We start from the raw sequence: 108,471 nt of genomic DNA, 5'->3' as shown, positions 1-108,471 counted from the left end.
CGCACGCGGCGAGCCAGTACGCCCTGCTGACCTCGCTCTGCGCCCTGCCCGGCAGCCTGCTCGCGGGGTTCTCGGGCTTCGTGATCGAGTGGACCGGGTTCGCGTGGTTCTTCGTCGGCACGTCCCTCATCGGCGTGCCGGTGGCCCTGCTCTGCCTGCTGGTCGCGCGCCGGCACGGGCCGATGGAGCCGGCGGCCGACGCGGCCGGGGACGCGCCGAATCGGGCCACCTGAGGCTGTGTCCCAACACGGGAACGCCCGCGGAAACTGTCTCTTTAGCGGGGATTAACCACAGCACGGCTTAATGGGGTGGACGGTTGATGTCCTCCCCAGACGGGTGACCCGGGCCACGTGCGCGAGAACGGCTCTCGCGGGCGAACGGCGGCGGCTGCCCAGGGGAAGCGCGTACGCGAGTTCCCGAATGGCCCAGGCTGCGTTGTCCCTCGCCGCGTTCCAGACCGCGTATCCGAGCGCGGAACCCCGGCGACCGGCGCCCCCGCGCCCCAGCTACGTCGAGACCGCCTACGACCCGGTCGTCCGCACCCGGGCGCCCTACCCGAGCGCCATGCGGCGCGCCCGTCGCCGCGCCCGGCTGACGACGCTCATCGCTCTCACCGGCGTGAGCCTCGCCGGCTGGGCCGTGTTCAGCCACCCGCAGGGGCCGGCCCGCCCCGAGGCGGAGTCCGTCGCGGCGGCCGGGCCGGCCGCCGTCCCGGTCCCGCAGGCCGCGGCGGCGCCGCGGCCGAGCCTCGCCTGGATGCTCGACCGGAGCCCGGCGCTGGGCGCCGGCACCGCCACGGCCTTCGGGGGCGAAACCCCGCCGGTCGCCGGCTTCCAGGTCGCCGCCGCCGCCCCGTCCCCGGCGGTCCGGGAGATCGCCCGGCAGGTCGCGCAGGCGGAGCGGGCGCGGGCCGCCCAGGTCCGGATGGCCCAGGCCAAAGCTGCAGAGAAAGTCGCCGAGAGAGTCGCGGACAGGACCGGCGAGAGGACCGGCGAGAAGGGGACGGGGGCGCCGGTCCGGATGGCCGCGGCCGAGCCCACGCCCGCCGCCCTCGCACCCGCCCCTGTTCCCGCCCTCGTGCCGCTGCCGGTGGCCCGCCCGCCCGAGCTGCGGCGCGCACCGGCGCCGCCCGCGCGGGTGGCGAGCCGCGCCCTGCCCCGGACCCGCGACGTGTTCCGCGCCGCGATGGCCGAGGAGCCGTCCTTCTTCGAGAAGCTGTTCGGCGTCGGCGCCGCGGCGCCGTCTCAGGACAGCCGCCAGGACAGCCGCCAGGAGCCCCGTCAGGCACTGGCCTATGCCAGCCCGGACGCCCTGCCGCAGGAGGCGCCGCGCACCCGGATCAGCCCGGAGCCCGATTCGGTGGCCGGAACGGCCGTCTACGACATCACCGCCCGCACGGTGACGCTGCCCTCCGGCGAGGTGCTGGAGGCCCATTCCGGCCTCGGCGAGCACATGGACAACCCGCGCTACGTCCACCTGCGCATGCGCGGCTCGACCCCGCCCGGCACCTACACGCTGACCGAGCGCGAGCGCCTGTTCCACGGGGTCCGGGCGATCCGGCTCAACCCGGTGGGCGGCAGCGCCGCGATCCACGGCCGCGACGGCCTGCTGGCCCACACCTACATGCTGCGGCAGCCCGGCGCCTCGAACGGCTGCGTCTCGTTCCGCGACTACAACCGCTTCCTGCAGGCCTTCCTGCGGGGCGAGGTCCGGCGCCTCGTGGTGGTGGCCGGCAGCGGCGACGGCGGCGGCATCCTCAACCGGATCGGCCTCGCCGGGCGCCGGGGCGGCCGGGGCTGAGGCTCCGCGGGCCCTGCAGCGCGCCGGGCCGGAAGCCCGAGCGTCACGAAAGTCCGAGATCACTTCCGCGCGGCGCGGCTTTACGCGCCCGCCCAAGCTGCCTTAACGGGGCTCAGACGCCAGCCCTGACAAGAGGCACCCGATGAAACTGCCCCGCCGCTTCTTCCAGCCCCTCGCCACCGGCGCGCCGGCCCCGTTCCGCGAACTGCCGGTGCGGCTGGAGCGGATGATCCACTTCGTGCCGCCCCACAACGACAAGGTCCGGGCCCGCGTGCCGGAGCTCGCCGAGACCGTCGACGTGGTGCTGGGCAACCTCGAGGACGCGGTCCCGGCCGACCAGAAGGAGGCGGCCCGCAAGGGCTTCGTCGCCATGGCCCAGGCCACCGATTTCGCCGCCACCGGCACCGGCCTCTGGACCCGGATCAACGCCCTCAACTCGCCCTGGATCTTGGACGACCTGTTCACGATCGTGGCCGAGGTCGGCGACAAGCTCGACGTCGTGATGGTGCCCAAGGTCGAGGGACCGTGGGACATCCACTACGTCGACCAGCTGCTCGCCCAGCTCGAGGCGCGCCACGGGGTGACGAAGCCGATCCTGGTCCACGCGATCCTGGAGACCGCCGAGGGCGTCGCCAACGTCGACGCGATCGCGTCGGCCTCGCCGCGGATGCACGGCATGAGCCTCGGGCCGGCGGACCTCGCGGCGTCGCGCGGCATGAAGACCACCCGGGTCGGCGGCGGCCACCCGGATTACCGGGTGCTCAGCGATCCCTCCGGCGATGCCCCCCGCGCCACCGCCCAGCAGGATCTCTGGCACTACACCATCGCCAGGATGGTGGACGCCTGCATGGCCAACGGCATCAAGGCCTTCTACGGCCCGTTCGGCGACTTCTCCGACGGCGACGCCTGCGAGGCGCAGTTCCGCAACGCCTTCCTGATGGGCTGCGCCGGCGCCTGGACGCTGCACCCGAGCCAGGTGGCGATCGCCAAGCGGGTCTTCGCGCCGGACCCGGCCGAGGTCGCCTTCGCGGCCCGGATCGTCGAGGCCATGCCGGACGGCACCGGCGCCGTGATGCTCGACGGCAAGATGCAGGACGACGCCACCTGGAAGCAGGCCAAGGTCATCGTGGACCTGGCGAAGCTCGTGGCCGCCAAGGACCCGGATCTGGCGGCGGTCTACAAGCTGGGGTGAGCGGGTTGCCGTTCGGGCTCCCGGACTCGGGCGTCGTGCGTGGCGCCGCGGCGACGGGACGAGGCGCGGGTCCCCTCTCCCGTGCGGGAGAGGGGGCCTGGAGCGAATGGCGAGACCGGGCTCGCCGTCCTTCCCGACCGTTGCAACATGGTCGGATACGGCTCTAGGGCGTCTCTGCAAACTCATGTGAGCCAGAGCATGGTCATGCCGAGGGTGACCATGGCGAGGTAGTTGGCAGCCCGCTTCTCGTAGCGGGTGGCGATGGAGCCAGAGCATGGTCATGCCGAGGGTGACCATGGCGAGGTAGTTGGCAGCCCGCTTCTCGTAGCGGGTGGCGATGCGGCGATACTGCTTGAGGCGGTTGATCAGCCGCTCGACCTTGTTGCGCTCGCGGTACGCGGCCTTGTCAAAGTCGGGCTGACGCGGCTGGTCCTTGCGGCTCGGGATGACCGGCTCGGTCCGACGCTGCCTGAGGCGACRACGCGCCGGCGGACTGGAGTAACCCCGGTCCCCTGCCGTCCTACGGGGCCGCAGGCGCGGGCGGCCTCGCCCCGAGCGCGGCACCGCGCCCTTGTCCATCAAGGCGTCCAGTGCGAACTGCTCGTGCCTTTCGCCGGCCGTCAGCACCGCCGCGATCGGCTTGCCGCCGCCCTCGGCGCGCAGATGAAGCTTGGTGGAGAACCCGCCCTGGCTGCGCCCGAGCGCTTCGCCCACGCCCTCGACGGTCGCCTCACCCCCCGATGGCGCCGGACCGGCGTGCCCCGGCGGCGTGCTGGTGGGCGCGCACCACCGTGGCGTCCACGAAGTGCAGGTCCCAGTCGAGGGCGCCGCGGGCGTCCGCCTGCGCCTGCAGGCGCTGCAGCACCCGGTCGAACACGCCGGCCTTGCGCCAGCGGTAGAACCGGCTCGACACCGTTCCGACCGCCCCGTAGCGGGCCGGCAGGTCCTCCCAGGGAGCACCGGTACGCAGGATCCAGAGCATGCCGTTGAGCACTTGGCGGTGATCCTCGGCGGGCCGGCCCGTGCGCGGCTTCTGCGCAGGCAGCAGCGGGGCGATCTGCTCCCACTGCGCGTCAGTCAGTTCAAAGCGTCGCATCAGGCCCACATGGGGCCGATCCCGCGGCCTGTGAACCCTTTGCAGAGACGCCCTAGNCGATCTGCTCCCACTGCGCGTCAGTCAGTTCAAAGCGTCGCATCAGGCCCACATGGGGCCGATCCCGCGGCCTGTGAACCCTTTGCAGAGACGCCCTAGCTGGAGTGGCCATCTGTTCGCCGGTGCGCGGGTTACGGCTGGTGCGGGCCTCATGCTCTCGGACGGAGAACGTGCCGAAGTCGCGCAGCTCGACCCGGTCGCCAGCCGCCAGCGCCGCAGCGATCCGATCAAGGATGGCGGCGACCACCACTTCGACGTCTTTCGCAATGAGGTGCGGGTTCTGTGCCGCGATGCGGGCGATCAAGTCGGATCGGATCATGCGCCAGGATTGCAGCCTCATTCACTGGACCGCAACCAGGTCGCGGCAGTGTCCCGGCCGAGCCGCGTTGCGTATTGGCTCGCGTTGATGATGTCGGCCGCTCCCCCGCCCGTGATTTCAGATCCCGGCGGGATCGAGCGGCCGACGGGTCATGGCGGCGTAGGATGGGCCGCCATGATGGCGGTGGCCAGCGCTATCCGGAACGCATTCTCCTGGTGGCCAGCTCACTCCATCCGTTCAAGGAGGACGTCGTGCCCACGATGGCTGCGATGTCGAGGCTGTGGCCGCTGGAGAAGAGGTAAGGGCCAGTGGCCGGATCCAACATGTAGGGGTCGATCGCCGCGACGATCTCCCGGCTGGTGATGACGCCCGCCTTGCGAAGGTTCGCGAGAGTCAAGGGACCGGACGTCATGGTCGCGCTAATCATTCCCTGACATCGACCTAACAGTGCCGCCTGGCGGACACGGACCGTTCCGGCGACATCAGTATGACAAGCCTCACCATCGATCCGCATGTTTCAGCACCATCGCAGGGCTGCCGAGGGGTAGCGGTCGACTTCGGCCCAAGCGACCCCGTGGGAAGTCTCGCGGGCGGTAGGTTTGGCCGAGCCATGCGGTGACGGTCTGCGGCCGGTCGGTATGACGAACGGAAGCGGAGCTTCTACACCGAGCCTGTCTTGGAGGCCCTGGCACTATAAGGACTATCTTTGTCGCCTCCGAAAGCGCAGGGTTCTGGTATCACCGGATCGGCTCAAACAGGCTTCGGTGGCTGAGGGCCTGTACCCCCGCCTGCAACGGACAGGCGAATTCTATGGCCGAGCTTCTTAAATTCCCTACACAACCGCGTTCGCATCACGCCGGACGGATCTATCAGGTCAACAAATTTGCCAAGAACGGCGGCATTTTGACATCACAATCCATTACGGCTCGCAACGACACTGATGCTAAACGAATAGCCCGGGGCCTGCGCGACGAGCATCGCACCGAAGTCTGGTCGACCAACCGCTTTGTCGCGCAATTCGGACCACTGAGCATCCCGGTTGCGACTTGGATCAAGGCGCTGGAAAAACGGCAGACGATTGACCTGTGGAAGCTTGGCCCAAAGACCAATACAGTGCCACTCCCAACCAAGGGCACCGCCTCAAGAGCCGTGAAGAATATCGGTTGCGACTGAGATGGTAATTGAAATCTGAGGCGGCCGATATGGCAGATCACAGCCGCCCGTTGATATGCCCGGTAATGCGAAAATTGATCATCATGATCGCCCGCATGTCTCAGTCCCCTGGGCTTCGGGACCATGGGCAGTTGATTGACCTACTTATGGACCTCGAAGCTGAAGCCATAGCCGAGGATGCTCCTGGGCGGACTGTGGAGGCTATCAGAGCCACGCGGTTGAAGCTGCGCATCGAGAGCCTGATACCGAGATTACCGAGTATCCGCGGACAATGAGCGGGGCTGGATAGCCATTTGATTGGCCAGTCTGGTGATCTCATCAAGCGCGATGCGGATATGATCCACCTGCACGAATATCGCCGCCGCGTCGAGCTTCGCAGCGGCGTCAGAGGACCACCATATGCCGTCGTCGACGAGGCGGATGAGGTCATTAAAGCGCTGATTTTGCAGCGCTAAGGCATCAATCGCGTCTTGACTGGTCACGGTATTACCTCCCACTTCTGCCGGTGACTATACGCCTTCAGGAGCAGGCGCGGGAGAATATCTCAGCACGAGCTATCTGCTGTAGCCGCCAATGCATCGACAGACATGCGATCCCCTAAATTTATAGCCAAGCCTACACCATTGGTCTCGACCAACCTTCACGCGTAGGGGCCACTAAACAGGTCGCCGAGCGCCTTCCGCTGGACCAGCATGCGCCAGCGCCGCCGCTGATGTTCTGGCCGGTCATGGATCATGTGACACCGCTGACAGAAGGCCGCGAGGTTGGCGTCCGCATTGTTCGAGGTGTCGTGGTCCCAATGTGCGGCGGCCAGGACCACCCGGGTCCGACGGGCGCGGCCGAGGATGTCAGCTTCCGCAGCGATCCGGATCCGACGGCCCCAGCCATCACGCCATCGGCCGGCATCCGCGTCCCACCAGCGGCCGTCGCCGAGGTGGTAGACCATCCGACCGTGCGGCCGCCCGCAGCCCTTACAGCAGCCTTTTGCCCGCCCGAACCGGATCACGGCCGAGAGCTGTGCCCAGTCGATCGGGTAGAAGAAGCGGTGCTCGGGCCGGATCGGCATGGAACCCTTTGTGCCACCGGTCCGCGATGAAGCGTAGCGGCAAAGTGGGGCAGCTTGGTTGCCGAAAGCTAAGCTACACGTGCAGATTTAAAATTGCACTCTCAGGTTGTATTTCTCTGATCACGAGATTGTAATTGTTGAACTAGAACGATAATTTCGGCCGCCGCAAAGCAGGTATTAGTATTGGGCGGGGCTTTAACCGATAATTAATGCTTGAGGGCAATTATATTGTATGCTTGCAATGCCCCAGTGAGACCGGTGTGGAGTGCACCCTATTTGACCGGACAGGCAGCGGGGCGGGTTTAGGCAGTCCGGCTGAGGTACTCTCGGGGCGAGAGCATGCGCAGGCCGGAGTGCGGGTGGAAGGTGTTGTAGTCCTCGAACCAAGCCGGCAGAAGCCGCATCACGGTCTCGGCGTCGACCAAGATGGCAAGGCGGGCATAGTCGCGCTTGAGCGTCTTCACGAACGCCTCCGCGATGCCGTTGCTCTGCGGCGAACGCACCGGGGTGAACAGCAGCCGTAGGCCGAGCGCGGCGGCCGTCTGCGCTGTCTCCTTGGCGATGTAGGCGGAGCCGTTGTCGGACAGCCACTCGACCGGGTGCGGGGTCTTCGTCGCGCCGAACCGGCGCTCGCAGCAGGCGATCATCATGTTGCAGACCATCTCGGCCGAGACGCCCGTCGTGGTCGCCGACCACGCGATGATCTCACGGTCGCACGCGTCGATGGCAAACAGCACGCGGACGACCGCACCGTCCCGGCAGCGCAGTTCGAGGTGATCCGAGCACCAGCGCACGTTCGAGCGTAACGCCACCACGGTGCCGTCGTGGGTGCGGCCGGGCCGCCGGGCGGTGTGCGGCGCGAGGGTGAGCCCGTTCGCCCGCAGGATGCGCAGCACCCGCTTGGCATTGACGCTCGCCTCGCCGCGCGAGTGCAGTGCCCGGTTGACCAGTGCGGTGACGCGGCGATAGCCGTAGCTTGGGCGGGCATCGACGATCGCGCGGATCGTCGGCAGCAGCTGCGCATCCTCGGGCTTGCGGTAGGGACCGCGCGGCTGGGCGGGGCGGCTCAGGCGCTCGGCCAGGTGGGAGCGGGCCACGCCGAGCGTGTCGGCGACCGCCTTCACCGCGAACCGCCCGTCGAACCGCCCCAGGAGCTGAGCGGCGAGGTCGGTTTTTTTGTGCGGGCGAGGTCGAGCGCCTCCTTCAGGATCTCGACCTCCATGGTCTTGCGCCCGAGCAGRCGTTCGAGGTCGCGCACGCGCCGCTCCAGCTCACGAACCCGGCTGGTGCCGACGACCTCCTCGTCGGCGTGCACGGCCTGATGGCCGCCCTCCAGCATGCGCCGCTTCCACGAGAACAGCAGGCTGGGCGAGAGGCCGTAGCGGCGGGCGACGAACGACACGGACGAGCCGGGCTGCTGGCTCTCCTCGACGAGNCATGCGCCGCTTCCACGAGAACAGCAGGCTGGGCGAGAGGCCGTAGCGGCGGGCGACGAACGACACGGACGAGCCGGGCTGCTGGCTCTCCTCGACGAGGCGGATCTTCTCGGTGGTAGACCAGCGCCGTCGACGCTGAACGCCGGACAGGATCTCGCCGTGCACCGGTGGGGCGGTCGGATCGGATGACATAGCCTTACCCATAGGCCAACGCCTATGCCTTCGTGAGCTATGCCGCCTGTCCGGTCAAAACGGGGTGCNGCACCGGTGGGGCGGTCGGATCGGATGACATAGCCTTACCCATAGGCCAACGCCTATGCCTTCGTGAGCTATGCCGCCTGTCCGGTCAAAACGGGGTGCAGTTCACGGTGGCTGATCACGCCGTTGCCCGTTGATCCATCCGAACAACAAGAAAAAATAGCTTTGGGAGGAGTACTATCATGTTCGGCGGAACCCGCGGGGCTGCGGATCAAGCAGCCAAACTCGACGCGCTCGATCGCTCGCAAGCGGTAATCGAGTTCCAGCCTGATGGTACGATCCTCACGGCCAACGCCAATTTCCTCACAGGCATGGGCTACACCCTACCCGAGGTGCGCGGCCAGCATCACGCCTTGTTCGTGGAACCGGACTATCGCGATAGCGCCGAGTACCGCGCCTTCTGGGACGCCTTACGTCAGGGCAGATTTCAGACCGCCGAGTTCAAGCGACTTGCCAAGGGTGGTCGGCATGTCTGGATCCAGGCGAGCTACAACCCTGTGCTCGACCGCTCAGGTCGTGTCGTGAAGGTCGTCAAGTTCGCCACCGACGTTACGGCGCAGAAGCTGCGCATGCTCGACCTTGAGGGCCAGATCGCCGCTCTGCATCGCTCGCAGGCTGTCATCGAGTTCGACCCCGGTGGCACGATCGTCGATGCCAATCAAAACTTCCTCGACGCGATGGGGTATCGCCTGGAGGAGATCCGTGGCCGGCACCATAGCCTGTTCGTGGATGCCACCGAGCAGGCAGGGGTTGGCTACCGCGAGTTCTGGGAGCGCCTAGGCCGGGGCGAGTTCGCGGGCGGCGAGTTCCGTCGCATCGCCAAGGGCGGTCGCGACGTCTGGATCCAGGCGACCTACAACCCAATCCTCGACGCCAGCGGCTGCGTCTTGAAGGTGGTCAAGTTCGCCGCCGACATCACCGCGCAGGTCCAGGAGCGCCACCGGCGCGTCGCGGCGCAGCGGGCTGGCGCCCTCGACGCGATCGGCACCGCCGTCGAGGGCGCCAGCCGCCGGACCGCGGAGGCCGTCGACCTCGCCGGGCGGGTGTCCGGCGATATTCAGAGCGTGGCCTCCGGCGCCGAGGAGCTGTCGGCCTCGGTGGGCGAGATCAGCCAGCAGGTCAGCCACGCGGCGCGGATGGCCGGCGAGGCCGTCGAGCAGGCCCGGCACACCAGCACCATCGTCGAGGGCCTGAGCGGGCAGGCGGCGCAGATCAATCCGACGGCCTCGTGGAGCTGGAGGATGACCGGACCGAGGTCNCCAGACCAACCTGCTCGCGCTCAACGCCACGATCGAGGCGGCCCGGGCGGGCCTCGCCGGCAAGGGCTTCGCGGTCGTGGCGTCGGAGGTGAAGGCGCTCGCCGAGCAGACTGCCAAAGCCACGGATCAGATCCGCGACCAGATCACGACCACGCAGACGACTACGCGCGAGGCTGTGTCGGCGATTGGCTCGATCCAGGGCACGATCCGGGCGCTCGACGAGATCTCGGCGGCGATCGCGGCCGCCGTCGAGGAGCAGTCGGCGGTGACTCAGGAAATCTCCGGCAGCATGCACACGGCCGCGCGTGGGGTCGGGACCATCGCGGGCGGCATGGCGGCGATCGCGCAGGCCAACGAGCAGGTCGACGCGGCCACCCGCCAGGTTCGCGAAGCCGCGCGCGCCGTCGGCTGATGAGCCGAAAACCTTGAGCGTCCGCGGCTGGCTTCTAATAGCGTGAAGCTAGATGGATCCTTGCCCCGCTAAAAGGCTCAGCCGATCGCCCAGAACAACGGGAGCGCACCAGCCAGGAACAGGGCCGATGACAGGAGCACGGCGAGGGGCTCGCGGTGATGGAGAACGAAGGCGTGAGGGCTGGCGAACATGGCGAGGCCGGATCGGGAGAGAGGTCAGCACGCTCGCTCCTGAACCTTGACGGATCAGGGGCAGTTCGCGCCGTCCACAGGCGATGGCTGATCCCTGTCGCCACCGGGCCACATCCTTTTGGATGTACTTGGGCGCACCTCGCGGAGGCGGCGCCGAGCGTAGCCCTTCTGCAAGGCCGCTATCGCCCCTCTGCGGCCCGATCCAGCGGCGCAGTGACCCTACGGGTTGCTGCGCCGTTGTCGTTCAGGGCTGCCCGTAGAGCTGACGGCACTCTTTGCGGGCGACCTCGATCCGGCGGTCGAGGTACGCCGCGAGGTCGGCCAAGGCGACGCCCTTGGCCGATTTCTGGCTGGCGTCGATCCGCACGATCGGCAGGTTCAGCTTGCCTTCACTGACACGGCGCAGCAGGTGCTCCTGCGACATCCCATCGAAGAAATCCTCCCGCACGCGATCTAGCGGGATGACGACCCGCGGGCCGTACTGCTCCCGCAGGAGGGCGACCGTCGTCGGCTGCGCAGGGTCGGGCGCTCGCATGCTACGGGCCTTCATGGTGTTCTCCGCGGGGTGAGCCTCTTAGCGCTTCCGCGTGATGTTCACGGCTGCAAGCCGATCGTTTGCCTCCGCTTCATCTAGGATCCGTTTCGACCTCAAGGGTTGCTGCGTCGTTGTCATTCCGGGTCCTTGCCCGAGAAGGCGGAAGCACCAGGAACGGCGTGACAGTTGACACTGGCCCAAAAGGCGCGGGCCGAGCCCTCAGGGGGCCGGCCCGCTTGCCGTTCGGTTTCGCCTGTCAGAAGCCGTAGCGACGCCGTAGGGTACTCACAGGGGAGCGGCAGACACCATCCGTAGCGACCGCCTCACGCCGTTAAGGCTTCCTCAAGGATGTCTCTTCTGCAGGGCTAGTGACGTCAGCACGACTGGAATGCCTCTCCGTGCCGGTCACAGTTCCGACAGAGCGCCCATCCTTCGCGAACCGCTTGTCGGCATGCGAGGCCCACTCGTCAGCAGACGGGAGGGGCAGCCCGAGCTGGCGGGCGAGCGAGACGAGGTCCTTCAAACGGCCGGTCTGGGTCTTGCGCCGCAGGTTGAGCCGATGGGTCTCCACGGTGCGCACACTCAGTGCCAAGCGCCGGGCGACCTCCTTGTTGCTGAAGCCTGCACAGAGGAAGCGTAGGACGTCGATTTCGCGGGGCGACAAACCGAAGTTGCAGCTCTGGCCCGACTCCACGGCGCCCGGCTGCTCCGGAGGAACGAGACAGGCCGCTCCCTCTACAAGGGCAAGCAGCGCTGCTCTCAGTTCCTGCTGCGAATGTGGGCGCCCGACGAACGCGTCAGCACCCGCGTCCAAAAGGGCTTTGGACTGGCTAGCGGTCAGCGCGTCAAAGATCAGTAGGATGCGCAGGTCCTGCCGACGCTTCCTTAGGCCGGCAACGCGCTCAATCCCGCCCACAAGCTTGTCCGAGCCGAGACAGATCACGGCGACCTTGGGCTCATCAGCGGCGTTCTCCAAGGCGGCCTCGCCTAGCAAGCAGACCCCGGGCAATTGCTCCAGAGCAGCACGGGCAGTTGTGCTTGGATCTTGCGGTTCATCTAGGATCAGGACGCCAACGGTCGTACTCATAACCTCGCACCTTTTGGATCGGAGTTCGATTTGTCGAACCGGGACCAGAAGCGGATTTGCGAGGAATTTTTAGATGTTTGTGGCGATCGATCATATATGCGTTAGGTATTATCCAAACGTGATTTCAGGTAAATTTGTCATATAATTGTAGTATGCTAAATTTTACGAGATTGAAATATTACACGTGGATTTATGCTGAGATATAGACCGATTTAGATCTACATGAAGTCTATGGTTGTGGCAAAGATTGTAATTAGCTATGGCTCAAGAACACCACTCAACGCGCGGTCGAATGTCGCGGTATGGGTGGGCGATCAGTGTCTGCCGTCCCGCCGAGCGCGATCTGCTTCTTCGGCAGCCACGGCTTCAACTGCCGCGATCACGTTCTCCAGCTCAGCGACCTGACGGATCGCGCTCTGCGCCGGCAGGCCGTCATGTTCGGCCATCGCCAGGATGAGAGCGCGCTGGTGCGCCTTGAGGCGTTCGAGGAGGGCGTCGAGCTTGTCGGGCATGGGCAGACCTGTAGCTGCAAGATGACGGCAGGGCCAATGCCAGCGCCTCGACACCCACCGCGATGTTCGCCATCCTGAAAATATGCTCGAGCGACAGGATCAGACCTACGACCCTCAGAAGAGGCTTGCCCCGCGAAAGGGCTTGGCCGCACATGCTCGATCTCTCGCCCTCGGCCGCCTCTCCGTCGCGTGCTGGGGACTGTCCATGTTCGTGCTCGCGAACTGCAATGCGGTCGCCGGGCCCGCAAAGGCGCCTGAAGCTGCACTGCCTCAAGATGCTACTCGCCTCGACCAAGCCGCACGGATGATCGTCCGCGTGACCCTCATCGGCCGGAACTGCGCGCCGTTCTACGCAGTCGATCAGGCCCAACTACAGGAGATCGGAACCGCCCTCTTCTCGCAGTCGCTCGACCGCTTCGGCCAGGACCGGCTGCTGAAGGCCATGAACGTCGCCGAGACCGAAGACACAGCGGCGCTCCGCGAGAGCGGTGCCGCGTTCTGGTGTCCTCTCCAGCGGGCCTACCTCAACAGCCTGAGAATGCGAGGTTTGATCGGGCGACAGCGGTAAGGGCTTGGGCCATCTGACGCTCGGACCCCGACGGCAACGCCTCAGACGCCGCGAACCCCTGCGTCGCGCAGCACCCCGTAGAACCTGCCCGGGTCGAACATCGCCTTGGCCTGCTGCAGGCCGATGGGGCTCGGCCGCCCCGGCTGGGCGAGCTGCATCCCGCCGCCCTTCTGTCCCTGCTTCTGCTGACCTGCCGCCGCAGCTTTCAGGGCGTTCCCGATCTGGGCGTACTGATTGCCCGGCTGTTGGGGCTGGGCCACCGGATCCGAGGAGAACCCGACCGGATCGGGCGCGAGCGCCATCGGCTGAGTGGACAGCGAGGCCACACCCGGCATGGCCGAAGCCTGTCCCGGCACGACTGCGCCCTGACCGACGATGCCGTTTAAGCCGAAGCCGCCGCGCTGGGCGGTCGAACCCATCGAGCCCCCGCGTGAGGCTGCCAGCGCCGGCAAGGTTCCCCCACCGCCGCCGCCGAAGCTGTTGGCGTAGGCCTGAGTCGTCGCCAGCCTGGCGGCGTTCTCACCACCGGAGCGGTTGTAGCCCGCGAACTTCCACGCATCCGCCATGAGGCGGTTGGCCTCCTGCGGGCTCTGGGCGTTCTGCAGGGCCTGCGTGAGCTGCGGGTTCTCCTGCAGCAGGAAGTTGGCCTGCGCCACCACCGGGTCGGCTGCGCCCCGCGTGAACGCCCGCATGTTGGCTAGGCGATCGGCACGCCACGAAAGGATGCCGCCTGACGTACCGGCCTGACCACTCTCGCTCGGGTCCGACCAAGAGCCCGTGATGTTCGAGGGGCTGTATCGGCTCTCATGCTGGGCATAGGCCGCGACGGCACCGAGGCCGTTCGGGTTCGTGAGACCGCCCTGCTGCAGCGTCGAGATGAACCGGCTGCGGATATCGCCCTGATCCGGGGTTGCTGCCTGCGCGCTCGACGGCCCCAGCGCGCTCAAGGCCGCCGAAGCGAGGCCCTGTGCTTCCGGCCGCACGACATCGGTCGGCGCTCCGGTCGGCGGCGTCGGCGGGGTGTAGCCCGTGAAGCCGGGCGGCGTGGCCTGCGGCACATCCTGGCCCACACCGCTCTGCGCCTGGGCCTGGGCGAGCTGCTGCGCCTGAGCCTGCTGTAGAAGCCAGTCCTGAATGGACGGGCTCAGCCCGAGATCGCCGCCCGCGAGAGACGGCAGGCCGCCATATCCACCATCACTCATCCGAAATGCCCCACAGTTGCCAAATCCGGCCCGCTGACGGTGTTCGAGGGTTTGCGACGCGGCCTAGCTGCTGATCGGCCAGACGACCCCTGCAGGCCGCTCCTGCGCCTATCGACAGAACGGAGGGGCGGGGCCACATTCTCCGACATGCGCCGCACGGCCGAGATCCTGACCACCCTCATCCTGTTCGCCGTCGTGATGTCGGCGCTCGGGTGGGCCCTGAACGTCACGGTGCCCCAGGGCGTCGATTGGATTGCAGACCGCATCGGCGATGCTGCGTTCCTCGGGATCCTCGGAGTGATCTTCATCGCGGCTGTTGCCTTTGCATGGCGCGGTCACCGCCCGAAGGCTGGCAGAGCAGCCGGGAAGTAGGGCCGCGCCCGCTCCGACTGAGACAGGAGCGCTGCCTGCGCGCCGAGCCCCGCGACCTTGCCGAGAGCCGCCGCCCGCTGCTGCATCGCCCCGCGCGCCTCGATGGCGTTCAACAGCATGTTCAGCCGGTCGCCCTGGGTGAGGGTGACGGCATCCGCGAGCTGACGGTTTCGAGCGATGTCCGCTGCCTGACCGGCGGCATTGATGCCGAACCGCGCCACCCGACCGCCCTGTGCGGCTAGCCAGCCAGCAGGGCCGCCGATCGCGCCCGCGACCGTGCCGCCGATGTCGTTGCCGAGCGTCGTGCGCGGTGCCACCCGGTCGGCCGCCTGGGTCCGCTGTGCGGTCTGCGAGCCCTCCACGATCCGACGGTTGGCCTGATCGAAGGCGGCTTCCCGGTTCACAGCCCCGACGATGCGGTCGACCGGCGCCTGACCGTGGACCTGTGCGAGGTTGGCGGTGTTCCAGCCGCCCTCCCCCTGCAGCAGGTTCTGCATCGCCGTGAGATCGTTCCGACGGGTGCCGACGGCCTGGTCAATCGCCCCACGGGTGCCGACGGCCATCGCGTCCCGCTCACCCTGAGACATGCCGGCAAGGCGCGCAGCAAGGTCGGCCGGGGGCGTGGCACCCTGCCCGCCCCGCAGAAGCTGCGACCCCGCCTCGACGGCTTCCATGCGCCGCGCGAGCGCCGCCGACACGTCGTTAGCCGCGCCGTAGCCGGGCACCTGGTCGCGCAAGACCCGGTTGAGGTCGGCTACCGTGGAGCCGAGGCCGCCCTCGCGCTGCGCCACCGACCCGCGCGGCACGCCCAGCGACTCCGCGCCGTGCTCCATCATGCCCGACAGGGCGACCTTGGCGTTCTGCAGGTTCTCCGCACTGGTCTGCGGGATGGCCGCGCCAGTCAGCGGGTGCTCGGTCATCAGCATGTTCCGCGCCTGCATCAGGGCGGCACGCTGCGGTCCCTCGGCAGTCCGGAGGCGGTCGGCGAGGTTCGCCAGCACGTCCGTCGTGTCGATCGGACCAGCGCCCCGCGCGGCATCGCCGATGGCCTGGTTGGGGATCTGCCGCGCGGAGGCGAAGGCACTGGTCGCAGTCTGCGGACTAACGGCCGGGCCGAACGCTCCGTTGATGTCGGTGGCGAGCCGGTCCGTCATGCCGGCGGCACGAGACACGATCGGCGCCGTGACGGCCTCCCGGGTCTCCGGGCGGACGGCGAGGCCCTGCGCTTGCCCCTGGAACGAGGGCGAGGCGTCGAGCAGCATCGCGTCAGATCCAAGTTCACCCATGCGGGAGCGGATCTGCGGGACGCCGCCCGAGTTGGCCGCATCCTCCGCCAGTACGCGCGTCGCGGCCGGGCCGAAACCGCTCGAAGGCCACATGCGGGAGCCGATCATCTCGTAGAAATTTCGGATCCCGGCGCCGAGAGCCGAGCCAGCGGCAGGGGCTGCACCGCCGAACGCGCCACCGATCGCAGCCCCCTTCCCGATTTCGCGCAAATCCCCACTGCTGCGCACGGCGGCATCAGATCCACCTAGAGCCAGCCCAGACGCTAGAGATGCAGCCGAACGCGCCGCAAAGCCTCCCGTCCCTGCCCCGAATGCAGCGGGAGCCGCCGCGATAAGGGGCGCGGTCCCGGCGATGCCGCCTGCAATCTCGCCGGCGGTGTTGGCGTAGGGGTGTGCGGCCTTCATGTCGGCACTGTACCGCTGCGCCTTCGCCACTTCGGTACCGTAATCCGTACCGCCCTGGTAGGACCGCAGGGCCGCGTCGGCGCGATCGATCCCGCCGAGGATGTACGGGCCCGCCACCGGGATCCCGTCGACAAAGCCACGAGCTGCAGCGTTCGCCGCGCCGGTCTCTCGTCCGGTATCAGCCCCGGTCTGAGCCGCCTTGAAAGCCGCGAACTCGGCAGGGTCGAACGCGCCCGCGGCCGGAGCCGCCAAAGCCGCCGGAGCGCCGGCAGCCTGCTTGAACGCCTCGAACTCGGCCGGATCGAAGGTGATGCCGCCCGCCATTACAGGCCCTCCTTGCGCATCTGCGCGAAGGCGTCGGCCTTCGACATGCCGCTGTTCATCAGCGCCTGGAAGCGAGCCGCGGCGCCCCCACCGGCCTGCCCCTGCTGACCGATCCGGGGCGCGGTCGGCGCGTCCGGCAGGTAGACGGACCTGCCGGGGTCGACGCCGTAGGATGTCGCGAGATTGCGATAGCGGTCGGCCACGCCCTCGGCGGTCTTGCGGGCGGTGCCGTACAGCTCGGACGCCTGGTTGAGGAAATCGCGCCGCTGGGTGTCCGTCAGGAATTCGCCGTTCAGGGCCTTGTTGTAGGCGTTCGTCACCCGCTCGGGGATGCCAGCCGCGTTCTTGGCCGTCGCGTACTCGCCCTCGCGGACCACGGAGCCGGGATCGAGCATCTTCATGTAGCCGAAGATCAACGAGATGTCGGAGGCCGGGGAGACGGAGCCAGGGTTCTCCTGCCGCTGCTTCGTCGCCGCGATCAGCCGGCCGTAGCCGTCGTGCACGTCAGCGAAGGTGCCGAGCTGCTTGGAGAACTCGCCCCGCAGCTTGGTCTCCGTGTCGTAGCCGTCGGGCTTGGCCGATGGCACCGTCAGGAGCGGCCGGAGGGAGCCGCGCTCATAGACAGTCTGCCCAGGCCTCCCCTGGATCAGCGGCGGCCCATCGTTGAACGTGACCTTCCCGTTCGGGTCGGCCCAGGCCGCCCGGGTGTCGCTGTCGGGGATCCCGACCTTGCGACGCGCCTCGATGTCGAGGAGCGGCGTCTGCTCCTTGTCGGTGGCGACGGCCTTCGCGTTCCGCTCCTTCACAGCCGGGTCAGCTTCGCCGCCGGGGATGTACTCCAGACTCTGGCCGTCGGCCGCGAGGCGGTAGCCGCTCGGCGGGCCGGCGCTCGGGCCGAGCTTCTGCCAGGTCGACGGGTCCTGATCCGGCCGGCCCAGGAACACGTTGCCCCCGACGGTAAACTGCTGCGGGTCCTTGTTGATCTGCGTCAGGAGCGACGGGTTGAGCGTGCCGGCCTCGACGGCAGCCGGGGACAGGCCCTTGCTCCGCAGGAAGGCCCGCGTCGCCTGCTGCCCCTGGATTTCATTCTGCAGCTTGTACTGCTCGAGGAGCGACTTCACCGATCCCGCCTGACTCTGCTGGTAGCCCTGCAGGCCAGCGGCGATGCCGGGGCCGAAGCCGCGGTTCGACATGAGGCCGATGCCGACGTTCAGCAGGAGGTTGCCGACGGCCGGATTGTTCAGGCCCTGCGCGAACCGCTCGAGGAAGCTCCCGCCCTGCGAAGCGCCACCGGCCGTCGGCATCTGGCCGCCACCCATCGTCGGGCCACCCATGCCGGGCGCCTGCAGCATCTTCGGCGAGCCCGAGACCGGCTGCCCCGTCAGGGGATCGAAGCTGTTCACCGGCTGCAGGTTGCTTGATGCCGGGTTGCCGGTGTCGGCTGCCGTCACCCCTGGCGCCGGAGCGACGTTCGAGCTGCCGGTCGGCCGGCGCGGGGACGATAGGGAGCCCGTCGCCGTCGGGGCGGCCAGCAGGTCGGCATCCGACGGCCGAGAGGGCGGCATCGGCACGTTGCGCGCGCCGTAGGGGTCGGCCGAGCCGGTGAAGCCGTTGGCGCCGCCGCCGAAGCCGGAGCGGTCATAGAGCAGCCGGTCAAGAGGAGAGTCGCCACCGAGCGCCGCCGCATCGGCGGGGCTAGCCTGCGCGCGTTCGAGTGCCTGCGTCTGGTCCTCGTTCATGGCGATGGACGGCTGCCGCTTGTCGACGGAGCCGACGCCGTGGCCGGACGTATCGTCGCCAGCCCCACGGATCGGGAGCGGCTGCGCCGGAGACGGGGACGGGCTGAGCCCCATCGTGGGAGCGGGCGCTTGCGGGTCGAGACCTTGCGGGGACATCCGCAACTGCTCGAGGAGGCTCCCCAGATCGAAGCTGCCGAGATCACCGAGGAAGGAAGGACCGCCGCTCATCCGCGTGCCCCTGTGTTCGAGAGAAGGGAGAAGGCGCCGAGCATCAGGCTGAGCCTGCGGTGGAGATCAGGACCCCGTAGCGGCCAGCGAGATCGGTCGCGTTCGCGTCGAGCTGCCCAAGGGCGCTGAACAGACCGCAGAGGTCCTGCACTGAGCCGCCCGTTTCGAGGTTACAGGCGGCCAAGCCGGCGACGCCCTGGATGCCCCGGAGAAGGGTCGCCAGTTCGGTCCGGCAGGCCAGCGTCTGCATCTCATGCGCGGACAGCCCCGACAGATCGATAGGGGCATCCTGCGCGCCCTCGGGTGCGTCGACCTCGCCCATCACGCAGCCCTCGCAATGGCGACGCTCGGCCGGCCGTCGGCGGCAACAGCCAGCGAGCGCGCTACATCGGCGGTGCCAACCGAACCGATGGAGCTAAAGACTTGTCCGACGACCCCAAACCCGCCAGCCCCAAACTTGTACCGCTGCGCGAACCCGAGCATGTGCCCGTCCGCGTCGTGAACCGCGCCATCAGCATTGATTGGATTGGGAGCCAGTTCGATGTGGTGCTCGGCACGACGATGATCGGCGTCACGCCAAGCGGTGAGCCCGAAGAGCAGATGGTCATTGCTGCTCGTCTGCGCTTTGATCTGGAAATGGCTCGCATCCTCCACGATCGGCTGACGCATGCGATCGGCGCTGTGACGCCACCGCCCAAAGAGCAGGTGAATTAGGAAGGCTCGACCCATCACGCGGCAGCCTGCAACGGCATCGCCGACGCGGCAGGCGTGGGCGAGTGGGGCGGACCATCGGGGTCCACGATCGCGGCGACGGCCTTGCGCACGAGCGCGCTGGCCGTGGTGCCCTCGCGCCGCGCGGCGCCATGCAGGGCCGCATGCAGCTCGCGGTCGGTCCGGACGATCAGAATAGTATCGAGGTTGAGCGGTCGCATGGGCGCCTCACTTTCCAGATTGGGAAAGTAGAGGACTGATCGCTCATGTATATACGAAGTCGAAAACCCCGATGTCTTTGTGGTTCGCTGGGTTACGCTGCGTCAGCACCCACCAAATTTCTTAGTAGCTTGGCCTTCTCGGCAGCAGGATCCGCATCGGACTCGCTGGCCGAGCCAAGTTCTGCAGCGCGCTGGTTCAGCCACTCCTCAACGGCGGGATTGTCCTGCGACGCGGCAAGCAGGCGGCCGTAGAGCGCCCCTGTTTCCTGGGCCTTCTTGAGGTCAGCCAGCTCGATGCCCGAGCCGGCTATGTTGAGCGGGTGCTTGAGAAAGATGGTGTCCATCACGGCCTCAACGCCTGATCTGAACGCCATGCGAGCGAAGACGTCGGTCTTCCAGCTCTTGTTCAGGTACGACATCGCGGCACCAACTGCAGTCGTCATGCTGCGGAACATCGACTCCGTGTCGCTGTCGATCATCTTGCTGATCGGGTTCTTCTTCAGGTCGGCCTCGTACTTGTCCATCGCGAAGCTGAATTCCAGCCGCGCCTCGATCTCCTGGGAGACGGAGCGTCCACTCTGCCGAGCGGCTTCCTCAATGCGGCTCCTGCCTTCCAGCGTCGTCCGAAACCCCATCGCATGACGGCGGCCCTCGGTATCCGGCAGCTTCGCTGGCATCGGCCTCTCCTGTCGTCTGCGTCGCTCTGCGTCTCCCCTGTACGGCTAACCCACGGACGCTACGCCCGTCAATGACATTTCGTTACACGGGTGAGAACGTATGTCTGGCAGTACCGTTAGATCTGTGCGAACAAATGCGCGAGACGGATGTCGACGGAGGCACCCCATGCAGGCATGCGATAACGGAATGGCCGAGGCCAAGACGAATGCAACGGCACCGCGCCAGACGACCGGCGACGTGTTCTCCAGGATCCGAGAGGGGAAGAACGTGCGCGTCGCCCCGCTCGCAGAGGCAATCGGTATGAGCCGCGGCGGGCTCTACGGCGCCATCGAGGCCGGCGATGTGGAGGCGGTGAAGATCGGCCGCGCCGTGTTCGTGCCGGCGCATGTCGCCCGTCGGCTGCTCGGCATGAAGTCCGAGCCGATCGCCGCCTGATCCCGCTTTCCGCGGGCAAGCCCCGCGGGCCGCTCCTCCCGCGTCGAGGCGGCCGACGCTCAGACAGGACCCCAGACATGAGAAACCCCGCGCATCGCGGGGCGACGGCAGGGCTCTCGAATGCAGCTGTGGCGGCTTGCGAAGAGAGATCTACGGCGCTTCGCCCCCTTCGGCAAGACCTGTTTCTTGCCAGACGCTTCGGCCTTCCACCGGCTACGGCCGCAGCGGTCGCCGAGTTGGCCTTCCCTCGTCTCGACCACTGGAACGCCCGAGCATGACGGCGCCTCTCACCACCTCGCGCGCCGGAGACGGCGCGCCCCTCGCCCTCGCATTCGAAGCTGCCGCTGAGGCCGCCGAGATCGCCCGCACCTACAGCGAGACAGCCACCGCCTTCGCTTTGATCGGTGATCGGAGAGGGCTGGCCTACGCCCTGCGGTGCGCCAGCGCCGCGCTCCTCACTGCGAGCCAAGCCGTTGAGACTATGCGCCCCAACGACGGGAGCGGCCGATGACACTGCAGCTCAACCGCTGGCAGCGCCGGAAGATGAAGCGGCTGACCGAAGAGGCAGACAGCGCCGTGGAGGGCGACCGGCGGTTTTTCGATCGCCACCACGCCCGCACCTACCGCCTACGCCTCGCCTCCCAGGCGGAGCGCCAACAGATCGAGCTCATCCAAGGCGGCAGCCTCAACCTCACACCGGATCAGGCCGCGTTCGTCGTGATGAAGCAGCTCGCCCCCGGCGTGCGGCTCAAGGCTACGGTTATCGGCCCCCGTGAGAGCATCGGCGAGGATTTTACCGACGCCGAGGCCGGATCCGTGTTCGAGGGCTACGCTGACATCCATCCCGAGATGCGCCAGCGCGAAGCGATGATGCGCGCCGTCTATGTGCGCCTCGGCGGCACTCCACCCGATCAACAGGAAGGAGGACCGCAGCTATGACAAACAGGCTGGCGCTCGACCTTCGCCCTTCAGCGTACCTCTCACGCGCCAGCCTCGCGCGCGAACTCGATATCTCGGAGAGCACAGTCGACGAGATGGTCAGACGCCGCGTGCTGCCGCGACCGCTCGCGCTCTCGCGCGGGTGCGTCCGGTGGTGCTGGCAAGACGTTCAGGACGCGCTTGCCCACCTCGGCGGTGCCGAGGACAGTTCCTCCTCCGATCCGTTTATGGAGGGCGCGCGCCATGCCACGCAGACGCAGGAGGGCCGTCGTGACCCTCCCTAAGGGCGTTCACAAAATTATCTCGCGCGGGCGCGAGTACTACTACTTCCAGGCTGGGCGCGGCACCGAACGCGCCGGCTCACGCATCCGTCTGCCTAACGACCCACAGACCCCTGAGTTTTGGATTGCAGTCCGCCAAGCTCAGGGAATGGACGCTGCGACAGGCACGGGCACTGTCAATGCTCTGATCGATGCCTACGAAACCTCACCGGCCTTCCTCGATCCCGAAATTCTATCGGATGGTACGCGCGCGCTGTATCGTCGCATGCTGCGTATCGCACGGACCGCATGGGGCGAGTTGCCGGCTGCCAAACTGCGACCGGTCCACGTGCAAGCCGTCATGGATGGCTTCGCCAAATCGAAGGGCAAAGCCAATACTTTCCTTGGCACGATGCGAGCACTCTCGGGCTGGGCTCGCGCCCGCGGCCAGCTCGACGATAGCCTCACCGAGGGTGTGAAGCCTTACCCGGTGACCGGCGGCCACAAGCCTTGGACGACGGCACAGATCGCCTCAGCGCTCGACGAGCTGAGCGGCACCATTCGTCGGGGCGTGTTCCTATACCTTTATACGGGACAGCGCGGCTCGGATGTCGTGCGGCTAGGCTGGACCGATGTGGACGAAGGCGGGTTCACGATCCGCCAGCGCAAGACCGGTCGCGAGGTCTGGTGCCCGATCGTGCCGGAACTGGCTGCTGAGATGGCTGACTGGGAACGACGGCCCGGGCCGTTCCTGCTTCAGCCGAACGGCAGGCCCTACAGCCGCAAGCGCTTTTCCATCCACTTCGCCGAAGCGCGCGAGAACATTCCAGCTCTAGCGGGCGTGACGCTTCACGGTCTGCGCTGCACGGCTGTGGTCCGGCTGCGCCGTCTCGGCCTCTCAGTCGGGCAGATCGGGGACATCAGCGGGATGAGCCTCGCGATGATCGAGCGGTACTGCCGCTTTGCCGACAAGAAGGCCAGCGGCAAGGCCGCTCTCCTTACCCTCGGCAGAACGGCTGAAGAACCCAGCTGTAAAACGCTGGAAAACCGTAAAACAAATTCTCTTTAATCGGAACATCTTAGGAGCCAGAGGATGAACTCGCACAGCTCGTCCTCCAGCGCCGGGAAGGCGCCGACGTGGTGGACCAGCCCGCGGGCGTAGAGCAGCGAGACCGGCTCGGCGCGCAGGTACTTGCCTCGCGTGGCGTGGACCCGGGTCACCGGCACGGCGGGGTCGCACTGGCCCAGCACGGCGGCGGCCATCTCGCCCCCTTGGTTGACCTCGACCACGAGGGCGTCGGCCCGGAGCCGGTGGTAGAGCGCCAGCGCCGCGGCCGCCCAGGCCTGCGGGGTGGCGCGGGCGAGGCTCGCGTCGGCCAGCACGTAGGCGTGCCCGCCCGCGCGCCCGGCCGCCACGATCCCGCAGGCATCCGAGCGCGCGCCCGAGGCGGCGGGGGGATCCACCGCCACGACGATCCGCCCGAGATCGGGCGCCGCGGCGAGGCGGCCGGCCTCCAGGGCCGCGCGCGTCCACAGGCCGTCGTCCCGGTCGGCGATGAGCTCGCCGTCGAGTTCCTGCCGGCCGAGCCGCGTGCCGGCGTAGCGCCCGACCACCTGCTGGAGGAAGTCGGGCGCGAGATGCGCGGCGTTGTCGTGGGTCCGGGCACGGCTCACCACCGTGCGCGGGTCGGCGAGCAGGCGGCGGATCAGCGGCACCGGCCGGGGCGTCGTCGTCACGAGGTTGCGCGGCCGGGTGCCGAGGCGCAGGCCGAACTGCAGCATGTCGAAGGCCGCCTCGGGCCGGCGCCACTTGGCGGCCTCGTCGCACCACGCGGCGCCGAATTGCGGGCCGCGCAGCGCGTCGGGCTCCTCCGCCGAGAAGGCGAGCGCGACGGCGCCGTTGCTCCACTCCACCCGGCGGCGGCTCGGCGACCAGGTGGGCCGGGCCCGTCCCCGCGCCGGCAGGCCGAGGAGGCCGGAGGGTCCCTCGACCATCACGTCGCGCACGTCGAGATGGGTCTCGCCCACCAGGGCGATCCGCCCGACCGGCGCGCCCGCGAAGGCCGGGTCGCCGCGCGCGAGGGCGTCGACCCACTCGGCCCCGGTGCGGGTCTTGCCGCTGCCGCGGCCGCCGATCACCGCCCAGGTGGTCCAGGGCGCCGCGTCGGGCGGTGGCAGCTGGTCCGGCCGGGCCTGGTGCAGCCAGTCGCCCGCGAGCGCCCGGAGGAGGTCCGGCGGCAGCGTCTCGAGGAAGTCAGGCAGCCGCCCGGCCGCCGACAAAGCCAGCAACGCGTCGCGCGATCTCCGCGCGCAGGGCGGGCAGGTCGGGCTCGGTGTCGGGTCCGGTGCCGAGTTCGGTGTCGCGTCCGGTGCCATTGCCCCCCTCCCCCGCGGCGCCGCGCGCGCCCTCCGCATCCACCGTGTCGAGGAGCCGCTTGAGGCCGCCGAGGTCGCGCAGGATTCGAGCGGAGTCGCCCGCGCCCGCCCCCACCCCGCTCAGAGCCGCGTCGAAGGCGGCAATCTGCCGGGCGATGTGGGCGCGCAGACGCGCCCGCAGGGTCGCCGGGTCGGCCGCGGGGTCGCCGCGCCCGGTGACCGCCGGCGGCAGGTCAGCCCCGAAGGCCGTGGCCATCATCGCCGGGTCGAGCCGGCCGAGACCGAGGATCTCGGTGACGTCGCCGGGATCGGCGCCAGGCGTGCACAGCAGGCGGATCAGGGCGGCCCGGCGCGCCGCCGGCCAGCGCCCCGTCAGGAGCCGCGGCCGGTGCTGCCGCGGCCTCGGCCAGCCGGCCCGGGCGTTCCAGGTGTGCACGGTCTTCGGGTGGACGCCGAGACGGGCCGCGATCGCGTCGCACGTCAGGTCGGTCTCGCGCAGGAGCGTCAGGGCCTCGGCGCGGCTGTCCGCCCCGCTGGGAGGGGGTGGCCACATCGGGGTCTCTCCGCACACGTCTCGACCGTGCCTGGTTGATACCCCGGCAGCGCGCCGGTGTCAAGCGTAAATTCCTATTTCTAGGCTGATCTAGGACTTAAGGCATCGTTCGGTCTCAGCCCTCCCAGTGCGCCACGCCGCCGTGACCCGAGCAGGTGCCTCGACGGGTGTGGCTGAAGCTCCACGTGCCGTCCCGGCACTTGGCCGTGGCGCCCGCGGGCTTCCTGCCGTCGAGGCTCTTGGCCGGCCGGTGGACGTCGGACCCGTCCCGGCTGCGGTAATGGCCGTGGCGGTCGAGGTTCCGGTCGTCGGGCTCCGAGAACGGCCGGGCGACGGCGCCGCCCGACAGGCCGAGGAGGACGAGGCCGGCGAGCACCGGCCAGCGGGCGGCGTTCGTCGCGGTCGGGACAGGCAGCACGGCACCCTCAAGGTTGTATCATCTGCCAAGAGACACAACCGGGTCGGGGCGTCACGAACTATCTGTGGTTATCCAGAAGCCAGCTACAGGTTGTGCGCGCGGGTCACGGGCTGCGCGCGGGCCGGACCTCGGCCGGGGTCGCCCGACCGGCTCTCCGCCGCGTCCGCGCGCCCGGTGCGGCCCCGCACGTCGGCGGGATGCTGAACGGGCTCGAAAGGTATTGCCGCTAATGTCCCGGTGAATGGCGGATCTGAACGCGGTTCAGGACCGGAACGGCCGTCCGGTCGACACGTTGACCGGCGCCATCCGCACGCAGGCGTCGCCTTTCACGCAGTTCGTCAGAGTGAATCGGGTACAGAATGGTCGGTGAGCCACCAGGGTCCGGCGCGGAAGACCCGCTGGGCAACGGCCCCGCGGGGGATCCTGGTCGGGGCCCGGCGCAGGGCACCGCGGAAGCCGCCGCCCTCAGCGACAGCTTCAGGCGATTCGCCGACGTGGTGCCGCTGATGATGTGGCGCTCGGACGATGCCGGTCAGGCGATCCACCACAACGAGTGCTGGCTGGAATTCACCGGGCGCCCCCTGGAGGCGGAGCTCGGCCTGGGCTGGCGCAGCGGGCTGCATCCCGAGGATTTCGAGCGGCACGCCCGGATCGTCGCCGAGGCGTTCGAGGCGCGGGCACCCTTCACCGTCGAGTTCCGCCTCCGGCGGCACGACGGCGAGTACCGCTGGCTGCTCGACACCGCCCGCCCCCTCGTGGAGGACGGCCGGTTCCAGGGCTATCTCGGCTCCTGCTTCGACATCACCGACCGCAAGCACGCGGAGGAGCACATCGAGCACGCGCTGGCCGAGAAGGAGGCGCTGCTGGCCGAGGTCTACCATCGGGTCCGCAACAACCTCCAGGTGATGGTCAGCCTGATCGGCCTCTACGGGCGGGCGGCCCCCGACCCCTGCCGCGGCAGCTTCGAGGCGCTGGGCCAGCGGGTCCGGGCGATCGCGCTGGTGCAGCAGCACCTGCACGAGGCGCCGCACATCGCGTCGATCGACCTCAAGGACTACCTGCACCGCCTCGCCTCCGGGCTCGGGCAGCTCCGGCGGGCCGGGCGGATCGGCGTCCAGGTCGGCGGCTCGGGGAACGGTCTCGTGGAGCCGCGCACCGCCAACGCCCTGGGCATGATCGTCGCGGAGATCGTGGCCGAGTGCCTGGACGCCACCGCCGAGCACGTCGCCTGCGCCATCGCCATCGACATCGAGGCCGCCGCGCCGCTGCGCCTCTCGATCGTCTCGAAGGTGAGCGACACGGCCGAGTCGGGCCGACCGAACGTCCCGAAGCTCGGCCCCCGCCTCATCGCCGCCTACGCGGCCCAGGCGGAGATCAGCGTCGCGGGCGATGCCAGCCCGGGCGACCCCCTGTGGCTGACCCTGCCGGCGGCGCGCCCCGGCCCGCAATGAGCGCCCGCGGCGCCGGACCCCGTCGCCACAACGGCGCGGCCGGCCTATAGCGGCCCAGACCTTTCCGGACCCGGCCGAGCATGCTCCCTCCCATCGACACCATCATCGAGAATTTCGAGATCGTCGAAGACGACGACATGCGGCTCGAGTACCTGATCGAGCTCGGCCGCGCCCTGCCGCCGATGCCCGAATCGGAGCGGACCGAGGCGAACCGCGTCCACGGCTGCGAGAGCCAGGTCTGGATCGACACGCGGGCGGAGCCGGCGGACGGCACGCCGCGCCTCGTCCTGCACGGCTTCAGCGACTCGTTCATCGTCCGCGGCTTCGTGGCGCTGATGATCGCGCTCTACACCGGCAAGACGCCCCAGGAGGCCGCCGAGACCGACGGCCTCGACCTTTTCCGGCAGCTCCGCTTCGGCGCCCACGTCACGTCGAAGCGCTCCAACGGCGTCCGGGCGATGGCGGAGCGCATCCACCGCGACGCGGTCCGGCTCGCCGCCGAGGCCTGAGCGGCCTCACCCGCGCCAGAGGCGCAGGCGGGCCCGGTCCGGACCGGTCGCCTCCCGTTCCAGCCCGTAATGCTCGGCCAGCCGCCCCAGGGCGATGCGGGCCACGACCTTGGCGGAGCGGGCCGGCCAGCGGCGCTCGGCCTCGATCCGTTCCAGGCCCTTCAGGAATCCGCAGAGGTCGATCAGCAGGCCCGAGAGGTCGCTCCCGACCGCGTCGAGGGCGCCGCGCACCCGCTGCCGGGCCGCGATCACGTGGTCGGCCGCGGAGGCCGGGTCGCGCGGGCCGCCGCCGTCGATCCGGGGCGCCCCGAGATCCGCGCCCATCCGCGGCAGCAGGGCGGCGGTGGTGATGTCCCGCCGCAGCCGCTCCCCGGCCTCGAAGGCGGCCGCGTCGATGAGCAGCGCGCCGTCCCGGTCGCGTCGGCGCACCATCCAGGTCAGGGGATTCTCGGCGGCGTTGCGCAGGGTCGGCCCGGCGCCGCCCTCCACGACGGCGAGATCGCGGTGCTGGTTCGCGAAGGCGAGGTCGCCCGGCCGGGCCTCCCGGCGCAGGCGCGCCCGCCCGGCCTCGCTGATCGTCAGGCGTGTGCCGGCCGCGTTCCACGTCGCCAGATCGGCCGCCGCCAGGGCGCGCCCGGAGGCGGCCGCGAAGCGGCCGCTCCCCACCGAGATCCCGTCGCCGCCGCGCCGGGCGACCAGCGCGTCCTCGACCAGGGGGTCGGGCCGCGCGTAGGCGCCGGGCTCCCCGAGCCGCGCCAGCAGGCGCACCGCCTCCGCCGGGAGATCCCCCGGAGCGGCGCCGCGGCGACGCGTCCCCGCGGAGGCGGAACGGCCGCCCTTCACTCGCATGTTCATTTTTTGTTCCGTGTGTGCTACGACGGACGTGCGAAGCCTCCAGTGTCTCAGGAAAAATCAGAAGGTCAAGGCTTTTTTACCTACAACCCACAGCTATCTAGCGACGGCCGCGCGCGTCGGCGGCCGGTGCAGGATGTCGGCGATCTCGCCCTCCGACTTGCCGCGGACCTCGTAGCCCATCGCCTCGAACCGGTCGATCAGCGCGGCGCTCTCGGTGGCGGAGCGCGCCGCCCAGGCGGCGAGGATGTCGTTCACCCGCTCCAGGTCAGCGGCGGGGTGATCGTCCTGCGGATCCGGCTGCGGATCGGGGATCGCGTCCATGTCGGCACCTCGGGATCGAACCGGCGACCGTGGTCGACGCCACGGCCCGCGGTTCAACGCCCCAGGCCGGAACCGGCTCCCGGCCGAGCCGGCATCGCCGCCAGCCCTCTTGGATCACCCCGGATCCGCAGCCGCCCTCAGAAGTCCCGCTGCACGCGCGCGCGCACCTGGATGACGTCGACGTGGCGGGCGGTCGAGACCGGGTTGGCGAGGTTGTTGACGTAGGCCGCGTTCTGGTTGGGATACCGGCCCAGGTCGAGGATGCGGCCGCTCTGCGGCCCGTAGCGCGTGTAGATCGCCTCGACGCCGATATCGAACTCCTTCACCGGCGACCAGATCAGGTTGCCGCCGACCACGAAGCGGTAGCTGTCCCGCAGGACCTGGCTCAGGTCGAAGAACCGCGTGCCGGGGGTGCCCGGCCCGGTCCCGGTCACGCCGAAATAGGCGCCCTGCGCCGCGCGGGCGCCGCGGGCGAAGCTCAGGGCGCCGTAGGAGCCGAAGAAGGCGGAGCGGACCGCGGGCGTCCAGTAGTGCAGCATCGCCGCCGTGAACGAGTAGCTCGTCGACAGCTCCAGGCGCTGGGTGAAGGGGTTGATCACGCCGTCGCTGAAGAACTGGGAGAAGGCCGCCCCCTGCACCGCGGTGGCCGACTGTGCCCAGGGGCCGTTATAGGCCGGCAGGCCGGTATACAGGGCGGAGCCCTCCCCGTAGGCGCCCTGCAGGTAGAGCGTGTCGCCGGTCGCTATCGCTGGCAGGTTGATCTTCACGCCCCCCTGAACGGCCCAGCCGAGGGCGGAGGCCGCGCCGCCCGGGGTGCGGTTATTGCCCACCGAGACGGGCGCCCCCAGGTTGGTGCCGTCGAACGAGACGCTGCTGAGCAGGCCGTGGTTGACCTCGTGCACGGCCCCCGAGAGCTGCGCGGAGCCCCAGGACTGGTCGGAGCGCAGGACGCCGACGATGTCGGGCATGCGGCTGCGCTGGACCGTGTCCACGAAGCCCACCCCGGTCGGGCGGCCGGCGGCGTCGTAGCCGACGAAGACCGGGGCGACGGGGTTCCCGGGCGAGAGGATCGCGCCGGGATTCGGGAACGCCGAGGCCGCGGCGTTCTGGGACGCGTAGACCGGCGTGCGGCGGAATACCGGGTCCTCCATCGACAGCGATGCGGACAGGCCCTTGCCCAGCGTCGCCGTGTAGGCAGCGAGGTTGGTCGAGGGATTGTCCGAGCCGATGGAGGCGACGATGAACTCGAAGTCGTGAGCGTAGAAATCGAAGAACGAGGAGGCGCGGCCGGCGGTGATGCCGGCGAACTGGATGAAAGCCTTGTCGACGTTGAACTGCTGCTGGGCCCGCCCGAACTGATCGACGCCCAGGGCCGGGAAGGCGCCACCGATCCGGTTCAGCGCGCCGGCATGCATGGTGGCGAAACCGGTCCGGCTCCCGGCGTCGAGGCGGAGGAAGGCGCGCAGGGTGCCGTAGGACGTCTGGGACCGGGCGTCGAGGTTGATCCGGAGGCGGCCCTGGTAGCCGCTGTAATCCCCTGGGGTGGCGGTCGCGCTCCCCGAACGGCTGTAGGAAGGCTGGTAGGCGTACTCGTAGCGCGCGCGGCCGGAGAGGCGCAGGCAGGTATCGGTGCCGGGGATGAAGAAGAAGGCCTGGCCGTAGGCCGAGCAGATCCGCACGTGCTCGATGAGCTGCGATTTTCGCCGATCGGGAAGTTCCGCCGCCTCCACCGGCAGACTCAGCAACCCCGCAACACCCGCCAGTACGCCCTTTGTCCCCCGCTTCGCACGATGTTTCCGGTACTCCGCACACAAAACATGCATCGAATCGGCCATTCCACCATCCGCAAGTCCCCCTTCATGTCGGACGGATCGCGGAGCCGGATAATCCCAGAGCGATTTTCTCGGGCCTGTGCTCGGCTCGACTTGTCAGGATCTGTGGCGCACCCGCGGCGTTCCGGTGCCGCGTTGAGGCCGAAATCGGCCGCTGCGCCAAGTCCCTGGCGGGTTCGGGGCCTTCGCCGAGACCGCACGATCGGGCCGCCCCGGCGCGGCTCCGGACGCCGCTCCGGCGCGGGACCGCGCCGGCGGATCGCGTTGTCGGCCGGAGCGTTTCCCGCGCCACCGATGCCGGAAAGCAACGGATCGGCCCCGGTCCCGCGGCCGCGCCGTCTCGGCCGGCGATACGCGCCGCCCGCCACGGCCGCGCCCCCGGATGCCTTGCATCCGCGCGCCCGGCGGGACACATCCCCTCACCCGGACGCGACACCCGCGCGCGACGGGACCCGACGGGAGAGATGATGACGGAGATCGGCCACGGCTTGCTCGCTCACAGGACCGGCGCGCCGGTGGCCGAGGCCCGGCCGCGACGCTTCAGCGTCCACGGGCAGGAGATCACCGACGACTACGCGTGGCTGAAGGCCGAGAACTGGCAGACGGTCCTGAAGGACCCGGCCGCGCTGCCGGAGGACATCGCCGCCTATTTGAGCGCCGAGAACGCCTTCGCCGAGGCGGCGCTCGCCGGGAGCGCGGAGCTCCGGCGGCAGCTCGTCGCCGAGATGCGCGGGCGGATCCAGGAGGACGAGAGCGGCGTCCCCGAGCCGGATGGGCCCTTCGCCTACTACACCCGCCACCGCGAGGGCGGACAGCACCCGCTGATCTGCCGGCGGCCGGCCACATCACCCGACGTGCCCGAGTCGGGCTTGGACCCGGACGAGACGATCCTCATCGACGGCGACCGCGAGGGTGAGGGCCTGCCGTTCTTCGAGATCGCCGCCGCGGTGCATTCCGACGACCACGCCCGGCTCGCCTGGAGCGCCGACACCAAGGGCTCGGAACTCTACACGATCCGGGTGCGCGACGTCGCCACCGGCCTCGATCTCGACGACCGGGTCGAGGCGACCTCCGGCGAGGCGGTCTGGGCCGCGGACGGCGCGAGCTTCTGGTACGTGGCGGTGGACGCCAACCACCGCCCCGCCAAGGTGATGCGCCACCGCGTCGGCACGGGGCAGAGCGAGGACGAGACCGTCTACACGGAGGCCGATGCCGGCTACTTCGTCCACATCGGCAAGACGCAGTCCGGCGCCTTCCTCGACGTGACGGTGAGCGACCACGAGACCTCCGAGGTCCGGCTGCTCGACCGGCACGCGGAGGACGCCCCGTTGCGCCTCGTCGAGCCGCGCACGCCGCTGCTGATCTACGGCGTCGAGCACCGCGGCGACCGCCTGTTCATCCGCACCAACGCGGACGGCGCCGAGGACTTCAAGATCGTCACCGCGCCGCTCGACGATCCGGGCCGCGCCAACTGGACCGACCTCGTGCCGCACCGGCCCGGCGTGATGATCCGCCACCTGCACCTGCTGGCCGGCCACTTGGTCCGGCTGGAGATCGAGAACGCCAAGCCGCGGATCGTGGTGCGCGACCTCGCCGACGGCACCGAGCACGTCGTCGCCTTCGCCGAGGAGGCCTACTCCCTCGGCCTGCGGGCCGGGCTCGCCTTCGACACGGCCACGATCCGCTTCGTCTACTCGTCGATGACGACCCCGTCGGAGACCTGGGACTACGACTGCGCGACCCGCACCCGGCTCCTGCGCAAGCGGCAGGCGGTGCCGAGCGGCCACGACCCGGCCGCCTACGTGACCCGGCGGCTCTTCGCCACCGCGCCGGACGGCGAGCAGGTGCCGATCTCGCTGCTGCACCGCCGGGACCTCGCCCTCGACGGCGGCGCGCCGCTGCTGCTCTACGGCTACGGCTCCTACGGCACGCTGATGCCGGCGGCGTTCCGCACGAACCTGCTGAGCCTCGTCGACCGCGGCTTCGTCTACGCGATCGCCCATATCCGCGGCGGCACCGAGAAGGGCTGGCGCTGGTACCTCGACGGCAAGCGCGAGAAGAAGCCCAACACCTTCACGGACTTCATCGCCTGCGCCCGCGCTCTGATCGACGCGCGCTACACGTCCGAGAAACGCATCGTCGCCCATGGCGGGTCGGCGGGCGGGATGCTGATGGGGGCTGTGGCCAACCTCGCGCCCGAGCTGTTCGCCGGCATCGTCGCCGACGTGCCCTTCGTCGACGTGCTCAACACCATGCTCGACGCGGAGCTGCCGCTGACGCCGCCGGAATGGCCCGAATGGGGCAACCCGGGCGAGAGCGAGGCCGCCTTCCGGACGATCCTGTCCTACTCGCCCTACGACAACGTCGCCGCCAAGGACTACCCGGCGATCCTGGCGCTCGGCGGGCTGACCGACCCGCGGGTGACCTACTGGGAGCCGGCCAAGTGGGTCGCGCGGCTGCGCGCCACCATGACGGGCGGCGGGCCGGTGCTCCTGCGGATCAACATGGAGGCCGGCCACGGCGGCGCCGCCGGCCGGTTCGACCGGCTGGAGGAGGTGGCGCTGATCTACGCCTTCGCGCTCATGGCGGTGGGGAAGGCGTAGAGCCGCCTCCCGTGCGGGCGCGACGCTCCACGGGGTGCTGCGCCTGAGGCCGTCACGCTGGCCAGCCCCACCCCCGCCCTCAGGACGCGGCCGGCCTCACGGCCGGGCCTCGGCCGGCGCCGGTGGCTGGGCAGCACCCTCCTCCGGGTTGCGCGGCCGCCTCGCCGCCTCCTCGGCGGCCATGTCGGCGGCAGTCCTGTCCGCAGCGGCCTTTTCGGCCGCGGCCTTGAGGGCCGCCGCGCGGGCCCGATCCATCTCGATCCGGGCGCGGCGGCGCTGCCGCTCCACCTGGTCGGCCTCGGTCAGCTCGATCGTCTCCAGCTCGCGCTGCAGCACGAAGGCCGCGAGGCCGTTCGACAGGGTGCCGACGTCGAGCACCCGCTCGGGCGCGCCGAGCGGCCCGGTCAGGCCGAACTGGACCGCGGGCGGCCCGGCATTCCAGCCGCGGGGCACCGGGCCGCCCGCGAGCGTGCCGCGGGCGTCGAGGCGCCCGGCGCGCAGGTCGTAGCCGACGGTGCCGACCCAGCGGGCCGGCCCGAGATCGAGGTCGAACGGCCCGGCCCGCAGCACGCCCCCCACGATCGTGGCGGCGGCCTGGGCGGATCCACGCGCCTGCGCGCCGCCCCGGGCGAGTTCCTCGGTGACGAGCGCCTGGAGCCGGCCCTCGCGGAGCGGGTCGTCCATCTCGGCCGCGCGGGCGAGAGCGCGGCCGAGCGCCGCGGGATCGGCCGCGGGCAGGCTCAGGTCCGTCAGGGTGAGCGCGCCGCTGCCCGAGAGGCTGTCGGCGAGGCCCGGCAGGGTCTCGGCCGTGGCGGCGAAGCGCAGGTCGGCGCTCAGGCGGCCGCCGAACGGGCCGCCGGCCAGGGTGGGGAGCGCCGCGCCGTCGAGGCTGCCCGAGCCCGAGACCGAGGCGCCGGCCCCGAGCCGGGCGATCGTCACCGAGCCCGCGAGGCGGCCGCCGGCGAGCTTGCCGGTCAGGTCGCGCAGGGTCAGGCCCGCGTCGGCGAGGCCGAGGGCAGCGGTCGCGTCGGTGGCGACGAGGCCGCGGCCGAGATCCAGGCTGGCCACGCGGGCGTCGAGGGACAGGGCCGGGTGGGCGGTCGGCGGGCCGAACGCGCCGTTCGCCCCCGGCGGGATCACCAGGGCGGCCGCGAGCTGCGGGATCGACAGCCGGTCGAGGGCGAGGCGGCCGTGCAGGGCACCGCCTGCCGACCGCAGCAGCGTCCCGTTCACCCCCGCGCCCGCGACCGTGCCGGCGAGCGCGGCGGCGGCCTCGCCCTGCTGCCGCGACAGCGTGACGGTGAGGTCGGCCGGCCACGCCCCCGGTGCCAGGGTCGCGGCGCCGGCCAGCGTCAGGAACGGCGCCAGATCGGCCGTCTCGGCGCGGAGCGTGCCGCCGGTGGGGACGAAGTCGGGACCGACCAGGATCGGGCGGCCCGTGGCGAGGCGCAGGCCCGCGACCGTGCCGCTCGCCGTCAGGGCAAGGGACTGGCCGTCCGGCCGCTCGGCGGTCAGCCGAAGCTCGGCAGGTTGCTGCAGGCCGACGAGGTCGGCGCGGCCGAACCACGGTCCGGCCCGCGGCGCCGTGAGGGTGGCGGTGCCGCCCTCGATCCGCGTGCCGCGGCTCGCGAGCGTCAGGTCGAGGGTGCCGCCGCCGGCGCTGCCCCGGGCCTGGGTCCGCAGGGCCGCGGCCGCGCCGCCCTCCCGGTCGAGGGTGACGGCGAGGTCGAGGGGCGCGTCCCGCAGGAAGGCGGGCAGCAGGCGGATCTCGCCCACCCAGACCCGCTCGAGCAGGCCGAGCAGCGGCGCCGCCGCCGGCGCCTTGAGGCGCCCGGAGACGCGGCCGGTCCCGTCCGCGCCGATCTGCCCGGACAGCCGGGCGCTGGCGCCGGCGAGGTCGGTGACGTCGAGGCTGTCGACCGTCAGGCCGGCGCCGTCCGACTGGATCCGCGCCGCGATCGTGCCCGTGCCGGAGCCCGCCGTGCCGAACCGGACGTCCTTCGCCTCGAGCGTCAGGGCGAGGTCGGTGTCGCGCAGGGTGCCGAGGGCCGTCCCGAGGGGCGGCAGGCCGGCGATGTCGAGGCCGGTGGCGCGAATCTGGGCCTCGAACCGGCCGCGCTCGGCGCCCTCGGCGGCGGTGTAGCGGGCGTTCCCGGTGATCCGCGCCGGCCCGAGGCCGAGGCGCATGTTGCGCAGGGACAGGCCGGTCCCGGCGGCCGACAGGTCGGCGGCGGCCTCGATCTTCCGCCCGTCGAGCAGCGCGACGAGTGGCCCCTCGGCGCCGAGGCGGCGCAGGTAGCGGCCGAGCGCCTCCGAGTCGGGGGCGGCGAGCGCCACCGGGCCGGAGAAGCGCAGCGGCGCTGTCTCGACCTGCCCGCTCGCCGTGACGGTGGACTCGGCCGGGCCGGTCACCGCGAAGCGGCGCAGCAGCAGGCCGCCGGCCCGCTCCAGGGTGCCGGTGAGGGCGAGGTTCGACCATTCCTCGCCGCCCAGCACGGCGCTGCCCACCGTGAGGTCGAGGTCGAGCATCGCCGGCAGGCTGCCCGTCGAGCGCGGCAGACCGCGGGCGATCAGGTTCTGCCCCTCCGCCGAGGCCAGGAAGGCGTCGAGGTCGAGGCGGCGGGCGTCCAGGGTCAGGCCGGCGCGCCACTGGCGCAGGTCGAGCCGTCCGGTGCCGCCGAGCCGCAGGGCCCGGCCGCCGGGGTCGATGGCGAGGTCGACGGCCTCGAAGCGCACCTGTGTGCCCCGGGCCTTGAAGGTGCCGGCCAGCGAGAACGGCAGGTAGGCGCCGGCCGCCTGGGTCGGCGGCCCGACGACGAGGCGGGCGGAGCCCTCGGCCTCGACCTGGGCGCCGCCGGATTCGGCGGGGACGAGGCCGAACCGCGCGTCCGCCTCGAAGCGCGGCGTCGCGTCGCCGCCGCCGGAGATCTTGGCGGCGAGGCGCCCGTCCGGTCCCGGCGTGCCGCTGACCGCCCGGAACGGGACGCCGCCGCTCGTCCCCTCGATCCGCCAGGGCCCGACCAGGGCCGGCGCCTGCAGGCGCAGGTCCTGGACGTAGAGCTGGTCGGTCCGCCCGGTGGCGGGGACCTGCGTGGTGACGAGGAACTGCTGGATGTGCAGGTTCTCGATGGCGAGGTCGCGGTCGCGCAGGGCCCCGCCGAAATCGGGTGGCAGCTTCAGCGCGTCCGGGCCGGCGACCGGGAGCTTGATCTCGGCCCGGCCGATCCGGGTCTCGGTGAAGCGGAACTCGCCCTTCAGGAGCGGCGCCAGGGCGATCTCGGCCTTGACGAACCGGGCATCCAGGCTCGGGCGGTCCGGATCGGCGCCGAGGTGGAGGCGGTCGACGCGCAGCCGCGGCGAGGGCAGCAGGCGGACCTCGATCCGGCCGTCGGTCCGGACCGGAACGCCCAGGGACCGGGCGAGCGCCCGCTCGACGAGCCCGCGATGGGCCTGCCAGTCGACGAAGGGCGGGACCGCGAGCGCCGCCACGAGAACCAGGATGACGGCGCACGCCAGCGCGGTCAGAAGATCACGCAATGGTCCCGTTCCGCACCATCTCTGCGCGAGGCCGCGACCTCACCGGGCCGCCGTGCCCCGCGTGCCCCCGCGAGTCAGTCGCCACGGCCATAGCACGATAAGCCGCCGGGGGCGCCAGCGGCGATGCCACGGTCCCGAGCGGCGGTCGGGGCACGCGCGAGGTTCCTCGGGCATCCCGGGCCCGCGGCCTCCGGATCGCGCGGCCGGCCGCGGAGCGCGACCAGCCCGAAGGACGCGGATCACCCCGGCGCGGACAGCCGCGCTTCATGGCTCCGCGCCCCCGCCGCGGCGCGAACGGCCTCGACGCCGTTCGCGATTTGGTCCAGGGAAGCGGGATGCAGAACCGCCCGCATCCGCAACCCGCCGGGGACGGCGCGCCCGCCACGTCCATCGCTGCCCGCGCCATGGGTGCCCTCCGGCGCGACGCGGCCGCCTACCTCGAGGGCCTCAACCCCGAGCAGCGCCGCGCCGTCGAGACCACGGAGGGCCCGGTCCTGGTGCTGGCCGGGGCCGGCACCGGCAAGACCCGGGTGCTGACCACCCGCATCGCCCACCTGATCGCCACCAACCGGGCCCGCCCCTTCGACATCCTGGCGGTGACCTTCACCAACAAGGCCGCCCGGGAGATGAAGCACCGGATCGGCGCGCTGATCGGGCCGGCCGGCGAGGGCATGCCGTGGCTGGGCACCTTCCACGCCATCGGCACCAAGATCCTGCGCCGCCACGCCGAGCTGGTCGGGCTGAAATCCGACTTCACCATCCTCGGCACCGACGACCAGCTCCGGCTGATGAAGCAGGTCATCGCCGACCAGAACGTCGACGAGAAGCGCTGGCCGGCCCGGGCCCTGTCCCACGCCATCGACGGCTGGAAGAACCGCGGCCTCGGCCCCGAGCAGGTGCCCCCGGGCGAGGCCTCGGCCTTCGCGTTCGGCAAGGGCGGCGCCCTCTACACCGCCTACCAGGCCCGGCTCGCGACGCTGAACGCCGTCGATTTCGGCGATCTCCTGCTGCTCTGCCTCAAGCTCTGGCGGGAGAACCCCGACGTCCTGGCCAATTACCAGGACCGGTTCCGCTACATCCTGGTCGACGAGTACCAGGACACCAACGTCGCCCAGTACCTGTGGCTGCGACTCTTGGCGCAGTCCCGGAAGAACATCGCCTGCGTCGGCGACGACGACCAGTCGATCTACGGCTGGCGCGGGGCCGAGGTCGACAACATCCTGCGCTTCGAGCACGACTTCCCGGGCGCTGTGGTGGTGCGCCTTGAGCGCAACTACCGCTCCACGGGCCACATCCTGGCCGCCGCCTCCGGGCTGATCGCCAGGAACGAGAGCCGCCTCGGCAAGACCCTGCGCACCGACGACGAGCCGGGCGAGCGCGTCACCGTGACGGGCGCGTGGGATTCGGAAGAGGAGGCGCGGATGCTCGCCGAGTCGATCGAGTCCCTCCAGTCGAAGCAGCATCCCCTGTCGGAGATCGCCGTGCTGGTGCGGATCTCGGCGCAGATGCGCGAGATCGAGGACCGGTTCGTCCAGCTCGGGCTGCCCTACCGGGTCATCGGCGGCCCGCGTTTCTACGAGCGCGCCGAGATCCGCGACGCGCTGGCCTACCTGCGCGCCACCGTGAACGTCAGCGACGACCTCGCCTTCGAGCGGATCGTGAACACGCCCAAGCGCGGCCTGGGCGACGCCACCCTGCAGCAGCTCCACACCTACGGCCGCGCCAACCGGCTGCCTCTGCGCATCGCCGCCGCGCGCCTGTGCGAGACCGACGAGCTGAAGCCCCGGGTCCGCTCGACCCTGCGGGCGCTGACCGAGAGTTTCTCGCGATGGGCGCGGCTCGCGGAGACGCAGCCGCACAGCGAGGTCGCGCAGACCATCCTTGAGGAGTCCGGCTACACTGAGATGTGGCAGAAGGACCGCTCCGCCGACGCCGCCGGCCGGCTGGAGAACCTGAAGGAATTCGTCCGCTCCATGGAGGAGTTCCCCGACCTCGCGGCCTTCCTGGAGCACGTCTCCCTGGTGATGGAGGCCTCGGAGGCGGAGGGCGCCGAGCGGGTCTCGCTGATGACGCTCCACGCCGCCAAGGGGCTCGAGTTCGACACCGTGTTCCTCCCCGGCTGGGAGGACGGCCTGTTCCCGAACCAGCGGGCGCTCGACGAGAGCGGCCGGGCGGGCCTGGAGGAGGAGCGGCGGCTCGCCCATGTCGGGCTGACCCGGGCGCGCAAGCGCGCGAAGCTGTCCTTCGCGGTCAACCGGCGCATCCACGGGCTCTGGTCCTCGACCATCCCGTCCCGGTTCATCGACGAGCTGCCCGAGACGGCGGTCGACGTGGTCGAGGCCCCGGCGCACTTCTCCGCCGGCGCCTCGCGGTTCGACCGCAACCCGACGCCGTTCGGATCGAGCTACGGCACGCCGGGCTGGCAGCGCGCGCAGGCCAACACCGCGCCGGGCGGCCGGTCCGGGTTTGGATCGGGGTCCGGAGGCGGCTTCCGCTCGGCGGGCCCGGGCGGCCGGTCCGGGGGCCAGTCCGGTGGCCCCCGCCAGATCGAGGGCGAGCTGATCGCCAAGTCGACGGGCGCGCCCTCGGCCTTCCAGGGCGGCCAGCGGGTCTTCCACACCAAGTTCGGCCCCGGAACGGTCGCGGCGGTCGACGGCAACAAGCTGACTGTTGACTTCGACAAGGCCGGCCGGAAGATGGTCCTCGACAGCTTCGTCCAGGCCGGATCGAGCTAGTCCCGCCGACCAAGCCCGGACGTGTCAGGGCGGCAGGGTCGGCCGGCTTCGCCCGCGCGGGCGGGGAGGATCGCGACCGTGCCGGATGCCGCGTTACCGCGACACCACCGTCCCGAACCTGATGTATCCGCGCCAGCCGCGCGGCTTTTTCGAAGCCCCTTCCACCGACCGTCACCCCTTAGTCACACCCGGCGCGCAATCGTCGGGCGCGAATCGCACTGGTGCGCCAGTTGCATCGCGTATTCGGCCGCGCACGGAACGTCGTGACGCTCTCCACAGGCGGACGAGCGCGGGGCGGAACCTTCGGCCTTGGGCCGGTATTAAGTTCCGCAAGCGAGTAGAACCGGGAGCAAGCAGGTAAACGGCAGTTCAGAGACAGACCCAGGTTGGCAAGTCCCGTTGGAGTGTACATCCATGAAGAGACGCCGCGCACGACTTGAACTGGTTGAAGACCGCACGTCCCGCATTCATCGCACACGCTTCGACGAAGAACGCAATCTCGCTCCCATCCAGCCGCTCACCGAACGCCAAGCCGAGTATCTCGACGCCCTCGCCCGCTCTCCGCAGGTCATCGTCCTGGGGCCCGCCGGCACCGGCAAGACCTTCATCGCCGGCACCCGCGCGGCGGACCAGCTCCGCCAGCGCCGCATCGCCAAGGTGGTCATCACCCGCCCGAACGTGCCCTCCGGCCGGTCGCTGGGCTACTTCCCCGGCACCCTGGAAGAGAAGATCGCCCCCTGGGTCGCCCCCCTCACCGAGGCCATGAAGGAACGCATGGGCGCCGCCGCCTTCGAGATCGCCCTGAAGACCGGCGACATCGAGATCGTCCCCTTCGAGGTGATGCGCGGCCGGACCTTCAAGAACTGCCTCGTGATCCTCGACGAGGCGCAGAACACCACGATCAACGAGATCAAGATGTTCCTGACCCGGATCGGCGACGATTGCCAGGTCATCATCAACGGCGACGTCTCGCAGACGGACCTCCGCGAGACCTCGGGCCTGCGCACCGTCATGCACATGGTCAAGAGCCGGATGATGCCGATCCCGGTGGTGGAGTTCACCCGCAACGACATCGTCCGCTCCGGCATCTGCGCCGAGTGGGTGAAGGCGTTCGAGGAAACGAATCTTTAAATCGGAAGTTGATGGCGGCGGGTCCTCGCAGACCCGCCGTGCCGTCCCCCGGCACGAGACGACTCTCCGCACCTCCCATTCGGGAGGATGAACCGGGCGCCGAGCCCGGCCTTCAGAGAACTGGAGTCTCCTCGTGAGGAAACTGACCTTCGCCTTCGCCGTGCTGGCCTCGCTCGGCGGCGCCGCCCTCGTCCAGCCGGCCTCGGCCGCGCCCGCGATGCCCGGCGCCCTGTCGGCGCCCGACGCGGTGACGCATGTCCGGATGACTCCCATGGAGCGGCGCATGATGCATCGCCGCATGGAGCGGCGCATGATGCACCGCCGCATGGAGCGCCGGATGATGCATCACCGCATGCACCGCCGCATGCACCGCATGTGATTGAACGGCGGAGTGGGGTCTTCCGGCCCCGCTCCGCTCGCCCGGCCGGAACCGGGCGTTGCTCCCCGTTCCGAAGATTCCTATCTCGTCGTCTCGAATCGCGCCGTCAGGCGGCCGCCGCGGCAGCCGGCCGATCCGGGAGACCCCGATGCCCCCCTCCAATCGACTGTTCGACGACCTCGCCCGCCTCATGACGGACGCCGCCGGCGCCGCCCAGGGCGTCCGCCGCGAGGCCGAGACCGTGGTCCGGGCGCAGCTCGAGCGCGTCGTCCGCGACCTCGACATCGCCTCCCGCGAAGAGCTCGACGTGCTCCGCGACCTCGTGACCCAGCTCCAGGCGCAGAACGAGGCCCTGACGGCCCGCGTGGCGGCCCTGGAGGCGCGATCCGGGAGCGCCGGAGCGGGCGCCGCGGGCCTGAGCGAGGTGGTCTGAGTCTCCGCGGCAACGCCGCGGGCTTTTACACAGGAAGCGGTGTCGACGATCCGGTTTCCTGTTCACTGAATGTGACCTGCACTTTGTGTCGCGAGTCACGGCCGGTCTATAGTCGGGCATAGGGTGATTCGGGGGCTGCGGGGCGATGTCCGCAGAGCTTCGACAGTCGATCGCGTCACCGCCGGCCTAGATCTGCCGGTCGTTCCAGTTCTCGGAGTGTTCTCGCGCTCCGGTTTCGCGTCACCGCCACGTCGGGCCGGATCTCGTCCGGGTCGTCCTTTTGGATCGTCATGCCGCTTCTCAACGTCGACTTCCACGACCCGGACCGGAACGAGCATCCGCTCGACGTCGTCGAGCGGCTGGCCTCCCTGCGCGACTGGATCTTCGACCGGGCCGAGACCGACGAGATGTCGGTCACGAGCCCCGGTCGCTGGACCGACTACAACGTCGCCTTCACGTGGATCGAGGACGTCGAGGCGCTCCACGTCGCCTGCGCCTTCGACCTCAAGGTGCCGGAGCGGCAGCGCACCGAGGTGATGCGCCTGATCGCGCTGATCAACGAGCAGCTCTGGGTCGGCCATTTCGACCTCTGGACGACCGACAGCGTGGTGATGTTCCGGCACGCGCTCCTGCTGACCGGCGGCGCCGTCCCGACCCACCCGCAATGCGCCACGATGATGAAGACGGCGGTCGACGCCTGCGAGCGCTACTTCCAGGCGTTCCAGTTCGTCCTCTGGGCCGGCAAGAGCGCCCGCGAGGCCCTCGACGCCGTCCTGTTCGAGACCGAAGGCGAGGCGTGACCGCCCCCGGCGCCTCCACGGCGCGGATGCCCGCCTCCCTGGTCCTGGCCGGGGCCGGCAAGATGGGCGGCGCGATGCTGGCGGGCTGGCTGGAGGCGGGCCTCGATCCCCGACGCACCACCATCATCGACCCGGTGCCCGTGCGCCCGATCGTGGATCTCTGCGCCGAGCGGGGCATCGCCCTGAACCCGTCCGACCCCGAGCCCGGCGACGTCCTGGTCCTCGGGATCAAGCCGCAGGGCCTGGACACGGCGGCCCCCGGGCTCGATCGGCTCATCGGCCGCGACACGCTCCTCGTCTCGATCCTGGCGGGCAAGACCGTCGCGGATCTCCGCGGCCGGCTGCCGCGGGCGCGGGCGATCGTCAGGGCGATGCCCAACCTGCCGGCGAGCATCGGCCGGGGCGCCACCGGTGCCTGTGCGAGTCCGGAGGTGACCCCCGCGCAGCGGGCGGCCGCGGAGGCCCTGTTCGCGGCCAACGGCGCCGTGGCGTGGCTCGCCGACGAGGCGCAGATCGACGCCGTGACGGCAGTCTCGGGCTCCGGACCGGCCTACGTCTTCCTCCTGGCCGAGACGCTGGCGGAGGCCGGCATCGCGGCCGGCCTGGAGCCCGACGTCGCCCGCCGCCTCGCCCGGGCGACCGTGGCGGGAGCCGGCGCGCTCCTCGATGCCAGCCCGGCCGAGGCGGCGGAGTTGCGCCGCAACGTCACGTCGCCCGGCGGCACCACCGCGGCGGCCCTGGACGTGCTGATGCGGGAGGACGGCCTCGGCGCGCTGATGCGCGAGGCCGTAGCCGCGGCCCGTCGGCGGGCGGGGGAACTGTCCGGCTGACATCGGGCGTTGGCATCAAGGGCTGACATCGGGCGGCGTCCGTGCGGCATGGCCGCGCGACGGACCTGCCCTTCGCGGCCCGCCCGCCTACATGAGGCCACACGACCGATCAGACCGGGCGACCGATCCATGACCGACAGCAAAGCCCCCTCGAAGCGGCCCCGCAAGGCCGCGAGCCCCGCCAAGGCGGGCGACGCGCAGGAAGGCGCTGCCCGAGAGAGCGCTGCCCACGCGAGCGTCGCGCAGGAGAGCGACAAGACCGGGGCCGACGACTCGGGGACGCAGGGCGGGGCGCCGAACCTGTCGCCCCGGGAGGCCGCCGTCGAGGCCCTGATGCGCCTCGCCGCCGAGCAGCCCTGGAACGACATCGAGGTCAGCGACATCGCCCGCGAGGCGGGCCTGACGCTCGCCGAGCTGCGCGACCTGTTCCCGTCGAAGGGGGCGGTTCTCGGCGGGCTGACCCGCATCATCGACCGCAAGGTTCTGGAGGGCGATCTCACGGGTCTCGAGGAGGAGCCGACCCGCGAGCGGCTGTTCGACGTGCTGATGCGCCGCCTCGACGCCATGGAGCCCTACAAGCCGGCGCTGCGCCGGATCGCCTACGCGCTCCGGGGCGAGCCGCTCTCGATGCTGGCGCTGAACGGCGTGATGCTGAACTCGCACCGCTACATGCTGGCGGCGGCTGGGATCGACACCGAGGGGTCGCTCGGGCAGCTCAAGCTGCAGGGCGTGGTCATCGCCTTCGCCCGCGTGACCCAGGTCTGGCTGGACGACGACGATCCGGCGCTCGCCCGGACGATGGCGCGGCTCGACAAGGAGATCCGCAACGGCGAGCGCATCATGGAGCGGGCCGAGGACGTTCGCCGCCTGACGGCGCCCCTGCGCGCCATCGGCCGCTCGTTCCTGGACCGGCGGCCGCGCGACCGGCGGAGCCGCGACGGCGACGGTGACGAGAGCGACCCCGCTGCCGCCATCTAGACCGGTCGCTCACGCGGCCTGGATGTCGCTGAGGAAGCTGTCGACCTCGCGCTTGACCGTCAGGGACTGCGTCGCCAGTTCGGCCGCCGCGCTCTGAACCTGCGCGGCGGCGCTCCCGGCCTCCCGGGCGGCGGCCAGCACGCGCGCCACGTTGGCCGAGACGCCCTCCGTCCCCCGCGCCGCCTCGCCGGCATTGCGCGAGATCTCGCCGGTGGCCGCCGTCTGCTGCACCACCGTCGCCGCGATGGCGCCGCTGATCTCGTTCACGGAGGCGATCGTGCGGGCGATCTGCGCCATCGCCTCCGCGGCCTGCCCGGCGGCTGCCTGGATCGCGGCGATCTGGCCGCCGATCTCCTCGGTCGCCCGCGCCGTCTGGGCGGCGAGCTCCTTCACTTCGGAGGCCACGACGGCGAAGCCGCGTCCCGCCTCGCCGGCCCGCGCCGCCTCGATGGTGGCGTTGAGGGCGAGCAGGTTGGTCTGGTTCGCGATGCCGGAGATCATCATCACGGCGGCCCCGATCTGCTCGGCGGCGGCGTGCAGGCTCGCCATGGCGGCGTTGGTCGCCTCGGCCTCATGGGCGGCGTGACCGGCCACCGCGTTCGAGCGCACTACCTGCCGCTCGATCTCCTGGAGCGAGGAAACCATCTCCTCGGCGGCGGCCGCGACGGTCTGGACGTTGGCCGAGGTCTGGGCGGCGGCCGAACTCGACGTCACGGCCTGGCTGTTGGTGTTGTCGGCCACCCGGGTCATCGCCTGCGCGGTCGCGTCGAGTTCGCTGGTCGCCGCCGTGACGATGTCGAGCGAGGCGGCGATCTTCGCCTGGAAGGCGTGGACGCGCTGCTCGACCCGCTCGGCCCGGCGCAGGCGGGCCTCCCGCTCGGCGGCCTGCGCCGCCTCGAGCTCCGCCCGCGCGACCGCGTTCTGGCGGAAGACGTCGACGGCCTTGGCCATCGCGCCCATCTCGTCGGTCGCCGCGCGGTACGGCACCGCGACCTGAAGATCGCCCTCGGCCAGCCGCGTCATCGCCTCCGTCATGCCGGCGACCGGTCGGATGACGCTGCGGGCCAGCACGAAGGCCAGGATACCCCCGAGGAGCAGGGCCGCGGCGACCAGGCCGATCAGGATGTACCGGGCCCGCCTCGCCGCCAGGGCGGTCTCCCGGGAAATCGTCTCGCCGGCGGCCACGATCCGGTCGCGCAGCGCGATGCCGAGCCGGTCGATCGCGTCGGCGTGGGGCTTGATCCCGGTCTCGAACGTCGCCTTCGCCGACGCCACCGCCCGATCGTACGTGCGGAAGCCGGCCGCGGCGGCGATCAGCGCGTCGCGGACGGACCTGACCTGCTGCCCGAAGACCGCGCCGCCCTGCGCGTCCTTGAACGCATCCAGGGCCGCAAGAGCCTGCTCGACCCGCTGCTCGAAGGCGTCGCGGTCATGGGCGTCCAGGCCGATCACGAAGCGGGCCGACGCGATGCGGGACCGCAGGACGGCGTTCTCGACGTGCTCGACACGCGCGAGCATCGCCTCGCCGGCCCGGGCGCGCACGTCCGCGAGCAGGCTCGCGAGAAGGTTCGTGAGCGCGTTGCCGGTCTCGTAGAGCTTCGTCCTGGCCTCGCGCAGGCTCGCCCCCGACGCCGCGAGGCGTTCCAGCTCCGGCTTCATGGCGCGGGCGGCCTCCCGCACGTCGTCGTAGAGCTTCCGCCCCCCGTCCGTCATGGCCAGCGAGAAGTACCGGTCGCAGGTCTGCTCGATCGCCTGCCGGGCCTGCTCCATCGCGGCGATCAGGTCGGGATCCGGCTGGAGCCGGTACCGTTCGGCCGTCCCGACGAGGCGTGCGGCGTGACCGTCGATCATCAGGACCGATTGCGCCCCCCGCTCCACGCGCTCCTGAAGCGCGTGGTCCGCGCCGATGACAGCCTGCTGGTAGATCGCGAATGCGCCGATGATGCCCGTGATCATGACGAGCATCGCAAATCCCGCGTAGAGACGAGCGCGTATCCCAGTTCTCACAGACGTATCTTCCACAGAAGAGGCCAGACTTTCGGCCTTACGATAGACGATACGATCATGACAACATCGTGTCGCGCGATCAAGTTCAACTTGTATTATAGATGATAGACGACAATATTTAGAGACAGACCCGATATCTCGGGCGCTGGAGGTGACCAAACCTGCCGGACTGCGCGAGCAAACGGCAATCGGTGCGTTCTCGTCGCGATGGATCAGTTCTGACGGCGCCTCCCGGTCCGCCCGGAAGCTTCGCCCTGCGCGTGTCCGCTGCCGAGCGGCGTCGAGACTTCGCGCGGTACACGCTCGCGCTGGATCACGCGGGCGATGCACTTGCATTGCGGCACGGTCCGGCCCGCGTTGCTGACATCGGGCAGGAAGACCCGCGCTACAGTCCCGACCTTCGGGGAGACATGGCGACGGCCTGAAGCGCGTCGGCCGCGATTCGATCGACGGGTCGCGCAGACCCTCGGCTCGCGGGCCGTCCGGGTCGATCAGGCCTCGCGCCGGAGTTCAGGCGGCGCGGCTCGCCAGCGCCTCGCGCATGGTCGTGGCGATCATCCCGTTCTGGAACTGGTCGCGCGGGATCAGCAGCGCGTCGGGCACGCGGACCGACGCCTCCGGCCCCATGGCGTCGACCGGGTCGCTGGCGAGGATGATGCGCAGGGCCGGGCGCAGGGCCCGGGCCTCGACGGCCAGCTGCGCGCAGCACAGGCCGCCCTGGAGCGCGGTATCGACCACCAGCACGTCCACCGGCAGGCCCAGGGCCAGCACCGTCATGGCGTCGACGCCGCGGTCGCAGGCGGTGACCTGGTAGCCCAGCATCCGGACCTGGGCCGAGACCTCGTCGCGCCAGCGCTTGTGGCGGCCGACGACCAGAACCTGGATCCGGTAGCAGCTGCCCTGGGGAAGGCTGCTCGAGGCAGTCTGGTCGTCGGCTGGGGGCATTCCGCACTCGACTTCGCGCTGGCTTTGCGATGCAGCATGCTAAGCTGGGATGCAATCCACACGCAAGCCCGGCGCCGTCATCGCGCCGCATTCGGCGCCGCCGTTGCACAAAGGCGAAGCACTCCGGCGGCCTGATCATAGGCTGGGCACGGAGTTGACGCCGGCGGGGTCGCGCGGGCAACACCGGGCCGCCGCGGGACCTGAGCCGCGCGCTGCCGGAGCCCGAGCCGATGTCGTCCGCGAAAGCCCCTCCCGTCTCCCCGCTGGCGCCCACCGCGATGCCCGATCTGCCGCCCCTGCCGGGCGTGCGAATCGCGACCGCCCAGGCGGGGATCCGCTACAGCGGCCGCACCGACGTGCTCTACGTGGCTTTGGAGGCCGGGACCCGGGCCGCGGGGGTGTTCACCCGGTCGAAGTGTCCCTCGGCGCCGGTGGATTGGTGCCGCGACGCCCTGGCCGACGGGTCGGCGCGGGCGCTCGTGGTCAATTCCGGCAACGCCAACGCCTTCACGGGCCGGCTCGGGCGCGACGCGGTGGCGCGCACCGTCGAGATCGCCGCGGAGGCGGCGGGCTGCGGTGCTCGCGAGGTCTACGTCGCCTCGACCGGCGTGATCGGCGAGCCGCTCCCGGCGGAGCGGTTCGCGGGCGTGCTGGCGGACTGCGCGGCCCGCGCCGAGGACGGGCCGGCCGCCTGGACCGAGGCGGCCCGGGCGATCATGACCACCGATACCTTCCCGAAGCTCGCGACGCGCACGGCCGAGATCGACGGCGTGCGCGTGACGATCAACGGCATCGCCAAGGGCGCCGGCATGATTGCGCCCGACATGGCGACGATGCTGTCCTTCGTCTTCACCGACGCGGCCCTGCCGCAGGAGGTGCTGCAGGCGCTCCTCTCGGCCGGGACGAAGACGAGCTTCAACTGCGTGACCGTGGACGGAGACACCTCCACCTCCGACACCCTGATGCTGTTCGCCACCGCCAGGGCCGGCAACCCGGCGGTCACCGATCCCGCCGACCCGCGGCTCGCCGGCTTCCGGGAGGCGCTCGACGGCCTGCTGGTGGAGCTGGCCCAGCTCGTCGCCAAGGACGGTGAGGGCGCGCGCAAGTTCGTCACCGTGCGGGTCACCGGCGCCGAGAGCGACGCCTCCGCGCACCGCATCGCGATGTCGATCGCCAACTCGCCGCTGGTGAAGACCGCGGTGGCCGGCGAGGACGCCAACTGGGGCCGCGTGGTGATGGCCGTGGGCAAGGCCGGCGAGCCCGCCGACCGCGACCGGCTCGCGATCTGGTTCGGCGACGTGCGGGTGGCGGTCCAGGGCGCCCGCGACCCCGATTACAGCGAGGCGGCGGCGAGCGCCGTGATGCGCGAGCCGGAGATCACGGTCCGGGTCGATCTCGGCCTGGGCGGCGGCACGGCCCGCGTCTGGACCTGCGATCTGACCAAGGCCTACGTCGAGATCAACGGGGATTACCGCTCGTGAGGGCGGTCCTGTCCGGCGCCCTCCTCGTCCTGAGCCTGGCGACCGCGGCGCGGGCCGACGACGCGGCGTGCAAGCGCCACATCAGCGTCGTTGGGCGCGCGTCGGAGACGCGGGCGCCGGACTTCGCCGAGGTGACGTTCGGCATCGAGGCGCGCGGCGCGAGTGCGGCGGCGGCCCTCGACGCGGCCTCGAAGGCGGTGGCCGGGGTCTCGGCGCAGGCCCGCGCCCTCGGGGTCCCGCCCGCCGATCTCGGCACGGCCGCCGTCACCCTGCAGACCGCGACCCGCACCGTCGCCCGGCCGGGGGGCGCCGTCACCGAGGAGCCCGACGGCTACCGCGCCAGCAACCTCGTCACCGTCCGGCTCGCCGACATGGACCGCCTCGGCGACCTGCTCCGGCAGGCCCTCGACTCCGGCGCCAACCGCATCGACGGCGTGAGCTTCGGGCTGCGCGACCCGGACAAGAGCGAGGCGGCCCTCCAGGTGGCGGCGACCCGGGACGCGCGGAGCCGCGCCGAGGCCCTCGCGGAGGCGGTCGGCGCCAAGCTCGGCCCGCTCTGCACGCTGAGCACAACCGCGGCCGGCACGCCGTACCGCCCGGCGCTGGAGATGGCCCGGGCGGCGCCGATGGCGGCCAAAGGACGGCGGGTGCCGCTGGAGGCGGGCACGATCCCGATGTCCTCCGAGGTCTCGGCCACCTTCGCGGTGGCGCAGTGAGCGCCCCCGGAAGCACCCCCGATGGCGTCCCCATGCGCCTGCTCCTCGTGGTCGCCGTCGCCCTCGTCGACGTCGACGGCCGCGTCCTGGTGAGCGAGCGCCCGGCGGGCAAGCAGCTCGCCGGCCTGTGGGAGTTCCCCGGCGGCAAGGTCGAGCCCGGCGAGCGCCCCGAGCAGACGCTGATCCGTGAGCTGGCGGAGGAGCTCGGCATCCAGGTCGAGGAGCCGTGTCTCGCGCCGCTGACCTTCGCGAGCCACGCCTACCCGGACTTCCACCTGCTGATGCCGCTCTACATCTGCCGGCGCTGGACGGGGACGCCGCGGTCGATGGAGGGGCAGGCGCTCAAGTGGGTGCGCCCCAAGGCCCTGCGCGACCTCGCGATGCCGCCCGCCGACGCGCCGCTGATCCCGTTCCTGGTCGACCTGCTGGATTCCTGACGCCGTCGCGGGCCGCCCTCACAGGGTGAGGATCGCCTCGACGACTTCCTGCACGTCGAGCGCCTCCGCGAAGGTGGCGAGGTGGTGGGGCTCGCCGCGCGCCATGCGGACGACGCCCTCCAGCTGGCGCCGGAGCGTGATCGGCCGCAGCTTCTCGTTCGGGATCGCGTCGGGCTCCGGCTCGAAGCGCCCGTCGGCGCCCCGCCGCTCGGCGATGGCCCAGTCGCGCAGCCGGACGGCGCCCGCGTCGCCCTCCAGCGTCCACGTGTTGTGGTCGTCGGCCGCGACGCCCCCGACCCGGCCTGTCAGGGTGACGGGGATCCAGCCCGCCGTGAGCGTCACGTCGATCGCGCGCTCGGACCGGCCCGGTTCCGGGAAGTCGATCCGTCCGGCGAGCCCGGCGAGCGGGCCGAGCTGGCGGCGGGCCAGGAACAGGAAGTGCGAGACCACCTCGCGGGTGAAGCCGCCCTCGCCCCGCGCGTCGAGCCAGCGGGCGGCGTCGGCCTGCCAGGGCCGGGGCCAGCGGGCGAACGCCACCGCGACGGTGAGCGCCCGTGGCGTGCCGACCGCGCCGGCCGCGATCCAGCGCTCGATCGTCGCCACGCCCGGCGACGAGGCGAACGGGAAATTGACCGCGCCTGCGCCCCTCGCCTCCGACACGAAGGCGCGGGCATCGGCGCGATCGATGGCCAGCGGCTTCTCGCAGAAGACGCTCCGGCCGGCCGCCAGGGCGGCGCGGGCGTAGCCGAGATGCGAGGCGGGCGGCGAGGCGACGTAGACGCAGTCGCTCGCCGCCACGACGGCGGCGGAATCGGCCACCCGCGGCACCGCCGGGAAGGCCGCGCCGATCCGGTCCAGGGCCGCCGGGGCCGGATCCCAGATCGCCGCGACCCGCACGGGCGAGTCCGTCGCCCCGTGGATCGCGCCGAGCAGGCGCTCGGCCATGATTCCCGCGCCGATGATCCCGATGGTGAGCGGTGCGTCGGAGGTCGGCATGCGGGGATCCGTGCGGCTTCTGGCGTCTGACGGGCCGCGGGGTGCGGCCCGTCGCAGGCTTTAGGATCCCGAACCGGCGCGGGGAAGGCCGCCGGTCAACGCGACCCGGGATCTCAGCCCTGGATGAAGGCGAGCAGGTCGGCGTTGAGCCGGTCCTTGTGGGTGGCGGCCAGCCCGTGCGGGGCGCCCGGATACTCCTTCAGCACGGCGCCCGGCACGAGCTTGACGGCGGCGCGCGCGGCCGCGTTGATCGGCACGATCTGGTCGTCGTCGCCGTGCACGAGCAGGGTCGGCACGTCGATGCGCTTCAGGTCCTCGGTGAAGTCGGTCTCCGAGAAGGCCGCCACGCAGGCGTGCACGTTCCGCAGGCCCGCCATCATGCCCTGCATCCAGAACGTGTCCCGCAGGCCTTCGCTGACCGCGGCGCCGGGGCGGTTCGCGCCGTAGAACGGGCCGCTCAGGTCCTTGAAGAACTGGGACCGGTCGCGCAGGACCGAGTCGCGGATTCCGTCGAACACGTCCCGGGGCAGGCCGCCCGGGTTCGCGTCGGTCCGGACCATCTGGGGCGTCACGGCCCCGACTAGGACCGCCTTGGCGATGCGCGCCGTCCCGTGCCGCCCGATGGTGCGGGCGACCTCGCCGCCGCCGGTGGAGTGGCCGACCAGCACCGCGTCGCGCAGGTCGAGATGGGCGATCAGCCCGGCGAGGTCGTCCGCGAAGGTGTCCATGTCGTTGCCCGACCAGGGCTGCCCGGAGCGGCCGTGCCCGCGCCGGTCATGGGCGATGACCCGGAACCCGCGCTCCGCGAGGAACAGCATCTGGTCCTCCCAGGCGTCGCCGTTGAGCGGCCAGCCGTGGCTGAAGACCACCGGCTGCCCGGCGCCCCAGTCCTTGTAGTAGATCTGGGTGCCGTCCTGCGCGGTGAAGTAGGGCATCGTGGTCTCCCGAGGGTCGAGAAGGCAGAGGGCGAAAGGCGGGGGTCGCGCGGAACGACGGACCGGTCAGTGCCGGCCCTGCCGCGCGTCGAGGCTGAGCGGGCCGGCCCCGAAGGCCGCGACCTGAAGCAAGCCGCCGGCCATGGCGAGGTTCTTCAGGAAGTGGAACATCTGGTTCTGGTCGCCGAGGGCCGCGTGGAAGGTCACCGCGGTGGCCACCGCGAAGAGCGCGAGGGCCAGGGCGACCAGCCGCGTGCGATAGCCGGCGACGAGCAGCAACCCGCCGACGACCTCCACGGAGGTCGCCGCCGCGTAGGCGAGCGGCGGCAGCGGCAGGTGGGCGGCCTCGATGGTGGCGAGCGTCGCGGCCGGGGCCGCGAGCTTGCCGGCGCCGCTCACGAGGAAGATCGCGCTCATCAGGACCCGGCCGGTCACCGGCAGCAGAGCGGTCGCGCTGGAAGAATAGATCGGGGGCATCGTCGAACGCTCCGTCCTGTCGTGCGCGGCCGGCTCAGGCCGCTTCGGGAAGTGTGAGGCCGCGAAGCCAGTTCAGCGCCAAGCCGATATCGGCCTGCGACAGGCCGTGGCCCGTCGGCAGGATCCGGTGCTCGACGCGGGCTCCGGCCGCGGTGAGCTGCTGCGCGAGGCGCCGCGCGTTCTCGGCGGGCACGATCGGGTCCATCGCCCCGGAGAGGATCAGGACCGGCCGGCCGGCGAGATCCGCGGCCGGGGGCTCGGCGAACGGCACCATCGGGCGGATCAGGACCGCGCCCGCCAGGGTCTCCGGCCGCAGCAGCAGCAGCGACGCGGCGATGTTGGCGCCGTTCGAGAAGCCCAGCGCCACCGGCGTCCCGAGCCCGTACCGCGTCCGGGCGGCCGCCACGAAGGCCGCGAGGTCGCCGGTGCGGCGGCGCAGGTCCGCCTCGTCGAAGACGCCCTCCGCCAGGCGCCGGAAGAAGCGCGGCATGCCGTTCTCGCTGACGGCGCCGCGGGGCGCGAGCAGGGCGGCCTCCGGCGCGACCGTGCGGCCGAGGGGCAGGAGGTCGGTCTCGTCGCCGCCGGTCCCGTGCAGAAGCAGCAGCGGACGCGCGGTGTCGGGACCGGGCTCGAAGCGGTGGATGAAGCCGGCGGTGTCCTGGGTCATGATGGCCTCACGGGTGACGGGGAGAGGTCCCGCCCCGCGCGGGCGCGGGGCGGGGCGGGCATGGTGGTGTCGGGGCTCAGGCGACCTTCGGCAGGACGGCCTCGATCTCGGCCCGGTGCGGCTCGAGGCCGGCGGGGAGCTTGAGGGCCTGGCCGAGGGCCTCGATCGGCTCGTCCACCGCGAAGCCGGGTGCGTCGGTGGCGATCTCGAACAGCACGCCGCCGGGCTCGCGGAAGTAGATCGAGCGGAAGTACTGGCGGTCGCGCTGCTCGGTGACGTGGAGCCCCCGCGCCGCGAGCGCCCGGCCCATCGCGGCCTGCGCGGCGTCGTCCGCCGCCCGGAACGCGATGTGGTGGACCGAGCCCGCCCCCGGGCGGCCCGGCAGGAACCCGCCGACGGCCCGCAGGGTGACGAGACCGCCGAGCTCGGCGCTGCCCGCGAAGCGGATCAGGTTGCCCTCGCGGCCGACCTCTTCCAGCCCGAGCACCTCCGTGAGGATCGCGGCGGTCGCCTCGGCCCTGTCGAGGAGGAGCGTGACGCCGTGCAGGCCGCGGATCGCGTGCTCGGCCGGCACCTCGTTCGACGCCCAGCCCTCCGCGTCGCCGACATCGACGCCCACCAGCGCGAGCATCATGCCGTCCGGGTCGCGGAAGCGCAGCGTCGGCGCGCCGAAGACCTGGACCAGCGGCTCGTGGGTCACGCCCTTCTCGATGAGCCGGTGGGTCCACCAGCCGATGGAGGCGCGGGGAACCCGGAAGGCCGTCTCCTGGGTCTCGCCGATCCCGACCCGGCCCGGCGCGGCGTGCTCGACGGGGAAGAAGGTCAGGATCGTGCCGGGCCGCCCGGCGGCGTCGCCGTAGTACAGGTGGTAGGTGCCCGGATCGTCGAAATTGACGGTCTTCTTCACCAGACGCAGCCCGAGGATTCGGGTGTGGAAGTCGAGGTTGCGCAGGGCCGGCCCGGAGAAGGCCGTGACGTGGTGGAGGCCGGTCTGAACCATGGCGATGTCTCCCGACGGAAGGCCGCGGCGGGCGGCCTGTTGCGATGACGGGAATGTGCCCCTTGCCATGGGCGGCGAAAATAGAAACGATGGAAACCTATCGTTTCCGGATCTGATCGATGAGACTGCCCGATTTCGAGGCCTGGGCCGTGTTCGCCAAGGTGGTGGAGACCGGCTCCTTCGGCCGCGCCGCCGCGGAACTGGGCCTGTCGAAGGCCACGGTCTCGAAGGCGGTGAGCCGGCTCGAACTGCGGATCGGCGCCCGCCTGTTCAACCGCACGTCGCGGAAGCTCGCCCTCACCGAGGCCGGGCAGGCCGCCAAGGACGGCGCCGCGCGCATCCTCGCCGAGGGCGAGGCCGCGGAGGCGCTGGCGACGGCGGGCGCCGCGGAGCCGCGCGGGCTGGTGCGGCTCGCGGCGCCGATGACCTTCGGGGTGATGCACGTGGCCCCGATCCTGCCGGCCTTCCTCCGGGAGTACCCGGCCGTCTCGGTGGATCTCCACCTGTCGGACGCGGTCGTCGACCTCGTCGGCGGCGGGTTCGACATCGGGCTGCGCATCGCGGCCCTGCCGGATTCCTCCCTGCGCGCGCGCCGGCTCTGCGAGATCCGCCGCTCGCTGGTCGCCACGCCCGCCTATCTCGACCGGCACGGCCGGCCCGAGCACCCGGACGACCTCGTCCACCACACCTGCCTCGGCTACGCCTACCTGCCGACGCCGGACCGCTGGCGCTTCGTGGACGGGAGCGGCGCGGAGGCCGTCGTGGTGCCGGCGGGCCAGCTCCGGGCGAACAACGCCGAGGCGCTGGCGCCGGCGCTGCGGGCCGGCCTCGGCCTCGCCCTGCAGCCCGACTTCATGATCTGGGACGACCTCGAAGCCGGGCGCCTCGAGCGGGTGCTGCCGGCCTGGTCGCCGCCGCCGATCGCCCTGCACCTCGTCACGCCGCCGGGCGATCCGCGGCCGGCGCGGGTGACGGCGCTGATCGCCCATCTCGCCCAGACCCTCGGCCAAGCGCCCTGGGCCGCGCCGCCGCGAGGCCACGCGGCGGACCGGTGAGTCCCGCACCGGCGCGCGCGATCCGGGCGCGTCATTCACCTGGATCAATGCCGACTTCACGAACGTGCGTTACCGGCGAGCACCGCGCGCCTCCGGCGACGGCCTGCTCCTTGCTGGTGCATCTGTCGGAGATCGGCCGAGACTTGCCGCTCGGCCGGGAATCCCGACCAAGCAAACTTCAGGTTTATCCAGGACAATCTGGCATTGGACAGCGGCGCATTTTCCGGTCAGTAAGGCGCCTTGTATACATGTATACGATTCTGTTGAGGCGTCGATGTCCCCTTTGATTCCCGGACGCCCCGCACCCGACCGGTTGCGGCACAAGACTGTGGCGGCGGCCGTGGCGGACTCGCTCCGCGAGCAGATCCTGAACGGTGAACTGCCGCCGGGAGTGCAGCTCCGCCAGGACGCTCTGGCGGAGGAATTCGGGATCAGCCGGATCCCGGTGCGCGAGGCCCTGCTGCAGCTGGAAGCCAGCAAGCTCGTGCGGATCGTGCCGCACCGCGGGGCGGTCGTGACGGGCCTCTCGCTGCAGGAGGTGGAAGACATCTTCCAGCTGCGCGTCCAGCTCGAGCCGGAACTGCTCCTGCTCTCGGCCCCGCACCTGACCCCCGACGACATCCGCGATCTCGACGCCCTCTCGAAGGAGTACGGCGCGGCGCTGGAGACCGGTCAGGTCCTCCGGTGGGGCGACCTGAACAGCCGCTTCCACCTCGACCTGATCCGGCACGCCGGCCGGCCGCGGTCGCTGGCGATCGTGTCCGCGCTGCTGCAGGATTGCGAGCGGCCGACGCGGCTGCAGATCGCGACCTCCGAGGACGCGACCCGCGCGGTCAGCGAGCACGCGCAGATCCTGGCCCTGTGCGAGGACCGCGCGTTCGAGGCGGCGGCCGCGTGCCTGCGGCGCCACATCGAGCATGTCGGCGCCTCGCTCATCGCCCTCTACCGGGGGGCGCTCGCCGAGGCCTGATCGGCCGCGAGGCGGCTCAGTCCGGCTTGGCCGACCGGCCGCCGAGCCGGCCCGGCAGGCGGGTCAGGCGATCCTTCATCTCCAGGACCTTCTGGACCTTCGAGCCGAGAGTCAGGAGCTGGACGAGGCGCTCGGTATCGAGGCGGCGCACGTCCGCGTACCAGCCGGCGAACAGCTCGAAGAGGTCGTGCATCTCCCGCAGGCGCGCCTGGGCGTGCCGCTCCTCCTCGGTCGCCGGCTCCTGCATCAGGAGCTCGCGCAGGAGGGTCAAGGTCGGGTCGACCTCGCGCTTCTTGCGCTCCTCGACCAGCGTGCGGACGATCTGCCAGATGTCCTCGGGCGTCGTGAAGTAGTCGCGCCGGTCGCCGGGCCGGTGCTGGAGCCGGACGAGGTTCCAGGCCTGGAGCTCCTTCAGGCCCATGCTGACGTTGGAGCGCGACACGCCGAGCCGCTCGACGATCTCGTCGGCGTTGAGCGGCCGCTCGGCGACGAACAGCAGGGCGTAGATCTGCCCCACGGTCCGGTTGATGCCCCAGCGCGAGCCCATCTCGCCGAAATGCAGCACGAAGGTCTGGACGAGCGGGGGCAGTTGCACGGCAGGGATCCGACGCGGGCAATAATCGGGCGGGCGCCGCCCCGGTCTATCAGCTCTTGAGCCAATACCGCAGGACCGTCGCGACGAAGCCGAGGCCGACGATGCTGGAGGCCCAGAGCCCCGCGAACCACGCGAGGCGCTTCCAGAGGGGCTGTGCTGCTGCGGGTGCCATCAGTGATATCCGTGCGCGTCGACCTTGCCGCGGAAGACCCAGTACGCGTACGCGGTGTAGGCCAGTATGATCGGGATCAAAACCGACGCGCCGGCCAGCAGGAAGATCTGGCTCGCCTCGGGCGCGGCCGCCTGCCAGATCGTGATCCGGCCCGGCACGATGTCGGGGAAGATGCTGATGCCGAGCCCCAGGAAGGTCAGGGCGAACAGCCCCAGCGCGATCAGGAAGGGCGCCCGCTCGGCGCCGCCCCGCAGGGTGCGCCACAGGGCGTAGGCCGCGAGCGCCACGAGCAGCGGCACCTGCGCGGTGACGAGCACGTTCGGCATCGCCAGCCAGCGCTCGTAGTAGCGGCCCTGGAGGAACGGCGTCACCGCGCTGACGAGGGCGATGGCCGCCACCGTCGCCGCGGTGAGGCGCAGGGCCAGGCGCCGGGCCCGCAGCTGGAGCAGGCCCTCGGTGCGCATCACCAGCCACGTCGCCCCGAGCAGCGCGTAGGCGACGACCAGGCTCGCGCCGACGAGGAGGCTGAAGGGCGTGAGCCAGTCCCACCAGCCGCCGGCATAGGCCCGCCCCTCGACCGCGATGCCTTGCAGGAGCGCGCCCAGCGTGATGCCCTGCGCGAGGGCCGCCACCAGCGAGCCGCCCGCGAAGGCCACGTCCCAGGCGGCGCGGTGGCGGGGGTCGCGCCAGCGGAACTCGAAGGCGACGCCGCGGAAGATCAGCCCGAGCAGCATCGCGATGATCGGCGCGTAGAGCGCCGGCAGGATCACCGCGTAGGCCAGCGGGAAGACGGCGAACAGGCCGCCGCCGCCCAGCACCAGCCAGGTCTCGTTGCCGTCCCAGACCGGCGCGACCGAGTTCATGGCGGTGTCGCGCTCCGCGCCCGGCGGCAGGACCGGGAACAGGAGGCCGATGCCGAGGTCGAAGCCGTCCATGACGATGTAGGCGAAGACCGCGAAGGCGATCACGAGCGCCCAGACCACCGTGAGATCGACGCTGTAGGCCATGGGTCCCTCACTCGGCCGGCTGGAGGTGGCGGTCGGGGTCGATCGCCGGGGCGGGCGTGATGCCCGCCGTCCGGATCGGCGCGCCGGGCTCGATCCCGCTCTCGCCGGCATGCGGGGGCTGGCCCATCAGGCGCAGCATGTAGCCGGTGCCCATGGCGAAGACCGCGAAGTAGATCACCACGAAGGCGGTGAGCGAGGCCGCCACCGCCGGCGCGTGCAGCGGCGAGGCCGACTGCGCCGTGCGCAGCAGGCCGTAGACCGTGTAGGGCTGGCGCCCGACCTCGGTGGTGATCCAGCCGGCCAGCACCGCCACGAAGCCCGCCGGGCCCATGGCCACCGCGAACCGGTGCAGGGGGCGCCACGCGTAGAGGGCGCCGCGCCAGCGGGCGAGGAGGCTGAGGACGCCCAGGAGCAGCATCAGCATGCCGAGGCCGACCATGATGCGGAACGACCAGAACACGATCGGCACCGGCGGCCATTCCGACCGCGGCAGGCTGTCGAGCCCCTTCAGGGGCGCGTCGAGGGCGTGCTTCAGCACCAGCGAGGACAGCTTCGGGATCTCGACCGCGTAGCGCACCGTCCCGGCCTCCTGGTCGGGCAGGCCGAACAGCACCAGCGGCGCGCCGTCCGGGTGGCTCCGGAAGTGGCCCTCCATGGCCATGACCTTGGCGGGCTGGTGCTCCAGGGTGTCGAGGCCGTGCGCGTCGCCCGCGAGGATCTGGACCGGCGCGACCAGGGCGGCCATCCACATCGCCATGGAGAACATCGTCCGGGCGGCCGGGTTGACCCGGTCGCGCAGCAGGTGCCACGCGCCGACCGCGCCCACCACCAGCGCCGTCGTCAGGTAGGCGGCCAGGACCATGTGCACGAGGCGGTACGGGAAGGACGGGTTGAACACGATCGCCCACCAGTCCAGCGGCACGAACTGGCCCTCGGCATTCGTGCCGTAGCCCGCCGGCGTCTGCATCCACGAGTTCACCGCCAGGATCCAGAACGCCGAGAAGAAGGTCCCGACCGCGACCATCAGCGTCGCCGCGAAGTGCAGCCGCGGCCCGACCTTCGTCATGCCGAAGAGCATGACGCCGAGGAAGCCGGCCTCCAGGAAGAAGGCCGAGAGCACCTCGTAGGCCATCATCGGCCCCAGCACCGGGCCGGTCTTGTCGGAGAAGACCGACCAGTTCGTGCCGAACTGGTAGGACATCACCAGGCCGGACACGACGCCCATCGCGAAGGCGATGGCGAAGATTTTGAGCCAGTACTTGAACAGGTCCATGAAGACCTGGCGCCCGGTGGCGAGCCAGAGCCCTTCCAGAACGGCGAGGAAGCTCGCGAGGCCGATCGAGAAAGCCGGGAACACGATGTGGAAGGCGACCGTGAACCCGAACTGGATGCGGGCGAGGATCAAGGGATCGAGGTTGGCGAGCACGTCGTGCCTCCGGCTCTGTGCGCGACTCGGCGTATAGCAATTTCAGAACTTTCTGAAAAGTCAAAACATCCTGTGTCGCCGGTGCGGCGCCCCGGCCATGCGCCGGCGTCCGGGGTCGGTCCGGCCTCGGGGTCTGGACGTCCGCGCCCGAACGCGTCAGGGTCTCGGCATTCCCTACAGGTCGGGACCACGCGGGGCCCTGGACGCGCGCCGCGCGGCGGGACGCCGCGTCCCGACGCACGGAGAGCACGCGCCGCCATGGCCGACACCCTCGTCTCCGCCGCGCCCGTCGATCTCGCCGCCGCGCTGTCGGCGCGCATCCGCGGCATCGGCACGAGCCAGATCGGCCTCGTGGCGGATCGCGGGCGGGACGACCCGGAGGTGGTGAAGCTGTGGATCGGCGAGGGCGACCTGCCGACGCCGCCCTTCATCGTCGAGGCCGCGCACCGGGCGATGCTCGACGGGCACACCCGCTACACCACGTCGCTGGGGCTGCCGGCGCTGCGCGCAGCGCTCGGCGCCTACCACGCCCGCCACTGGGGCGTGGAGATTCCGCCGGACCGGTTCGGCGTCACGGCGGGCGGCATGAACGCGATCATGCAGGCGGCCCAGGTGCTGCTGGAGCCGGGCGACGAGATGATCATCCCCTCCCCGGCTTGGCCCAACCTCGGCGAGGCGGTCCGCATCGCCGGCGGCGTGCCCGTGACGGTGCCGTACCGCCGCCTGCCGGACGGGCGCTTCGCGCTGCCGCTCGCCGACATCGCGGCGGCGATCACGCCGCGCACCCGGGTGATCATGGTGAACTCGCCCTCGAACCCGACGGGCTGGACCATGCCGCTCGCCGAGATGACGGCCCTGCGCGACCTCGCCCGGGAGCGCGGCCTCTGGATCCTCTCGGACGAGGTCTACGCCCACTTCACCTACGGCAACCGGATCGCGCCGTCCTTCCTGCAGATCTGCACGGAGGACGACCGTCTGATCGTGACCAACACCTTCTCGAAGAACTGGGCGATGACCGGCTGGCGGGCCGGCTGGGTGATCTATCCCCGCGGCCTCGCGCCGACCTTCGCCAAGCTCGGGCAGTACAGCACCACCTCGATCCCGACCTTCGTCCAGCACGCCTGCATCGCGGCCCTCGAGGAGGGCGACGGCTTCATCCGCACGATGGTGGAGCGCTGCGCCGAGGCCCGCGCGATCCTGGTGGAGGGGCTGTCGCGCCTGCCGGGCGTCACGGTCGCGCCGCCGGACGGGGCCTTCTACCTCATGGCCCGGATGGGCGGCGACGAGCCGAGCCTCGACCTGGCGCTGCGCCTCCTGCGGGAGGCCAAGGTCGGCGTGGCGCCCGGCACCGCCTTCGGACCCGAGGGCGAGGGCCTGGTGCGGATGTGCTTCGCCATCAGCCCGGACCTGGCGCGGGAGGCGGTGCGCCGGCTCGCGGGCGTGCTCGGGACCCGGGCGCCGGCCGCGGCGGCGCACTGAGTCGGGCGGGGGCGGCTCAGCGGCCCCAGCGCAGGACCAGCGCGTCGTTCCGCCGGGCGAGCTCGATCAGGCCGGCCCGCGTCGCCGGGTGCAGGGGCTGGATCGGCAGCCGCGCGGTCTCGCTCGCGATCACCCCGCCTTCGGCCATCAGCGCCTTGCAGGCGAGCAGGCCGCATTGCCGGTTCTCGTAGTTGATGAGCGGTAGCCAGCGCGCGTAGGCGTCCATCGCCTCGTCGCGACGCCCGGCCGCGTAGGCGTCGGTGATCTGGCGGATGCCGTCCGGGTAGCCGCCGCCGGTCATCGCACCCGTCGCGCCGGCGTCGAGGTCGGCCATCAGGGTGATCGCCTCCTCGCCGTCCCAGGGGCCCACGACCGCGTCGCCGCCGAGCGCGATCAGCTCGCGGAGCTTGGCCGCGGCGCCCGCGGTCTCGATCTTGAAGTAGGCGACGTTCGCGATCTCCCGGGCCATGCGCGCCAGGAGCGGTGCCGACAGCGGCGTGCCGGCCACCGGCGCGTCCTGGATCATGATCGGGATCGAGATCGCGTCCGAGACCGCGCGGAAGAAGTCGACGATGCCGAGCTCCGGCACCCGGATCGTGGCGCCGTGATAAGGCGGCATGACCATCACCATCGCGGCGCCGGCCTCCTGGGCGCGGCGCGAGCGCTCGGCGCAGACCTGCGTGGCGAAGTGCGTCGTCGTCACGATCACCGGAACGCGGCCGGCCACGTGCTCGAGCACGGCGTGCATCACCCGCTCGCGCTCGTCGTCGGTGAGGACGAACTGCTCGGAGAAGTTGGCCAGGATGCACAGGCCCTGGCTGCCGGCGTCGATCATGAAGTCGACGGCCCGGCGCTGCCCGTCGAGGTCGAGGGCGCCCGCGGCGTCGAAGACCGTGGGAGCGACCGGGAAGACGCCGCGATAGGCGGGGACGGACGAGGTCATGCGCGGTCCTTCTGCCGGGATCGCGCATCCCGGCGGACGACCGTGTCCGCGGGCGGGATCCGGCCGCCTCTTAGCACGCGGCCTCGATCCTGGCGCGGGCCGGAACCGGCGCGCCGCGCTGTCGACAAGCCCACCAACTTTCCTGTACGGCCGAGATCTTCTTTGCTTTGTCCATCGACAGCCGAGATCGGGCGCGGCGGCCGCACGAGAACGGCGTTTTCTTTTCGGAGCTACTGTAATGCGATTCTTCTCTGCGAGCCGCGTCGCGGCGCTCGTCGCGGCGACGCTCCTCGGCGCAATCGCCGGCGCGCCCGCGCGGGCCGACGATCTCGACGCGATTCGCGCCGCCAAGACCCTGCGCATCGGCACCGAGGGCACCTACGCGCCCTTCACGTTCCACGACGCGTCCGGGCAGCTCGTCGGCTTCGACGTCGAGATCGGCCGCAAGGTCGCCGAGCAGCTGGGCGTCACGCCGCAATTCCTCGAGGGCAAGTGGGACGGGCTGATCGCCGGCCTCGACGGCAAGCGCTACGACGTGGTGATCAACCAGGTCGGCATCACCAAGGAGCGGCAGGCGAAGTTCGACTTCTCCGAGCCCTACATCCGCGCGCGGGCCGTGCTGATCACCCGGGCGGACCGGTCCGACATCAAGTCCTTCGCGGATCTCAAGGGCAAGAAGGCCGCCCAGAGCCTCTCCAGCAACTTCGCGCGCCTCGCCGAGCAGTCCGGCGCCGAGCTCGTCGGGACGGACGGCTTCGACCAGTCGATCCAGCTCGTCCTCACCGGCCGCGCCGACGCCACCGTCAACGACAGCCTGTCGTTCCTGGACTTCCACAAGCAGAAGCCGAGCGCCCCCGTGAAGATCGCCGCCGAGCAGGCCGACGCGGACGCCTCCGGGATCATCATGCGCAAGAACAACCCGGCGCTGAAGGCCGCGATCGACAAGGCGCTGGACGCGATCAAGGCCGACGGCAGCTACGCGGCGATCGCCCAGAAGTACTTCGGGGCCGACGTTTCCAAGTAGACCGTCCGCAGAAGGCCCGCCCGGACGGATCCCGCCCGGGCGCCGCCCCGTACAGCCCCACGCTTCGATCGCCCGGTAGGAGACGCCGCCCCGTGCCGCACTGGCTCGACCTCATGCTCCAGTCGCTGGGGCCGCTGCTCGCGGCCGGCCTGCGCTTCACCGTGCCGCTGACGCTCATCACCTTCGTGCTGGGCCTCGCGCTGGGGCTCGGGACCGCCCTCGTGCGCCTGTTCGCGCCCCGGCCCCTGGCGGCCCTGGCGTGGTTCTACGTGTGGATCTTCCGGGGCACGCCGCTCCTCGTGCAGCTGTTCGTGATCTTCTACGGCCTGCCGAGCGCCGGCATCCTGATCGACGCCTTCCCGGCCGCCGTGATCGGGTTCACCCTCAACGTCGGCGCCTACACGTCCGAGATCGTCCGCGCCGCCATCGCCTCCATCCCGAAGGGCCAGTGGGAGGCGGCCTACGCCACCGGCATGAATCCGGTCCAGGCCCTGCGCCGCACGATCCTGCCCCAGGCGGCGCGGGTGGCGGTGCCGTCGCTCGCCAACTCCTTCATCGCCCTGGTGAAGGACACCTCGCTCGCGGCCGCCATCACGGTGCCGGAGCTGTTCCAGGCGGCCCAGCGCATCGTCGCCGTCACCTACGAGCCGCTGATCCTCTACATCGAGGTGGCGCTGATCTACCTCGTCCTGTCGACGCTGCTGTCCTGGCTCCAGACGCTGCTGGAGCGGCGCCTCGGGCGCTACGGCGGCTACCTGGAGGCCCGCGCGTGATCGCCCTGTCGGCCATCGAGAAGCGCTTCGGCGACAACCCGGTCCTGCGGGGCGTCGACCTCGCGGTGCCGGAAGGGCGCGTCACGGCGCTGATCGGCCCGTCGGGCTCGGGCAAGTCGACGCTCCTGCGCTGCGCGAACCTGCTGGAGGTCCCGCAGGCCGGGACGCTGACCGTCGGCGAGATCCGCCTCACCTTCCGGCCCGGTAGCCCGCCGGCGCGGCGGGACGTGCTCGCCGTGCGCCGGCAGACCGGCATGGTGTTCCAGAACTTCCAGCTCTTCCCCCACCGCACCGTGATGGAGAACGTCACCGAGGGGCTCGTCACCGTCGGCAAGTGGCCGCAGGACCGGGCGCGGGCGCGCGCCCTGGAGCTGCTGGAGCGCGTCGGCCTCGCCCACAAGGCCGCGGACTGGCCCGCCAGCCTGTCGGGCGGCCAGCAGCAGCGGGTGGCGATCGCCCGGGCGCTGGCCCCCTCCCCGCGCCTGCTGCTCTGCGACGAGCCGACCTCGGCCCTCGACCCGGAGCTCGCCTCCGAGGTGGTGGACGTGCTCGCCGGCCTCGCGGGCGAGGGCACGACGATGCTGATGGCGACCCACGACCTGCGCCTCGCGCGGCGCGTCGCCGACACGGTGGTGTTCCTGGAAGGGGGGCACATCGTCGAGCAGGGCACGGCCGCCGACGTCTTCGCCCGGCCGGCCGACCCGCGCACCCGCCGGTTCGTCCGGACGCTGCTCGGCGAGGCGGCGGAGGAGGCCTGACCGGCCCGAGTCGGGGCGCGCGGATCAGCGCGTCAGGCAGCGTAGCGTGAGAAGATCCTCGATGGTGAGCGCGGTCCCGAAGACCAGGGGCCGCCAGGCCGGCAGGGTGGCGAAGATCAGGCCGGCCGCCAGGGCGAGCCAGGGCAGGACCGGGCGCAGGCCGGGACCGGCGGCCCTCACGCGGGTTTCCGCGCCAGCGACGCCTCCTCGCCCTTGCCGACCACCACGAGGCCCAGGCCCGCGGCCAGCATGGCCCCACCCCAGAGCAGGAAGCCGATGTCCCAGTAGAGCCACTGCTCCGGCGGCGCCCGCTCGTTGACGTGGTGCACGCCGAGGATCTCGTGGTCGATCAGGCCCTCGACGAGGTTGAACAGGCCCCAGCCGATCAGGAGCGACCCGGCGAGCAGCTTGCTCGACCAGTAGAGGTGCGTGCGGTGCGCGGCGCGCCAGAGGAGGAACAGCCCGAGGACCACGAAGACGTAGGTCGCGCTGTGGAAGAGGCCGTCCCAGCGGGTGTTCAGCTCGAGGTTCGGGATCGTGTCGATCGGGTACCAGCTGCTCAGCATGTGGTGCCATTGCAGGATCTGGTGCAGCACGATCCCGTCGAAGAAGCCGCCGAGGCCGAGCCCGAACAGGATGCCGGCGCTCACGGGAAAGTCGCGCTCGCGGGTGTCGGTCGCTCTGTCAGCCGCTCTCATGCGCAACTCCGGCGTGGCGGAGGCCGCGGCCGCGCGGGCGACGGCGTCCTGCGGGGAACCCGCCCGGGGCGCCGGCGGATCCGTCACGCCTCCCGCGGGACCGCTTCCGGTCGCGAGACCATCCGCAGGTAGACGGCGAGCCCCGCCAGGAAGACCGCGAGGCCGAGCCCGGTGGCGTAGGGCGCGAAATCCTTGCCGGCCACGGCGATCGCCGAGCTGTGGCCCGCCAGGAGGTCGGTGCCGGCGAGCAGCACGCCCACGAAGCTCTCGCCGACGAGGAACCCGGACGCGAGGAGGACACCCCGGCGGCGGGCGGTGCCGACCGTCCTATCGGCCTTCGCGTCGCCCTTCGCGCCGACCCGGGCGCGCAGCCGGCGCTCGGCGACCCAGCCGAGGATGCCGCCGATGGCGATCGTCATCTCCACCGAGAGCGGCAGGTACATGCCGATGCCGACCGTCAGGGCCGGGAAGGTGAGGTCGCGCCGCTTCAGCCACGTCTCGGCCGCCACCAGGACCACCCCGAGCCCGGCGCCGATCAGCACCATGGTCCAGGGCAACTCGCCGTGCGTGATGCCGTTGGCGATCTGGGTCATCAGGGCCGCCTGGGGCGCCGGCATGGCGCTCCCCGCGTCCTGCCCGTCTCGCGCCGGGGCACCGACGAAGCCGTAGGCCTCGTAGAGCAGCGACAGGAGCGGGGCGATCACCACGGCGCCGACCCCGACGCCGAGGATGAGCGCGACCTGCTGGTGCCAGGGCGTGGCGCCGAGCACCTGCCCGGTCTTCAGGTCCTGCAGGTTGTCGTTGGCGATCGACGAGGTGGTGATGATGACCGACGTCAGCAGCAGCGCCATGCCGGTGACGAACCGGTCTCCCTCGGGCCCGGCGGAATGCCCCAGGACCAGGGGCAGGAGCAGCGCGGTCGCCATCGTGGTCAGGATGCCGATCCCCGAGATCGGGCTCGACGAGGAGCCCAGCAGGCCCGCGAGGTAGCCGCAGGCCGCCGCCATCAGGAAGCCGAACAGGACGGTGAACAGGGTGGCGGCCACCGCCAGCACGATCGTCAGGCCGCCGAGGTCGGCGGCCCCGGCGAAGGCCCAGAACAGCAGCGCGAGCGGGACGCACAGGCCCAGGGTCGCGGCGGCCACCCAGGTGATCGGCAGGTCGCGGTCCTCGCGCGGGTGATCCTTGCCGAGACCGCCGCTGCCCGACAGGGCGGCGCGGATGCTCCCGAGGATCGGGCGCGCCAGCGAGCCCACGGTCCAGAGCCCGCCCACCGCGATGATCCCGGCGCCCATGAGGCGCACTTGGCCCGACCAGACCGCCTCGGCGGCCGCGCCCGCCGACTTGGCGGGATCGGGCGACAGGGCGGTGAGGATCGGGACCGCGATCCCCCAGGCGATCAGGACGCCGGTCAGCAGCGCGAGGCAGGCGCCGATGCCCACGAGGTAGCCGACGCCGACCAGCGCCAGCGAGAAGCCGGTCCCGGTGCGGAACACCGCGCCGCCGAGGCTGACCGCGCCGTTGAGCCCCTCGCCCAGGACCTTCAGCCCCGTGGTGGCGAGCCCGATCGTCCCGGCGGCCGCGGCGGCCCCGAGCAGGTCCCGCAGGCCGTGGCCGCCCTGCTCCTCGTGGCCGGTCCTGAGCACCTCCGCGGCGGCGATGCCCTCGGGATAGGGGAGATCGCTGCCCGACACGAGCGCGCGGCGAAGCGGGATCGAGAAGGCGACGCCGAGCAGGCCACCCAGCAGGCAGACCGCCGTGGTCTGCCAGAACGGGAAGCCGTGCCAGTGGCCGACGAGGACGAGCCCGGGAAGCGCCAGGATGACGTTGCACAGGGTGCCGGCCGCCGAGGCCTGCGTCTGCACGATGTTGTTCTCGAGGATGCCGGCGCCGCCCATCAGCCGGAACGCGCCCATCGAGATCATCGCGGCCGGGATCGAGGACGAGAACGTCATCCCGGTCTTCAGGCCCATGTAGAGGTTGGCGGCCATGAACACGACCGTGATGGCCGCGCCGAGCGCGATCCCCCGCAGGGTCAGCTCGGCCTGACGGTCCTGCGTCGTCGGCGTGATCGTCGGGCTGCGGGCGTCCATCGTCCACTCGGGCTGCGACAGGCACAGCACGCGAGGGGCCGGAAACGTTCCCGCGCCGCGCCCGGCCCGCCCGGCCTCACCCTGCCCCGCCCCGCCCTGGGGCGATGTGTCCCGGCGCCGACCGGGCCTGTGATGCAGTCACCCGGCGCGGCGGCGGGTTTGGCAGCAGACCGCCCCGTCCGGGTGCGATCCGCTCCTCGTCGGGAAGGCGCCGCCTTGTCCAAGTGGTATCTCTACGGCATCGCCCTCGTGGCCGGCGTCGCGAACGCCATCGAGCCGGGCCAGAACGCCACGCTGGCGAAGGTCACGGGGCAGCCGATGCTGGCCGGCCTGTTCTGCTTCGGCCTCGCGATCGCCTGCTTCCTCGCCGCGATGGCCGTCGCCCGGCTGCGCGGCCGCTCCCAGGCCGAAGCGGCCACGCCCGTGCCCTGGTGGGCTTGGCCGGGCGGCGTGCTCGGGGCGGCGGTCGTCCTGGCGCAGCTCTACATCTCCGAGAAAGTCGGCGCGGCGCCGTTCCTGGGCTGCGTGATCACCGCGGGCGTGGTCGGCTCGATCCTCCTCGACCATCACGGCCTCGTGGGCTTCGCGCGCCACCGCGCCGGGCGCTGGCGCATCCTCGGCGGCGCGCTGATGGTCGCGGGCGTCGCCCTCGTGGCGGCGTTCTGACGGACCCGTCGATCCGAACGCCTCGCACCCTCAGGATCCCAGCATGCTCTTCCTGTACGGCTTCGCGCTGCTCGCGGGCATCGCCACCGCGATCGAACCGGGCCAGAACGCGGGCCTCGCCAAGTCCCTCGCGCGGCCGCTGCTCGCCGGCGTGGTGAGCCTCGTCGTCAGCGTCGCGGCGATCTGCGTCGCCATGCTGGTGACGGGGCAGTACGGGTGGCCGACGCTGGAACGCCTCGCGCAGGTGCCCTGGTGGGCGTGGCTCGGCGGCGTGATGAGCGCGGGCCTGACGATGGCGCAGCTCTCCGTCTCCGCGCGGATCGGGGCCGCCACCTTTCTCGGACTGATCGTGACGGCAGGCGTCGTCACGTCGATCCTGCTCGACCATTTCGGCCTCGTGGGCTTCAAGGTCCACGAGGCCGGCCTGTGGCGCATCCTCGGCGGCGCCCTGATGATCGGCGGCGTGGCGCTGGTCGCCCGGTTCTGAGGCCCGCCCCGGCGGATCAGATCGTCCAGCCGCCGTCGATCACCACGGCCTGGCCGGTCGTGTAGGTCGCGCCCGCGAGGTAGACGGCGAGGTCGGCGATCTCCTCGGGCGTGCCGAGCCGGCCGATCGGCTGGCGCGCGATGAAGGCCGCGCGGGTCTGCTCGTAGTCGCCCTGCTGGCGGATGCGCTCCTGCAGCGACGGGCTCTCCACCGTGCCGGGGCAGATGGCGTTGCAGCGGACGTTGTGGCCGACATAGTCGGCGGCCACCGCCTTGGTCAGGCCGATCACCGCCGCCTTCGTCACCCCGTAGGCGAAGCGGTTGGGCACGCCCTTCACCGAGGAGGCCACCGAGGCCATGTTGACGATGGCGCCGTCGCGGCGCTCCAGCATGCCGGGCAGGACCGCCCGGATCGTGCGGATCATCGCCTTGACGTTGAGGTCGAGGGCGAAGTCGAGCTCGTCGTCGCGCATCTCCAGGATGGTGCCGGCGTGGACGGTGCCGGCGCAGTTGAACAGGATGTCGACCGCGCCGATGCGCGCGACCAGGGCCCCGACCGCGTCCGCGTCCAGCACGTCGAGGGTCGCGGTGCTGAGGTTGTCGGCGCGCAGGTCGGCGAGGGCGTCCGCGTTGATGTCGGTGGCGTGGACCCGCGCCCCGGCGCGGGCGAAGGCGAGCGCGCTGGCGCGCCCGATCCCCTGACCCGCCGCCGTGACCAGGACCGTCTTTCCGGAAAGATCTGCCATTGCTCGCTCCAGCAGGCTGCGCGGCGCCGCGCGGGCGTCCGGACCGGGCCGCGCCCGGCGGGGCCGCCGATCAGGTCCGGTGGGCCCGGCCGAGCGGCCCATCCTTGTAGGTTCTGACCGCGCCGGGCTCCAGGCCCGATCGCGTCGGATCCGGGGCTGCCGTTCGGGCGTTCTCCCGGCGTCACCGTACCTAAGGAGGATCGCCGTGGGGCTCGCCGCCTTCGTCTTCTTCGTCGTCCCGTGGATGGCCGTCGCGATCTGGATGTCGATGCGGCCGTCCGGCGCGCGCCTCGGCACTCCGTCCGCCCCCTGGCGCCCGCTGACGGATTACCCGCCGCCGGCCCAGGATCAGCGGCAGGCCGGCGAGACGCGGAGCATGGAGTCGGGCTCCGCCCACGACGGCAAGCACGCGCCGATCGAGGCCGTCTAGCGCGCCCGCCGCCGGATTAACTACTGGCCCGGCGCGCGCGAGCGTGTCGGGAGAAGAGTTCCGCGCCGGGTCAGGCCTCCGCCTGCAGCAGGTGGAGGTTGAAATCTCCGGCCTCCCCCGTCCACAGGGCGCGGGGCTGCCAGCCGCTCTCGGCCGCGAGCGCCCGGAAGGCGTCCGCCGGGTACTTGTGCGACGTGTCGGTCCGGACGCTCTCCCCCGCCGCGAACGCGATGGTCCGGTCGCCCAGCCGGTAGGTCGCCGGCCGGGTCGCGACGAGGTGGGCCTCGACCCGCAGCGGGTCCGGGCAGATCCGCACGGCGTGCCGGAAATTGTCGCTGTCGAAATCGGCGCCGAGTTCCCGGTTCAGCCGCGTCAGGATGTTGCGGTGGAACGCGGCCATGAGGCCGTCGGCGCGCCCGTAGGCTCGCTGCAGGCGGTCCGGGTCGGCGGTGCCGTCCGCGCCGACGAGGAAGAGGCTCGGCCCGAGCGTGGCGCGCGCGCGCTCGAGGAACTGCCGGGCCCCGCGCGGGTCGAAGTTGCCGATGCTCGTTCCCGGATAGAAGCCCAGGATGCCCCCCGGCCCGGCCCCTCGCGGCAGCTGGACCGGCTGCGAGTAGTCGGCGCAGACCGGGATCATCGGGATGCCGGGGTAATCGGCGGCGAGCCGCCGGATCGCGGCCTCCAGGTACGCCCCGGAGATGTCGATCGCCACGTAGGCCGCCGGTTCGGGCAGCGCGTCGAGGAGCGTGCGGATCTTGCGGCTCGCGCCGCTGCCGAACTCGACGACGGTCACCCCCGGCCGCACCCGGCGCGCCACGTCGGCGGCGACCTGCGGCAGGACGGTCATCTCCTGCGCGGTCGGGTAGTAGTCGGCGCTGTGGCAGATCCTGTCGAACAGGTCCGAGCCGGTCTCGTCCCAGAGATACTTTCCCGGCAGCGTCTTCGGCTCGGCGGAGAGGCCCGCGAGGGCGTCCCGGAGGAAGGTGTCGGTCGAGCTGTCGGTCGAGCTGTCGGTCATGGCCGGGTCACCGGGCGCGTGGCGGTCAGGACGACGAGGGCGAGCCGCTCGACCGCGTCGTAGGCGGGCGTCGCGAGTTCCTCGCCGTACGCGTCCGGGTCGAACTCGCGGTAGGTCCAGTCCAGCCCGGCCCGGTCGCAGAGGTCGGCCACGGCGTCGCGGAACGGGTCCGCCCCGTCGACGATGGCCGCGCCGGTGAACAGGACGAGGCTGCCGCCGGGCGCGAGCCGCCCGGCCGCCTGCTCGGCCACCGCGAGCGGCAGCCCGGCCCCGAGGGGGCCGCCGCCGTGCCGGTAGGCCCGTTCCGCCGTGTCGATCATGAAGGGCGGGTTCGACACGATGAGGTCGAACGGGCCCTCGACGTCGCGCAGCAGGTCGCTGCGGCGGACATCGACCCCGTCGGTCCCGGCGAGCCGGGCGTTGACGCGCGCCGCCCGCATGGCCGCCGGGTTGATGTCCACGAGCACCACCTCGGCGCCCGGCGCCCTCTTGGCGACGCAGATCCCGCCCGCGCCCGAGCCGCAGCCGATATCGACCGCGCGGCGCACCGGCCGCGACCGCGCCTCGAGATGCGCGATCACCGCCGCGGCGAAGCGCGCCGTGTCGGGCCCGAAGAACACCGCGTCGGCCGCGCTCGGGGGATACGCGGAATGGGCGAACAGCTCGCCGTCGAGGCTGGAGACGCGCAGCGTCGGCCGCAGCAGCGGGCCGTCCTCGAGCACGGCGCCGGCCGCCCGCATCAGGCGCAGGATCGGCTCCGGGACCAGGTCGGCGCGGAACGGCCGGCTCCAACCGAACACGTCGCGCAGGCTGCGCGCCTCGGCGTGCCGCGGCCGGGCGTTGACGTGGGCGTGGGTGGCCGGGGTCACGGTGGTGAAGGTGTAGCCGGTCTCGCGCAGGGCGCGCGCCAGCGCCAGCACCGCCTCCTCGTCCGCGGGAAACGGAGCGGCAATCGGAACGGAACGCGTCATCGGTCGGCCCTCAGCTGTCCATCCGGCGCATCACGAAGGCGCCCGACGCGCGATCGGCGGCGACCTGCCGGGCGTCCCCGGTCGAACAGCACCGCGAAGCTCCGGAACAGGCCCGGCTGCGCGCGGTACCGCGCCGTACCGACAGAGGAAGGCGAGCAGGGCCAGGTAGATGCGGGCGTCGTCCAGGCCCGATGCAGTCCCGGAACCGCGCGGCGACGGGATGGTGATCGTCATACGTGGGAAGCTGCATCGGAGCGTCGGTTCACACCACCGGTAGCGGGCGCGCGTACCCCCGCCCGACCGGCCGCGGTGTCGTCCCGACTCGAATGCCCGGAGAACCGGAGGCCGCAGGCATTGTTCCCTGCGCAATACGCGCGGATCGGCCCATGATCTATGTTAATCCCGGAATTTAAATATCTTGTTTTGATTGAATACTCTCATGATGCCGATCGACACACGGAATGACCGATGATCGGGCCCACCGACATGCGGGCACGGCGGGTCGCCGCGCGGGACCGCGGTGCGGCGGCGCGGCCACGCTCGCCGGGTCGCGATCGTCGCCGGAGGCGGCGTTAACCATCCGATTACCGTGCGATCCTAGCGCGATCGACTGAAACGGCGCCCCCGCGCCGGCCGGTCGCGCACGATGAACGCCGCATCATTCCTGTATTCCTGGTCCGCCGCCGCCGCGACGCACCTCGATCTGTTCGGGTCGCTGGGCCTGATCCTGGGCTTTACTGCGGGGGTGATGCCGCGGCGCGCTTGGATCCTCGCGGCCTCGGCGGCCTGTGCCGCCTGCTTCGGCGCGCATTACCTGACGCTCGGGGCGCTCACCGGGACGGCGATGTGCGCCATCTCGGTGCTGCAGAGCCTCGTCTCCCTCCGCTGCGTCGGCGCGCCCGGCCGGGGCGGCTGGGTGCCGCCGGTCTTCGCCGCGAGCACCCTAGCGGCGGCGTGCCTGACGGCGGCCACGTGGAACGGCTGGCCGTCGGCCTGCGCGGCCGCGGGCTCGCTGCTCGCCACCGGCGCGCGGCTCCAGGCGGCACCGCAGGCGATGCGCCAGCTCTTCCTCGGCGCCTCCCTGTGCTGGGCCGGGCACAATCTCCTGGTCGGCTCGGTCTTCGGACTGACCTGCGACGTGCTGACGATCCTCGGTCTCGCGATCGCGCTGCTGCGCGCCGCCCCGGTTCCGCCGATGGAGCCGGTCGCGCCCGACTGCGCGCGGGCGTGAGACGCCCCGGGCCTGCGGCGATGGATCCGGGAAACCCGCCGCGGCCCCGCCGTTGCACGGGAGCGGGCGCGTGACGTCCCGCGGCCGAGGAAGAGAGCGGGATTTGCCGGACGCGACCTATCCACCCCTCGACGTGCTCAAGCCAGTGGCCGAGGGCGTCTGGATCGTCGACAGCGGGCCGCTCCGCGCCCTCGGCATCCCCCTGCCCGTCCGGATGACCGTTGTCCGTCTCGGGGACGGATCGGTCTGGCTGCACTCCCCCACGCGCTACGACGCGGGCCTGCACCGCGCGATCGCCGCGCTCGGACCGATCCGCCACCTGGTCGCGCCCAACATCGCCCACTGGACCTTCCTGAAGGACTGGCAGACCCAGTGTCCGGAGGCCCTGACCTGGGCAGCCCCAAACCTCCGCGAGCGTCGCCAGGTCCGCCGCGCCGGCCTGCGCGTCGACCGGGTTCTGGAGGATGCGCCGCCGCCCGACTGGGCGGCAGACCTGCGCCAGGTCGTCGTGCCGGGCGGGTTCGGCTTCCGGGAAGTCGCGTTCTTCCACGGCGCGAGCCGCACGCTGATCCTCACCGACCTCGTCCTCAACCTCGAGCCCGCGAAGATGCCGGCGCTGCTGCGTCCGCTCCTGCGCCTCGCCCGCATGACGCCGCCGCACGGCGAGCCGCCGCCCTACCTGCGCCTCGTGATCAGGCTCCGGCAGCGCGACGCCGCGCGGGCGGCCGCGGATCTCGTCGGCTTGGCGCCGGAACGGGTCGTGTTCGCGCACGGGCTCTGGTTCGCGGCGGACGGTGCGGCCCGGCTGCGACGCTCGCTCCGCTGGCTCGGGACGCCGTCCTGAGGATCACCCCGAGGATCACCCCGAGGATCACCCCGAGTTTCGCCGTCGCCGCCGTCAGGCCGCGGCGATCAGCTGCCGCATGATCCAGGCCCGGGCCGCCGGAAGGTCCGCGAACAGCGGCGGCCCGAGGGGATCGATCGGGCCGAACCCGGCTTCGAGGAACCACTTCCCGGCATCGGCCCCGTGCTGCGCCGAGAGACGGACCAGGACCGCGACCAGGAACCCGTCGGCGAAGACGAGCTGACTCTCGGCATCGTCGCTGCCGGTCGCGACCTGCACGGCCTGCAGGCTCAGGATCATGCGGCCATCGCCTTCACGACGCGAGCGGGTTGAGGGCGTGCGACCGGAGGCGATCGTCGCACTGCGGCGACGGCGCGGATCTCCGTGCCGGCACACTGATCAATCAGCCCTTCGCCCCGAAGTTCCGGCCTCGCGGCGGTCCGGAACACGGCCGGAACCGCCCGGTTGGCCAACCATGGACCGGTGGCCGCGCGGAGCAGGATCGCAGATGGATGACAGGCAGATGGCCCGCGGGCTGGCTTGGTTCGGGATCGGGCTCGGCCTCGCCGAGACCTTCGCGCCCCGGCGCGTCGCCGCGGCGACCGGTACAAGGGTGGCGACGGGGGTGGCGACGGGGATGTGGCGACGGGAGTGGTGCGCTCAGGGCTGTCCGGGCGCGTCCTTCGCCGGGTCTCGCCCAGAATCGTCCGCCTCGCCTTCCGCGGCGGGTTCGGTCCCCTCGATCGCGCGGGCGAGCTCGGTCAGCACCTCCTCCACCATCGGCGGCCAGGGGGCCCTCTCCTCATCCATCAGGCGGGCCGCGCCGACCAGCGCGGAGATCTGCGCCTCGTAGACCGGGCGGCCTACCAGCTGCGCGTAGCGCACGCGCGCCGCGAGCGCCGTGGCTAGGCGCTGGACCTCCGCGATCTTCGCGCTCGGCGCGCCGCTGCCGTCGCCGTTGCCCATCCGTCCACCCCCTCGGGATCCTCACCGATCCTCATAGGCCATGGCCGGGACACAGTCAGGACCGGCTACCAGGCTTCGAGAATCCGGCCGCCGACGAGCGCGACGACGACACCGACGAGCAGCGCCATGCCGATGTCCCGGAGCGGCGCGGTGATCAAGCCGACCTCGGGAGCCGGCGGCGACACGTAGCGGGTCAGGCTCTCGGGCAGCGCCGGCGCCGGCGGCACGGGGGCCCTCCGCCGAAGGGCCAGGCGGATGCGGTGCATGGGCGTGATCCCCGGACGACCTCAGGCGGTCTCGACCTGGCGGGGCCCGGCGGCCGCCTGGGCCTTCCGCGCGGACGTCTTCGGGCGGACGAAATCGCCGAGGGGCTTGCAGGTCGGCAGGCCGATCACCTCGACCGACCGGGTCGGGGCCTGCGGCGGCGCATTGCGCGGAACGAGAACCTCCGTCACGTCCGCACTCTCCGTCTGCCCTTCGCCGAGATCCGGCAGCTCGACGCGATGCCCGACCAGGTACGCCTCGATATCGATGAGGCGGTGGCGCAGCCGCCAGATATCGTTCTCGACGCCGTTGATCTGCACGAGGAGGTCGGAGACGGTGCCCTGACGCGCCGCGATCGCCGAGAGCACAGAGGCCCGCTCGTTCAGCAGCACGGCCTTGACGGTCGGGTTCATAACGTACGCCTCCGAATGTTACAGCACCACGATTCCCCAATTCGGAAGCGAAGACAGTTCTCAAAATGGCTTAGCCGTTACGCCCGAAGGTGAACGGCCGCATTCAGCCGCCGAACGACTCGCGCCGGGGTGCCGATCGCGCGCGAAGGCGGGAACTTCTCGCGCGCGCGTGCGTCAGTTTCGCACAGACCGACGCACGCAGTGCTGGGAGCTTCACATGCGCAGATCCGCGACTCTCGCCATGGCCGCCGCCCTGACCCTGGCCTCCGTCACCGCCTGGGCCGACCCGGTGAGCCAGACGGGCACCGGCGGCGGGCCCGCCACCACTGCCAAGGCGCCCCATACCGCCGCGACCGGCCAGACGGTGCCCAATCCCGGCGCCCTCGGCCCGAACGAGACCGGCAGCATCGAGCGCCGCGACGCCGTCGAGGAGCGCAACGACGCGATCACCCGCGGCATCTGCATTGGCTGCAACCGCTGATAGCGGCGGACCGACGGCTGCAGGGCGTCGGCAAGACCGCGCGCCTACGGCGTCCCGGCCATGACCGCGATTCATGGCCGGGGTGCGGTGGCCGCGGCCGGGGGTTGAAGCCCCGGCCGCTCTGGCCCAAATCAGCGCGCCTCACCGACCATGAACAGGAGTGAACACGTGGCAAACGAGTCTGTCGAACAGGCGGCAGAGAAGACCTATTTCGGCCTGACCCTCTCGCAGCACGCGGACCGGATCCGGAAGCTCGCGACGGAGCGGGGCCTGACCGGGGAGACGTTCGACCGCGTGACCGCGCAGGCCGTGGCAATGATCCCGACCATCAAGGTGACCGACGCCGCCCAGCGGTGAGCCGGGCCGGGCCGATCATCGCTCGGCCCGCAGCCCCTTGAGCATGCGCCGGGCGATGGTCCGCACGGCCTCATCGTCCCGCGCCTCGCCCTCGACCGTATCCCACAGGTGGACGAGGCTGCCCTCGAGCTCGTTCAGCAGCTCCGGGTTCTGCCGCGCCAGGAACCGCATCGTCCCGAACAGGAGATGCTCGGTCGCCATCTCGCGTCGGCGCGCCTCGGTGACGGGATCCGGGTGCGGCTCGGATGTCTGATCGCTCATGGCCGGCCAACGGTCCGCGCGGGCCGCGGTTCGCCGGGCCGTGCGCGGTGCGACGCCGCGGACGGCCCCGAGCCTCGACGACGCACGCGACCAGGAACAGCGCCGGACCGACACGGTTTTCCGGTCAGGAACGGGCGTCCGGAGAGGGCTGACGATGGCCGAGGCCGATCCGCGCAAACCCGGGGACGAGGCCCCGCCCGGCACGCCGGGCACCGGCGAGAACCTGTGCCGGACCTGTGGCGGCACCGGCAAGGTCGCCGACGCGCAGTGCTCCGATTGCCGGGGCAGCGGCACGGTGACGACCGGCATCGGCGGCGCCTGACGCCGTATCACCCGGCACGATCGGCGCGGAGACCGCGACGCGCTCAGCGCCGCAGCGCGCCGAGCCACGCGGTGAGCGGCTCCACGAACGCCGCCCAGGTCCGTGACCACACCGTGCCGGTGCGGGCGTCCGCCGGGCGCGCGCCGGACATCAGGGCCGCCACCAGGGCATCCTCGCGGGCCTTGCACTCGTCGAGGGCGTTGCGCTCGTCGCCGGCGCGGCTCTGCCCCGTCGGCTGATGCCCCGTGGCGTCCCGCAGGCAGCGGTGCCACGCGCGCTCCAGCTCGGCCGGATCGGTGGCTCCGGCGGCCGGCCCCGCAACCGCAGGTCCAGTGGTCAGGAGGAGCATCGCGGACAAGCTGAGCACCGGCATGCGCATGCTCGCTCTATGCCCGATTCGTGCCCCCGAGGGATAGAACGTAGCAGCAACAGTGGCCGCGGCTCGGCTCAGCGGCCGGTCAGCCGGTCAGCCGGCCCGGCCGTGCCTCGCCACCCGGCAGCCGTGATCCATCAGGTACTCGGCGCTGGCCTCAGGCTCCCGATAGGCGAGCAGGATCATCCCGCCCCGCGGATCCCCGGGATCGGCCTCCACCGCCGCGAAGCTCGCGTCGTGCAGGTGGCCCTGCCAGCTCGGCACGCGGGCCAGAGCGGCGAACGGGTTGAACGCCGCGACCGCGTCCGCCGGGACCCGCATGGCGAGGTAGGACACCTCCGCCAGCGGCACCGGGAACGGGGCCCAGCTGTCGCCGACGGCGTCGCCGTGGGCCTTGAGGGCCGCCGTGACGCTCCGGCGCATGCAGTCGAGGTGGATGTGCAGCTGATCCTGGCTGCGGCCGCCCACGGAATTCACCTCCAGGCCCACCGCGGAGGGGGGCAGGCGACCCTGCAGCGCGTCCGACACGTAGTGCCGGGCCGCGAGCGCCGCCCGCCAGTAGGCCGCTCCCCGCGGGCCCTGGAGCACGGGGGCCTCGATACCCGAGACGCTGTCGGTGGGCATCACCACCGTGTGGGTGGGCTGGCCCGGCGCCCGCAGCACCGCCGTTCCCGGGCGCGCCGCGTCGCCGAGATCGACCGCGAGGCAGGGAAAGCTCCGGCCCGCGGCCTTCTTGGCGAGCACGCAGCCCTGCAGCGCCACCCAGAGCACGTCCCGCACCGGATTGGCCGCGATGGCGGCCGGCATCACCGAGAAGGCGAGAAGGGTCGCGACGACCAGAGTACCACGCATGATCAGATGTTCCGGTCCCCGGCCGTCGTTATGATACGTCGGGCGGCGCGCCATCGTTGTACGCGGCCGCCGTCGCCGCGAGGTTACGTTTCCGCGATGCTGAGATCGAACGCGCAGTGGCACGGCCTGATACGGGTCGCGGCCTGGATCCTGGTGGCGCTGATCGCCGCGATCACGCTGGTGCCGATCGGCCTCCGCCCGGTGGTCACGGCCAATCCCAGCTACGAGCGCGTCGCGGCCTACGCACTGGCCGGGCTGCTCATGACGGTGGCCTACCCGCGGCACTGGCTCTGGATCCTGGCGGGCAGCGTCGTCCTGGCCGGCGGCCTGGAAGCCGGCCAGACCCTCACCGGGACCCGCCACGGCCGGTTCGACGACTTCCTGATCAAGGCCGCCGCCGGGCTCGTCGGCGCCCTGGCCGGCCGCCCGCTCGCGATCCTGGCCGACCGCGCCCTCGCCGGCGGCACCGCGGCCGGCACCACCCTGGCCGGCCGCGATCTGGGCGACCGCACCTGCGGCTGAGCCGTGTCCGCCGTCCCGCCCCTGCCGCCGGCGCATGGCCGCGGCGCCGGTCCGGTGCCGGACGACGGGCCGCGCGCGGAAACCGCCGAGCTTGACCCGCGTTGCCTTGAAGGGGCTCTCACGCGAGGTGCTGCATGTTCGGCGCGGCCAAGCTCACGGGACGGTTCTGGTTCCGCAAGACGTGGACGGGCAAGCTGGTCCTGCTCGTCGAGGAAGAGAGGCCGCGGTGGTTCAGCCGCACCGGCCTCACCAAGCTCCGCTGGCGCGACGCCCGCCTGCTCGACCTGGCCGAGGCGCCGATGCGCACCCTGATGACTCTCGAGCGCAGCTACCGCGCCGACTACGCGGCCGGGTCCGCGCGGGTCCTGCAGGCCGTCATCCCGCCCGGGACGCGGGGCGCGATCGCCACGCCGATCGGGACCGCGGCCAACGCCTGAGCGTCGCCGCGGCGCGAGGGCGCGGGCCGAGCATGGAGGGGCAGGGCTCGGCCCGCCTGTCGTTCGGCTTCTTACCCCCAAAGCCGGAGCGACCCTGTCAGTGACCACGGTCAGGGTTAACGCTTTGTGAAGAGCCCCGCCCGGTCCGGCCGGTCGGTGACGGCCGGAGGCGCCCGAGGATCCGGCAATCGGGGTGCCGGCGGGCGAAAGATCCGGCACGAAATGCGCCACTGATCTATGTTGGTATTCGCCACTCCATTCGGTAGATAACAGGCATAATGGGTTATCTTCGTGCAGATAAGGACTTGACTGTCGAGAAGCGAATGCACGTTCATGGATCACTCCCACGTGAGAGGCGCCCATGGAAGATAGCAATCCTGCACCGCATCAGGACCCGATCGATTTCGTCGAGCTGACCGCCGATATTGTTTCGGCTTATGTCGCCAACAACTCCGTTCCGGTTCCCGACCTCCCGTCGCTGCTGTCCGGCGTCCACGCCGCGCTGGCCGGTCTCGGGCACACGACGGTCACGTCGGAGCCCGAATTCAAGAAGGCGACGCCCGCGCAGATCAAGAAGTCGATCACGCCCGACGCCCTGATCAGCTTCATCGACGGCAAGCCGTACAAGACGCTCAAGCGGCATCTCACCGGCAACGGCATGACGATCGAGCAGTACCGGCAGCGCTACGGGCTGCCGCCGGACTACCCGACGACCGCGTCCAACTACTCGGCGATGCGCGCCGAGTTCGCCCGCAACGCCGGCCTCGGCCACAAGCGCCGCGGCCCGGCCGCCAAGCGGAGCGAGCCCGCGGAGACCGTCGCGGCGGAGGCCGGCGCCGGCACGAAGGCTCCCAAGAGCCGCAAGACCCGGAAGGCCGCCGCGGAGGCGTGAGGCCCTGGCCGCGCGCTCCGGCGCGCACTGCCGGCGCCCCGCGCGCCAGGACCTGAGATGACGGGACCGGGGACGGCCTCGCCGGACCCACCCGTCACCTCCCGGCCGGTCCCGGACCGGCGCGCGTCGGAACGACCCCTGCGGCCAGCCGTTGGGCCGGTTGAACGCCCGACCGCGCGACGGAGCCACGCTTGACCCGATCGATCCCCGCCCTCGTCCTCGCCGCCGCCACGCTGGCCGCCCTTCCGGCCGCAGCCCGGGCGCAGGATCGGCCCGGCCCCGGGGCGGCGCCACCGGCCGAGACCGCGCCGAAGCCGGCAGCCGACACGAAGGACCCGGGCAAGACCGCGACGGAGGCCGTCACGCATCCCTCCGCCGTGCCGCCGACGGAGGGCGCGGTCGGCACCGGCAAGCCCCCGGCCACGGGCGACGCCCCGACGACCGGCCGGTAAAGTCCCCCCACCCCCAACCCTGTCCGCCCACCGCCCCCCCGGCCGGCGGCCACATCCCCGTCGCGGCCGAGCCTCGTTCCGGCCGCGCATCGGCCCTGTCGGGCGAGGTGAGCCGGATCATGCGTCCAGACCGGGCCGTTCACGCCGGCCGCGCGCCCATCGTCCGCGCTCGAAACCCGGCACGTCCCTGGTGGCGCCTGCTGCGCCGGCACAGCACCGGCATCGCCGCGCCGGACCCGCGTCTCTGGGCCCTGACCCTGGCGATCGTCGCGGTCGACGCCGTCTGGATGGCCGCGTCCGGGATCGCCGCCGAGCCCCTGGGCTTCGCGCTCGCGGGCCTCGCCGTCCTCGTCCTGCTGAGCGCCGCCGCCTGCCTGAGCACGGTGAAGTCCGACCCGCCCCTGCGCGGCATGGCCCTGGCGAGCGCGTTCCTCATCGCCTTCACGGTGCCGGTGGCGGTCCTGCACTTCCTCGCCGCCGGGATCGGGCTGCCCTTCGTCGATCCCGCGCTGGCCCGCATCGAGGCCGCCCTCGGCTTCGACTGGACCGGTCACGTGGCGTTCCTGGCGCGGCACCCGACGCTGTCATGGTGGCTGGCGCTCGCCTACCATTCGAGCGGCCCGCAGGTCGGGCTCGTGGTGATCGCGCTGAGCGCGACCCGCCGCCTCGGCCGGCTCTGGACCTACATCCGGCTGTTTTCCGCGACGCTGCTGTGCGTGATCGTCCTCGCCGCCCTGCTGCCGGCCCTCGGCCCCTACGCCCACTACGCCCCGCGGGTCGTCCCGTCCGAGCCCCTGGAGACGGTCGGCGCGCTCTGGCACCTGGAGCCGGTGGCGCGGCTGCGGGCCGGCACCCTGCACACGCTGGCGCTCGGTGACCTGCGCGGCCTCGCGACCTTCCCGTCCTTCCACGTGTGCCTCGCGATCCTCACGGCCTGGGCGCTGGCGCCGATGCCGCTCCTCGGCCCCCTGGCCGTCCTGCTGAACGCCGCCGTGATCGTCGCGACCGTCGGGTCGGGCGGTCACTACCTGCCGGACGTGCTGGCGGGCGGCCTCCTGGCCCTCGCGGCCCTGGCCTGCCGCGCCCGGCGGCGCGGGTCGACGGCCGATCCCGCCGGGCGCGATCCCGCCATCCGGAGGATCGACGCGCTCGAGGCGATCCGGCCCGCCGACGCCTGAGAACGGGTCGGGCCGCGAACATCCCCGCGCCCGGCGGATGGGCCAGGGAGCGGGGAAGGCGCGACGATGACCCGGACCCGGTGGACGATCCGCGGTTCCGCCGCCGCGCGGCTCCGGTCGATGTCCGAGAGGCCCACGGGCGCTGACGGCACCGCCCGGATCCCGCGGCCCCGACGGCCCCGCTTGCCCCCCGACCCCGCGCTCCATAGATCCCGACGATGACGGCACTCCCCTTCGACAACAGCTACGCCCGCCTGCCGGAGCGCTTCTACGCCCGCCAGCCGCCGACGCCCGTGGCGGCGCCGCGCCTCGTCCGGCTGAACCGCGCGCTCACCGAGGAGCTCGGTCTCGATCCGGACTGGCTCGCCGGCCCGGACGGCGTCGCCGCGCTCGCGGGGAACGCGGTCCCGGACGGCGCCGACCCGATCGCCGCGGCCTATGCCGGGCACCAGTTCGGCCAGTTCGTGCCCCAGCTCGGCGACGGCCGCGCGGTCCTGCTCGGCGAGATCGTCGACCGGAACGGGCGCCGCCGCGACATCCAGCTGAAGGGCGCGGGCCCGACGCCGTTCTCCCGGCGGGGCGACGGGCGGGCGGCGCTCGGCCCGGTCCTGCGCGAGTACCTCGTCAGCGAGGCCATGGCGGCGCTCGGCATCCCGACCACCCGGGCCCTCGCCGCCGTGACGACCGGCGAGCCGGTGGTGCGCGAGACGCTCCTGCCGGGCGCGGTCCTCACGCGCGTGGCGGCGAGCCACATCCGGGTCGGCACCTTCCAGTTCTTCGCGGCGCGGGGCGACGTCGAGGGGCTGCGGGCGCTCGCCGACCACGTCGTCGCCCGGCACCATCCGGACGCGGCCGGGGCCGGCAATCCCTACCGGGCGCTGCTGGAGGGCGTCGTCGCGGCCCAGGCGGCCGTCGTCGCCCGCTGGTTGCACGTCGGCTTCGTCCACGGTGTGATGAACACCGACAACATGTCGGTCGCGGGCGAGACGATCGATTACGGGCCCTGCGCGTTCCTCGACGCCTACGATCCCCGGACGGTCTACAGCTCCATCGACCGCAACGGCCGCTACGCCTACGGCCAGCAGCCGCGGATCGCGCTCTGGAACCTGACCCGCCTCGCCGAGACCCTGCTGCCGCTCCTCGCCGAGGGCGAGGACGCCGCCGTCGCCGAGGCCGAGGCGGCGCTGGCCACCTTCGCGCCGCGCTTCGAGGCGGCCTATCACGGCGGCCTCGCCCGCAAGCTCGGCCTCGCCGAGACCCGCGACGGCGACGCCGAGCTGGCGGGCGACCTCCTCAAGGGCATGGCCGAGAACCAGGCCGACTTCACCCTGACGTTCCGCCGGCTCTGCGACGCGGCGGCGCGGCCTGAGGCCGACGCCGCCGTGCGCGACCTGTTCGTCGACCCGACGCGCTACGATGCCTGGGCGGCCGCGTGGTGCGCGCGGCTGGCGCAGGAGGCACGCGACCCGGTCGAGACCGCCGCCGCGATGCGCCGGGAGAACCCGGCCTTCATCCCGCGCAACCACCGGGTCGAGGCGATGATCGAGGCCGCCGTGGAGCGGGACGACTTCGCGCCGTTCGCGACGCTCCTCGCCGTCCTGGCCCGCCCCTACGACGACCAGCCGGACCACGCCGCCTTCGCGGAGGCGCCCGCGGGCGGCGGCGTCGGCTACCGGACCTTCTGCGGCACCTGAGCCCGCGCGCCGCCGGTCAGGACCGCGGCCACGTGAAGATCTCGCGCAGCCCGCCCGCGTGGCGAAACCAGTGGACGCGGGTCGCTGGATTGAAACCGTGATCCTGGTACGAAGTGGCGATCACCGACACGAGAGTCTCGGCCGCCGAGCGGTCGTGAATGTCGTAGGCCAGAAGTTTGGGAGTACCGTCGGTCTCGCGGGTGAGATCGCGAACCAGAATCGAATACGACATATCCCCCCTCCTTTCGACACAAAGCATGTACTCAAGATTATATCGCCAAAGCCAGGATCGTTCGCGGAAGGATCGTGTAAAGGTTAAACAACGTTAACGGGAATGTGTTGATTTGATACGGCCCCGGTTGGACGCGCCGGGCGCGCAGGTCTTCGCGGGGGTCGCGCGGCCCGCGACGCCGGAGCGATCCGGTTCGAAAGACGCGGCTGTCGACCGGGTTCGGGCACCGAATCACACTGCGGCGCCGGCCCGAAAGCTGTTCCCGAGCGTGTCGCAGCGGTCTCGACGGACGACGATTCGGGCGGAGTCAGTCGCGCCCTGCCCCCTCTCCCGTGCGGCACAGGCTCGGTGCGCCTCCGCCTCAACTTGATCGGGACCGGCCCTAAATCTCGGACGGCGTGCGCCCGACCGGACCGACGGAGCGCGGGGCAGACCTGGAGGGCATGGTGAAGCGGATCCGGGCAGGGCTCGTCGCGGCAGGGCTCGCGTTGCTGGCCGCCCAGTGCGCGCCCGCGCCCGGCGCGCCGGCGGCCGGGATCGTCGTCGCCTCCAAGCTCGACACGGAGGGCGGGGTGCTCGGGAACATCATCCTGCAGGCGCTCCAGGCCCGGGGCCTGCCGACCGTCGACAAGATCCAGCTCGGCGCCACCGCGATCGTCCGCCAGGCCCTGATCGAGGGGCAGATCGACATCTATCCCGAATACACCGGCAACGCGGCGTTCTTCTTCGGGAAGGCCGATCTCCCGGTCTGGAAGGACCCGGAGGCGGCCTACCGCACGGCCCGGGACCTGGATCGCGCGGCCAACGACCTCGTCTGGCTGACGCCCGCCTCGGCCAACAACACCTGGGCGATCGCGGTGCGCGAGGAGATCGCGCGGGCCGCGGGCCTGAGGACCATGAGCGACTTCGGCCGCTACGTGGCGGGCGGCGGCGCGATCAAGCTCGCCGCCTCCTCGGAATTCGTGACCAGCCCGGGGGCGCTGCCGGCCTTCGGCCGGGCCTACGGCTTCACCCTCCGGCCGGACCAGCTCGTCATTCTGGCCGGCGGCGACACGGCCGCGACGATCGCGGCGGCGGCGCGGGGCACCTCCGGCACGAACGCCGCCATGGTGTTCGGCACCGACGGCAGCATGGCGGTCGCGCGCCTCGTCATGCTGGACGACGACAAGGGCGTCCAGCCAGTCTACCAGCCGGCGCCGGTGGTCCGCGGCGCGGTCCTCAAGGCCCATCCGGAGATCGCCGCGGTGCTGAACCCGATCTTCCGCAGGCTCGATCTGGCCACGCTCCGGGATCTCAACGGCCGGGTCCAGATCGGCGGCGAGCCGGCCTCCGCGGTCGCGGCGGACTTCCTCCGCCAGAACGGGTTCGTGCGGTGAGCCGGCCGCGCGGGCAGCGCGGCGCGACGCGCCCTCACCGGCGGAGCCGTCCGCGGCCCGCGGGATCCCGCGTCGACAAGCCGGGGCTCCGCCGGCAAGGATGCGCGGCGGGGCGCCCGAGAGCGTCGCGACGCCGGTGACCCGCCTCATGAGACCCGCCGCATTTCCGTCCATCGTCGCGCCCCCGGGCGCCGCCGCAGCGTGAGGATGGGGGAATCCCTCGCGACCGGGCGGTTTCGCCCGGGCGTCGATCCGCTGGGCGCGGCCTTCGCGGCCGTCCTGGCACTGAGCCTGCTCGCCTTGCCGCTGATGACGACCCGGCCGAACCGGATCGCGGCCGGCACCGCGCTGACGGCGTGGTCGGCGCTCCCCCCCGGCGCGGCGCTCCTCCTCGGGGGCGTCGTCGCCCTCGCGCTGCCGCCGCTGGTCCTGCGGTCGGCGCCGATCCTGCGGCTGGCCGCCGCCGCCGCGATCCTGCTGCTGCTCGGCCTCGCGGCCGGCTGGGCGGCCGAGCACCTGACCGCGCCGGGCGACCGGTACGGCCGGGTCTCGCCGGACGCGGGCTGGTGGCTCGCCTTCGTCACGGCGGCCCTCGCGGCCGGCGACGGGCTGGGGCGGCTGCGGCCGGGACCGGTCCTGCGGATCGCCGCACTCGCCCTGCTGGTCGCCGCGACGGGGCTCGCCCTGCGCACCGGCTTCTGGGACAACCTCTCGGTCCTGCGGGAATATGCCAGTCGCTCCGACACGTTCGGCCGGGAGCTGCGGACCCACGCCGCCCTCGCCCTCGCCTCGGTGGCGGCCGCCGCCCTGGTCGGGATCCCGGCGGCCGTGCTGGCGCGCCCGGTCCCGCCCCTGCGGGCGGGCCTGCTCACGGGCCTCAACGTCGTGCAGACCGTCCCGTCCATGGCGCTGTTCGGCATGCTGATCGCGCCCCTGGCCTGGATCGGCCGTGAGGTGCCGGGCGCGGCCGCCCTCGGCATCGCGGGGATCGGCGCCGCGCCGGCCTTCGTGGCGCTGTTCGCCTACGCGCTCCTGCCCGTGGCCGCCGCGACCGTCGCGGGCCTCGACGCGGTGCCCTGGCCGGTGCGCGACGCCGCCCGGGGCGTCGGCATGACCGCGCGCCAGCAGCTGTTCCAGGTCGACCTGCCCCTCGCCCTGCCGGCGATCCTGACCGGGATCCGGATCGTCCTCGTCCAGAATATCGGCCTCGCGGTGATCGCGGGTCTCGTGGGCGGCGGCGGCCTCGGCGTGTTCGTCTTCCAGGGCATCAGCCAGAACGCGGGCGACCTCGTCCTGCTCGGCGCGCTGCCGACCGTCGCCATGGCGACCGGCGCCGCGGTGCTGCTCGACGCCGTCATCGACCTGAACCGCGGCCGCGCGGCGGAGCGGATCCCATGATCGACCTCGCCGGGGTGAGCCGCGTCTTCGAGGGGCGCACGGTGGTGGCGGACGTCACCCTGCGGGTCGAGGCCGGGGCGATCCTGACGGTGGTCGGCACCTCGGGATCGGGCAAGACCACCCTGCTGCGGATGATCAACCGCCTGATCGAGCCGAGCGCCGGGACGATCCGGATCGCGGGCCGGGACGTCCGGGAGGTGCCGCCGCACCTGCTGCGGCGCGGGATCGGCTACGCCATCCAGGGCCACGGGCTGTTCCCCCACCGCACGGTCGCGGAGAACATCGCGGTGGTGCCGAAGCTCGTCGGCTGGGACCGCCGGCGGATCGCCGCGCGGGTCGACGAGCTCCTCGGCCTGTTCAACCTCGATCCGGCGATCTACCGGGACCGCCTGCCGGCGGCGCTCTCCGGCGGCGAGCAGCAGCGGATCGGCGTCGCCCGGGCGCTCGCGGCCGAGCCGCCGATCCTGCTCATGGACGAGCCCTTCGGCGCCCTCGATCCGATCATCCGCGGGCGGGCGCAGGCGGATCTGCTGGCGATCCAGGCGCGCTACGGCACCACGATCGTGCTGGTGACCCACGACATGACCGAGGCCCTGCATCTCGGCGACCGGGTCGCCGTGATGGATGGCGGGCGCCTCGTGCAGGAGGCCGCCCCGGCGGACCTCGTCGGCGCGCCCGCCACCGCCTTCGTCGGCGCCCTCCTCGGCAGCGGCGACCGGGCCTTCCAGCTCATGGCCCTGCGCGCCGTGGACGACCTGGTCGAGCCCGGCCCGGCGCCGGGCCCGCCCATCCCGGCCGGAACCACGGTGCGGGCCGCCCTCGCCGAGAGCCTGTGGTCCCGGCGCCCGGCGCTGCCGGTCAGCCGCGACGGCGTCGTCCTGGGCCGGGTGACGCGGGAGGCCCTCGAGGCGCGGGGCGCCCGGCCGTGATCCGCGCCCGGCAGATCGCCCGGGCCGGGCTCCTCGCCCTGCTCGGGGCGTTCCTGGTCGCTCCGGGGTGGTTCGCGCCCCTGTTCCGGCCCTTCGCCCCCGGCGACACGCCGCCGATCTACGCCCAGACGCCGCTGCTGACGCTCGCCGTCAACCACCTCCTGCTCGTCGCCACCGCGACCGTGACCGCGGCCGTGATCGCCCTCGGCCTCGCGGTCGCGGCCACGCGGCCGGCCGGCCGCGACGTGCTGCCCTTCGCCCGGTCGGTGGCCCGAATCGGGCAGACCTTCCCGCCCGTCGCGGTCCTGGCCCTGGCCGTGCCGATCCTCGGGTTCGGCGCGGTCCCGACCCTGATCGCCCTCGTCCTCTACGGGCTCCTGCCGATCTTCGAGACCGCGCTCACCGGGCTCGAGGATCTCGACCCGGCGCTGATGGAGGCCGCCCGCGGCATGGGTCTGACCGACCGGCAGCGACTCGTCCGCGTCGAGCTGCCCCTGGCGCTGCCGATGATCCTGTCGGGAATCCGCCTCGCCGCGATCATCGGGCTGGCGACGGCGACCATCGGCTCCACGGTCGCGGCCAGCACCCTCGGCGAGGTGATCATCTCCGGCCTGCTGACCGGCAACACCGCCTACGTCCTGCAGGGCGGCCTCGTCGTGTCCGCGCTGGCGCTCCTGATCGACGGCGGTTTCCGCCGACTCGAGCGCGGCGCGGCACGCCGGGCTGGATTTCCTTCCTAGAGGCGACTAGAAGGCCAGCGGGGCCGTACGCGCGGCCCTGGGGCGTGGAACCCCCTGTCTGATGGTCGGTGCCGACCACAACGGCACCCGTATCCTTGGCCACACGGTCGGGGAGCCTGCGGCGTATGTCCAGGCGTTCCGGCGCTAAAGGTCGTAGGGACCGTTCAGACACGGTTTTCCAACTCCCCGACTCGGGATGGTCGAAGGCTCGCTCGCGGGGGCGCACCGCGAGCCAGGGCCCGCCGGGAGGATGGGCCATGGGTTCCAGCGATCCCGAGACGCGCAGGCGGCAGCTCGACCGGCTGCGCGCGGCCTACGAGGCCCGCGCGGGCCGGCCGGACCTCACGGCCATCGGCAGCGGTGCGCGGCACTCGCGGGTGCTCCTGGGACGGATCCTCGTGGTGCTCGGCGGCCTGCCGGACGGGGCCGGACTGCCGGCGATCGGTCCGGGCGGGAACGGACGCGCCCAGACGTAGCCGCGCGGGTCGCGGCGCCGGACGGCCGGCGAGACGCGCGGCCGCGGCGGCCTGACCGGCACGGAGGCTGGCGCGAAACCGGATCGACGGATCCGGTGCGACGGGACAGGCGGGTCGACCGGCGATAAGACGCTGCCCATGACGTCGCCCATGACGCCCGCCGACCGGGACCGGTTCGAGAAGTGCCTCGCGCTCGCCGATCAGGGGGCCACGGCGGGCGAGCGCGCGGCCGCCCGGGCGGCCGCCGAGCGCATCGCCCGGGGCGCCGGGCTGACCCTCGCGGCGGCGGCCGAGGCGCTCCGGCGGAGCGGGCAGGCCTCCGCCGATCGGGCGGCCCGCCCGCCCCCGCCCCGGCGGTCCTATCCCTGGGCGCAACCCAAGGAACCGGTGACACCCGTCACGGTCGAGGAATTGCTGCGCCAGAAGGCCGAGACGGAGGCGTGGCGCAAGCGCAGCGCGGCCGCCGCCGACCGCCGCCGGAAGCGGGAGCGCGCCGACCAGGAGGCCTACGTGGCGGAGCAGCGCGCCCGGCAGGCGGAGCGCGACCGGGACTGGGCGCGCACCCGCGCGGATCCCCCGGGGGCGCCGGAGGACGGGACCTGAGCGCCGGTCGGCCGGCTCAGCGGTGATGCCGCGGCCGCGCGCTCCGGTGCGCCCGCGCCCTGCGGTGCCGCGGCGCGACCCGCGGCGGCGCCGGCGGCTCCGCGGCGGCGACCGGGGGCCCGGGCGCGACGCCGTCACGGGCGGCGACGATCCGGCGGGCTTCCTCGACGCTCATGTCGCAGGCGCTCGTCATGCCCTGCAGGGCGCCCAGGGCGCGGTTGTACTCGGGAAGGTTGATGCATCCGGGGACGCCCCACGCCCAGGCGGGGACCGGCGCTGAGCCCGCCACCGCCAGCGCGAGGGCGGCAAGAGCGTTCCTGAGCGACACGGATCCCTCTCCTCTCCACCGAGGCCCGGGTCCCGCCCCCTGAGGCAGCACACCCTTCCGGGCGGCGGATTCACGGACGCCCGATCAGGCCCCGCCGCACATGTGCTGGGAGTCGGGCAAAGTCCAGGAATCCAGCGTGCGCAGGTTGGTCGTCGTGTACATCTTGCCGCGATCGTCGCCCTTGGGGCAGCCCGTCGGCACGAGTACGAGGCAGGTCATGACCCGGTCGCCGACCCGCGACCGCGCGACCGCTTCGACATACGCGTAGGAGACGCCGTAGACGCCGTTCTTGAGATCGACGCTCGTCCCGTCGCCGATCCCGTCGCCCTTCGGCTTCACGAGCGTGTCGCTGAACCGGGTCCCGATCCGCGCGATGGTGGTCGCCGCGCAGGTGCCGACCCGCTTCGGCACCTGCGCCTCGGCGGCGGACGCGAACCCGAGACCGGCGACCACGAGGGCGCCGGCCAGGATCGGTCCGGGGGCGGCCACCATCAGGCGGCTTCGAGGAGGAAGTTGGCCCGGCGGAACATCAATTCTCGCCGGTAGAAGTAGACGCCGCGGTGCCGCATCGCCGCGTGCGCCGCGTCCACGTCGAATCCGTACGGCCTGTCCCGGGTCGTATCGATGCAGCCGACATACATCCATCGGACACCGTCGATGAGCGACGGGATGGGCTGGTCCTGTCGGACGGCGCAGAACTGCTCCCCGTCCGAGGCCGAGATGAAAATGTAGAAGGTCTTCCGCGCGCACATCCGAACCTCCATGGGACTCGGGGGTGTAACCGCAACGCCACGGTCAAGCTATAAACCGACCCTGGAGCAATAGTCAAGCTTCTGCCACATTTTCGTCACGTGTGGGACAGACCGCCCCGGCCGCACGCCTCACAGGCAGCCGACCCGCCGCAGGGCGCCGATCAGCTTCCGGCCGACGCGGTAGCCGTTGAGGGATTCCGATCCGAGGATGCGGACGGTCTCGGCCGACGCGGTGCGGTCGTACAGGAACACCTGGAAATCCGACCGCCCCTGCCCGACGGGGCCGCTGCTGACCTGGCCGCAGAACGCCACGGCGGACTCCGCCTCGGCGGGGATCGGTCGGATCTTGCGGAATCTCACGAGGCCCGCATCCGGGAAGGCCGCGGCGACCCGCGCCCGCATCTCGGCCTCCAGATCGTCGGCGCCCTGTCCGTGGGCGAACGGCGCCGCGAGCAGGCCTCCGAGGAGCGCTGCCAGCATCGCGCGTCCCCATCCCGTCCCAGGCACGGTGCGGGACTTCCGGACCCTCGACCTCGGAACGGACGGGCGGCGTGTGGCGGCCATGAAGGGACTTCGCGATGCGCTCGAAGCGTATTGGATCACGAAGATCTGCGAAGTGGAAGCGTCGGAACCTCGCCGGCGAATTGTCCGGCAGGCGCGACCCGAAAAATCCGACGGCGCTCTCCCAATCTCGGACAGGGCCATGGCCATATCATTGACCAACCGGACGGCGCGCGTCGCATCGAAATTCTGCATTCAAAATTCGTTACTTGCCAAGCATGTCATTCTGCATTGACAGACGATAATGTCCGAGTATTCCTGGTCCATAATAGGTGTCGGCAGGGTCGAAGAAGGGGTCGATCGCTTTGCGCAAGAACCAGGACCAGCTCGAGCCGACCATCAGCGACGTGGCCCTGCGCGTCGTGACCGCCTATCTGTCGAACAACGCGCTGCCGCACACCAGCATACCGCCGCTCCTGCTCACCGTGCACGGCGCGCTCTCCGCGCTCACCGACCGGCCCGCGGTCGTCGAGGCGCCGCCCGAGCAGCCCGACGCCGCTCAGATCCGCGGCTCGGTCCGCCAGGACGGCATCGTCAGCTTCATCGACGGCCGGTCGTACAAGACCATGAAGCGGCATCTCACGGCGCACGGGTTGACGCCGGAACTCTACCGCGCGCGCTACGGGCTGCCGGACGATTACCCGATGACCGCGCCGGGCTACGCCGAGCGCCGGTCAGAGATCGCCAAGGCGATCCGGCTCGGCAGCAAGGCCGCCTGATCGACGCAGCCCGTCCGCCGAGCCCCCGTGAACCGATGGCCCGCACGGACGTAGACGCGCTGGGCGGGGCGGCGCGCGCGTGCCGGCACTGCGGGTTGGCCCGTCTGGCAACGCGATCGGGTGAGAGGGATCTGGCCATGAAGGGTCTGTCTGGCTGCGTCGCCCTCCTTCTCCTCGGCATCGGACCGGCCTCGGCGCAGACCGTCCTGGCCCCGTCCGGAGACTCGGCCGTGACGCAGCCCGGTGGGACGGCGGGGCGGGCCGCGCGACGCAACATCCAGGAGGCCTACCGCAACGGCGACGTGGTCGGCCATCGGCATGCGCCAGCCGCCCCCGCGCCCCGGCCCCGCCGCACGAGCCCGCGCTTCTAGAGGCCCCGCTCCTCGCGCGAGCGCCGTGCTGCGCGCCGGCCTTCGGCGCCCGGGCGCCGGCGGAGACGGCGCTCGCCGCCCGCGGGCCACGGCCTGAAATCGTTCTGTAATCCGAGCCGGTCACGGTCCGCGCGCAGGTCGACCGCAGATCGCGGTCGCGGCGGGTCGCGCTGGACCGGATCGCCCCGGCAGCCCGGCCCCGGCAACGACGACAGGTGCTCGATGCTTCGGACTGCGATCGCCTTGACGCTTCTGCTGGCCGGAGTCCCGGCCTGGGCCGGACCGCGCTGGCAGGACCTGCCGCCGACCCCCGCGCCGGTCGCCGGCACGGTTTCCGGGCGCGCCGCTGTCAACGGCATTCGGCTGTATTACGCCACGATCGGCAACGGTCCGCCGGTCGTCCTGCTGCACGGCGGCCTGTCGAACTCCGATTACTGGGGCCACCAGGTCGCGGCGCTCGCCGCCCGCCACACGGTCATCCTCGTGGACAGCCGCGGGCACGGCCGCAGCACCCGGGACGATCGGCCATTCGGCTACGACCTGATGACCGACGACGTGGTCGGGCTGCTCGACGTGCTGAAGATCCCGCGCGCCGACATCGTCGGGTGGAGCGACGGCGCGATCCTCGGTCTCGACATGGCGATGCTCCACCCCGACCGCGTCGGCAAGGTGTTCGCGTTCGGCGCCAACGCCGACCCGTCGGGCCTGATCGAGGGTGTGGAGACGAACCCGACCTTCGCCGCCTTCATCGACCGGGCCGGCAAGGAGTACGAGGCCCTCTCGCCGACCCCGAAGGACTACGCCGCCTTCGTCGACGCGGTGGGCCGGATGTGGGGCGGGCAGCCGCGCTGGACCGAAGCCGATCTGAAGCGGATCCGCGCGCCGGTCCTCATCGCGGACGGCGACCACGACGAGGGTATCAAGCGCGCGCACACCGAGTACCTCGCTGCCACGATTGCCGGGGCTGGGCTGCTGATCCTGCCGAACGCCAGCCACTTCGCGTTCCTCCAGGATCCGGCGCTCTTCAACGCGGCGCTCCTCGGCTTCCTGGACGGGCCTTGAGGGTCCTGGGCGGCCCCCTGACGCGCGCGACTCACCGGGCCGACAGCCAGCCTTGCTGACCCTAACCCAGTCGGCCTCTGCGCCTGGACGTGCGGATCGCGGACGCGCGGCGCGGGCCGCTTCGGGAACGGCGGCGCGACGAGGACGCCGACCCGACCCGTCAGGCGATCGCGAGATGGAGGAACTGGTTGAATTCGCTCGGCACGTAGGTCCCGAACGCGGGGCCGTTCACGAAGCCCCGATGCCGATAGAGTTCGAGCGCGGGCGCGAATGCGGGTCCGCATCCGGTCTCGAGGCTGAGGCATCGCGCGCCGCGGGCGGCGGCGGCCGCGATGATGGTGTCGAGGATCGCCGCGCCGGCTCCCAGGCGGAGGAAATCCGGATGCGTCCGCATGGACTTCACCTCCGCGGTGCCGTCCGTCGCCATCCTGAGCGCCCCGACGCTCGCCACCCGCCCGCCGCGGCGCGCCGTCCAGACGGTCACGTCCGGTGCTTGCAGGCCTGACAGGTCGAGAGCGAACACGCTGCCCGGCGGCGAGGATGCGTGCATGCCGGCAAGATGGAGCGCCAGCAGCGCCCGTGTCTGCGTATCGGACAGGTCGTCCCGCGCGATCTCGAACATCGTGCCCCGGCCATCCGCCTCGACATCCCCCGCGCAGGATGTCCTCCCGATCGACGATCAGCAAGGCGCGGAACGGCGGTGCGGCCCCCGCGCCGAGGCTCCCGGCGGAGGGCGGATCGACAGCTCCGCAAGACCCGCGGACCGCCGACCTCCCTGCGACCCGCAACCATGGCGCGCATGGTGCATTTGTGAACGCCGTCACGTTCCCCGGTGGGGAACACGCTGCCGTGGCGGTGCGTCACCGGTTGCGGGCACGCTCCGGCCGGAGAGGATTCACACGCTTGATCGACGCCGGAAGCCAGACCGCGAGTGCCTCCGATGCCGCCGCATCGGTCGCCGGGTCGATCGCGGCCGTCACGCGGCGGCTGGATTCCCTTCCGATGACGCGGCTTCACGCGGCGGCGCTCGCCGTCTGCACGCTGGGCCTGTTCACCGACATCGCCGAGGTCGCCCTGAGCAACGCCCTGGCGGCCATCTTCCTCGCGCCGCCCTACAACATGTCGCGGGGCAGCCTCTCGCTGCTCCTCGCCTCCGTGTTCGCCGGCGGCGCCGTGGGTGCGCCCGTCTTCGGAATGCTGGGGGATCGCCTCGGCCGCAGGCGCGCGCTCCAGGCCTCCCTCGCGCTGATGGCCGCCGGATCGCTGGCGGCCGCCGCGAGCCAGGGGCTCACGGCGCTGACGATCGTCCGGACGGTCTCGGGGTTCGCGATCGGCGGGTTCCCGCCCCTGGTCGCCACCTACCTCGCCGAGGTGACGCCCGCGCGCCGACGCGGCGCGACGCTGCTGGTCTGCGCCGGACTCGGGCTCCTCGGCGGCCTGGCCGCCATCGGCCTCGTCCAGATGATGGCCCCGGCCGCGCCGCTCGGGATCGAGCCGTGGCGCTGGGCGCTGATCCTCGGGGGCGCCCTGGCGGCGCTCGGCGGCGTCCTGTTCGCGCGGCTGCCGGAATCGCCGCGGTGGCTCGCCTCGGTCGGGCGCTCCGCCGAGGCCGACGCCGCCTGCCGCCGGTTCGAGCGCGCGGCCGGCCGGAGCCGGGTCGCCGCCCCCGCCGACCCGGACCCGGACCCGCCCGCGACCGGGCTCGCGGGGTTCCGGGGCCTGTTCGCCGAGACGCGCCAGCTGCGCCGGACGGCCCTGTTCGTCGGCCTCTACACCCTCGCCCCCCTGGCGACGATCGCCTTCCCGTTGCTCAGCGCCGTCGTGATGGTGGAGAAGGGCTTCCAGGTCGATCAATCCCTCGTCTTCGCCGCGCTGTCGATGCTCGGCCCGCCCCTGGGTACCCTGCTGACCGCGCTGGCGATCGACCGGCTCGAGCGGCGCGCCGTCCTGACGGCCCTGGCGGCGGCGATGGCGGCCCTCGGCACGGCCTTCGCTGCGAGCGGCACGTTCCTGACCCTGGTCCTGGTCGGCATCGCCTTCAACACCGCGGCGGCGACCTACGGCAGCATCCTCGCCGTCTACGCGACGGAGCTGCTCCCGACGCCGCTGCGGGCCTCGGCCATGACCTGCGCCTGGGCCGGCGGCCGGGTCGCGGCCGCGCTGGCGCCGATCATCCTCCTGCCGATCCTCTCGGCCTACGGGCCGCACGCGATGTTCGCGGTGATCACGCTCGTCCTCGCGGCGAGCGCGGCCCTGCTCCTCGCCGGACCGCGCGGCCTGTCCGGGCAGGCCCTTGCTTAGGGAAACCCGGAAGCGCGGGTCTCCGACCCGCGGCGCCGCGCCGGATGGCGTCGGTTGCCAATCCGGCAAGATTCACACGATAAAGTTGCGCAGGCAGCCGGACGGAACCGCCGGGCACGCCGGGGGTGTCACACGTGTCTAGCCCGGTGCTCGTCCCGAGCCTCGTCGAGACGACCAGCCACGTCGACCCCAAGCAGGCCTTCGAGTTCTGGCGCTGCACGGCCCTGGCCGGGTTCGGCGACATCGGCCGGCGGCACCCCCGGGAGCGGTTCGCGGCCAAGCGCCTGAGCGTGGCCTCGGCCGGCTGGTCGCTGACCCACACGGTGAGCAGCCCGGTCGCGGTGGAGTTCCGCTCCCGCCACGTCGACCGGAACGCCCGCGGGATGGTGGTGATCGGCCTCGCGCTCGACGGCGTCGGCTACCAGGAGCAGAACGGCCGCGGGGCCCAGCTGACCCCCGGCGACATCAGCTTCCTGACGCGGAACCGGCCCTTCGTGGCCGGCACCCAGAGCGCCTACGGCGAGATCCGCCTCGCCGTCCCGCGCAAGATGTTCGAGGCTTTCGTCGGCGACGCCGACGCCTTCGCGGGCCGCAGCCTCGGCCCGCTCCCGGCCGGGGCGGAGGTCCGGGCGCGGATGCGCGGGGTGGCCGGCTCGGTCGCCTGGATGTCCGCCGACGAGGCGCAGGCGGCCGTCGAGGGCGTGCTCCACCTCCTCGGCCACCTCGTCGACGGCGCGGCCCGGCGCGGCGATCCGGAGGCGGTCTCGCAGGCGGCCGTCGTCTCGCTCGCCCGCGCCCACATCGCGCGGCGGATGCACGACCCCGACCTGAACCCGCAGGACATCCAGCGCGCGCTCGGTCTCTCCCGGACCAGCCTGTACCGCGCCTTCGCCGAGACCGGCGGCATCGCGGCGGCGATCCGCGACGCGCGCCTCGACCTCGCGCGCCGGCGCCTCGAGGCCCGCCGCGACGACAAGATGCGGATCGCCTCGATCGCCTACGCGTGCGGCTTCACCGACGTGCCGACCTTCAACCGCGGCTTCCGCAAGCGCTTCGGCCTGGCCCCGGGCGACCTGCGGCCCGCGCTCCCCTAGGCGAAGCGCGTCGGGCGCATCAGCCCGCGGCGGCGAGATCCGCCCGACCACGGACCTGGGCGGGGAAATCGAACACCGCGTCCGCGTGGGCGATCGTGGCCGGGCGATGGGCGACGACGACCCGCGTCATCCGGAGGTCCCGCAGCGCCTGGGCGATCACCGCCTCGGTGGCCTCGTCGAGGTGGCTCGTGGCCTCGTCGAGGAACAGGATCTCGGGCCGCCGGTAGAGGGCGCGCGCCAGCACGATGCGCTGCTTCTGGCCGCCCGACAGGGTCGAGCCCATGTCGCCGACGAGGCTCTCGAAGCCCATGGGCATGCGGCGGATGTCGTCCAGGATCGCCGCCCGGGCGGCGCACTCGGCGATCCAGCCCGCGTCCGGATGCTCGTCGAAGGCCGCGATGTTCTCGGCGATCGAGCCGGCGAACAGGCCGTCGCTCTGCATCACGCCGGCGATCCGGCGCCTGTAGGACCCGGCGGCGGTGCGGATGTCCTGGCCGTCGGCGGTGACGATCCCCTCGCTGGGCGGCGTCAGCCCCATCACCACCTTCATGAGCGAGGTCTTGCCGCAACCCGAGGGACCGGTGATCGCGAAGCAGGCGCCGGCCCGGACGGACAGCGAGACCCCGCGGAAGATCCAGGGCTGGTCGGCCCCGTAGCGCAGCGCCAGGCCCGCGCCGGCGAGCGCTCCGGCCTTCAGGGCGACGACCGGGGGCGCCCCCGGCTGCGCCCCGGCGGCGAGATCCTGCTCCTCCGGCTCGCACAGCACGATGTCGGCGAGCCGGTCGGTCTGCACGTCGAGCATGCGCAGCTTGAACCACGCGTCGATCAGGCTGCCGATCCGGGTGGCGAACTGGTCGCGATAGGCCAGGAACGCCACCAGCATGCCGAGCGACAGGGACCCGCCGATGACCGCGCGGGCGCCGAGCACCAGCAGGATCAGCCGGTCGAGGCCGAACAGGAACTCGTTCGCGCGGCCGAACACGAGGTCGAGGCGCTGCAGCCGCAGCCGGGCGTTCAGGGCCGTGACGAAGTGGTTCATCCAGGCGCCGCCGCGCCGCTCGCGCAGGTCGAGGAGCTTGACGCTCGCCATGCCGCGGACCGTCTCGATGAAGTGCGTCTGCTGGCGGGCCTCGGCCACGAGGGCCTCCTCGGTCCCCTCCCGGTACGCGCCGTAGGCGAAGACCCGCAGGACCGCGTTGAGCGCCGTCGAGGCCAGGACCACGGCGACCAGCCAGCCGCCGTAGACCGTCAGCATCACCAGCATGCCGACCGCCATGAGCCCGTCGAGCATGGCCTGGACGAGATCGGTCGTCAGGCCCTTCTGGATGGTGGCGAGGGAGCCGAACCGCGAGATCACGTCGCCGACATGGCGCTTCTCGAAGTAGTCGAGGGGCAGCCGCGACAGGTGGTCGAACAGGCCGGCCGACCACTGGTAGTTCAGCCGGGTTCCGGCCAGCATGATCGCCCAGGTGCGGGCGATGCTGAGGCCGAGCTGGAGCAGCAGCAGCAGCGCGAGGCCGATCGCCACCACGAGGAGCAGATCGTGGTCGGCGTTCACGATCACCTCGTCGATGACGACCTGCGAGGCGATGGGCATCAGGAGGGCGACGAGTTCGATCCCCAGGGAGAGGGCCAGGACCTGGGCCAGGGCGGCGCGGATGCCGGCCATGTTGCGGAACAGGTCGCGCAGCCGCAGGCCCGGGGCGGCCCGCTCGCGCCGGAAGCCCGGGTTGGGCACCGCCTCCAGGGCGACGCCGGTGAACTCTCGCGAGGCCTCCGCGAGGCTGACCCGGCGCCGGCCGCGGCCCGGATCGTTGATGACGAGGCCGCCGCGCTCGACCCGGGTCAGCACCACGAAGTGGTTGAGGCCCCAGTGCAGGATGCAGGGCAGCCGGAGCCGGGGCAGATCCGTCAGCTCGACCCGCAGGGCGCGGGCGGTCAGGCCTTGCGCGCCGCAGAGGTCGATCAGGTTGCGCAGGGTCATGCCCTTGAGGGACAGGGGATGGCGCCGCCGCAGCGTCGCGAGGTCGATCTGGCGCCCGTGATAGGCCAGGACCATCGCGAGGCAGGCCATGCCGCACTCGGCGGCCTCGGCCTGGAGGACGACCGGTACCCGGCGGCGGAGCCCGAAATCCAGCCGGGCGGCGACGGACGGCGCCGTCACGGCGCGGCCTTCCGGACCGGCAGGGCGTCGAGGCCGCCGCGCGTGACGAGGGCGAGGCTCTCCCGGACATGCGTCACGGGGTCGAGGAGCCAGCGGTAGAGCGACCGCTTCTCCAGGGCGATGTCGGCCTCGACCCGCATGCCCGCCTCGAGGCTGCGCCGCTCGCCGTAGGCCAGCACGGTGTCGGAATCGGGCCGGACCACGATGCGGTAGAGGTCGGTCCCCTCCCCCCGGGCGGCGGCGCGCCGCGCGAAGTCGGGCGCGTCGTCGCTGCCCAGCGGCGCCCGCGTGACCTCGGTGACGACGCCGCGGTGCAGGCCGAAGCGCTGGAACGGGAAGGCGGCGTAGCGCAGCATCACGGGCGCGCCGGCCTCGGCGAAGCCGATGGCCGACGAATCGACGAACAGGTTGGCCTGGAGGCGCCCGGCGCTCGGCAGCAGGGTCAGGAGCGTCGCCCCGGCCGCCACGGTCTGGCCGACCTGCGCGCGGATCGACGTCAGGGTCCCGGCCTCCGGCGCCCGGACCTCGATGGCGCGGCGCGCCTCGCTCTCGGCCTTCTGCTGCGCCAGCTGGGCGGCGGTCCGGTCGAGGTCGGCGAGGTCGCGGGCCAGCCGGTCGTCGTAGGCGGCGAGCTGGGACTTCGTGTCGGCGAGCTTGCCGTCGATCTGGAGGCGGCTCTGCTGGAACTGGGCGAGCTGCGCGCTCGCCTGCATGTAGAGGTAGTTCTGGCTCTGGAAGTCGGCGGCGCGGGCGTAGCCGCGCGCCACGGCGTCGGCGAGTTCCTCGACCCGCGCCCGGAGCGGCGGAACCAGCTTGTCCTGCAGGTCGATCTGCTTGGCGAGCTGGGCCGACTGCTCGCTCAGATTCGCCATCTGCTCGCGCAGCGCCTGCCGCTCCGTGCCGGCCAGATCGGCCCGGGCGGTCCGCTGCCGCTCGACGCTCTGGCGCTGGCGCTCCAGCTCGGCGATCACGCGCTCCTGCGTGGGGCCGCTCGCCGACACGGCGTCGAGGTCGATCGTGTACAGGAGCTGCCCGCGCGCGACCTTGTCGCCCTCGCGGACGCCGGTTGATCCGACGCGCCCCGCCACCGGGCTGGCGAGGCTGATCAGCCCGATATCGGGCGCGAGCAGGCCGACGGCGTGGATGCGGCGCGTGTAGGTGCCCTGCCAGGCATACAGGCCGACCGCCGCCACCATGATCACGCAGGCCGCGGCCACGATGCGGACCGGCAGAGGCTGGATGATCTGCGCCTCGCCCAGCCACGCGTTGCGTCGCGCCTCGATAACCTCAAGTCGAAAGAGCGGACTTGGCACCCGGAGAAAGCAACCTTCCTGAAGGAGACAGCCGTATTCGAAGACAATGCTCAGCGCATTTGCCACCTTACTCGGTCGCATCACGGGAGTTTCATGTCAACACTTGTCGACACGGCGAATTTTGAATAATCCTGCCCGCGTCAGAACGTCGCGTTTACGTTGAAAACCGTCTGTTTTTTTAACGGCTTATTCCAGTTCGCCGTCGAGCTTATTTTGCAGCGCAACAGGACGTCAGTTTTTGCATCATCGCGTGCTGCGTTGCGAAAACCCGACGGCGGGAGACGCGCTGAGACGCGCCGCTTCGCAGCGCAGGCGGCCGCGGTGCCGACAGCGTCTGGAGCGCGGCCCGGGAAAGACAAGGCCTGTCAGTTTTTGCGCATTGGCCGGGCTCGATCGTCCGCGAGCATTATTGGCTGGCCATGACCGATTGACACGAAGCACATCTCTGTAATCCTAAAGGCAGGTGCCGACGTCCAAGGCGCCTAGACGCTACGATCAGGCAATAGATCGAAGCAAATAACCTTCTACCTGAATCTCAATCTGGAGAACGATCATGCAGGACAGCATCGATACCGTCCGCGAGCTGAGCGCCGCCGAGCTGGACCAGGTCGGCGGTGGCCTCGGGGTCGGCCTCACTGTCGGCCTCGGGGTCGACGCGAGCCAGGAGCTCGGTGCGGTCTCGGGGGTCGTGGGCCAGGTCGGCGGTCTGGTGAGCGGCTTGGTGGGCAGCGTGCTCGGCGCGATCGGCGGTGTCGTCGGCGGCGTGACCGGCTCCCTGCGCTGACGGTCTGACACCGGGAGGGCGGCCGCGGGGCCGCCCTCCTCCGTCGCGGGGCGTGACCGCGACGACACCGGAATCACGGGCCCGCATGGACAGAACAGCCGAGAGTTCAGGCGAGAGTTCGGCCGAGACGTTCGCCTACGCCACCAGCGGCAGCGCCGGGCATCTCTCCGGCCGCCCCGAGCTGACCTGCTACGCGCCGAGCGACCGCGGCCTCCCGGAGGTCACCTTCATCGATTTCCGCTTCCCCACCGGCGGGTGGAGCACGCACGCGGTCACGGGCCTCGAGGTCGCCGCCAGCACGCAGCCCGCGGGGGCGCACCACGCGGTCGATTACGAGATCGCGGCCCGGCTGACCGAGCGCGAAGGCCTGCTGGTCCGGCGTCCCGGCCTGAACGGCACGACCCGTTGGGCGGGCCCGTATGCCGGCCGCGTCCTCTCCTTCTCGGCAGCCGCCGTCGAGCGGCTGGCCGAGGCGCCGATCGGCAAGATCGCCTTCGCGGCGGACGGGCGCGATCTCCGCGCCTGCCGCAGCACCTGGCACATCCTCGACGCGCTGGCTTGCGCGCACCGGGACGACCCGTCGCCCGACGCGCTGCTGATCGAGAGCCTCCACCTGGCGATCCTGCGCTCGGTCGTCGCCGCGCGCGCTCCGGGCCGGTCGGCGGCGCCCGACCTCTCGGCGTCGCAGGCCGGGCGGGCCTGCGCGTATATCCGGGAGCACCTGGACCGGGAGATCACCGTCTCCGCCCTGGCCGGCATCGTGGGGCTCAGCGAGGGCTACTTCATCCGAGCCTTCCGCCAGACCACCGGGGTCACGCCCTACCAGTACATCATGCGCGAGCGCGTCGGCCGGGCCGAGGCCCTGATCCGCTCCGGCGCGGGATCGATGGCGGAGGTCGCCGCGCGATCGGGCTTCACGAGCGCGAGCGCCATGAGCCGCACGTTCCGGAAGCTCGTCGGGCGCTCGCCGACCGGGCGCACGGCCGGCCGGCGCGCCTGAGGCGCTACCCGGCAGCCCGCCCCGCCGCCCCGCGGAACAGGTCCTCCATCTCGCGCCGGACGCGGATCGCCTCCTGATCTGCGTCGAAGGCGACGTCGCTCCAGCGCACGGCCCGGCCCGCGGGCACGTCGTTCTTCAGGACCATGTTGTGGGCGAGGCCGATCGGCAGGGCGTCCTGCGCCAGGGAATCCGCCGCCGGCATCAGCTTGCCGTAGACGGTGAACCCGCCCTCGCCGTCGAGCCGCTCCCCGGCCCGCAGCGCGCGCTTGGCCGTCGCGGCGACGTCGCCGCGCCAGTCGCCCGTCGCCCCCGTGGCCTCGCCGCGGACCGCGATGGAGGCGACCGAGATGCCGAGCTCGAACCCGATCAGATGATAGGGCTTGTAGGTCGCGGCGAACCGGCCGCTCGAATCGGTCTTGAGGCCATATTGCGCGAAGCAGTCGCGCACGTAGGCGCTCGGCGCCTCGAACACCGCGTAGACGCCCCAGCGCAGGTCCCGGAAGACCGGCCGCCCGTCCCGCTCCACCGACGAGACCACCTCGACGGTGCCGCGCTCGGTGAGGAGGCCGCCATCCGCCGCGGGCTTCAGGACGCTCGGCAGGTCGTCGACGCCGCAGGGCGGGAAGGCGAGGCCGTCGCGCGGCGGGGTGAGCCCGCAGGCATTGGCCACCGCGGCCATCTCCAGCGCCGACTTGGTGCCGTCGAGGAAGGAGTTGAACATCTGCGGGTTGAAGTCGCCGCCCGCGACTTGGCTCTCGCTGAAGCCGTAATGGCCCCAGACCGTGTCGGGCGTGGAGGCGTGGTAGGCCGGGAGGTACTTGGTGCCCTTGCCGGCGCAGATCACCTCCAGCCCGATGGTGCGGGCCCAGTCGACCAGTTCGGCGATGAGCGCCGGCTGGTCGCCCGAGGCCATGGAGTAGATCACCCCGGCCTCGGCCGCCCGGCGCGCCAGCAGCGGCCCGGCCAGCACGTCGGCCTCGACGTTGACCATGACGATGTGCTTGCCGTGCGCGAAGGCCTTGAGCGCGTGGCGGATGCCGGCGGCCGGGCTGCCGGTGGCGTCGATGACGATGTCCACGAACGGGCTCGCGATCATCGCGTCGGCATCCTCGGTCACGAGGGTCGTGCCGCCGCGCGCGGCCTCCTCCAGCCCCCGCGCGGCGAACCGGGAATCGTCCCAGCCGACCCGGCGCAGCGATTCGCGCGCCCGGTCGGGCGACAGGTCGGCCACCGCGACGAGGTGGATGCCGGGCGTGCGCGGCGCCTGCGACAGGTACATCGAGCCGAACTTGCCGGCCCCGATCAGCCCGACCCGGACGGGCCGGCCCTCGTCGGCGCGCCGCTGCAGCTTGGCGGAAAGGGACATGGGGCGTTCTCTCCCTGGGTGGCGCGCGGTCGGGACCGGACCCCGCCGCGCTCGCCGCGTCGTTGGACGGGGACCTAGCGCGGTTCCCGATGCCGTTGAGGCCCACCGAATAAAAAGACGGGGGGTCTGTTCGGGCGACGCGCCGCCCCCTTCTCCCGTGCGGGAGCGGGGCGGGGTGAGGGATCGGGTCTCTCCGCCTCGGGCCGCCTCGGGCCGCCTCGGGCCGCCTCAGGCCGCCTCGGGCCGCCTCAGGCCGCCTCAGGCCGCCTCAGGCCGCCTCAGGCCGCCTCAGGCCGCCTCGGCCCGGCTCCGCGCCTCCACGTCGAGGAGCCAGTGCCGGAAGGCCCGGATCTTCTCCAGGGCCCCGTCGCGCTCGCGGTAGCAGATGAAGTGGAGGTCGCGGGTCAGGCTCGCGACCCGATCGCCGCCGAGGCGCACCAGCTGCCCGGCGGCGAGCTCGTCCCGGGCGAACCGCAGGGTCTCCAGCGCCACGCCGAGCCCCTGAACGGCCGCCGAGATCACCAGCGAGCCCCGGTCGAAAGCCGCTCCGGCTGCCCCGGTCGGCAAGGGTAGGCCGTTATGGGCGAACCAGTCCGGCCAGCGGACGGGGCTGAAGGACGAGTCGAGCCGGGTGAAGGGCCCGATCGATCCGGCCGCGTCCGGCTGCGCGGCCCGGGCGACCTCCGGCGCGCAGAGGGCGGCGATCTCCTCCGGGCCGAGGGATTCGACGGTCAGGCCGGGCCCGTGCGGCGGCCGGCCGTAGGCAATCAGGATGTCGATCTCCTCGTGCCGCCCGAGATCCACCGGGTCGGCGCTGGTGGAGAGGCGGATGGCGATGCCGGGATGCGCCTCCACGAAGGCGGGGAGCCGCGGCCCGAGCCACTTCGCCGCGAAGCTCGGCGTGCAGTGCACGGCCAGCGACGCGGGCGACGGCGGGCTGAGGTCGGCGCAGACCGCCTCGATAGCGTCGAAGGCGCTCGAGAGCCCGGCCAGCAGGCGCTGGCCGTCGGCGGTGAGGAGTGCCTGGCGGTTCGCCCTCCGGAACAGGGCGCGCCCGAACCAGCGCTCCAGCGCCCGGATCTGGTGACTCACCGCCGAGGGCGTGAGGTGCAGCTCCGCGCTGGCGCGGGCGAAGCTGCCGAGGCGCGCGGCCGCCTCGAAGGCCCGCAAGGCGGAGAAGCTCGGGATCCGGCGCATGCGCAATCCATGAATTGAATTCATGGAAAGCGTGAAAAATCGTCGTTTGTCAACGCGCGGATCCGGCAGGATAGTGCCGACCACGACGCGATCGGCGGCCCGGTCCGTACCCCGACGAAAGGAGACGCCATGCTCGACGATCACGCCCACGAGGCGGCCGTCGCCCTCGACCTGCCGAACGACGATGCCGGCCGCAAGCGGACCTCGATCTACCAGCCCGAGCAGGCCGGCCTGATCTTCCCGGAGATCCCGGACTTCGCCGACCACGCCGAGGAGCGGGACTACCGCAAGAAGCACCTCGTGGCCGCCTGCCGCGCCTTCGCGATGCACGGCTTCGACTACGGCTTCGCCGGCCACCTGACGATCCGCGACCCGGAGCGTCCGGAGCTGTACTGGACCAACCCGATGTGCGTGCACTTCTCGCAGGTGCGGATGTCGAACCTGATCCTGGCCGACCACAAGGGCCGGGTGGTCGAGGGGCGCCACGCCATCAACCGCGCGGGCTTCGTCCTCCACGCCGCCGTGCACGAGGAGTACCCGGAGGTCATGGCGATGTGCCACGCGCACACCACCTACGGCACCGCGTGGTGCGCCACCGGCCGACCGCTGGAGATGATCAGCCAGGACGCGGCGGCCTTCTACAACAGCCACGCCGTGATCGGCGCCTCGGCGGGCGCCGTGGCGGTGGAGAAGGAGAGCGGCCTGTCGGTCGCCCAGCAGATCGGCCGCAACCGCGGCGTGCTGCACCAGAACCACGGCCTGCTGACCTGCTCGCAGCACAGCATCGACGACGCGGCCTTCTGGTTCATCGCCCTGGAGCGGGCCTGCCAGCAGCAGCTCCTGGTTGAGGCCTCCGGCATCAAGCCGCAGCTCCTCTCGGAGAAGACCGCCCGCTACAGCCGCGAGCACGTCGGCAGCGACTACATCGGCTGGCTGCACTTCCAGACGCTCTACAGCCACATCGCCGAGACCCAGCCCGACATGTTCGCCTGAGGCCCCGCGCGGGGGGCCGCGACGGATTGAGGGCCGGCCGCGAGGCCGGCCCTCTCGCTATGGGCGGTCCGCCGGGCTGCGCCGCCCCTCGTACCGGGCCCGCGGCCGGATCAGCGTCCCCTGGCGGCCCTGCTCCATGGCGTGCGCCGCCCAGCCCAGGCTCCGGCCGAGCAGGAAGATCGTGAACGGCGCGCTCCGCGGCAGGCCCGCCGTCCGGACGAGCGCCGTCAGCGCGAAGTCGATGTTCGGCCGCGCCCCCGTCGCCTCCGCGGCGCAGTCCCGGACGGCGTCCAGCAGGGGGTCGGCGGGCAGGACCGCGCCCAGGGCCGCGGCGCGGACGTCGCCGTCCGGGTAGAGCGGGTGGCCGAAGCCCGGCAGCGCGCCGCTCCGATCCAGGCAGGCGCGCACTGCCTCCCGGGGGTTCGTCGCGTCAGCCTCGTCGACGAGCCGCAGCACCGCGGCGGAAGCGCCGCCGTGGCGCGGGCCCGACAGGGTACTGAGCCCGGCCATGAGGCAGGCCGCGATCGGCGCGCCGGTGGAGGCGGCGACGCGGGTCGCGAAGGTCGAGGCGTTCAGTTCGTGGTCGGCCAGCAGCACCAGCGCCTGGCGGACCCGGTCGGCGGTCGCGGCGTCGAGGGACCAGAGCCGCGCGAGCCCCTGATGCAGGGGCGCCCGGCCTTCGGGGATGCCGCAGGACGCGGCGAGATGCGCGACGGCGCGGCGCGCGTCGCGGCACAGGCGGTGGTGCCCGCGGCCCAGCGCGGCTTCGGCCTCCTGCAGAAGCCCGGCCAGCGCCAGGAACGGCGTCGCGGCCGCGTCGGCCGGAACCTCGAACAGCGTCGCCTCCGGGCTGTCCCACAGGAGGTCGGCGGTCGCCTCCAGGCTCGCGTCGCGGGCGAACGCCACGGCGTCGCGGCCGCGGTAGATCAGGCTGCCCCGGTGGACGGTGCTGATCGCGGTGACGACCGACGGCTCGCCCCAGGCCATGGCTCCCGCGGCGATCGCCGCGCTGGCGCGGCTCCGGCCGCGCCGGTCGGCGAGCGTCGCGACGTCGGCGGCCCGGTACTGGCTGTGGCGCCGGCCCGGCGCCCGCCGCGCCTCGATCAGCCCGCGGCTGACGTAGGCGTAGAGCGTCTGGGCCCGGATCCCGAGGGCGTCGAGGGCTTCGGCGCGGTCCAGCCATTCCGTCATGTTGATCAGATGTATCAAGATTGATCGATCCGTCGATGGCCGGCAGCCTGTGCGAACCGATCGAGGGCCGCGACCATGCGCGAACGACACGCCGACCACGACGCCCTGCCGCCGATCCTCGCGGAGGCGCTGGCGGCCCTGGCGCTGCCGCCCGAGGCCGGGGACCGGCTGACGATCACCGGCACCGGGAGCCTGCCCTCCTGCTTCCCGGTCACCGCGCTGGCGACGGCGTCGATCGCCGCGGCCGGCCTCGCCGTCTCCGAACTCCTCGGCCTGTCCGGCCCCGCGCCCGCCGTCGCGGTCGACCGGCACCTGGCCTCGGCATGGTTCGGCACCTCCGTGCGGCCGCAGGGCTGGACGCTGCCGGCCGCCTGGGACCCGATCGCCGGGGACTACCGGGCGGCGGATGGCTGGATCCGGCTGCACACCAACGCGCCCCGTCACCGCGCCGCCGCCCTCGCAATCCTCGACTGCACGGGCGAGCGGGAGGCGGTGGCGGCCGCCGTGGCCCGCACGGCGGCCGAGGACCTGGAAGGGGCGATCCTGCGCGCCGGCGGCTGCGCGGCGGCGATGCGCGGCCCCGACGACTGGCCGAGGCTGGACCAGGGCCGGGCGGTCCGGGCCGAGCCCCTCGTGGCGCTCGCGGAACGTCCCGTCCAGCACCGGGTGCCGTGGCGCCCGGACCCGGCCCGTCCCCTCGCGGGGATCCGGGTCCTCGACCTGACCCGCATCCTGGCCGGGCCGGTGGCCACGCGCGTCCTGGCCGGCCTCGGGGCCGACGTCCTGCGGATCGACCCGCCCGGCTGGGAGGAGCCGTCCCTGGCGCCCGACGTCACCTTGGGCAAGGTCTGCACGCGGCTCGACCTCCGGCAAGCTGCCGACCGCCGGCACTTCGAGACCCTGCTCGCCGAGGCCGACATCCTCGTGCACGGGTACCGCCCGGACGCCCTAGAGCGGCTCGGCTACGGCGCGGTGCGGCGCGGCGCGCTCAACCCGGACCTGATCGACGTCGCGCTCTGCGCCTACGGCTGGACCGGACCCTGGGCCGGACGGCGCGGCTTCGACAGCCTCGTCCAGATGGCGACGGGCATCGCGGCGGCCGGGCAGCGGTGGAAACAGGCCGACCGGCCGGTGCCGCTGCCCGTCCAGGCGCTCGACCACGCCACCGGCTACCTGATGGCGGCGGCGGCCGTGCGAGGCCTGATCGCCCGGCAGCGCGACGGGCACGCCGTCACCGCGCGGCTCTCTCTGGCCCGGACCGCGCGCCTGCTCACGGACTATCCCGGCAGCGCGCCGGGGCCCGCCTTCGGCGGATATCGGGACGCGGATTACGCCCCGGAGATCGAGGACACGGCGTGGGGACCTGCCCTCCGGCTGCACGCGCCCGTGCGGATCGAGGGCGCGCCGCTGCGGTGGGATCGCCCGGCCTGCGATCTCGGCACGACGGAGGCTGCACAAGTCAGACATTTCGGCAGCGCGCGCTTGTCCGGCTCGAAAGCCGCTCCGGGGAGCAGAAGCGCTATAAATTGACCAATCGCGGGAATGTTTTTGCAGCCTCCGCGCGGCGGAACGCTTGACACCGATCTATGTTATCTGGCAATTCGCATTCATGATCTGTAATGCGTTTTGTCGGCGTTTTTAATACTAGGTTTAAGTGAAGATTTAATAGTCAGCTTTCTTAAAATCTGCACATATCGACCGAAGACCGAAAATAATACTATCGTTTACGTCAAAGCGCACCCGGTTCGCCGAACCCGTCTCGCACTGTGCCAGACGGTCCGACACCGAGAAGGATGACGATGAACGAGTCTGCCCCGGGCCACCCCATCCTGCGCGACGTTCCGATCGGCATCGCCGCCACCGGGATGCGGCACGAGACGGACTCGATGGGCGGGATCGACGTGCCGGCGGACCGCTACTGGGGCGCGCAGACGCAGCGCTCGCTCCAGCACTTCTCGATCGGCGACGATCGCATGCCCAAGCGGGTCTACCACGCCTACGGCTACGTCAAGAAGGCCGCCGCCCTGGTCAATGCCGCCGCCGGCCGCCTGGAGGACTGGCGCGCGCAGGCCATCGTCCAGGCCGCCGACGAGACGATCGCGGGCAAGCTCGACGCGCACTATCCGCTCTACGTCTGGCAGACCGGCTCCGGCACCCAGTCCAACATGAACGTCAACGAGGTGCTGTCGAACCGCGCGATCCAGCTCCTCGGCGGTGTGCTCGGCTCCAAGAGCCCGGTCCACCCGAACGACCACGTCAACATGGGCCAGTCGTCGAACGACACGTTCCCGACCGCGATGCACGTCGCCACGGTGCTCGAACTCGACGAGGTCCTGCTCCCCAAGGCGCGGGCGCTGGCCGACGCGATCGAAGCCAAGGCGCGGGCCTGGATGGACGTGGTCAAGACCGGCCGGACCCACCTGCAGGACGCGACGCCGCTCACCGTCGGCCAGGAATGGTCGGGCTACGTGGCGCAGATGCGCGACGCGCTGGCCCTCGTCGAGGCGTCGCGCGCCGGGCTGTACAAGCTGGCGGCCGGCGGCACCGCGGTCGGCACCGGCCTCAACGCTCCGGAGGGGTTCAGCGCGGAGATCGCCGCCAAGATCGCCGATCTCACCGGCAAGCCGTTCGTCACGGCGCCCAACAAGTTCGCCGCGCAGGGGTCGCTGGACGCCATGGTCGCCGCCATGGCGGCGGTGCGCGGGCTCGCGGTCGCACTGATGAAGATCGCCAACGACATGCGCTGGCTCGCCTCGGGGCCCCGCTGCGGCCTCGGCGAGCTGCTGCTGCCCGCCAACGAGCCGGGCTCCTCGATCATGCCCGGCAAGGTCAACCCGACCCAGTGCGAGGCCCTGGTGATGGTCTGCATCCAGGTGATCGGCGAGGACAACGCGGTCGCCTTCGCGGGCTCGCAGGGCAACTTCGAGCTCAACGCGATGCGCCCGATCATCATCAACAACACGCTGCATTCGATCCGCGTGCTGGGCGACGCCTGCGAGAAGTTCCGGACCTACTCGGTCGAGGGCACAGAGCTCAACCGGACGCGGATCGACGAGACCGTGAACCAGTCGCTGATGCTGGTCACGGCCCTGTCGCCGGTGATCGGCTACGACCTCGCCTCGAAGATCGCCCACCGCGCCAACGACGAGGGCACGACGCTGCGCGCGGCCGCCCTGGCCGAGGGCGTCCCGGCCGAGCGCTTCGACGCGGTGTGCGATCCCAGGACCATGATCGGCCACGGGCTGGCCGGCGCCTGAAGCGCGTCGGGACCGTCCGTTCGCCCCCCCTCAGCTGAGCGAGATACCATGAGCACGAAGGTCGCCGATCTGTTCGTCCGGGCGCTGGCGCAGGCCGGCGTGAAGCGCATCTACGGCGTGGTCGGTGACAGCCTCAACGGCCTGACCGAGGCCCTGCGCCAGGACGGCTCGATCGCCTGGATCCACACGCGCCACGAGGAGAGCGCCGCCTTCGCGGCCGGCGCCGAGGCGCACCTGACCGGCGAACTCGCG

General features: G+C 71.9%; 117 protein-coding genes and 5 pseudogenes (2 of these 122 running past the window's edge). 62 read left to right on the top strand and 60 right to left on the bottom strand.

Going from position 1 to position 108,471, the window contains the following annotated elements; genetic code table 11:
• From ASG32_RS04450 to ASG32_RS04440, 3 genes are all read left to right on the top strand, one after another.
• On the top strand, positions 1-233 hold the 3' end of the coding sequence (locus tag ASG32_RS04450; protein WP_020093285.1) for an MFS transporter. It extends 1,120 nt beyond the left edge of the window; 233 of the gene's 1,353 nt are visible here — the last part of the coding sequence; its start codon lies off the left edge, out of view; its stop codon occupies positions 231-233.
• A gap of 187 nt (positions 234-420) precedes the next feature.
• The gene (locus tag ASG32_RS04445; RefSeq protein WP_056523015.1) at positions 421-1,800 is read left to right on the top strand and encodes a DUF2778 domain-containing protein; all 1,380 of its coding nucleotides are present in this window, start codon (positions 421-423) and stop codon (positions 1,798-1,800) included.
• A 142-nt stretch (positions 1,801-1,942) separates the two neighbouring features.
• Positions 1,943-2,992 carry a CoA ester lyase gene (locus tag ASG32_RS04440; protein ID WP_056523013.1) on the top strand — a complete coding sequence of 350 codons (1,050 nt, stop codon included), beginning with the start codon at positions 1,943-1,945 and terminating at the stop codon, positions 2,990-2,992.
• A gap of 264 nt (positions 2,993-3,256) precedes the next feature.
• On the opposite strand, the pseudogene ASG32_RS32140 reads toward ASG32_RS04440, so the two are convergent.
• The 3 genes and pseudogenes from ASG32_RS32140 to ASG32_RS04425 form a co-directional block, all read right to left on the bottom strand.
• Positions 3,257-4,088 (bottom strand): annotated as a pseudogene (locus ASG32_RS32140) (IS5-like element ISMra2 family transposase); the annotation flags it as partial.
• 139 nt (positions 4,089-4,227) lie between these two features.
• Positions 4,228-4,464 (bottom strand): annotated as a pseudogene (locus tag ASG32_RS04430) (HU family DNA-binding protein); the annotation flags it as partial.
• A gap of 193 nt (positions 4,465-4,657) precedes the next feature.
• Positions 4,658-4,891 carry a hypothetical protein gene (locus ASG32_RS04425; protein ID WP_244491801.1) on the bottom strand — a complete coding sequence of 78 codons (234 nt, stop codon included), beginning with the start codon at positions 4,889-4,891 and terminating at the stop codon, positions 4,658-4,660.
• A 383-nt stretch (positions 4,892-5,274) separates the two neighbouring features.
• On the opposite strand from ASG32_RS04425, the gene ASG32_RS32135 reads away from it, so the two are divergent.
• Entirely contained in the window at positions 5,275-5,637 is a 363-nt protein-coding gene (locus tag ASG32_RS32135; RefSeq protein ID WP_199866080.1) for a hypothetical protein, read from the top strand.
• 251 nt (positions 5,638-5,888) lie between these two features.
• On the opposite strand, the gene ASG32_RS33670 is transcribed toward ASG32_RS32135, so the two are convergent.
• From ASG32_RS33670 to ASG32_RS34905, 5 genes and pseudogenes are all read right to left on the bottom strand, one after another.
• Positions 5,889-6,119, bottom strand: a complete 231-nt coding sequence (locus ASG32_RS33670; RefSeq protein ID WP_056523008.1) for a hypothetical protein — start codon at positions 6,117-6,119, stop codon at positions 5,889-5,891.
• Positions 6,120-6,277: 158 nt separating this feature from the next.
• Complete coding sequence (locus tag ASG32_RS04415) at positions 6,278-6,703, bottom strand: hypothetical protein (protein ID WP_056523006.1); 426 nt, start codon at positions 6,701-6,703, stop codon at positions 6,278-6,280.
• Positions 6,704-7,005: 302 nt separating this feature from the next.
• A pseudogene (locus ASG32_RS32125) lies at positions 7,006-7,866 on the bottom strand (IS3 family transposase); the annotation flags it as partial.
• Positions 7,824-8,105 carry a transposase gene (locus ASG32_RS35755; RefSeq protein ID WP_348271882.1) on the bottom strand — a complete coding sequence of 94 codons (282 nt, stop codon included), beginning with the start codon at positions 8,103-8,105 and terminating at the stop codon, positions 7,824-7,826. The gene ASG32_RS35755 and the pseudogene ASG32_RS32125, both read right to left, overlap by 43 nt.
• Before the next feature lie 34 nt (positions 8,106-8,139).
• A pseudogene (locus tag ASG32_RS34905) lies at positions 8,140-8,265 on the bottom strand (transposase); the annotation flags it as partial.
• A gap of 314 nt (positions 8,266-8,579) precedes the next feature.
• Here ASG32_RS34905 and ASG32_RS04400 point away from each other — a divergent pair.
• Together ASG32_RS04400 and ASG32_RS34900 are read left to right on the top strand one after the other, a co-directional pair.
• Positions 8,580-9,655, top strand: a pseudogene (locus ASG32_RS04400) (PAS domain-containing protein); the annotation flags it as partial.
• 1 nt (position 9,656) lies between these two features.
• Positions 9,657-10,068: methyl-accepting chemotaxis protein (locus tag ASG32_RS34900; protein ID WP_244491799.1), on the top strand; the 412-nt coding region annotated here is incomplete at its 5' end.
• Between the two features lie 435 nt (positions 10,069-10,503).
• Here the strand turns inward: ASG32_RS34900 and ASG32_RS04395 are convergent.
• From ASG32_RS04395 to ASG32_RS04385, 3 genes are all read right to left on the bottom strand, one after another.
• On the bottom strand, positions 10,504-10,809 hold the full coding sequence (locus ASG32_RS04395; RefSeq protein ID WP_056523001.1) for a pyocin activator PrtN family protein: 306 nt from the start codon (positions 10,807-10,809) through the stop codon (positions 10,504-10,506).
• 316 nt (positions 10,810-11,125) lie between these two features.
• Positions 11,126-11,770, bottom strand: coding sequence for a response regulator transcription factor (locus ASG32_RS04390; protein WP_244491798.1), 645 nt, complete (start codon positions 11,768-11,770; stop codon positions 11,126-11,128).
• A gap of 425 nt (positions 11,771-12,195) precedes the next feature.
• Positions 12,196-12,393 (bottom strand): hypothetical protein, encoded by a 198-nt coding sequence (locus ASG32_RS04385; protein WP_056522997.1) that lies wholly within the window; start codon positions 12,391-12,393, stop codon positions 12,196-12,198.
• 205 nt (positions 12,394-12,598) lie between these two features.
• On the opposite strand from ASG32_RS04385, the gene ASG32_RS04380 reads away from it, so the two are divergent.
• Positions 12,599-12,961: a hypothetical protein gene (locus tag ASG32_RS04380; RefSeq protein WP_157861895.1), complete on the top strand. Its 363-nt coding sequence runs from the start codon at positions 12,599-12,601 to the stop codon at positions 12,959-12,961.
• A gap of 41 nt (positions 12,962-13,002) precedes the next feature.
• Here ASG32_RS04380 and ASG32_RS04375 read toward each other — a convergent pair whose 3' ends face one another.
• Complete coding sequence (locus tag ASG32_RS04375; RefSeq protein WP_244491797.1) at positions 13,003-14,163, bottom strand: hypothetical protein; 1,161 nt, start codon at positions 14,161-14,163, stop codon at positions 13,003-13,005.
• Between the two features lie 147 nt (positions 14,164-14,310).
• Here ASG32_RS04375 and ASG32_RS04370 point away from each other — a divergent pair, with 147 nt between their 5' ends.
• Entirely contained in the window at positions 14,311-14,535 is a 225-nt protein-coding gene (locus ASG32_RS04370) for a hypothetical protein (protein ID WP_056522995.1), read from the top strand.
• Here the strand turns inward: ASG32_RS04370 and ASG32_RS04365 are convergent.
• Genes ASG32_RS04365 through ASG32_RS04355 form a run of 3 tightly spaced genes read right to left on the bottom strand, consistent with a single transcriptional unit; the run spans position 14,499 to position 18,839 of the window.
• Positions 14,499-16,550 (bottom strand): hypothetical protein, encoded by a 2,052-nt coding sequence (locus tag ASG32_RS04365; protein WP_056522993.1) that lies wholly within the window; start codon positions 16,548-16,550, stop codon positions 14,499-14,501. The two genes, ASG32_RS04370 and ASG32_RS04365, sit on opposite strands and share 37 nt — an antisense overlap.
• Positions 16,550-18,517 carry a hypothetical protein gene (locus ASG32_RS04360; protein WP_056522991.1) on the bottom strand — a complete coding sequence of 656 codons (1,968 nt, stop codon included), beginning with the start codon at positions 18,515-18,517 and terminating at the stop codon, positions 16,550-16,552. The genes ASG32_RS04365 and ASG32_RS04360 overlap by 1 nt, the downstream gene beginning before the upstream one ends.
• A gap of 43 nt (positions 18,518-18,560) precedes the next feature.
• Positions 18,561-18,839: a hypothetical protein gene (locus ASG32_RS04355; RefSeq protein WP_056522986.1), complete on the bottom strand. Its 279-nt coding sequence runs from the start codon at positions 18,837-18,839 to the stop codon at positions 18,561-18,563.
• Positions 18,840-18,940: 101 nt separating this feature from the next.
• Between ASG32_RS04355 and ASG32_RS33665 the strand changes: the two genes are divergently transcribed.
• Positions 18,941-19,231 (top strand): hypothetical protein, encoded by a 291-nt coding sequence (locus ASG32_RS33665; RefSeq protein WP_157861894.1) that lies wholly within the window; start codon positions 18,941-18,943, stop codon positions 19,229-19,231.
• Positions 19,232-19,245: 14 nt separating this feature from the next.
• Here the strand turns inward: ASG32_RS33665 and ASG32_RS04345 are convergent, their stop codons facing one another.
• Together ASG32_RS04345 and ASG32_RS04340 are read right to left on the bottom strand one after the other, a co-directional pair.
• A complete protein-coding gene (locus ASG32_RS04345) occupies positions 19,246-19,449 on the bottom strand; it encodes a hypothetical protein (protein ID WP_056522983.1) in 204 nt (67 codons plus the stop codon).
• Positions 19,450-19,541: 92 nt separating this feature from the next.
• A complete protein-coding gene (locus ASG32_RS04340; protein ID WP_056522981.1) occupies positions 19,542-20,126 on the bottom strand; it encodes a hypothetical protein in 585 nt (194 codons plus the stop codon).
• Between the two features lie 187 nt (positions 20,127-20,313).
• On the opposite strand from ASG32_RS04340, the gene ASG32_RS04335 reads away from it, so the two are divergent.
• The 3 genes from ASG32_RS04335 (at position 20,314) to ASG32_RS04315 (ending at position 22,830) form a co-directional block, all read left to right on the top strand.
• On the top strand, positions 20,314-20,562 hold the full coding sequence (locus ASG32_RS04335) for a hypothetical protein (protein WP_056522979.1): 249 nt from the start codon (positions 20,314-20,316) through the stop codon (positions 20,560-20,562).
• Between the two features lie 507 nt (positions 20,563-21,069).
• Positions 21,070-21,501: a hypothetical protein gene (locus tag ASG32_RS04325; RefSeq protein ID WP_056522975.1), complete on the top strand. Its 432-nt coding sequence runs from the start codon at positions 21,070-21,072 to the stop codon at positions 21,499-21,501.
• Positions 21,502-21,771: 270 nt separating this feature from the next.
• Positions 21,772-22,830 carry a tyrosine-type recombinase/integrase gene (locus ASG32_RS04315; RefSeq protein WP_244491796.1) on the top strand — a complete coding sequence of 353 codons (1,059 nt, stop codon included), beginning with the start codon at positions 21,772-21,774 and terminating at the stop codon, positions 22,828-22,830.
• Here the strand turns inward: ASG32_RS04315 and ASG32_RS04310 are convergent.
• The 3 genes from ASG32_RS04310 to ASG32_RS04300 form a co-directional block, all read right to left on the bottom strand.
• Entirely contained in the window at positions 22,827-24,041 is a 1,215-nt protein-coding gene (locus ASG32_RS04310) for a terminase family protein (RefSeq protein WP_244491811.1), read from the bottom strand. The genes ASG32_RS04315 and ASG32_RS04310 overlap by 4 nt on opposite strands.
• Complete coding sequence (locus tag ASG32_RS04305; RefSeq protein ID WP_056522970.1) at positions 24,016-24,690, bottom strand: helix-turn-helix domain-containing protein; 675 nt, start codon at positions 24,688-24,690, stop codon at positions 24,016-24,018. Before ASG32_RS04305 ends, ASG32_RS04310 begins: the two co-directional genes overlap by 26 nt.
• A gap of 115 nt (positions 24,691-24,805) precedes the next feature.
• Positions 24,806-25,108 (bottom strand): DUF3761 domain-containing protein, encoded by a 303-nt coding sequence (locus ASG32_RS04300; RefSeq protein ID WP_020090931.1) that lies wholly within the window; start codon positions 25,106-25,108, stop codon positions 24,806-24,808.
• Between the two features lie 359 nt (positions 25,109-25,467).
• Here ASG32_RS04300 and ASG32_RS04295 point away from each other — a divergent pair, with 359 nt between their 5' ends.
• Positions 25,468-26,559, top strand: a complete 1,092-nt coding sequence (locus tag ASG32_RS04295) for a PAS domain-containing protein (RefSeq protein ID WP_199866079.1) — start codon at positions 25,468-25,470, stop codon at positions 26,557-26,559.
• Between the two features lie 80 nt (positions 26,560-26,639).
• Positions 26,640-27,068, top strand: a complete 429-nt coding sequence (locus ASG32_RS04290; RefSeq protein ID WP_020090933.1) for a SufE family protein — start codon at positions 26,640-26,642, stop codon at positions 27,066-27,068.
• 6 nt (positions 27,069-27,074) lie between these two features.
• On the opposite strand, the gene ASG32_RS04285 is transcribed toward ASG32_RS04290, so the two are convergent.
• The 3 genes from ASG32_RS04285 to ASG32_RS04275 all read right to left on the bottom strand — a co-directional run bounded on the left by ASG32_RS04285 (position 27,075) and on the right by ASG32_RS04275 (position 29,989).
• A complete protein-coding gene (locus tag ASG32_RS04285; protein ID WP_199866078.1) occupies positions 27,075-27,923 on the bottom strand; it encodes a DUF6456 domain-containing protein in 849 nt (282 codons plus the stop codon).
• A gap of 93 nt (positions 27,924-28,016) precedes the next feature.
• Positions 28,017-28,244, bottom strand: a complete 228-nt coding sequence (locus tag ASG32_RS04280; protein WP_020090935.1) for a hypothetical protein — start codon at positions 28,242-28,244, stop codon at positions 28,017-28,019.
• 137 nt (positions 28,245-28,381) lie between these two features.
• Positions 28,382-29,989, bottom strand: coding sequence for a porin (locus tag ASG32_RS04275; RefSeq protein WP_056522968.1), 1,608 nt, complete (start codon positions 29,987-29,989; stop codon positions 28,382-28,384).
• Positions 29,990-30,543: 554 nt separating this feature from the next.
• Between ASG32_RS04275 and ASG32_RS04270 the strand changes: the two genes are divergently transcribed.
• The gene (locus ASG32_RS04270) at positions 30,544-32,679 is read left to right on the top strand and encodes a S9 family peptidase (RefSeq protein WP_056523201.1); all 2,136 of its coding nucleotides are present in this window, start codon (positions 30,544-30,546) and stop codon (positions 32,677-32,679) included.
• A 96-nt stretch (positions 32,680-32,775) separates the two neighbouring features.
• Here the strand turns inward: ASG32_RS04270 and ASG32_RS04265 are convergent, their stop codons facing one another.
• On the bottom strand, positions 32,776-36,216 hold the full coding sequence (locus tag ASG32_RS04265; protein ID WP_056522966.1) for an AsmA-like C-terminal region-containing protein: 3,441 nt from the start codon (positions 36,214-36,216) through the stop codon (positions 32,776-32,778).
• 335 nt (positions 36,217-36,551) lie between these two features.
• On the opposite strand from ASG32_RS04265, the gene ASG32_RS04260 reads away from it, so the two are divergent.
• The 7 genes from ASG32_RS04260 to ASG32_RS04230 all read left to right on the top strand — a co-directional run bounded on the left by ASG32_RS04260 (position 36,552) and on the right by ASG32_RS04230 (position 43,502).
• On the top strand, positions 36,552-38,951 hold the full coding sequence (locus ASG32_RS04260; protein WP_056523199.1) for a UvrD-helicase domain-containing protein: 2,400 nt from the start codon (positions 36,552-36,554) through the stop codon (positions 38,949-38,951).
• Positions 38,952-39,365: 414 nt separating this feature from the next.
• Entirely contained in the window at positions 39,366-40,082 is a 717-nt protein-coding gene (locus tag ASG32_RS04255) for a PhoH family protein (protein WP_012321860.1), read from the top strand.
• 133 nt (positions 40,083-40,215) lie between these two features.
• On the top strand, positions 40,216-40,461 hold the full coding sequence (locus ASG32_RS04250) for a hypothetical protein (protein WP_056522964.1): 246 nt from the start codon (positions 40,216-40,218) through the stop codon (positions 40,459-40,461).
• Between the two features lie 148 nt (positions 40,462-40,609).
• Positions 40,610-40,894, top strand: coding sequence for an accessory factor UbiK family protein (locus tag ASG32_RS04245; protein WP_020090941.1), 285 nt, complete (start codon positions 40,610-40,612; stop codon positions 40,892-40,894).
• Between the two features lie 290 nt (positions 40,895-41,184).
• A complete protein-coding gene (locus ASG32_RS04240; RefSeq protein ID WP_020090942.1) occupies positions 41,185-41,694 on the top strand; it encodes a YbjN domain-containing protein in 510 nt (169 codons plus the stop codon).
• 26 nt (positions 41,695-41,720) lie between these two features.
• Entirely contained in the window at positions 41,721-42,524 is an 804-nt protein-coding gene (gene proC / locus ASG32_RS04235; protein ID WP_056523197.1) for a pyrroline-5-carboxylate reductase, read from the top strand.
• A 129-nt stretch (positions 42,525-42,653) separates the two neighbouring features.
• Positions 42,654-43,502 (top strand): TetR/AcrR family transcriptional regulator, encoded by an 849-nt coding sequence (locus ASG32_RS04230; protein ID WP_199866077.1) that lies wholly within the window; start codon positions 42,654-42,656, stop codon positions 43,500-43,502.
• 9 nt (positions 43,503-43,511) lie between these two features.
• Here ASG32_RS04230 and ASG32_RS04225 read toward each other — a convergent pair whose 3' ends face one another.
• A complete protein-coding gene (locus ASG32_RS04225) occupies positions 43,512-45,458 on the bottom strand; it encodes a methyl-accepting chemotaxis protein (RefSeq protein WP_082557752.1) in 1,947 nt (648 codons plus the stop codon).
• A gap of 561 nt (positions 45,459-46,019) precedes the next feature.
• The gene (locus tag ASG32_RS04220; protein ID WP_056522960.1) at positions 46,020-46,454 is read right to left on the bottom strand and encodes a hypothetical protein; all 435 of its coding nucleotides are present in this window, start codon (positions 46,452-46,454) and stop codon (positions 46,020-46,022) included.
• A 230-nt stretch (positions 46,455-46,684) separates the two neighbouring features.
• Here ASG32_RS04220 and argJ point away from each other — a divergent pair, with 230 nt between their 5' ends.
• Genes argJ through ASG32_RS04205 form a run of 3 tightly spaced genes read left to right on the top strand, consistent with a single transcriptional unit; the run spans position 46,685 to position 49,088 of the window.
• Positions 46,685-47,935 (top strand): bifunctional glutamate N-acetyltransferase/amino-acid acetyltransferase ArgJ, encoded by a 1,251-nt coding sequence (argJ, locus tag ASG32_RS04215; RefSeq protein ID WP_056522958.1) that lies wholly within the window; start codon positions 46,685-46,687, stop codon positions 47,933-47,935.
• Positions 47,932-48,651: an SIMPL domain-containing protein gene (locus ASG32_RS04210; RefSeq protein WP_056522956.1), complete on the top strand. Its 720-nt coding sequence runs from the start codon at positions 47,932-47,934 to the stop codon at positions 48,649-48,651. The genes argJ and ASG32_RS04210 overlap by 4 nt, the downstream gene beginning before the upstream one ends.
• Positions 48,652-48,683: 32 nt before the next feature.
• Positions 48,684-49,088 (top strand): (deoxy)nucleoside triphosphate pyrophosphohydrolase, encoded by a 405-nt coding sequence (locus ASG32_RS04205; protein WP_056522954.1) that lies wholly within the window; start codon positions 48,684-48,686, stop codon positions 49,086-49,088.
• 18 nt (positions 49,089-49,106) lie between these two features.
• On the opposite strand, the gene ASG32_RS04200 is transcribed toward ASG32_RS04205, so the two are convergent.
• The 5 genes from ASG32_RS04200 to ASG32_RS04180 all read right to left on the bottom strand — a co-directional run bounded on the left by ASG32_RS04200 (position 49,107) and on the right by ASG32_RS04180 (position 53,163).
• Positions 49,107-50,084 carry a Gfo/Idh/MocA family oxidoreductase gene (locus ASG32_RS04200; protein ID WP_056522952.1) on the bottom strand — a complete coding sequence of 326 codons (978 nt, stop codon included), beginning with the start codon at positions 50,082-50,084 and terminating at the stop codon, positions 49,107-49,109.
• Positions 50,085-50,197: 113 nt separating this feature from the next.
• A complete protein-coding gene (locus ASG32_RS04195) occupies positions 50,198-51,019 on the bottom strand; it encodes an alpha/beta hydrolase (protein WP_056522950.1) in 822 nt (273 codons plus the stop codon).
• Positions 51,020-51,085: 66 nt separating this feature from the next.
• Positions 51,086-51,496 (bottom strand): DoxX family protein, encoded by a 411-nt coding sequence (locus ASG32_RS04190; protein WP_056522948.1) that lies wholly within the window; start codon positions 51,494-51,496, stop codon positions 51,086-51,088.
• A gap of 34 nt (positions 51,497-51,530) precedes the next feature.
• Positions 51,531-52,163 (bottom strand): alpha/beta hydrolase, encoded by a 633-nt coding sequence (locus ASG32_RS04185; protein ID WP_056522945.1) that lies wholly within the window; start codon positions 52,161-52,163, stop codon positions 51,531-51,533.
• A 76-nt stretch (positions 52,164-52,239) separates the two neighbouring features.
• A complete protein-coding gene (locus ASG32_RS04180) occupies positions 52,240-53,163 on the bottom strand; it encodes a ring-cleaving dioxygenase (RefSeq protein WP_056522942.1) in 924 nt (307 codons plus the stop codon).
• A 119-nt stretch (positions 53,164-53,282) separates the two neighbouring features.
• Between ASG32_RS04180 and ASG32_RS04175 the strand changes: the two genes are divergently transcribed.
• Positions 53,283-54,218 (top strand): LysR family transcriptional regulator, encoded by a 936-nt coding sequence (locus ASG32_RS04175; protein WP_056522940.1) that lies wholly within the window; start codon positions 53,283-53,285, stop codon positions 54,216-54,218.
• A 274-nt stretch (positions 54,219-54,492) separates the two neighbouring features.
• Positions 54,493-55,188: a GntR family transcriptional regulator gene (locus ASG32_RS04170; protein WP_056522938.1), complete on the top strand. Its 696-nt coding sequence runs from the start codon at positions 54,493-54,495 to the stop codon at positions 55,186-55,188.
• Between the two features lie 16 nt (positions 55,189-55,204).
• Here the strand turns inward: ASG32_RS04170 and ASG32_RS04165 are convergent, their stop codons facing one another.
• Genes ASG32_RS04165 through ASG32_RS04150 form a run of 4 tightly spaced genes read right to left on the bottom strand, consistent with a single transcriptional unit; the run spans position 55,205 to position 58,388 of the window.
• Positions 55,205-55,783, bottom strand: coding sequence for a GbsR/MarR family transcriptional regulator (locus ASG32_RS04165; protein ID WP_056522936.1), 579 nt, complete (start codon positions 55,781-55,783; stop codon positions 55,205-55,207).
• 49 nt (positions 55,784-55,832) lie between these two features.
• A complete protein-coding gene (locus ASG32_RS04160) occupies positions 55,833-55,955 on the bottom strand; it encodes a DUF2474 family protein (RefSeq protein WP_012321840.1) in 123 nt (40 codons plus the stop codon).
• The gene (gene cydB, locus ASG32_RS04155) at positions 55,955-56,962 is read right to left on the bottom strand and encodes a cytochrome d ubiquinol oxidase subunit II (protein ID WP_056522934.1); all 1,008 of its coding nucleotides are present in this window, start codon (positions 56,960-56,962) and stop codon (positions 55,955-55,957) included. The genes ASG32_RS04160 and cydB overlap by 1 nt, the downstream gene beginning before the upstream one ends.
• Before the next feature lie 7 nt (positions 56,963-56,969).
• Complete coding sequence (locus ASG32_RS04150) at positions 56,970-58,388, bottom strand: cytochrome ubiquinol oxidase subunit I (protein ID WP_056522932.1); 1,419 nt, start codon at positions 58,386-58,388, stop codon at positions 56,970-56,972.
• Positions 58,389-58,646: 258 nt separating this feature from the next.
• On the opposite strand from ASG32_RS04150, the gene ASG32_RS04145 reads away from it, so the two are divergent.
• On the top strand, positions 58,647-59,867 hold the full coding sequence (locus ASG32_RS04145; RefSeq protein ID WP_056522930.1) for a pyridoxal phosphate-dependent aminotransferase: 1,221 nt from the start codon (positions 58,647-58,649) through the stop codon (positions 59,865-59,867).
• A gap of 16 nt (positions 59,868-59,883) precedes the next feature.
• Here the strand turns inward: ASG32_RS04145 and ASG32_RS04140 are convergent, their stop codons facing one another.
• Positions 59,884-60,810 carry a dihydrodipicolinate synthase family protein gene (locus ASG32_RS04140; RefSeq protein WP_056522928.1) on the bottom strand — a complete coding sequence of 309 codons (927 nt, stop codon included), beginning with the start codon at positions 60,808-60,810 and terminating at the stop codon, positions 59,884-59,886.
• A 238-nt stretch (positions 60,811-61,048) separates the two neighbouring features.
• Between ASG32_RS04140 and ASG32_RS04135 the strand changes: the two genes are divergently transcribed.
• The 3 genes from ASG32_RS04135 to ASG32_RS04125 all read left to right on the top strand — a co-directional run bounded on the left by ASG32_RS04135 (position 61,049) and on the right by ASG32_RS04125 (position 63,365).
• Entirely contained in the window at positions 61,049-61,834 is a 786-nt protein-coding gene (locus tag ASG32_RS04135) for an amino acid ABC transporter substrate-binding protein (protein ID WP_056522926.1), read from the top strand.
• Positions 61,835-61,926: 92 nt separating this feature from the next.
• Positions 61,927-62,607, top strand: coding sequence for an amino acid ABC transporter permease (locus ASG32_RS04130; RefSeq protein WP_056522924.1), 681 nt, complete (start codon positions 61,927-61,929; stop codon positions 62,605-62,607).
• Positions 62,604-63,365, top strand: a complete 762-nt coding sequence (locus ASG32_RS04125) for an amino acid ABC transporter ATP-binding protein (RefSeq protein ID WP_056522922.1) — start codon at positions 62,604-62,606, stop codon at positions 63,363-63,365. The genes ASG32_RS04130 and ASG32_RS04125 overlap by 4 nt, the downstream gene beginning before the upstream one ends.
• Positions 63,366-63,389: 24 nt before the next feature.
• Here the strand turns inward: ASG32_RS04125 and ASG32_RS34345 are convergent, their stop codons facing one another.
• The 3 genes from ASG32_RS34345 to ASG32_RS04115 all read right to left on the bottom strand — a co-directional run bounded on the left by ASG32_RS34345 (position 63,390) and on the right by ASG32_RS04115 (position 66,156).
• Positions 63,390-63,545 (bottom strand): hypothetical protein, encoded by a 156-nt coding sequence (locus ASG32_RS34345; protein ID WP_199866076.1) that lies wholly within the window; start codon positions 63,543-63,545, stop codon positions 63,390-63,392.
• A complete protein-coding gene (locus ASG32_RS04120; RefSeq protein WP_056523195.1) occupies positions 63,542-64,063 on the bottom strand; it encodes a DUF2243 domain-containing protein in 522 nt (173 codons plus the stop codon). Before ASG32_RS04120 ends, ASG32_RS34345 begins: the two co-directional genes overlap by 4 nt.
• A gap of 83 nt (positions 64,064-64,146) precedes the next feature.
• A complete protein-coding gene (locus tag ASG32_RS04115) occupies positions 64,147-66,156 on the bottom strand; it encodes an oligopeptide transporter, OPT family (RefSeq protein WP_020090967.1) in 2,010 nt (669 codons plus the stop codon).
• A 216-nt stretch (positions 66,157-66,372) separates the two neighbouring features.
• Here ASG32_RS04115 and ASG32_RS04110 point away from each other — a divergent pair, with 216 nt between their 5' ends.
• Both ASG32_RS04110 and ASG32_RS04105 read left to right on the top strand, forming a co-directional pair.
• Entirely contained in the window at positions 66,373-66,822 is a 450-nt protein-coding gene (locus ASG32_RS04110; RefSeq protein WP_056522921.1) for a DMT family transporter, read from the top strand.
• Positions 66,823-66,865: 43 nt separating this feature from the next.
• Positions 66,866-67,309, top strand: coding sequence for a DMT family transporter (locus ASG32_RS04105; RefSeq protein ID WP_056522918.1), 444 nt, complete (start codon positions 66,866-66,868; stop codon positions 67,307-67,309).
• A gap of 16 nt (positions 67,310-67,325) precedes the next feature.
• Here ASG32_RS04105 and ASG32_RS04100 read toward each other — a convergent pair whose 3' ends face one another.
• Positions 67,326-68,054: an SDR family oxidoreductase gene (locus ASG32_RS04100; protein ID WP_056522916.1), complete on the bottom strand. Its 729-nt coding sequence runs from the start codon at positions 68,052-68,054 to the stop codon at positions 67,326-67,328.
• Positions 68,055-68,259: 205 nt separating this feature from the next.
• Between ASG32_RS04100 and ASG32_RS04095 the strand changes: the two genes are divergently transcribed.
• The gene (locus tag ASG32_RS04095) at positions 68,260-68,484 is read left to right on the top strand and encodes a hypothetical protein (RefSeq protein WP_056522914.1); all 225 of its coding nucleotides are present in this window, start codon (positions 68,260-68,262) and stop codon (positions 68,482-68,484) included.
• Positions 68,485-68,554: 70 nt separating this feature from the next.
• Here the strand turns inward: ASG32_RS04095 and egtD are convergent, their stop codons facing one another.
• Both egtD and ASG32_RS04085 read right to left on the bottom strand, forming a co-directional pair.
• Positions 68,555-69,502 (bottom strand): L-histidine N(alpha)-methyltransferase, encoded by a 948-nt coding sequence (gene egtD / locus ASG32_RS04090; RefSeq protein WP_056522913.1) that lies wholly within the window; start codon positions 69,500-69,502, stop codon positions 68,555-68,557.
• Positions 69,499-70,473 (bottom strand): methyltransferase, encoded by a 975-nt coding sequence (locus ASG32_RS04085; protein ID WP_056522910.1) that lies wholly within the window; start codon positions 70,471-70,473, stop codon positions 69,499-69,501. Before ASG32_RS04085 ends, egtD begins: the two co-directional genes overlap by 4 nt.
• A gap of 646 nt (positions 70,474-71,119) precedes the next feature.
• On the opposite strand from ASG32_RS04085, the gene ASG32_RS04080 reads away from it, so the two are divergent.
• Both ASG32_RS04080 and ASG32_RS04075 read left to right on the top strand, forming a co-directional pair.
• Positions 71,120-71,704 (top strand): YgjV family protein, encoded by a 585-nt coding sequence (locus ASG32_RS04080; RefSeq protein ID WP_020090974.1) that lies wholly within the window; start codon positions 71,120-71,122, stop codon positions 71,702-71,704.
• 103 nt (positions 71,705-71,807) lie between these two features.
• The gene (locus ASG32_RS04075) at positions 71,808-72,548 is read left to right on the top strand and encodes a DUF4336 domain-containing protein (protein ID WP_056522908.1); all 741 of its coding nucleotides are present in this window, start codon (positions 71,808-71,810) and stop codon (positions 72,546-72,548) included.
• A 54-nt stretch (positions 72,549-72,602) separates the two neighbouring features.
• Here the strand turns inward: ASG32_RS04075 and ASG32_RS04070 are convergent, their stop codons facing one another.
• From ASG32_RS04070 to ASG32_RS04055, 4 genes are all read right to left on the bottom strand, one after another.
• Positions 72,603-72,848 (bottom strand): hypothetical protein, encoded by a 246-nt coding sequence (locus ASG32_RS04070; RefSeq protein ID WP_056522906.1) that lies wholly within the window; start codon positions 72,846-72,848, stop codon positions 72,603-72,605.
• A gap of 360 nt (positions 72,849-73,208) precedes the next feature.
• The gene (locus tag ASG32_RS04065) at positions 73,209-73,514 is read right to left on the bottom strand and encodes a hypothetical protein (RefSeq protein WP_056522904.1); all 306 of its coding nucleotides are present in this window, start codon (positions 73,512-73,514) and stop codon (positions 73,209-73,211) included.
• 65 nt (positions 73,515-73,579) lie between these two features.
• Positions 73,580-73,780 (bottom strand): hypothetical protein, encoded by a 201-nt coding sequence (locus ASG32_RS04060; RefSeq protein ID WP_056522902.1) that lies wholly within the window; start codon positions 73,778-73,780, stop codon positions 73,580-73,582.
• Between the two features lie 21 nt (positions 73,781-73,801).
• Complete coding sequence (locus ASG32_RS04055; RefSeq protein ID WP_056522900.1) at positions 73,802-74,191, bottom strand: hypothetical protein; 390 nt, start codon at positions 74,189-74,191, stop codon at positions 73,802-73,804.
• A 217-nt stretch (positions 74,192-74,408) separates the two neighbouring features.
• Here ASG32_RS04055 and ASG32_RS04050 point away from each other — a divergent pair, with 217 nt between their 5' ends.
• Positions 74,409-74,672, top strand: coding sequence for a hypothetical protein (locus ASG32_RS04050; RefSeq protein ID WP_026604594.1), 264 nt, complete (start codon positions 74,409-74,411; stop codon positions 74,670-74,672).
• Positions 74,673-74,840: 168 nt separating this feature from the next.
• The gene (locus tag ASG32_RS04045) at positions 74,841-75,029 is read left to right on the top strand and encodes a hypothetical protein (RefSeq protein ID WP_020090982.1); all 189 of its coding nucleotides are present in this window, start codon (positions 74,841-74,843) and stop codon (positions 75,027-75,029) included.
• 15 nt (positions 75,030-75,044) lie between these two features.
• On the opposite strand, the gene ASG32_RS04040 is transcribed toward ASG32_RS04045, so the two are convergent.
• Positions 75,045-75,290: a hypothetical protein gene (locus tag ASG32_RS04040; protein WP_199866075.1), complete on the bottom strand. Its 246-nt coding sequence runs from the start codon at positions 75,288-75,290 to the stop codon at positions 75,045-75,047.
• A gap of 154 nt (positions 75,291-75,444) precedes the next feature.
• On the opposite strand from ASG32_RS04040, the gene ASG32_RS34340 reads away from it, so the two are divergent.
• Positions 75,445-75,612 carry a hypothetical protein gene (locus ASG32_RS34340; protein ID WP_020090984.1) on the top strand — a complete coding sequence of 56 codons (168 nt, stop codon included), beginning with the start codon at positions 75,445-75,447 and terminating at the stop codon, positions 75,610-75,612.
• A gap of 43 nt (positions 75,613-75,655) precedes the next feature.
• Here ASG32_RS34340 and ASG32_RS04035 read toward each other — a convergent pair whose 3' ends face one another.
• Positions 75,656-75,985 carry a hypothetical protein gene (locus tag ASG32_RS04035; protein WP_244491794.1) on the bottom strand — a complete coding sequence of 110 codons (330 nt, stop codon included), beginning with the start codon at positions 75,983-75,985 and terminating at the stop codon, positions 75,656-75,658.
• Positions 75,986-76,078: 93 nt separating this feature from the next.
• Complete coding sequence (locus ASG32_RS04030; RefSeq protein WP_056523191.1) at positions 76,079-76,837, bottom strand: CDP-diacylglycerol diphosphatase; 759 nt, start codon at positions 76,835-76,837, stop codon at positions 76,079-76,081.
• 96 nt (positions 76,838-76,933) lie between these two features.
• Between ASG32_RS04030 and ASG32_RS04025 the strand changes: the two genes are divergently transcribed.
• From ASG32_RS04025 to ASG32_RS04000, 6 genes are all read left to right on the top strand, one after another.
• Entirely contained in the window at positions 76,934-77,359 is a 426-nt protein-coding gene (locus tag ASG32_RS04025) for a hypothetical protein (RefSeq protein ID WP_056522893.1), read from the top strand.
• Positions 77,360-77,493: 134 nt separating this feature from the next.
• Positions 77,494-77,796 (top strand): hypothetical protein, encoded by a 303-nt coding sequence (locus ASG32_RS04020; RefSeq protein ID WP_056522891.1) that lies wholly within the window; start codon positions 77,494-77,496, stop codon positions 77,794-77,796.
• 361 nt (positions 77,797-78,157) lie between these two features.
• The gene (locus tag ASG32_RS04015) at positions 78,158-78,688 is read left to right on the top strand and encodes a MucR family transcriptional regulator (RefSeq protein ID WP_056522889.1); all 531 of its coding nucleotides are present in this window, start codon (positions 78,158-78,160) and stop codon (positions 78,686-78,688) included.
• Positions 78,689-78,879: 191 nt separating this feature from the next.
• Positions 78,880-79,140, top strand: a complete 261-nt coding sequence (locus ASG32_RS04010) for a hypothetical protein (protein ID WP_020090990.1) — start codon at positions 78,880-78,882, stop codon at positions 79,138-79,140.
• A 119-nt stretch (positions 79,141-79,259) separates the two neighbouring features.
• The gene (locus ASG32_RS04005; RefSeq protein WP_056522887.1) at positions 79,260-80,318 is read left to right on the top strand and encodes a phosphatase PAP2 family protein; all 1,059 of its coding nucleotides are present in this window, start codon (positions 79,260-79,262) and stop codon (positions 80,316-80,318) included.
• Positions 80,319-80,536: 218 nt separating this feature from the next.
• On the top strand, positions 80,537-82,012 hold the full coding sequence (locus ASG32_RS04000; RefSeq protein ID WP_056522885.1) for a protein adenylyltransferase SelO: 1,476 nt from the start codon (positions 80,537-80,539) through the stop codon (positions 82,010-82,012).
• A 16-nt stretch (positions 82,013-82,028) separates the two neighbouring features.
• On the opposite strand, the gene ASG32_RS03995 is transcribed toward ASG32_RS04000, so the two are convergent.
• Positions 82,029-82,244 carry a hypothetical protein gene (locus ASG32_RS03995; RefSeq protein ID WP_056522883.1) on the bottom strand — a complete coding sequence of 72 codons (216 nt, stop codon included), beginning with the start codon at positions 82,242-82,244 and terminating at the stop codon, positions 82,029-82,031.
• Positions 82,245-82,687: 443 nt separating this feature from the next.
• Between ASG32_RS03995 and ASG32_RS03990 the strand changes: the two genes are divergently transcribed.
• The 6 genes from ASG32_RS03990 (at position 82,688) to ASG32_RS03965 (ending at position 87,766) form a co-directional block, all read left to right on the top strand.
• Positions 82,688-83,620, top strand: a complete 933-nt coding sequence (locus ASG32_RS03990) for an ABC transporter substrate-binding protein (protein ID WP_056522880.1) — start codon at positions 82,688-82,690, stop codon at positions 83,618-83,620.
• Between the two features lie 207 nt (positions 83,621-83,827).
• Positions 83,828-85,018, top strand: coding sequence for an ABC transporter permease (locus ASG32_RS03985; RefSeq protein WP_056522878.1), 1,191 nt, complete (start codon positions 83,828-83,830; stop codon positions 85,016-85,018).
• Positions 85,015-85,947 carry an ABC transporter ATP-binding protein gene (locus tag ASG32_RS03980; protein ID WP_056522875.1) on the top strand — a complete coding sequence of 311 codons (933 nt, stop codon included), beginning with the start codon at positions 85,015-85,017 and terminating at the stop codon, positions 85,945-85,947. The genes ASG32_RS03985 and ASG32_RS03980 overlap by 4 nt, the downstream gene beginning before the upstream one ends.
• Positions 85,944-86,687, top strand: a complete 744-nt coding sequence (locus tag ASG32_RS03975) for an ABC transporter permease (RefSeq protein WP_199866074.1) — start codon at positions 85,944-85,946, stop codon at positions 86,685-86,687. Before ASG32_RS03980 ends, ASG32_RS03975 begins: the two co-directional genes overlap by 4 nt.
• Positions 86,688-86,944: 257 nt before the next feature.
• A complete protein-coding gene (locus ASG32_RS03970) occupies positions 86,945-87,163 on the top strand; it encodes a hypothetical protein (RefSeq protein ID WP_020090998.1) in 219 nt (72 codons plus the stop codon).
• A gap of 138 nt (positions 87,164-87,301) precedes the next feature.
• Complete coding sequence (locus ASG32_RS03965; protein WP_020090999.1) at positions 87,302-87,766, top strand: hypothetical protein; 465 nt, start codon at positions 87,302-87,304, stop codon at positions 87,764-87,766.
• A 16-nt stretch (positions 87,767-87,782) separates the two neighbouring features.
• On the opposite strand, the gene ASG32_RS03960 is transcribed toward ASG32_RS03965, so the two are convergent.
• From ASG32_RS03960 to ASG32_RS03945, 4 genes are all read right to left on the bottom strand, one after another.
• Entirely contained in the window at positions 87,783-88,094 is a 312-nt protein-coding gene (locus ASG32_RS03960; protein ID WP_056522873.1) for a hypothetical protein, read from the bottom strand.
• 84 nt (positions 88,095-88,178) lie between these two features.
• Positions 88,179-88,586 carry a hypothetical protein gene (locus tag ASG32_RS03955; protein WP_056522871.1) on the bottom strand — a complete coding sequence of 136 codons (408 nt, stop codon included), beginning with the start codon at positions 88,584-88,586 and terminating at the stop codon, positions 88,179-88,181.
• Positions 88,586-88,846, bottom strand: coding sequence for a hypothetical protein (locus ASG32_RS03950; RefSeq protein ID WP_056523187.1), 261 nt, complete (start codon positions 88,844-88,846; stop codon positions 88,586-88,588). Before ASG32_RS03950 ends, ASG32_RS03955 begins: the two co-directional genes overlap by 1 nt.
• A gap of 129 nt (positions 88,847-88,975) precedes the next feature.
• A complete protein-coding gene (locus ASG32_RS03945) occupies positions 88,976-89,326 on the bottom strand; it encodes a hypothetical protein (RefSeq protein ID WP_056522867.1) in 351 nt (116 codons plus the stop codon).
• A gap of 386 nt (positions 89,327-89,712) precedes the next feature.
• Between ASG32_RS03945 and ASG32_RS03940 the strand changes: the two genes are divergently transcribed.
• The 3 genes from ASG32_RS03940 (at position 89,713) to ASG32_RS03930 (ending at position 91,559) form a co-directional block, all read left to right on the top strand.
• Entirely contained in the window at positions 89,713-90,126 is a 414-nt protein-coding gene (locus ASG32_RS03940; RefSeq protein ID WP_020091004.1) for a MucR family transcriptional regulator, read from the top strand.
• Positions 90,127-90,263: 137 nt separating this feature from the next.
• Positions 90,264-90,497, top strand: a complete 234-nt coding sequence (locus tag ASG32_RS03935; protein ID WP_056522866.1) for a hypothetical protein — start codon at positions 90,264-90,266, stop codon at positions 90,495-90,497.
• 222 nt (positions 90,498-90,719) lie between these two features.
• Positions 90,720-91,559 (top strand): alpha/beta hydrolase, encoded by an 840-nt coding sequence (locus ASG32_RS03930; protein ID WP_056522864.1) that lies wholly within the window; start codon positions 90,720-90,722, stop codon positions 91,557-91,559.
• Positions 91,560-91,719: 160 nt separating this feature from the next.
• On the opposite strand, the gene ASG32_RS03925 is transcribed toward ASG32_RS03930, so the two are convergent.
• Positions 91,720-92,181, bottom strand: a complete 462-nt coding sequence (locus ASG32_RS03925; protein ID WP_056522862.1) for a GNAT family N-acetyltransferase — start codon at positions 92,179-92,181, stop codon at positions 91,720-91,722.
• A gap of 380 nt (positions 92,182-92,561) precedes the next feature.
• On the opposite strand from ASG32_RS03925, the gene ASG32_RS03920 reads away from it, so the two are divergent.
• Both ASG32_RS03920 and ASG32_RS03915 read left to right on the top strand, forming a co-directional pair.
• Positions 92,562-93,860, top strand: coding sequence for an MFS transporter (locus ASG32_RS03920; RefSeq protein ID WP_244491792.1), 1,299 nt, complete (start codon positions 92,562-92,564; stop codon positions 93,858-93,860).
• A gap of 134 nt (positions 93,861-93,994) precedes the next feature.
• Positions 93,995-94,954: a helix-turn-helix domain-containing protein gene (locus tag ASG32_RS03915; RefSeq protein ID WP_056522856.1), complete on the top strand. Its 960-nt coding sequence runs from the start codon at positions 93,995-93,997 to the stop codon at positions 94,952-94,954.
• Between the two features lie 19 nt (positions 94,955-94,973).
• Here the strand turns inward: ASG32_RS03915 and ASG32_RS03910 are convergent, their stop codons facing one another.
• Together ASG32_RS03910 and ASG32_RS03905 are read right to left on the bottom strand one after the other, a co-directional pair.
• Complete coding sequence (locus ASG32_RS03910) at positions 94,974-97,118, bottom strand: peptidase domain-containing ABC transporter (protein ID WP_056522854.1); 2,145 nt, start codon at positions 97,116-97,118, stop codon at positions 94,974-94,976.
• Entirely contained in the window at positions 97,115-98,431 is a 1,317-nt protein-coding gene (locus ASG32_RS03905) for an HlyD family efflux transporter periplasmic adaptor subunit (RefSeq protein ID WP_056522852.1), read from the bottom strand. The genes ASG32_RS03910 and ASG32_RS03905 overlap by 4 nt, the downstream gene beginning before the upstream one ends.
• A gap of 553 nt (positions 98,432-98,984) precedes the next feature.
• On the opposite strand from ASG32_RS03905, the gene ASG32_RS03900 reads away from it, so the two are divergent.
• Positions 98,985-99,215 (top strand): hypothetical protein, encoded by a 231-nt coding sequence (locus tag ASG32_RS03900; RefSeq protein ID WP_056522849.1) that lies wholly within the window; start codon positions 98,985-98,987, stop codon positions 99,213-99,215.
• 85 nt (positions 99,216-99,300) lie between these two features.
• On the top strand, positions 99,301-100,215 hold the full coding sequence (locus ASG32_RS03895; RefSeq protein ID WP_056522847.1) for an AraC family transcriptional regulator: 915 nt from the start codon (positions 99,301-99,303) through the stop codon (positions 100,213-100,215).
• Positions 100,216-100,219: 4 nt separating this feature from the next.
• Here the strand turns inward: ASG32_RS03895 and ASG32_RS03890 are convergent, their stop codons facing one another.
• Positions 100,220-101,581 (bottom strand): SAF domain-containing protein, encoded by a 1,362-nt coding sequence (locus ASG32_RS03890; RefSeq protein ID WP_056522845.1) that lies wholly within the window; start codon positions 101,579-101,581, stop codon positions 100,220-100,222.
• A 288-nt stretch (positions 101,582-101,869) separates the two neighbouring features.
• Positions 101,870-102,778 (bottom strand): LysR substrate-binding domain-containing protein, encoded by a 909-nt coding sequence (locus ASG32_RS03885; protein WP_056522843.1) that lies wholly within the window; start codon positions 102,776-102,778, stop codon positions 101,870-101,872.
• 129 nt (positions 102,779-102,907) lie between these two features.
• Between ASG32_RS03885 and ASG32_RS03880 the strand changes: the two genes are divergently transcribed.
• Positions 102,908-103,771, top strand: a complete 864-nt coding sequence (locus ASG32_RS03880; RefSeq protein ID WP_056522841.1) for a class II aldolase/adducin family protein — start codon at positions 102,908-102,910, stop codon at positions 103,769-103,771.
• Positions 103,772-103,828: 57 nt separating this feature from the next.
• On the opposite strand, the gene ASG32_RS03875 is transcribed toward ASG32_RS03880, so the two are convergent.
• Positions 103,829-104,962 (bottom strand): citrate synthase, encoded by a 1,134-nt coding sequence (locus ASG32_RS03875; RefSeq protein WP_082557751.1) that lies wholly within the window; start codon positions 104,960-104,962, stop codon positions 103,829-103,831.
• 75 nt (positions 104,963-105,037) lie between these two features.
• Between ASG32_RS03875 and ASG32_RS03870 the strand changes: the two genes are divergently transcribed.
• The 3 genes from ASG32_RS03870 to poxB form a co-directional block, all read left to right on the top strand.
• Positions 105,038-106,492: a CoA transferase gene (locus tag ASG32_RS03870; RefSeq protein ID WP_056522836.1), complete on the top strand. Its 1,455-nt coding sequence runs from the start codon at positions 105,038-105,040 to the stop codon at positions 106,490-106,492.
• Between the two features lie 263 nt (positions 106,493-106,755).
• Positions 106,756-108,219, top strand: a complete 1,464-nt coding sequence (gene fumC / locus ASG32_RS03865; protein WP_107351919.1) for a class II fumarate hydratase — start codon at positions 106,756-106,758, stop codon at positions 108,217-108,219.
• 48 nt (positions 108,220-108,267) lie between these two features.
• Positions 108,268-108,471, top strand: partial view of a ubiquinone-dependent pyruvate dehydrogenase gene (gene poxB, locus ASG32_RS03860; protein ID WP_056522834.1) — the 5' end (the start) only. It continues 1,524 nt past the right edge of the window; only the first 204 of its 1,728 coding nucleotides appear in the window; the start codon lies at positions 108,268-108,270; its stop codon lies beyond the right edge, outside the window.

This window comes from Methylobacterium sp. Leaf361 (assembly GCF_001424445.1).
GTDB lineage: Bacteria > Pseudomonadota > Alphaproteobacteria > Rhizobiales > Beijerinckiaceae > Methylobacterium.
Note: the sequence above shows the minus strand (reverse complement) of the source record. Positions and strands in the feature narration are given on the sequence as shown.

What these genes read in the sequence shown, in the direction of transcription:
- ASG32_RS04445 (WP_056523015.1), top strand. Translation starts at nt 421, where the DNA reads ATGGCCCAGGCTGCGTTGTCCCTCGCCGCGTTCCAGACCGCGTATCCG.
- ASG32_RS04440 (WP_056523013.1), top strand. Translation starts at nt 1,943, where the DNA reads ATGAAACTGCCCCGCCGCTTCTTCCAGCCCCTCGCCACCGGCGCGCCG.
- ASG32_RS04425 (WP_244491801.1), bottom strand. Translation starts at nt 4,891, where the DNA reads ATGATTAGCGCGACCATGACGTCCGGTCCCTTGACTCTCGCGAACCTT.
- ASG32_RS32135 (WP_199866080.1), top strand. Translation starts at nt 5,275, where the DNA reads ATGGCCGAGCTTCTTAAATTCCCTACACAACCGCGTTCGCATCACGCC.
- ASG32_RS04415 (WP_056523006.1), bottom strand. Translation starts at nt 6,703, where the DNA reads ATGCCGATCCGGCCCGAGCACCGCTTCTTCTACCCGATCGACTGGGCA.
- ASG32_RS04395 (WP_056523001.1), bottom strand. Translation starts at nt 10,809, where the DNA reads ATGAAGGCCCGTAGCATGCGAGCGCCCGACCCTGCGCAGCCGACGACG.
- ASG32_RS04385 (WP_056522997.1), bottom strand. Translation starts at nt 12,393, where the DNA reads ATGCCCGACAAGCTCGACGCCCTCCTCGAACGCCTCAAGGCGCACCAG.
- ASG32_RS04380 (WP_157861895.1), top strand. Translation starts at nt 12,599, where the DNA reads ATGTTCGTGCTCGCGAACTGCAATGCGGTCGCCGGGCCCGCAAAGGCG.
- ASG32_RS04375 (WP_244491797.1), bottom strand. Translation starts at nt 14,163, where the DNA reads ATGAGTGATGGTGGATATGGCGGCCTGCCGTCTCTCGCGGGCGGCGAT.
- ASG32_RS04370 (WP_056522995.1), top strand. Translation starts at nt 14,311, where the DNA reads ATGCGCCGCACGGCCGAGATCCTGACCACCCTCATCCTGTTCGCCGTC.
- ASG32_RS04365 (WP_056522993.1), bottom strand. Translation starts at nt 16,550, where the DNA reads ATGGCGGGCGGCATCACCTTCGATCCGGCCGAGTTCGAGGCGTTCAAG.
- ASG32_RS04360 (WP_056522991.1), bottom strand. Translation starts at nt 18,517, where the DNA reads ATGAGCGGCGGTCCTTCCTTCCTCGGTGATCTCGGCAGCTTCGATCTG.
- ASG32_RS04355 (WP_056522986.1), bottom strand. Translation starts at nt 18,839, where the DNA reads ATGGGCGAGGTCGACGCACCCGAGGGCGCGCAGGATGCCCCTATCGAT.
- ASG32_RS04345 (WP_056522983.1), bottom strand. Translation starts at nt 19,449, where the DNA reads ATGCGACCGCTCAACCTCGATACTATTCTGATCGTCCGGACCGACCGC.
- ASG32_RS04340 (WP_056522981.1), bottom strand. Translation starts at nt 20,126, where the DNA reads ATGCCAGCGAAGCTGCCGGATACCGAGGGCCGCCGTCATGCGATGGGG.
- ASG32_RS04335 (WP_056522979.1), top strand. Translation starts at nt 20,314, where the DNA reads ATGGCCGAGGCCAAGACGAATGCAACGGCACCGCGCCAGACGACCGGC.
- ASG32_RS04325 (WP_056522975.1), top strand. Translation starts at nt 21,070, where the DNA reads ATGACACTGCAGCTCAACCGCTGGCAGCGCCGGAAGATGAAGCGGCTG.
- ASG32_RS04305 (WP_056522970.1), bottom strand. Translation starts at nt 24,690, where the DNA reads ATGTGGCCACCCCCTCCCAGCGGGGCGGACAGCCGCGCCGAGGCCCTG.
- ASG32_RS04295 (WP_199866079.1), top strand. Translation starts at nt 25,468, where the DNA reads ATGGTCGGTGAGCCACCAGGGTCCGGCGCGGAAGACCCGCTGGGCAAC.
- ASG32_RS04290 (WP_020090933.1), top strand. Translation starts at nt 26,640, where the DNA reads ATGCTCCCTCCCATCGACACCATCATCGAGAATTTCGAGATCGTCGAA.
- ASG32_RS04285 (WP_199866078.1), bottom strand. Translation starts at nt 27,923, where the DNA reads ATGAACATGCGAGTGAAGGGCGGCCGTTCCGCCTCCGCGGGGACGCGT.
- ASG32_RS04280 (WP_020090935.1), bottom strand. Translation starts at nt 28,244, where the DNA reads ATGGACGCGATCCCCGATCCGCAGCCGGATCCGCAGGACGATCACCCC.
- ASG32_RS04270 (WP_056523201.1), top strand. Translation starts at nt 30,544, where the DNA reads ATGACGGAGATCGGCCACGGCTTGCTCGCTCACAGGACCGGCGCGCCG.
- ASG32_RS04260 (WP_056523199.1), top strand. Translation starts at nt 36,552, where the DNA reads ATGCAGAACCGCCCGCATCCGCAACCCGCCGGGGACGGCGCGCCCGCC.
- ASG32_RS04255 (WP_012321860.1), top strand. Translation starts at nt 39,366, where the DNA reads ATGAAGAGACGCCGCGCACGACTTGAACTGGTTGAAGACCGCACGTCC.
- ASG32_RS04245 (WP_020090941.1), top strand. Translation starts at nt 40,610, where the DNA reads ATGCCCCCCTCCAATCGACTGTTCGACGACCTCGCCCGCCTCATGACG.
- ASG32_RS04240 (WP_020090942.1), top strand. Translation starts at nt 41,185, where the DNA reads ATGCCGCTTCTCAACGTCGACTTCCACGACCCGGACCGGAACGAGCAT.
- proC (WP_056523197.1), top strand. Translation starts at nt 41,721, where the DNA reads ATGCCCGCCTCCCTGGTCCTGGCCGGGGCCGGCAAGATGGGCGGCGCG.
- ASG32_RS04230 (WP_199866077.1), top strand. Translation starts at nt 42,654, where the DNA reads ATGACCGACAGCAAAGCCCCCTCGAAGCGGCCCCGCAAGGCCGCGAGC.
- ASG32_RS04225 (WP_082557752.1), bottom strand. Translation starts at nt 45,458, where the DNA reads ATGATCACGGGCATCATCGGCGCATTCGCGATCTACCAGCAGGCTGTC.
- ASG32_RS04220 (WP_056522960.1), bottom strand. Translation starts at nt 46,454, where the DNA reads ATGCCCCCAGCCGACGACCAGACTGCCTCGAGCAGCCTTCCCCAGGGC.
- argJ (WP_056522958.1), top strand. Translation starts at nt 46,685, where the DNA reads ATGTCGTCCGCGAAAGCCCCTCCCGTCTCCCCGCTGGCGCCCACCGCG.
- ASG32_RS04205 (WP_056522954.1), top strand. Translation starts at nt 48,684, where the DNA reads ATGCGCCTGCTCCTCGTGGTCGCCGTCGCCCTCGTCGACGTCGACGGC.
- ASG32_RS04200 (WP_056522952.1), bottom strand. Translation starts at nt 50,084, where the DNA reads ATGCCGACCTCCGACGCACCGCTCACCATCGGGATCATCGGCGCGGGA.
- ASG32_RS04195 (WP_056522950.1), bottom strand. Translation starts at nt 51,019, where the DNA reads ATGCCCTACTTCACCGCGCAGGACGGCACCCAGATCTACTACAAGGAC.
- ASG32_RS04190 (WP_056522948.1), bottom strand. Translation starts at nt 51,496, where the DNA reads ATGCCCCCGATCTATTCTTCCAGCGCGACCGCTCTGCTGCCGGTGACC.
- ASG32_RS04185 (WP_056522945.1), bottom strand. Translation starts at nt 52,163, where the DNA reads ATGACCCAGGACACCGCCGGCTTCATCCACCGCTTCGAGCCCGGTCCC.
- ASG32_RS04180 (WP_056522942.1), bottom strand. Translation starts at nt 53,163, where the DNA reads ATGGTTCAGACCGGCCTCCACCACGTCACGGCCTTCTCCGGGCCGGCC.
- ASG32_RS04175 (WP_056522940.1), top strand. Translation starts at nt 53,283, where the DNA reads ATGAGACTGCCCGATTTCGAGGCCTGGGCCGTGTTCGCCAAGGTGGTG.
- ASG32_RS04170 (WP_056522938.1), top strand. Translation starts at nt 54,493, where the DNA reads ATGTCCCCTTTGATTCCCGGACGCCCCGCACCCGACCGGTTGCGGCAC.
- ASG32_RS04160 (WP_012321840.1), bottom strand. Translation starts at nt 55,955, where the DNA reads ATGGCACCCGCAGCAGCACAGCCCCTCTGGAAGCGCCTCGCGTGGTTC.
- cydB (WP_056522934.1), bottom strand. Translation starts at nt 56,962, where the DNA reads ATGGCCTACAGCGTCGATCTCACGGTGGTCTGGGCGCTCGTGATCGCC.
- ASG32_RS04145 (WP_056522930.1), top strand. Translation starts at nt 58,647, where the DNA reads ATGGCCGACACCCTCGTCTCCGCCGCGCCCGTCGATCTCGCCGCCGCG.
- ASG32_RS04140 (WP_056522928.1), bottom strand. Translation starts at nt 60,810, where the DNA reads ATGACCTCGTCCGTCCCCGCCTATCGCGGCGTCTTCCCGGTCGCTCCC.
- ASG32_RS04135 (WP_056522926.1), top strand. Translation starts at nt 61,049, where the DNA reads ATGCGATTCTTCTCTGCGAGCCGCGTCGCGGCGCTCGTCGCGGCGACG.
- ASG32_RS04120 (WP_056523195.1), bottom strand. Translation starts at nt 64,063, where the DNA reads ATGAGAGCGGCTGACAGAGCGACCGACACCCGCGAGCGCGACTTTCCC.
- ASG32_RS04115 (WP_020090967.1), bottom strand. Translation starts at nt 66,156, where the DNA reads ATGGACGCCCGCAGCCCGACGATCACGCCGACGACGCAGGACCGTCAG.
- ASG32_RS04105 (WP_056522918.1), top strand. Translation starts at nt 66,866, where the DNA reads ATGCTCTTCCTGTACGGCTTCGCGCTGCTCGCGGGCATCGCCACCGCG.
- ASG32_RS04100 (WP_056522916.1), bottom strand. Translation starts at nt 68,054, where the DNA reads ATGGCAGATCTTTCCGGAAAGACGGTCCTGGTCACGGCGGCGGGTCAG.
- egtD (WP_056522913.1), bottom strand. Translation starts at nt 69,502, where the DNA reads ATGACCGACAGCTCGACCGACAGCTCGACCGACACCTTCCTCCGGGAC.
- ASG32_RS04085 (WP_056522910.1), bottom strand. Translation starts at nt 70,473, where the DNA reads ATGACGCGTTCCGTTCCGATTGCCGCTCCGTTTCCCGCGGACGAGGAG.
- ASG32_RS04080 (WP_020090974.1), top strand. Translation starts at nt 71,120, where the DNA reads ATGAACGCCGCATCATTCCTGTATTCCTGGTCCGCCGCCGCCGCGACG.
- ASG32_RS04070 (WP_056522906.1), bottom strand. Translation starts at nt 72,848, where the DNA reads ATGATCCTGAGCCTGCAGGCCGTGCAGGTCGCGACCGGCAGCGACGAT.
- ASG32_RS04065 (WP_056522904.1), bottom strand. Translation starts at nt 73,514, where the DNA reads ATGGGCAACGGCGACGGCAGCGGCGCGCCGAGCGCGAAGATCGCGGAG.
- ASG32_RS04060 (WP_056522902.1), bottom strand. Translation starts at nt 73,780, where the DNA reads ATGCACCGCATCCGCCTGGCCCTTCGGCGGAGGGCCCCCGTGCCGCCG.
- ASG32_RS04055 (WP_056522900.1), bottom strand. Translation starts at nt 74,191, where the DNA reads ATGAACCCGACCGTCAAGGCCGTGCTGCTGAACGAGCGGGCCTCTGTG.
- ASG32_RS04050 (WP_026604594.1), top strand. Translation starts at nt 74,409, where the DNA reads ATGCGCAGATCCGCGACTCTCGCCATGGCCGCCGCCCTGACCCTGGCC.
- ASG32_RS04040 (WP_199866075.1), bottom strand. Translation starts at nt 75,290, where the DNA reads ATGAGCGATCAGACATCCGAGCCGCACCCGGATCCCGTCACCGAGGCG.
- ASG32_RS34340 (WP_020090984.1), top strand. Translation starts at nt 75,445, where the DNA reads ATGGCCGAGGCCGATCCGCGCAAACCCGGGGACGAGGCCCCGCCCGGC.
- ASG32_RS04035 (WP_244491794.1), bottom strand. Translation starts at nt 75,985, where the DNA reads ATGCCGGTGCTCAGCTTGTCCGCGATGCTCCTCCTGACCACTGGACCT.
- ASG32_RS04030 (WP_056523191.1), bottom strand. Translation starts at nt 76,837, where the DNA reads ATGCGTGGTACTCTGGTCGTCGCGACCCTTCTCGCCTTCTCGGTGATG.
- ASG32_RS04025 (WP_056522893.1), top strand. Translation starts at nt 76,934, where the DNA reads ATGCTGAGATCGAACGCGCAGTGGCACGGCCTGATACGGGTCGCGGCC.
- ASG32_RS04020 (WP_056522891.1), top strand. Translation starts at nt 77,494, where the DNA reads ATGTTCGGCGCGGCCAAGCTCACGGGACGGTTCTGGTTCCGCAAGACG.
- ASG32_RS04015 (WP_056522889.1), top strand. Translation starts at nt 78,158, where the DNA reads ATGGAAGATAGCAATCCTGCACCGCATCAGGACCCGATCGATTTCGTC.
- ASG32_RS04005 (WP_056522887.1), top strand. Translation starts at nt 79,260, where the DNA reads ATGCGTCCAGACCGGGCCGTTCACGCCGGCCGCGCGCCCATCGTCCGC.
- ASG32_RS04000 (WP_056522885.1), top strand. Translation starts at nt 80,537, where the DNA reads ATGACGGCACTCCCCTTCGACAACAGCTACGCCCGCCTGCCGGAGCGC.
- ASG32_RS03995 (WP_056522883.1), bottom strand. Translation starts at nt 82,244, where the DNA reads ATGTCGTATTCGATTCTGGTTCGCGATCTCACCCGCGAGACCGACGGT.
- ASG32_RS03990 (WP_056522880.1), top strand. Translation starts at nt 82,688, where the DNA reads ATGGTGAAGCGGATCCGGGCAGGGCTCGTCGCGGCAGGGCTCGCGTTG.
- ASG32_RS03985 (WP_056522878.1), top strand. Translation starts at nt 83,828, where the DNA reads ATGGGGGAATCCCTCGCGACCGGGCGGTTTCGCCCGGGCGTCGATCCG.
- ASG32_RS03980 (WP_056522875.1), top strand. Translation starts at nt 85,015, where the DNA reads ATGATCGACCTCGCCGGGGTGAGCCGCGTCTTCGAGGGGCGCACGGTG.
- ASG32_RS03970 (WP_020090998.1), top strand. Translation starts at nt 86,945, where the DNA reads ATGGGTTCCAGCGATCCCGAGACGCGCAGGCGGCAGCTCGACCGGCTG.
- ASG32_RS03965 (WP_020090999.1), top strand. Translation starts at nt 87,302, where the DNA reads ATGACGTCGCCCATGACGCCCGCCGACCGGGACCGGTTCGAGAAGTGC.
- ASG32_RS03955 (WP_056522871.1), bottom strand. Translation starts at nt 88,586, where the DNA reads ATGGTGGCCGCCCCCGGACCGATCCTGGCCGGCGCCCTCGTGGTCGCC.
- ASG32_RS03950 (WP_056523187.1), bottom strand. Translation starts at nt 88,846, where the DNA reads ATGTGCGCGCGGAAGACCTTCTACATTTTCATCTCGGCCTCGGACGGG.
- ASG32_RS03945 (WP_056522867.1), bottom strand. Translation starts at nt 89,326, where the DNA reads ATGCTGGCAGCGCTCCTCGGAGGCCTGCTCGCGGCGCCGTTCGCCCAC.
- ASG32_RS03935 (WP_056522866.1), top strand. Translation starts at nt 90,264, where the DNA reads ATGAAGGGTCTGTCTGGCTGCGTCGCCCTCCTTCTCCTCGGCATCGGA.
- ASG32_RS03930 (WP_056522864.1), top strand. Translation starts at nt 90,720, where the DNA reads ATGCTTCGGACTGCGATCGCCTTGACGCTTCTGCTGGCCGGAGTCCCG.
- ASG32_RS03925 (WP_056522862.1), bottom strand. Translation starts at nt 92,181, where the DNA reads ATGTTCGAGATCGCGCGGGACGACCTGTCCGATACGCAGACACGGGCG.
- ASG32_RS03920 (WP_244491792.1), top strand. Translation starts at nt 92,562, where the DNA reads ATGACGCGGCTTCACGCGGCGGCGCTCGCCGTCTGCACGCTGGGCCTG.
- ASG32_RS03900 (WP_056522849.1), top strand. Translation starts at nt 98,985, where the DNA reads ATGCAGGACAGCATCGATACCGTCCGCGAGCTGAGCGCCGCCGAGCTG.
- ASG32_RS03895 (WP_056522847.1), top strand. Translation starts at nt 99,301, where the DNA reads ATGGACAGAACAGCCGAGAGTTCAGGCGAGAGTTCGGCCGAGACGTTC.
- ASG32_RS03890 (WP_056522845.1), bottom strand. Translation starts at nt 101,581, where the DNA reads ATGTCCCTTTCCGCCAAGCTGCAGCGGCGCGCCGACGAGGGCCGGCCC.
- ASG32_RS03885 (WP_056522843.1), bottom strand. Translation starts at nt 102,778, where the DNA reads ATGCGCCGGATCCCGAGCTTCTCCGCCTTGCGGGCCTTCGAGGCGGCC.
- ASG32_RS03880 (WP_056522841.1), top strand. Translation starts at nt 102,908, where the DNA reads ATGCTCGACGATCACGCCCACGAGGCGGCCGTCGCCCTCGACCTGCCG.
- ASG32_RS03875 (WP_082557751.1), bottom strand. Translation starts at nt 104,962, where the DNA reads ATGACGGAATGGCTGGACCGCGCCGAAGCCCTCGACGCCCTCGGGATC.
- ASG32_RS03870 (WP_056522836.1), top strand. Translation starts at nt 105,038, where the DNA reads ATGCGCGAACGACACGCCGACCACGACGCCCTGCCGCCGATCCTCGCG.
- fumC (WP_107351919.1), top strand. Translation starts at nt 106,756, where the DNA reads ATGACGATGAACGAGTCTGCCCCGGGCCACCCCATCCTGCGCGACGTT.